The organism is Streptomyces sp. NPDC058650 (assembly GCF_042717315.1).
GTDB lineage: Bacteria > Actinomycetota > Actinomycetes > Streptomycetales > Streptomycetaceae > Streptomyces.
In genome coordinates, this window is record NZ_JBHXRL010000017.1 from 57,425 (window position 1) to 172,767 (window position 115,343).

The 115,343-nt window shown below is 72.2% G+C and carries 76 protein-coding genes (2 of these 76 running past the window's edge); 43 read left to right on the forward strand and 33 right to left on the reverse strand.

Features of this window, described 5'->3' with window-relative positions; translation table 11 throughout:
• On the reverse strand, window positions 1-3,225 hold the start of the coding sequence (locus ACFWWU_RS26645; RefSeq protein ID WP_384148485.1) for an amino acid adenylation domain-containing protein. The gene continues 6,054 nt to the left of window position 1, outside the view; the window shows 3,225 of its 9,279 coding nt (coding positions 1-3,225); it begins with the start codon at window positions 3,223-3,225; its stop codon lies beyond the left edge, outside the window.
• A gap of 273 nt (window positions 3,226-3,498) precedes the next feature.
• Here ACFWWU_RS26645 and ACFWWU_RS26650 point away from each other — a divergent pair, with 273 nt between their 5' ends.
• Window positions 3,499-10,542, forward strand: coding sequence for an amino acid adenylation domain-containing protein (locus ACFWWU_RS26650; RefSeq protein WP_384148487.1), 7,044 nt, complete (start codon window positions 3,499-3,501; stop codon window positions 10,540-10,542).
• Between the two features lie 112 nt (window positions 10,543-10,654).
• Here the strand turns inward: ACFWWU_RS26650 and ACFWWU_RS26655 are convergent, their stop codons facing one another.
• Genes ACFWWU_RS26655 through ACFWWU_RS26665 form a run of 3 tightly spaced genes read right to left on the reverse strand, consistent with a single transcriptional unit; the run spans window position 10,655 to window position 14,733 of the window.
• Entirely contained in the window at window positions 10,655-10,891 is a 237-nt protein-coding gene (locus ACFWWU_RS26655) for a phosphopantetheine-binding protein (RefSeq protein WP_384148489.1), read from the reverse strand.
• 23 nt (window positions 10,892-10,914) lie between these two features.
• On the reverse strand, window positions 10,915-12,129 hold the full coding sequence (locus tag ACFWWU_RS26660; protein WP_384148491.1) for a cytochrome P450: 1,215 nt from the start codon (window positions 12,127-12,129) through the stop codon (window positions 10,915-10,917).
• Between the two features lie 6 nt (window positions 12,130-12,135).
• Window positions 12,136-14,733: an AMP-binding protein gene (locus tag ACFWWU_RS26665; RefSeq protein ID WP_384148493.1), complete on the reverse strand. Its 2,598-nt coding sequence runs from the start codon at window positions 14,731-14,733 to the stop codon at window positions 12,136-12,138.
• A gap of 219 nt (window positions 14,734-14,952) precedes the next feature.
• Between ACFWWU_RS26665 and ACFWWU_RS26670 the strand changes: the two genes are divergently transcribed.
• The 25 genes from ACFWWU_RS26670 to ACFWWU_RS26790 all read left to right on the forward strand — a co-directional run bounded on the left by ACFWWU_RS26670 (window position 14,953) and on the right by ACFWWU_RS26790 (window position 43,715).
• On the forward strand, window positions 14,953-15,975 hold the full coding sequence (locus ACFWWU_RS26670) for a VOC family protein (protein WP_384148495.1): 1,023 nt from the start codon (window positions 14,953-14,955) through the stop codon (window positions 15,973-15,975).
• On the forward strand, window positions 15,972-17,081 hold the full coding sequence (locus ACFWWU_RS26675) for an alpha-hydroxy acid oxidase (protein WP_384148497.1): 1,110 nt from the start codon (window positions 15,972-15,974) through the stop codon (window positions 17,079-17,081). Before ACFWWU_RS26670 ends, ACFWWU_RS26675 begins: the two co-directional genes overlap by 4 nt.
• Window positions 17,078-18,406 carry a PLP-dependent aminotransferase family protein gene (locus tag ACFWWU_RS26680; RefSeq protein ID WP_384148499.1) on the forward strand — a complete coding sequence of 443 codons (1,329 nt, stop codon included), beginning with the start codon at window positions 17,078-17,080 and terminating at the stop codon, window positions 18,404-18,406. Before ACFWWU_RS26675 ends, ACFWWU_RS26680 begins: the two co-directional genes overlap by 4 nt.
• Window positions 18,407-18,411: 5 nt before the next feature.
• Window positions 18,412-19,479: an N-acetylneuraminate synthase family protein gene (locus ACFWWU_RS26685; RefSeq protein WP_384148501.1), complete on the forward strand. Its 1,068-nt coding sequence runs from the start codon at window positions 18,412-18,414 to the stop codon at window positions 19,477-19,479.
• Window positions 19,463-20,272: an SDR family oxidoreductase gene (locus ACFWWU_RS26690; protein ID WP_384148503.1), complete on the forward strand. Its 810-nt coding sequence runs from the start codon at window positions 19,463-19,465 to the stop codon at window positions 20,270-20,272. The genes ACFWWU_RS26685 and ACFWWU_RS26690 overlap by 17 nt, the downstream gene beginning before the upstream one ends.
• 26 nt (window positions 20,273-20,298) lie before the next feature.
• Window positions 20,299-22,260: a transketolase C-terminal domain-containing protein gene (locus ACFWWU_RS26695; protein ID WP_384148505.1), complete on the forward strand. Its 1,962-nt coding sequence runs from the start codon at window positions 20,299-20,301 to the stop codon at window positions 22,258-22,260.
• Window positions 22,236-22,910 carry an RraA family protein gene (locus tag ACFWWU_RS26700; protein ID WP_384148507.1) on the forward strand — a complete coding sequence of 225 codons (675 nt, stop codon included), beginning with the start codon at window positions 22,236-22,238 and terminating at the stop codon, window positions 22,908-22,910. Before ACFWWU_RS26695 ends, ACFWWU_RS26700 begins: the two co-directional genes overlap by 25 nt.
• Window positions 22,910-23,800, forward strand: a complete 891-nt coding sequence (gene rfbD / locus ACFWWU_RS26705; protein WP_384148509.1) for a dTDP-4-dehydrorhamnose reductase — start codon at window positions 22,910-22,912, stop codon at window positions 23,798-23,800. The genes ACFWWU_RS26700 and rfbD overlap by 1 nt, the downstream gene beginning before the upstream one ends.
• On the forward strand, window positions 23,800-24,447 hold the full coding sequence (locus ACFWWU_RS26710; protein WP_384148511.1) for an HAD family hydrolase: 648 nt from the start codon (window positions 23,800-23,802) through the stop codon (window positions 24,445-24,447). The genes rfbD and ACFWWU_RS26710 overlap by 1 nt, the downstream gene beginning before the upstream one ends.
• 1 nt (window position 24,448) lies before the next feature.
• On the forward strand, window positions 24,449-25,732 hold the full coding sequence (gene lat / locus ACFWWU_RS26715; protein WP_384148513.1) for an L-lysine 6-transaminase: 1,284 nt from the start codon (window positions 24,449-24,451) through the stop codon (window positions 25,730-25,732).
• 156 nt (window positions 25,733-25,888) lie between these two features.
• Window positions 25,889-26,104, forward strand: a complete 216-nt coding sequence (locus tag ACFWWU_RS26720) for an MbtH family protein (protein WP_384148515.1) — start codon at window positions 25,889-25,891, stop codon at window positions 26,102-26,104.
• A gap of 301 nt (window positions 26,105-26,405) precedes the next feature.
• Window positions 26,406-29,255: an AAA family ATPase gene (locus tag ACFWWU_RS26725; protein WP_384148517.1), complete on the forward strand. Its 2,850-nt coding sequence runs from the start codon at window positions 26,406-26,408 to the stop codon at window positions 29,253-29,255.
• 150 nt (window positions 29,256-29,405) lie between these two features.
• Entirely contained in the window at window positions 29,406-32,483 is a 3,078-nt protein-coding gene (locus tag ACFWWU_RS26730) for a BTAD domain-containing putative transcriptional regulator (RefSeq protein WP_384148519.1), read from the forward strand.
• Between the two features lie 299 nt (window positions 32,484-32,782).
• On the forward strand, window positions 32,783-33,100 hold the full coding sequence (locus tag ACFWWU_RS26735) for a hydroxyisourate hydrolase (protein ID WP_384148521.1): 318 nt from the start codon (window positions 32,783-32,785) through the stop codon (window positions 33,098-33,100).
• Window positions 33,101-33,482: 382 nt separating this feature from the next.
• Complete coding sequence (gene uraH / locus ACFWWU_RS26740) at window positions 33,483-33,845, forward strand: hydroxyisourate hydrolase (RefSeq protein ID WP_384148522.1); 363 nt, start codon at window positions 33,483-33,485, stop codon at window positions 33,843-33,845.
• A gap of 180 nt (window positions 33,846-34,025) precedes the next feature.
• Entirely contained in the window at window positions 34,026-35,075 is a 1,050-nt protein-coding gene (locus ACFWWU_RS26745) for a helix-turn-helix domain-containing protein (protein ID WP_384148524.1), read from the forward strand.
• 578 nt (window positions 35,076-35,653) lie between these two features.
• On the forward strand, window positions 35,654-36,448 hold the full coding sequence (locus ACFWWU_RS26750) for a 2-keto-4-pentenoate hydratase (RefSeq protein ID WP_384148526.1): 795 nt from the start codon (window positions 35,654-35,656) through the stop codon (window positions 36,446-36,448).
• Between the two features lie 51 nt (window positions 36,449-36,499).
• Entirely contained in the window at window positions 36,500-37,393 is an 894-nt protein-coding gene (locus ACFWWU_RS26755) for an acetaldehyde dehydrogenase (acetylating) (protein WP_384148528.1), read from the forward strand.
• On the forward strand, window positions 37,390-38,427 hold the full coding sequence (dmpG, locus tag ACFWWU_RS26760) for a 4-hydroxy-2-oxovalerate aldolase (protein ID WP_384148530.1): 1,038 nt from the start codon (window positions 37,390-37,392) through the stop codon (window positions 38,425-38,427). The genes ACFWWU_RS26755 and dmpG overlap by 4 nt, the downstream gene beginning before the upstream one ends.
• Window positions 38,428-38,482: 55 nt before the next feature.
• Window positions 38,483-38,713 carry an acyl carrier protein gene (locus ACFWWU_RS26765; protein WP_317592256.1) on the forward strand — a complete coding sequence of 77 codons (231 nt, stop codon included), beginning with the start codon at window positions 38,483-38,485 and terminating at the stop codon, window positions 38,711-38,713.
• A 71-nt stretch (window positions 38,714-38,784) separates the two neighbouring features.
• Window positions 38,785-39,912: a histidinol-phosphate transaminase gene (locus ACFWWU_RS26770; RefSeq protein WP_384148532.1), complete on the forward strand. Its 1,128-nt coding sequence runs from the start codon at window positions 38,785-38,787 to the stop codon at window positions 39,910-39,912.
• Entirely contained in the window at window positions 39,909-40,883 is a 975-nt protein-coding gene (locus ACFWWU_RS26775) for an LnmK family bifunctional acyltransferase/decarboxylase (RefSeq protein WP_384148534.1), read from the forward strand. Before ACFWWU_RS26770 ends, ACFWWU_RS26775 begins: the two co-directional genes overlap by 4 nt.
• Window positions 40,880-41,425, forward strand: a complete 546-nt coding sequence (gene cysC, locus ACFWWU_RS26780; protein WP_384148536.1) for an adenylyl-sulfate kinase — start codon at window positions 40,880-40,882, stop codon at window positions 41,423-41,425. Before ACFWWU_RS26775 ends, cysC begins: the two co-directional genes overlap by 4 nt.
• Window positions 41,422-42,357, forward strand: coding sequence for a sulfate adenylyltransferase subunit CysD (cysD, locus tag ACFWWU_RS26785; RefSeq protein ID WP_384148538.1), 936 nt, complete (start codon window positions 41,422-41,424; stop codon window positions 42,355-42,357). The genes cysC and cysD overlap by 4 nt, the downstream gene beginning before the upstream one ends.
• Window positions 42,358-42,359: 2 nt before the next feature.
• A complete protein-coding gene (locus ACFWWU_RS26790; RefSeq protein ID WP_384148540.1) occupies window positions 42,360-43,715 on the forward strand; it encodes a sulfate adenylyltransferase subunit 1 in 1,356 nt (451 codons plus the stop codon).
• A 28-nt stretch (window positions 43,716-43,743) separates the two neighbouring features.
• Here ACFWWU_RS26790 and ACFWWU_RS26795 read toward each other — a convergent pair whose 3' ends face one another.
• From ACFWWU_RS26795 to ACFWWU_RS26815, 5 genes are all read right to left on the reverse strand, one after another.
• On the reverse strand, window positions 43,744-47,709 hold the full coding sequence (locus ACFWWU_RS26795) for an amino acid adenylation domain-containing protein (RefSeq protein ID WP_384148542.1): 3,966 nt from the start codon (window positions 47,707-47,709) through the stop codon (window positions 43,744-43,746).
• The gene (locus ACFWWU_RS26800; protein ID WP_384148544.1) at window positions 47,706-55,475 is read right to left on the reverse strand and encodes an amino acid adenylation domain-containing protein; all 7,770 of its coding nucleotides are present in this window, start codon (window positions 55,473-55,475) and stop codon (window positions 47,706-47,708) included. The genes ACFWWU_RS26795 and ACFWWU_RS26800 overlap by 4 nt, the downstream gene beginning before the upstream one ends.
• Before the next feature lie 29 nt (window positions 55,476-55,504).
• Window positions 55,505-56,554: a MupA/Atu3671 family FMN-dependent luciferase-like monooxygenase gene (locus tag ACFWWU_RS26805; protein WP_384148546.1), complete on the reverse strand. Its 1,050-nt coding sequence runs from the start codon at window positions 56,552-56,554 to the stop codon at window positions 55,505-55,507.
• A gap of 63 nt (window positions 56,555-56,617) precedes the next feature.
• Window positions 56,618-60,463, reverse strand: a complete 3,846-nt coding sequence (locus ACFWWU_RS26810; RefSeq protein ID WP_384148548.1) for an amino acid adenylation domain-containing protein — start codon at window positions 60,461-60,463, stop codon at window positions 56,618-56,620.
• Between the two features lie 90 nt (window positions 60,464-60,553).
• Window positions 60,554-60,772 carry an MbtH family protein gene (locus ACFWWU_RS26815; RefSeq protein WP_384148550.1) on the reverse strand — a complete coding sequence of 73 codons (219 nt, stop codon included), beginning with the start codon at window positions 60,770-60,772 and terminating at the stop codon, window positions 60,554-60,556.
• A gap of 204 nt (window positions 60,773-60,976) precedes the next feature.
• Between ACFWWU_RS26815 and ACFWWU_RS26820 the strand changes: the two genes are divergently transcribed.
• Complete coding sequence (locus ACFWWU_RS26820; protein ID WP_384148552.1) at window positions 60,977-62,242, forward strand: MFS transporter; 1,266 nt, start codon at window positions 60,977-60,979, stop codon at window positions 62,240-62,242.
• A gap of 78 nt (window positions 62,243-62,320) precedes the next feature.
• Here ACFWWU_RS26820 and ACFWWU_RS26825 read toward each other — a convergent pair whose 3' ends face one another.
• A complete protein-coding gene (locus tag ACFWWU_RS26825; RefSeq protein WP_384148554.1) occupies window positions 62,321-63,580 on the reverse strand; it encodes an MFS transporter in 1,260 nt (419 codons plus the stop codon).
• Window positions 63,581-63,619: 39 nt separating this feature from the next.
• On the opposite strand from ACFWWU_RS26825, the gene ACFWWU_RS26830 reads away from it, so the two are divergent.
• The gene (locus ACFWWU_RS26830; protein WP_384148556.1) at window positions 63,620-64,120 is read left to right on the forward strand and encodes a MarR family winged helix-turn-helix transcriptional regulator; all 501 of its coding nucleotides are present in this window, start codon (window positions 63,620-63,622) and stop codon (window positions 64,118-64,120) included.
• A gap of 87 nt (window positions 64,121-64,207) precedes the next feature.
• Here ACFWWU_RS26830 and ACFWWU_RS26835 read toward each other — a convergent pair whose 3' ends face one another.
• From ACFWWU_RS26835 to ACFWWU_RS26855, 5 genes are all read right to left on the reverse strand, one after another.
• Window positions 64,208-64,867: a DUF5825 family protein gene (locus tag ACFWWU_RS26835; protein WP_384148558.1), complete on the reverse strand. Its 660-nt coding sequence runs from the start codon at window positions 64,865-64,867 to the stop codon at window positions 64,208-64,210.
• 46 nt (window positions 64,868-64,913) lie between these two features.
• Complete coding sequence (locus ACFWWU_RS26840) at window positions 64,914-66,815, reverse strand: RiPP maturation radical SAM C-methyltransferase (protein ID WP_384148560.1); 1,902 nt, start codon at window positions 66,813-66,815, stop codon at window positions 64,914-64,916.
• A 308-nt stretch (window positions 66,816-67,123) separates the two neighbouring features.
• Window positions 67,124-69,025 carry a prolyl oligopeptidase family serine peptidase gene (locus ACFWWU_RS26845; protein WP_384148562.1) on the reverse strand — a complete coding sequence of 634 codons (1,902 nt, stop codon included), beginning with the start codon at window positions 69,023-69,025 and terminating at the stop codon, window positions 67,124-67,126.
• Window positions 69,022-70,278, reverse strand: a complete 1,257-nt coding sequence (locus ACFWWU_RS26850; protein WP_384148564.1) for an MFS transporter — start codon at window positions 70,276-70,278, stop codon at window positions 69,022-69,024. The genes ACFWWU_RS26845 and ACFWWU_RS26850 overlap by 4 nt, the downstream gene beginning before the upstream one ends.
• 189 nt (window positions 70,279-70,467) lie before the next feature.
• Window positions 70,468-71,487, reverse strand: a complete 1,020-nt coding sequence (locus ACFWWU_RS26855) for a serine hydrolase domain-containing protein (RefSeq protein ID WP_384148566.1) — start codon at window positions 71,485-71,487, stop codon at window positions 70,468-70,470.
• Window positions 71,488-71,650: 163 nt separating this feature from the next.
• Here ACFWWU_RS26855 and ACFWWU_RS26860 point away from each other — a divergent pair, with 163 nt between their 5' ends.
• The gene (locus ACFWWU_RS26860) at window positions 71,651-73,576 is read left to right on the forward strand and encodes a CAP domain-containing protein (protein ID WP_384148568.1); all 1,926 of its coding nucleotides are present in this window, start codon (window positions 71,651-71,653) and stop codon (window positions 73,574-73,576) included.
• 14 nt (window positions 73,577-73,590) lie between these two features.
• On the opposite strand, the gene ACFWWU_RS26865 is transcribed toward ACFWWU_RS26860, so the two are convergent.
• From ACFWWU_RS26865 to ACFWWU_RS26880, 4 genes are all read right to left on the reverse strand, one after another.
• Entirely contained in the window at window positions 73,591-74,049 is a 459-nt protein-coding gene (locus ACFWWU_RS26865; protein WP_384148569.1) for a group II truncated hemoglobin, read from the reverse strand.
• A 187-nt stretch (window positions 74,050-74,236) separates the two neighbouring features.
• Complete coding sequence (locus tag ACFWWU_RS26870; RefSeq protein WP_384148571.1) at window positions 74,237-74,383, reverse strand: hypothetical protein; 147 nt, start codon at window positions 74,381-74,383, stop codon at window positions 74,237-74,239.
• Between the two features lie 217 nt (window positions 74,384-74,600).
• Window positions 74,601-75,239: an endonuclease gene (locus ACFWWU_RS26875; protein ID WP_384148573.1), complete on the reverse strand. Its 639-nt coding sequence runs from the start codon at window positions 75,237-75,239 to the stop codon at window positions 74,601-74,603.
• A 486-nt stretch (window positions 75,240-75,725) separates the two neighbouring features.
• Window positions 75,726-76,040 carry a hypothetical protein gene (locus ACFWWU_RS26880; protein ID WP_384148575.1) on the reverse strand — a complete coding sequence of 105 codons (315 nt, stop codon included), beginning with the start codon at window positions 76,038-76,040 and terminating at the stop codon, window positions 75,726-75,728.
• 176 nt (window positions 76,041-76,216) lie between these two features.
• Between ACFWWU_RS26880 and ACFWWU_RS26885 the strand changes: the two genes are divergently transcribed.
• The 6 genes from ACFWWU_RS26885 (at window position 76,217) to ACFWWU_RS26910 (ending at window position 82,490) form a co-directional block, all read left to right on the forward strand.
• Entirely contained in the window at window positions 76,217-76,909 is a 693-nt protein-coding gene (locus ACFWWU_RS26885) for a DUF2231 domain-containing protein (RefSeq protein WP_384148576.1), read from the forward strand.
• A gap of 130 nt (window positions 76,910-77,039) precedes the next feature.
• Complete coding sequence (locus ACFWWU_RS26890; RefSeq protein WP_384148578.1) at window positions 77,040-77,336, forward strand: hypothetical protein; 297 nt, start codon at window positions 77,040-77,042, stop codon at window positions 77,334-77,336.
• 255 nt (window positions 77,337-77,591) lie between these two features.
• A complete protein-coding gene (locus tag ACFWWU_RS26895; protein WP_384148580.1) occupies window positions 77,592-77,816 on the forward strand; it encodes a hypothetical protein in 225 nt (74 codons plus the stop codon).
• 146 nt (window positions 77,817-77,962) lie between these two features.
• Window positions 77,963-79,849 carry a transketolase gene (locus ACFWWU_RS26900; protein ID WP_384148582.1) on the forward strand — a complete coding sequence of 629 codons (1,887 nt, stop codon included), beginning with the start codon at window positions 77,963-77,965 and terminating at the stop codon, window positions 79,847-79,849.
• A 175-nt stretch (window positions 79,850-80,024) separates the two neighbouring features.
• Entirely contained in the window at window positions 80,025-80,957 is a 933-nt protein-coding gene (locus tag ACFWWU_RS26905; RefSeq protein WP_384148584.1) for a SigB/SigF/SigG family RNA polymerase sigma factor, read from the forward strand.
• Between the two features lie 450 nt (window positions 80,958-81,407).
• Complete coding sequence (locus ACFWWU_RS26910; protein WP_384148586.1) at window positions 81,408-82,490, forward strand: ferritin-like protein; 1,083 nt, start codon at window positions 81,408-81,410, stop codon at window positions 82,488-82,490.
• A 31-nt stretch (window positions 82,491-82,521) separates the two neighbouring features.
• On the opposite strand, the gene ACFWWU_RS26915 is transcribed toward ACFWWU_RS26910, so the two are convergent.
• Genes ACFWWU_RS26915 through ACFWWU_RS26940 form a run of 6 tightly spaced genes read right to left on the reverse strand, consistent with a single transcriptional unit; the run spans window position 82,522 to window position 97,556 of the window.
• Complete coding sequence (locus ACFWWU_RS26915) at window positions 82,522-83,868, reverse strand: Ig-like domain-containing protein (protein WP_384148588.1); 1,347 nt, start codon at window positions 83,866-83,868, stop codon at window positions 82,522-82,524.
• 47 nt (window positions 83,869-83,915) lie between these two features.
• Window positions 83,916-84,995 carry a WD40 repeat domain-containing protein gene (locus tag ACFWWU_RS26920; protein WP_384148590.1) on the reverse strand — a complete coding sequence of 360 codons (1,080 nt, stop codon included), beginning with the start codon at window positions 84,993-84,995 and terminating at the stop codon, window positions 83,916-83,918.
• A complete protein-coding gene (locus ACFWWU_RS26925) occupies window positions 84,992-86,716 on the reverse strand; it encodes a hypothetical protein (RefSeq protein WP_384148591.1) in 1,725 nt (574 codons plus the stop codon). Before ACFWWU_RS26925 ends, ACFWWU_RS26920 begins: the two co-directional genes overlap by 4 nt.
• Before the next feature lie 2 nt (window positions 86,717-86,718).
• Window positions 86,719-91,347: a hypothetical protein gene (locus tag ACFWWU_RS26930; protein WP_384148593.1), complete on the reverse strand. Its 4,629-nt coding sequence runs from the start codon at window positions 91,345-91,347 to the stop codon at window positions 86,719-86,721.
• 12 nt (window positions 91,348-91,359) lie between these two features.
• Window positions 91,360-94,893 (reverse strand): hypothetical protein, encoded by a 3,534-nt coding sequence (locus ACFWWU_RS26935; protein WP_384148595.1) that lies wholly within the window; start codon window positions 94,891-94,893, stop codon window positions 91,360-91,362.
• A complete protein-coding gene (locus ACFWWU_RS26940) occupies window positions 94,890-97,556 on the reverse strand; it encodes a DUF6603 domain-containing protein (RefSeq protein ID WP_384148597.1) in 2,667 nt (888 codons plus the stop codon). Before ACFWWU_RS26940 ends, ACFWWU_RS26935 begins: the two co-directional genes overlap by 4 nt.
• Window positions 97,557-97,840: 284 nt before the next feature.
• On the opposite strand from ACFWWU_RS26940, the gene ACFWWU_RS26945 reads away from it, so the two are divergent.
• Complete coding sequence (locus tag ACFWWU_RS26945; protein ID WP_384148599.1) at window positions 97,841-99,055, forward strand: trypsin-like serine peptidase; 1,215 nt, start codon at window positions 97,841-97,843, stop codon at window positions 99,053-99,055.
• Between the two features lie 139 nt (window positions 99,056-99,194).
• Here ACFWWU_RS26945 and ACFWWU_RS26950 read toward each other — a convergent pair whose 3' ends face one another.
• Entirely contained in the window at window positions 99,195-100,277 is a 1,083-nt protein-coding gene (locus ACFWWU_RS26950) for a hypothetical protein (protein ID WP_384148601.1), read from the reverse strand.
• A 145-nt stretch (window positions 100,278-100,422) separates the two neighbouring features.
• On the reverse strand, window positions 100,423-102,060 hold the full coding sequence (locus tag ACFWWU_RS26955; RefSeq protein WP_384148603.1) for a matrixin family metalloprotease: 1,638 nt from the start codon (window positions 102,058-102,060) through the stop codon (window positions 100,423-100,425).
• A 366-nt stretch (window positions 102,061-102,426) separates the two neighbouring features.
• On the opposite strand from ACFWWU_RS26955, the gene ACFWWU_RS26960 reads away from it, so the two are divergent.
• Window positions 102,427-103,647 (forward strand): neprosin family prolyl endopeptidase, encoded by a 1,221-nt coding sequence (locus ACFWWU_RS26960; protein WP_384148605.1) that lies wholly within the window; start codon window positions 102,427-102,429, stop codon window positions 103,645-103,647.
• 465 nt (window positions 103,648-104,112) lie between these two features.
• Window positions 104,113-105,243, forward strand: coding sequence for a mechanosensitive ion channel family protein (locus ACFWWU_RS26965; protein ID WP_384148606.1), 1,131 nt, complete (start codon window positions 104,113-104,115; stop codon window positions 105,241-105,243).
• 71 nt (window positions 105,244-105,314) lie between these two features.
• Here the strand turns inward: ACFWWU_RS26965 and ACFWWU_RS26970 are convergent, their stop codons facing one another.
• Window positions 105,315-106,505 (reverse strand): serine hydrolase domain-containing protein, encoded by a 1,191-nt coding sequence (locus ACFWWU_RS26970; RefSeq protein WP_384148608.1) that lies wholly within the window; start codon window positions 106,503-106,505, stop codon window positions 105,315-105,317.
• Between the two features lie 118 nt (window positions 106,506-106,623).
• On the opposite strand from ACFWWU_RS26970, the gene ACFWWU_RS26975 reads away from it, so the two are divergent.
• A complete protein-coding gene (locus tag ACFWWU_RS26975) occupies window positions 106,624-108,435 on the forward strand; it encodes a phospholipase D family protein (RefSeq protein WP_384148610.1) in 1,812 nt (603 codons plus the stop codon).
• A gap of 62 nt (window positions 108,436-108,497) precedes the next feature.
• Here the strand turns inward: ACFWWU_RS26975 and ACFWWU_RS26980 are convergent, their stop codons facing one another.
• The 4 genes from ACFWWU_RS26980 to ACFWWU_RS26995 all read right to left on the reverse strand — a co-directional run bounded on the left by ACFWWU_RS26980 (window position 108,498) and on the right by ACFWWU_RS26995 (window position 110,820).
• Entirely contained in the window at window positions 108,498-108,851 is a 354-nt protein-coding gene (locus ACFWWU_RS26980; RefSeq protein ID WP_384148612.1) for a PRC-barrel domain-containing protein, read from the reverse strand.
• 175 nt (window positions 108,852-109,026) lie between these two features.
• The gene (locus ACFWWU_RS26985; protein ID WP_384148614.1) at window positions 109,027-109,182 is read right to left on the reverse strand and encodes a DUF6131 family protein; all 156 of its coding nucleotides are present in this window, start codon (window positions 109,180-109,182) and stop codon (window positions 109,027-109,029) included.
• A 106-nt stretch (window positions 109,183-109,288) separates the two neighbouring features.
• Complete coding sequence (locus ACFWWU_RS26990; protein ID WP_384148616.1) at window positions 109,289-109,774, reverse strand: flavin reductase family protein; 486 nt, start codon at window positions 109,772-109,774, stop codon at window positions 109,289-109,291.
• 2 nt (window positions 109,775-109,776) lie between these two features.
• A complete protein-coding gene (locus ACFWWU_RS26995; RefSeq protein WP_384148618.1) occupies window positions 109,777-110,820 on the reverse strand; it encodes an iron-containing redox enzyme family protein in 1,044 nt (347 codons plus the stop codon).
• A 292-nt stretch (window positions 110,821-111,112) separates the two neighbouring features.
• On the opposite strand from ACFWWU_RS26995, the gene ACFWWU_RS27000 reads away from it, so the two are divergent.
• Window positions 111,113-111,319, forward strand: coding sequence for a hypothetical protein (locus ACFWWU_RS27000; protein ID WP_384148620.1), 207 nt, complete (start codon window positions 111,113-111,115; stop codon window positions 111,317-111,319).
• A 17-nt stretch (window positions 111,320-111,336) separates the two neighbouring features.
• Here the strand turns inward: ACFWWU_RS27000 and ACFWWU_RS27005 are convergent, their stop codons facing one another.
• The gene (locus tag ACFWWU_RS27005) at window positions 111,337-111,774 is read right to left on the reverse strand and encodes an OsmC family protein (protein WP_384148622.1); all 438 of its coding nucleotides are present in this window, start codon (window positions 111,772-111,774) and stop codon (window positions 111,337-111,339) included.
• A 512-nt stretch (window positions 111,775-112,286) separates the two neighbouring features.
• Here ACFWWU_RS27005 and ACFWWU_RS27010 point away from each other — a divergent pair.
• From ACFWWU_RS27010 to ACFWWU_RS27020, 3 genes are all read left to right on the forward strand, one after another.
• Window positions 112,287-112,631 carry a hypothetical protein gene (locus tag ACFWWU_RS27010; protein WP_384148624.1) on the forward strand — a complete coding sequence of 115 codons (345 nt, stop codon included), beginning with the start codon at window positions 112,287-112,289 and terminating at the stop codon, window positions 112,629-112,631.
• A gap of 114 nt (window positions 112,632-112,745) precedes the next feature.
• A complete protein-coding gene (locus tag ACFWWU_RS27015; RefSeq protein ID WP_384148626.1) occupies window positions 112,746-115,151 on the forward strand; it encodes a molybdopterin cofactor-binding domain-containing protein in 2,406 nt (801 codons plus the stop codon).
• Between the two features lie 14 nt (window positions 115,152-115,165).
• A protein-coding gene (locus tag ACFWWU_RS27020; RefSeq protein WP_384148628.1) for a (2Fe-2S)-binding protein crosses the window boundary here: on the forward strand, window positions 115,166-115,343 show its beginning. The gene runs 302 nt beyond the window's last position; the window shows 178 of its 480 coding nt (coding positions 1-178); it begins with the start codon at window positions 115,166-115,168; the stop codon falls past the right edge of the window.

Below are 115,343 nucleotides of genomic sequence, written 5' to 3' on the forward strand. Positions count from 1 at the left end.
GTAGGGCCGGCCGTCCTGCTCGTCGAACACGGTGCGCAGCGACTCGTGCCGGACCATCAGGTCCTCGACCGCGGCGACCAGCGCGTCCCGGTCGATCGGGCCGGCCAGGCGCAGGACCACGGGCAGGTTGTAGGTCCAGCCGAGGGGGTCCATCCGGTTGACGAACCACAGGCGCTGCTGGGCCCAGGACAGCGGGACGTGTTCCGGTCGCGGGGCCGCGACCAAGGCCGGCGCCTCCTGTCCGGCGGTCTCGGCGATGGTGGCCGCGAGGCCCGCGATGGTGGGCGTGGCGAAGAGCGCGTCGAGCCCGAGCCGGACGCCGAAGGCGCTGCGGATCCGGTTGAGGAGGCGGGTGGCGAGGAGGGAGTGGCCGCCGAGGTCGAAGAAGTCGTCGTCGATGCTGACCCAGGCCCGGTCGAGCAGTTCGGCGGCGAGTTCGCAGAGCAGTTTCTCCCGCGCGTCGCGAGGTGCCCGGCCGGACACGTTGCCGCGGAAGTCGGGCTCGGGCAGAGCCCGCCGGTCCAGCTTGCCGCTCGCCGTCAGGGGCAGCGCGTCGAGCACCATGAACGCGGAGGGCACCAGGTAGGACGGGAGCCGTTCCTTGCCCCAGTCGCGCAGGGCCGCGACGAGCAGCCCGCGACGGCGGGTGGCGATCGGGTCATTGGTGAAGCCGGTGCGCCTGGTGGGGCCGGTGTCCTCGACGGAGCCGGTGGGGCCGGTGGGGCCGGTAGAGCCAGTGGAGCCAGTGGAGCCAGTGGAGCCGGTGGAGCCGCCGTGCAGGTACACGCCGTCCAGCACCTGCGTGCCGTCGGTGGCCGGGAAGAGGACGTCGAGGAGGTCCGGGCCGTCCGCGGACCAGGTGACCACGGCGGTGCGACCGTGCGTCGCGGCGAGCGAGTGCCAGTACTCCGGGTCGATCCCGTCGCCCGGTCCTTCGAGCGCGGCGCGCGTGGTCTCCAGCGGTGCGACCGCCTGGACCGCCCGCGCGGCGGCGACCTCACCCGCGACCCGGGCGTTACGTATCCCGGTGAGCCGCAGCGCGGTGCCGTCGGCCAGACGCGCCGCCAGGTCCTCCGGACCTCGGACATCGAGGCCCCAGCTCAGCGCCGGGACGGCCGACAGGTCCTGCGCGTCGGTGCCGGCCTTGTGCAGCACCACGTCGTAGCGGTGCTTCGTCAGTTCGTTGTGGTCGGCGCCGCGCTTGAGCCGCAGGTCCACCGCGCCGGCACCGACGGTGCCGAAGAAGCCCGGATCGACCAGGAGCTCCTTCTCCAGGGTCACCGCCTGTTCGATCTCGCGGCGCAGCACCTCCGGCCCCGGATCGTGGTCGAGTTGTCCGAGCCGGACGCCGGTCCACATGCTCTCCACGAGCGGCAGACACCGGACGTCGCCGACGAGCACCCGGCCGCCCGGCCTGAGCAGGTCAAGCAGCTTGGCCAGGACGTCCCGCAGGTACGCCTCATGGGGGAAGTACTGCACGACCGAGTTGATGATGATCGTGTCGAAGTGGCCGTGCGGCAGGCCGGTGGTGACGTCGGCGGCCTGGACGCGCAGGGTGACCTTCCCGGCGGTGTCCGCTTCGCCGGCGAGCCGGTCGCGGAGCCCCTCGATCGCGGACGCCGAGTAGTCGGTGCCCCAGTACTCGTCCACCTGGCCGACCAGCGGCGTCAGGATCAGGCCGGATCCGACGCCGACCTCCAGGACGCGCCGTGGCGCGAAGCTCCGTACACGGGTGACGATCGCCTCCCGCCAGCGGGCCATCTGCTCGACCGGGATGCCCTCACCGGTGTAGGTGGAGTTCCAGCCGGAGAAGTCGGCGCCGAAGGCCGCGCTGTCGGACTCGTCGTAGAACGTGTCGTAGATCTGCTGCCACTCGTCGACGTGCCGTTCGGCGTTGCCGTCGTCGGTCTCCGGCGCCTGTGCGGCGACCAGGTAGGCGGCGAGCCGCTTCTCGCCGAGCTGGTCCTCGTGCACCAGGACCCGGGCCTGCTCCACCGCCGGGTGCCCGGCGAGGACCGCCTCGATCTCGCCCGGTTCGATCCGCAGGCCTCGGATCTTCACCTGGTCGTCGGCCCGGCCGCAGTAGGCGAGCTGTCCGTCCGGCAGCTGCCGCACCAGGTCGCCGGTGCGGTACATCCGGGTGCCCGGCGCCCCGAACGGGTCGGCGACGTAACGCTCTGCGGTGAGCCCGGCGCGGTCGACGTACCCGCGGGTCACGCCACCGCCTCCGCTGTACAGCTCGCCGATCTCGCCGGGGGGCGTCGGGCGCAGTGCGTCGTCCAGTACGTACAGGTGGGTGTCGCCGGACCGGTGGCCGATCGGCGGCGCGTCCGGCCCGGGCACGAGCGGGGCCGAGAGGGTGATCGCCATGCTGGTCTCGGTGGGTCCGTAGCCGTTGACCATCCGGCGACCGCGGCTCCAGGTGTCCACCAGTCGCGCGCCACACGCCTCACCACCGACCATCAGCGACCGCAGCACCGGCAGATCGGTGCGCGGTACGGTCGCCAGCACCGACGGCGGTACGAACGCGTGGGTGATCCGGTTGTCCGCGAGGAACGCGGCCAGGTCCTCGCCGACCAGGGTGTCGGGGGGCGAGACGACCAGGGTGCCGCCCGGCACGAACGCCAGCAGTACCTCGATGATCATGGCGTCGAAACTGGGCGAGGCGAGCTGCGACACCACGGAGTCGGGGCCCGCCGCCATCCGGTCCGTCAGGTCGGCGCCGAACGGTGGCACCCCCCGGTGCGGTACCGCGACGCCCTTGGGCCTGCCCGTCGAACCGGACGTGTAGATGACGTACGCCAGTGACAGCGGATGGTCCACCGGGTCAGGGGCGGTCACCGGCGCCGTCGCCGCCTCGGCCAGGAGCTCCGCCAGCGACAACTGGGCGGTGCCCGGGGTGTCCGGCAGCCCGGGCAGCACCGCCTCGGTGGCCAGGAGGGCGCGGGGCGCGCTGTCGGCGCACATGAAGGCGATCCGCTCGGCCGGGTGATGGATGTCGACCGGGAGGAACGCGCCGCCGGCCTTTCCGACCGCGAGCATGGCGACGATCAGGTCGGCCGAGCGGGGCAGCGCCAGCGCCACCACGTCCTCGGCGCCGATGCCGCGACCGCGCAGCACGTGGGCCAGCCGGTCGGCTTGGGCGTCCAGCTCGGCGTAGCTCAACTCGACCTGGCCGCAGCGCAGTGCCGGCGCGTCACCGCGCCGCGCCGCGTGCCGGGCCACCAGGCCATGCAAGGACCCGCGCAGGTCGGTTCCGGCTGACGGCAAGCGCTCCGGCGAAAACGGCATCGCGGCTCTCCATGATCGATGTGTGCCGGTGGTCCATGCGGGCTGGCTCATGATGGGCGGAGGGCGAGTTTTGCGACAACCCCTAGATGGGGGCGCCAAAACCCCTTGGGACACGGCCCTTTCGAAGCCGCTGACCTTGCTTTCCGCGGAACCGTCCTATCGTGTGCGGCCGACGACCGTCGATGTCTCGCAGGCGCAGGAGGATCCGTGTTCCCGTTGTCTTTCGCGCAGCAACGCCTGTGGTTTCTCAACCGGCTCGACACCGAGGCCTGGACCTACAACCTGCCGCTCGCGCTTCGGCTGGAGGGTCCGCTCGACACCGCGGCCCTGCGCTCCGCCCTCGGTGACCTGGTGGACCGGCACGAGAGCCTCCGCACGGTGTTCCCGGAGGTCGACGGCGAGCCGTGGCAGCGGGTCCGCGACACCGTGGACGTCGCCGAGTTCGTCACCGACCTGGAGGTCACGGCGGCCGAACTGCCCACGACGCTGGACCGGCTGGCCAGGCACGCGTTCGACCTGACGGCCGACCTGCCGCTGAGGGTGTGGCTGCTGCGCACCGACGAGCGAAGCCACACGCTGTACATGGTGCTCCATCACATCGTCGGCGACGGCTGGTCGATGGCGCTGCTCGGCCGTGACCTGGGCGCCGCCTACGCGGCCCGCCGGGCCGGTGGCGCGCCGGACTGGGAGCCGCTGCCCGTCCAGTACGCCGACTACGCGCTGTGGCAGCGGGAACTCCTGGAGGGCCAGGACGGCGCGGACCTCCTCGCCCACTGGTCCGGGCGGCTCACCGGCCTGCCCGACGAGCTGCCGCTGCCACTGGACCGGCCCCGGCCGGACGTCTCCGGTGACGACGGCGGTGAGGTACGTCTCGACCTGCCGGCGGCCCTGCACGGGCGACTGCTGCGGCTCGCGCGCGATGCCGACGCGTCGCTGTTCATGGTCGTGCACGCGGCCCTCGCGGCCCTGCTGACCCGATTGGGCGCCGGCACCGACGTTCCGCTCGGCACGATGGACGCGGGCCGCGCCGACGAGGACCTGGAGGACCTGATCGGGTTCTTCGTGAACACCCTGGTGCTGCGGCTGGACACGAGCGGGGACCCGACGTTCCGGGAGCTGCTCGGGCGGGCCCGGGAGACGGACCTCGCCGCCCTCGCGCACCCGGAGATGCCCTTCGACCGGCTCGTCGAGGCGCTCAACCCGAGCCGGGCGCTCAACCGGCACCCGCTCTTCCAGGTGGCGCTGGTGCTCCAGAACAACGCTGCCGCGCAGTACACGATGGACGGCCTGACCGTCACGGAGCTGCGGAACCGGACCATCGCGGCACACTTCGACCTGTCGGTCGCCTTCACCGACCGGTACGCCGCGGACGGCACGCCGCTCGAACTCTCCGCGCAGCTCGTCTACCGCACCGAACTCTTCGACCGGGACACGGTCACGGCGTTCGCACACCGCCTGGTGCGGCTGCTCGAAGCGGTGGTGGACGACCCGGACCGGGCCCTGTGCGACATCGACCTGCTGGGCGCCCGCGAACGTGACACGGTGCTGCGCGAGTGGAACGGCACGACCCGACCGGAACCGTCGATCGGCCTCGCCCAGGCGTTCGCCCGGCAGGCCGCCCGGACTCCCGCCGCGCCCGCCGTGTCCGATACGGGCGGCACGCTCAGCTACGCCGAGCTGGACCGGCGAAGCGACCTGCTGGCCGGCCGCCTGAACCGGCTGGGCGTGGCGGCGGAGACGCGGGTCGCGATCCTCCAGCAGCGCTCCGCCGACCTGATCGTGTCGATGCTCGCGGTGCTCAAGGCCGGCGGCTGCTTCGTACCGCTGCCGCTCACCGCGCCCACCGAACGGCTGCGCGACATGCTGGACCAGTCCGGCGTGGACCTGCTGCTGGTCGACGACGCGCTGCGCGACCACGACGTGCTGACCGGCGCCGACGTGGAGACCCTGACGGTGACCGGCTTCCTGGCCACGGCGGCCGACCGCGCCGCCGTACCGGCCGGTGTCGCGCACCCCGAGCAGGCCGCGTACATCATGTATACGTCGGGCTCGACCGGTGCGCCCAAGGGGGTCGTCACCACCCAGCGCGGCGTACTCGCGTTCGCCCACGACCGGTGCTGGCAGGACGAACGACCCCGCCGCGCGCTGCTGCACTCACCGCACGCCTTCGACGCGTCGACCTGCGAGATCTGGGTGCCGCTGCTGTCCGGCGGAGAGGTCGTCGTCGCACCGGTCGGCGATGTCGACGGCGCCGTCGTGCGGGCCGCCGGCCTCACCGACGTGCTGCTGGTCTCCGGCCTCTTCCAGGTCATCGCCGAGGAGGACCCGGACTGCTTCGCCGGACTGCGCGAGGTGATGACCGGCGGCGACGTGATCAGCCCCGCCGCGGTCCGCGCGGCCCTGCGCCGCCACCCGGACCTGCGCGTCCGCGCCACGTACGGTCCCACCGAACTGACCATGTGCTCGGTGCAGATGCCCCTGGACGACCCGGACACCGTGCCGGACAGCGTGCCGTTGGGCCGGCCGATGGACAACACCGCCGTCTACCTGCTCGACGACCGGCTGCGGCCGGTACCGGTCGGCGTGGTCGGCGAGCTCTACGGCGCCGGTGCCGGTCTCGCCCGCGGCTACGCCGGCCGTGCCGGGCTCAGCGCCGAACGCTTCGTCGCCGACCCGTTCGGCGCGCCCGGTACCCGCATGTACCGCACCGGCGACCTCGCCCGGTGGCGCGCCGACGGGACCCTCGAATTCGCCGGCCGCGCCGACACCCAGGTGAAGATCCGCGGCTTCCGGGTCGAACCCGGCGAGGTGGAGAGCGTGCTCGTCCGTCACCCGCACGTGGCGCAGGCCCACGTGCACGCCCGCGAGGACCGGCCGGGCGACAAGCGCCTCGTCGGATACGTGGTCCCCGCCGTACCGGCGCCGGACCTCGCCGGGATCCGCGCCGCGGCGGCCTCGGTACTGCCGCCGTACATGGTGCCCTCCGCGCTGGTCACGCTCGAACAGCTGCCGCTCACCCCGAACGGCAAGATCGACCGGCGGTTGCTGCCGGCACCCGATCAGGCCGACTCCGGCACGGAGTACGTGGCACCCCGCGACGACCGGGAACGCGCGCTGTGCGCACTGTTCGCCGAGGTACTGCGGGTACCGCGGGTCGGTGTGCACGACGGCTTCTTCACGCTCGGCGGCCACTCGCTGCTCGCGATCCGGCTGATCAACCGGATCCGAGCCACGTTCGACGTGGACCTCGGCGTGGCGACCCTGTTCCAGGCGCCCACCGTCGCCGAACTCGCCGTCCGGCTCGTCGAACCGGACAGCCGCCGACGGATCCCCGCCGCCGCCCGAACCGCCGCGCTGCCGCTCTCGTACCAGCAGGAAGGCCTGTGGTTCCTGGACCAGCTCGATCCCGGATCCCCGGTCTACAACGTGCCGCTCGCGCTGCGCCTGCGCGGCCGGCTCGACGTCGACCGGCTCTCCCGCGCCCTGGGCCGACTGGTCGCCCGGCACGAGAGCCTGCGCACCCGGTTCGTCGCGGTGGACGGCGTTCCGGTCCAGGTGACCGATCCCGCACCGCCGGCCTGGCCGCTCGCGGTGACCCCGACCCATCCGGACGACGTGCCGGAGGCGCTCGCCGAGGCCGCCACCCGCCCGTTCGACCTGGCCACCGACCGGCTGCTGCGCACCGAACTGCTGCGGCTCGGCCCGGTCGAGCACGTGCTGGTGCTGTGCACCCACCACATCATCGCCGACGGCTGGTCGGCGGGCGTCCTCCTCGATGAACTGTCCACCCTGTACACCGACCCGGACGCCGCCCTGCCGGCCCTGGACATCCAGCCGGCCGACCACGCCGTCTGGCAGCGCGCCTGGCTCGCCGACGACGTCCTTGACAAGCAGCTCGGCTACTGGCGCGAACAGCTCCACGCGCTGCCACAGCTGGACTTCCCGACCGACCGCCCGCGCGGCACCGGCGCCGGGCACCCCGGGGCCACCGTGGAACTGCACCTGCGGGACGGTCTCGGCGCCTCGCTGCGCGGACTGGCCGACGCCGAACGCGGATCACTGCTGTCCGTGCTGATGGCCGGCTTCCTGGTGGTGCTCTCCCGGCACACCGGGCAGGACGACATCGGCATCGGTTCCGTGTTCTACGGCCGTAACCGCCCCGAACTCGAGCCGCTGGTCGGCTACTTCGCCAACACCGTCGTGCTGCGCGCCGACGTCGCCGGCACCCCGACCTTCCGGGAGCTGGTGCGCCGCTGCGAACTGGCCGTGCAGGGCGCCACCGAGCACCAGGACCTCCCCTTCGGCACGCTGGTCGAACAGCTGCGGCCCGCGCGTGAACCGGGCCGCAACCCGCTCTTCCAGATCAGCCTCACCCTGCATGCCGACGAGGTCTCGGCGGCCGCCCCGGCGCTCGGCCAGGTCACCGTCGAACCCCTGCCGGTGGCCGGTTCCGTCGCCCGCTTCGACCTGGCCGCGCACGCCACCGTCACCGCCGACGGCGGACTGCGGTTGCAGGCCGAGTACGCCACCGACCTGTTCGACGCCGACCGGATCACCCGGTTGCTCGAACACCTGGGCCGCGTCCTCGCCCATGCGGTGGCGGCCCCGGACGCCGGCGTCTGCGACGTCGCCCTGCCCGGGCCGGACGAGGCGGCACAGCTGCACCGGTGGAGCGCCGCCCGGCGCGAGGTGCCGGCCGACGCCTCGCTGTGGGACCTGTTCGCCGAACAGGTCCGGCTGCGCCCCGACGCGGTGGCGGTGGTCGCCGGCGAGGAGCGGACGACGTACCGGGAACTGGCCCGGCGTGCCGAACGGCTGGCGGCCCGGCTGGCCGCCCGAGGAGTCACCCGGGGGAGCCTGGTCGGCCTGTGCACCCGGCGGGACACGGACCTCGTCGTCGGGATCCTGGGCATCCTGCGCGCCGGCGCCGCATACGTGCCGCTGGATCCCGACTATCCGGCGCAGCGGCTGTCCTACATGGCCGCCGACGCGGGCCTGTCGGTGGTGGTCACCCAGCGAGGACTCGACGTGCCCGCGACCGCGCTGACGCTGGACGACGACACCGACGGGGACCTTCCGGTACCGGACGCGACCGTGACCGGCGCCGACCTGGCCTACCTGATCTACACGTCGGGCTCGACCGGGGAACCCAAGGCGGTCACCGTCCCGCACGGCCAGGTCGTCCGGCTGATGCGGGCCACCCAGGACTGGTACCGGTTCGACGAGCGGGACGTGTGGACGCTGTTCCACTCGTTCGCCTTCGACTTCTCCGTCTGGGAACTGTGGGGCGCCCTCGTCCACGGCGGCCGGCTCGTCGTGGTGCCGTTCTGGCAGACCCGCTCGCCCGAGGACTTCCAGCGGCTGCTGGCCCGCGAGAAGGTCACGGTGCTCAACCAGACCCCGGCCGCCTTCCGGCAGCTGGTCGCGGTCGACGAGGCGCGCCCGGAGGAACTCTCCCTGCGGTACGTGATCTTCGGCGGCGACGCGCTCGACATCGACTCCGTACGGCGCTGGTTCGACCGGCACGGCGAGGACCACCCGCGGCTGGTCAACATGTACGGCATCACCGAGACCACGGTCCACGTCACCTACTGCCCGCTGACCCGGGACCTCCTGCGGGACAACGCCAGCCCCATCGGCGAGCCGATACCCGACCTGTCGCTGTGGGTCGTCGACCCGGCCGGCCATCCGGCACCCATCGGCGTACCGGGCGAACTCCTCGTCGGCGGCGCCGGTCTGTCCTGGGGCTATCTGCACCGGCCCGACCTGAGTGCCCAGCGATTCGTCGCCGACCGGTTCGGCGGCACACCCGGCGCCCGGCTCTACCGCTCCGGCGACCTGGCCCGGCGCCGCGCCGACGGTGGTCTGGAGTACCTGGGCCGCATCGACCAGCAGGTCAAGATCCGCGGGTTCCGGATCGAACTCGGCGAGATCGAAGCCGTACTCGCCGCTCACCCCCGCGTCGACAACGCGTGTGTGACCGTTCGTGACGACCGTCTCGTCGGGTACGTGGTGACGAAGGCGCCGGGCGACCTCGGCGACCTCGGCGAGCTCCGCGCGCACCTGGCGGCCCGCCTGCCCGACTACATGGTGCCCTCCGCGCTGGTACCCGTCGAGCGCATCGCGCTGACCGCCAACGGCAAGGTGGACCGCGGCGCGCTGCCTGCCCCGGAACCGAGCCGCGCCGGCGAGTTCGTCGCGCCGCGCGGCGACATCGAACACGCGGTCGCCCGGGTCTGGTCCGCTCTGCTGGGCACCGACCGGATCGGCGTCCACGACAGCTTCTTCGACCTGGGCGGCACCTCCCTCGACCTGACCCGGCTGCGTGCCGAGATCCGCCGGGAGTTCGGTGTCGAACTGGACATGCGCGACCTGTACTCGGCTCCGACCGTGGAGATGACCGCCATGCTGCTCGATCCGTCCCGCGAGAACCGGACCCAGCCGTCACCGCTGGTGCCGATCAAACCCACCGGCGGCCGGCCGCCGCTCTTCCTGGTCCACGCCGTCGGCGGATCCGTGGTGCCGTACCTGCCGCTGGCCCGCCTCATCGACCCCGAGCAGCCGCTCTACGCCCTGGAGGATCCGGGCCTTGACGGCGGCCCGGTCACCACGTCGCTGACCGCCCTGGCCGCGCGGTACGTCGAGGCGATCCGCGCCGTCCAGCCGCACGGCCCCTACCATCTCGGCGGCTGGTCCCTGGGCGGCGTGGTCGCCGCGGAGATGGCCGGTCAGCTGACCGCCGCGGGCGAACCGGTCGCGCTGGTCGTCATGCTGGACACCGGAATGCCCCCGTACCTGGGCAAGGAGACGCCGGACCGCGCGGTGCTCCTCGGCGGCTTCGTCCACGACCTCGCCGGCCTGGCCGGCGTGCCGGCACCCCGGTACGACGAGGCCGCGCTGCGGGGGCTGTCGCCGGACCGCCAGGACGAGGCGCTGCTGGACCTCCTGGAGCGCGCGGCGCTCGTCCCGGAGGGCATCCGTGACGACATGCGGGAGCGGATAGGGGTCTTCGAGGCCAACACCCGCGCGCTGCTGCGGCACCGCCCGGGCCCTGTCGACGGCCGCCTGGTGCTGCTGTCGGCGCAGCAGCAACCGCGCAGGCCGAAGATTCGTCCGTGGCGCGTCCTCGCCCGTGCCGGATTCGAGCTCCACACAGTCCCCGGTGACCACCACACCATGCTGCAGCAGCCCCACCTGACCACTCTGGCGGAGACGCTGCGCGGTGTCCTGGACCGGCTTGCCCGGTCGTGACGGTGGCCGCGTTCCCCGGGGGCGGAGCCCTCGGGGAACGCGGCCGGGCGAGTGCACGCGACAAGACGGCGGGAGCGAGGAATCCGCTCCCGCCGTCTTGTCGATCGGGGGGTCAGGACCGATCCGGAGACCGTTCCCCGGACAGGCCGAGCTGGTCGGCGAAGTCCGCGAGGACCGGGTGTTCCAGCAGGACCCGGACCCGGACCGTGATGCCGAGGCGCAGGCGCACCGCGGCCACCACCTCCATGGCGGCCAGTGACTGACCGCCCAGGGCGAAGAAGTCGTCGTCGTCCTCGACCGGGACGCCGAGAACCTCCTGCCAGATCTCGGCGATTGCGGTGGTACCCATCGTCTGTCGGCTCCTTGGCGGGCTCAGGCCGGGCACAGCCGCACCGGCAGGCTGGTCAGTCCGTGGATGAAGTTGCCGGCGCTCCAGACCGGCGTTCCGGCCGGGTCGATCGTGCGTACGCGGCGGATCAGCGCGGTCAGCAGAGCGGTCAGTTCGAGCCTGGCGACCCGGGCCCCGACGCAGACGTGGGGGCCCCAGCCGAACGCGAGGTGCCGGTTGGGGGTGCGGTCGGGCCGGAAGGTGTCCGGGTCGGCGAAGACGGCCGGGTCGCGATTGGCCGAGCAGATCCAGGCGGTCACCAGCTCGCCGGGCAGCAGGTCGGTGCCGGCGACCGTCACCGGGCGGGTCACCGTGCGCAGCGCGTGCAGACCGGGGCTGGTCCAGCGCAGGATCTCCTCGACGGTGGTGGGCAGCAACTCCGGCGCCGCGCGCAGCGCCGTCCACAGTTCGGGCCGGTCGGCGAAGACCAGCAGCGCTCCGGCCGCCGCGTACCGGACGGTCTCGCTGGCACCGGTCAGCACGCCGCTGCAGTTGATGATCAGCTCGTCGTCGGTCAGGTCGCCATCGGCCGTCAGCAGTGCGCTGATCAGGTCGTCGCCGGGGCGGGCACGGCGCCGGCGGATCAAGTCGGCGAAGTAGCCGAAGATCTCCGCGTTGGCGTCCAGCCGGTCGATCGGGTCGGGGGAGTCCAGGCCGTCGGTGGTGAGTCTGCCGATCAACGGCCAGTCGGCCCGGGGCAGATCCATCATGGCGCAGATGACCTGGTTGGGCAGCCGCTGGGTCAAGTCACCGACGGCGTCCCGGATCAGGGGCCCGGCCGCGTCGTCCGGCCGATCGCCCACGGGCCCGCCGACACCCGCGTCGACCACCTCGTCCACCAGATCGGTGACGCCGGCGACGATCCGGTCGTGCCAGAGACGGAGCGACGCCGGGGTGAACGGCGCACCCACCACGCGGCGGATCCGGCCGTGCCGCGGCGGGTCGCTGACCACCATCATCCGGTCGGCGACCAGGCGGGCCGCCTCGTCCGTGCCGCCGATCCTGATGCCGGCACGGGAACTGAACGTGGCCGGATCACCCAGTACCGTATGGACGTCGTCGTACCGGGCGGCCACCCAGAACCCGGGACCGTCCGGCTCCGGATGCCAGGTCAGGCCGGGGCGGGCGCGGACGGCCGCGAGCTGGTCCAGGAACCGGTGCCCGGCGAAGACGTCCGGTGAGAGCAGGTCGATGTCCATCGCCGGTCAGCGCGCCTCGATCACGGAGAACGGCGACTCCGGGATCGCCACGGCCTCGTGCATGCGGTAGCCCGCGGCCTTCAGGATCCGGGCGAATCCGGCCCGGTCGCGTTCCCGGCCGCCGGTGAGGACCATCATGCCGAGGTCGCTCCAGCGGCTGATGTGCTGGGAGCCGTCCTCCGGTACGAGCATCTCGATCACCAGCAGCCGGCCGCCGGGCGCCAGCCCGCGACGGCTCGACCGCAGGATCTCGACCGCCTGGTCGTCGGTCCAGTCGTGCAGGACGCTGCACAGGAGGTGAGTGTCCGCGCCGGTCGGCACCGCGACGAAGAAGTCACCCGGCACCGTGCGGCAACCGGGGACCCCGCCGCGGAGGTTCACCTCGTCGATCACCGTGGGGCGGTCGAACAGGATGCCGCTCGCGTGCGGGGCCGCCGAGAGGATCTCGCCGAGGAGGAAGCCGTCGGCGCCGCCGATGTCCAGGATGGTCTCCGACCGCGACCAGTCGACGGCCTCGGCCGCCTGGCGGTACAGGCGACCGGTACGCTCCCGCATCCGGCGCAGGAACGCGAGGTTCGCGCCGCGTTGGGTGTTCTTGACCCCGAAGAAGTCGCCGTCGTCGCCCGCGAAGGATGCCGCGCCGGTGCGGAAGGTGTCCGTGGCGCGCAACCAGGCCAGCTGGCTCTCGGCGTTGACCAGCGAGGCGGAGAGGCTCTGCGGGTCGTCCCGGCGCAGCCGCGCGCCGAGCGCGGTCAGCCGGAAGCCGGTGGCGGAGTCGCCGGCGAAGAATCCGGCCGCTCCGAGGGCGGACAACAGTCGGCCCAGGGCGTCGGGGTCGGCATCGATCAGCTCCGCCGTGGTCGCCACGGGCTGCGTGGCCGTGGCGTCCAGCACATCGGCGACGCCGAGCTCGATGGCGATGCGCAAGGCGTGCGGCAGCACCGCGACCATGCTGTCGTCGACGAGCGTGAGGTAGTCCTCCACGATCTTGTCGATGGCCCCGGCGGTCTCGCCAGAAGCGGCCCCGTCGGTCTCGCCGGCGGCCCCCTCGGTCTCGGCCGTGGTGGTCTCGGTGGTCTCGATGTACGTGGTCATCGTCAGCCCTTTTTTTGGGGTCGGGACGCGCAGCAGCAGCTCTGTCACGGCTCGGTGATCCACCTTGCCGTTGGCGTTGTGGGGGAGTTCGTCGAGGCGGCGCACCAGATCGGGCACCAGGTGGCCGGGGAGCCGGTCGCGCAGCTCCCCACGAACCCGGTCGGGGTCCGCGTCGCCGGTGAAGGCCAGCGCCAGACGTTCGTACGCGCCGCTGCGGCCGGACAGCGCCACCGCCACGCAGTCGCGCACGCCGGCGCGGCCCGCGGCGTGGCTCTCCACCTCGCCCAGCTCCACCCGGTATCCGCGGATCTTCACCTGCCGGTCGGCGCGGCCCAGGAAGTGCAGCACTCCCTCGGCGTCGCGTTCGGCGCGGTCACCGGTGCGGTAGACCCGCGTGGGCACACCCCGGACCTCGACGATGACGAACCGCTCGGCGGTCCGTTCCGGGTCGCGCAGGTATCCCTGGGCCAGCCCGGCGCCCGCGACGCACAGTTCGCCGTCGATCAGATGGACCTCCGTGCCGGGCACCGGCCGCCCGATGGGCACGCCGTGCGGCCGGTCGCAGTCCTCGGGCCGGATGTGGTGCATGGTGGCGAAGGCGAAACTCTCCACCGGGCCGTAGCAGTTGTGGACGGTCGTGTCCGGGTGTCGCAGCAGGAGTGCGCGTACCGGCTCGGGCGCCAGCCGTTCACCACCGATGAACATCAGGTCGACCCCGCTGAAGCAGTCGGGGTCCAGCCGCACCAGCAGGTTCACCACGGACGCGACCAGCACGAGGGTGTTCACGCCGTGTCGTGCGATCAGGTCGCGCAGGGTGTCCGGCAGCAGATGGTCCTCGTCCGGCAGCACCACGGTGCCGCCCCGGGACAGCATGCCCCAGAGTTCCAGTCCGCAGGCGTCCCAGCCGACCGGGGCGAGCTGCGGCAGCACCCGGCCGGGGCCGAAGGCCGCCAAGGGGCCGCTGTCGAAGAGCCGCAGCACCGCCCGGTGCGGGGTCACCACTCCCTTGGGAGCGCCGGTGCTGCCGGAGGTGAAGAAGACACAGGCCGGGTCGTCCGGCCCGATGTCCCGCCCGATGTCCGCCTGGACCGTCCGGGACCCGGGTACGGGCGCGGGCGCGGACGGCGGTGTCCAGCACGTGGCGCCGGCGAGGGGCGTGTCCGTGACGAACAACGGTGCCCGCAGTACGCGCAGCAGTTCCCGTACGCGCTCGTCCGGCCACTTCACGTCGATGGGGCAGTAGGCCGCACCCGTCTTCAGCACGGCCAGCAGCAGCGTCACCATCCGGGCCGAGCGGGTGATGCGTACCGGCACCAGGCAACCCGGCCCCACCCCTGCCTCGGCCAGTGCGGCGGCATACGAATCCGCCGTCGAAACAAGTCGGGAATAGGTGACCGGGCCGTTGTCGTCAATCAGCGCAATATGGTCGCCGTATTTTGCCGCGCACTCGTCGAGTACCTGATGAATCAACACGTACCGCTCCTTGTCCGCAGCTTCGACCGCACGCATATTCACCTGTCACCGTGGTGCGCGCAACCCCTACGAACCCCATAGCGGATACCCCGGTACCCAGGTGCGGCAAGGCGCGTTCCGCACTGTTCGGCGGCTCGCAGCGGCGTGCGTTGACATTCTTCCGTGATCGTCCGTAGCGTTTTTTCGTCGCGGTACCGGGATCTGACAATTCTTGTTCCCGCCGTTGAAACCGATTATCGAGCCTTGGGGGAATTCGTGTCGTCCGCACCCCAGACCAGAAATCAGCACGCTGTCGACGCCGGGATCGACCACATCACACTCTCCGTCGGCGATGCCCGCACCCGGGCGGCCGAGTTCGTCGACCGCTACGGCTTCGAGGTGATCGCCGCGGGGGACACCCCGGAGTTCACCGCCGTGGCCGTGCGGCAGCGGGACGTCGTCCTGGTGCTGCTGGAGGGCCGCACCGACGACCATCCGGCCACCCGGTTCGTCGCCCGGCACGGCGACGGCGTGAGCGACATCGCCCTGCGGGTGGAAGCGCCGGACCACACGGTGCTCGACGCCTTCGGCGACGTCACGCACACCTTCGTGAGCCGGCCCGCCGGTGAACCCTGGTCGCTGCCCGGTATCGCACCGGTGCGCACCGAGGAGACCACAGGGACCACGGCGACGACCGCGGGGCCGGCCAAGCGCCACCTGCTGTGCGTCGACCACATCGCGGTCTGCCTGGAGACCGGCGAACTGGACCGGACCGTCGAGTCCTACGAGCGGTCGCTGGGCTGGCAGGTGGTGTTCGAGGAGGACATCCACGTCGGCGCGCAGGCCATGCAGTCCAAGGTGGTGCAGAGCCCGTGCGGGCGGGTGACGTTGACGCTGCTGCAGCCCATGAGCGGCGCCGTCCCGGGCCAGATCGACGACTTCCTGAGGAAGCACGGCGGCGGCGGTGTGCAGCACCTGGCCTTCGCGGTACCGGACATCGTGGACGCGGTCGCCGATCTCGGCACCGCCGGCGTACGGTTCCTGGCCACGCCCGACTCCTACTACGAGGACCTCGAGGAGCGGCTCGGGTCGTCCGCCCATCCGGTCGCGGAGCTGCGCAAGTACAGCGTGCTCGCCGACCGGGATCACGACGGCGAGCTGTTCCAGATCTTCACCCGGTCCGAGCACCCGCGCCGCACCCACTTCATGGAGATCATCGAACGCCGGGGCGCGACCACGTTCGGCAGCAACAACATCCGCAAGCTGTACGAGGCGGTCGAGCGACAGGACCTGGCGTGACGAGCGGACCGGCCGTCCTGGCGACGGATCCGCTCACCCTTGCCGACGCCGAGGACCGTGCCCGCTCCGTACTGGCGCCCGAGGTGTACGACTTCGTGGCCGGCGGAAGCGGCGACGAGTCGACGCTGAACGCCAACCGGAGCGCGTTCGACCGGTGCCACCTCGTCCCGCGCGTACTGTCCGGGGTCGAGACCGCGGACACCACGACCACGCTGCTGGGCGTGCCGGCGTCGATGCCTGTCGCCGTGGCACCGATGGCCTTCCACTCGCTGGTGCACCCGGCCGGCGAACCGGCGGTGTCCCGTGCGGCGGCCGCGGCGGGCATCCCCTTCACGGCGGCGACCCTGGCCAGCTGCCCGCTCGACGAGCTGCCCTCCGCCGGCGGTGACCTGTTCCTCCAGCTGTACTGGCTGCGCGACCGGACGCGCACCGAGTGGCTGATCGGCGAGGCCGAGCGGCTCGGCGCCCGCGCCCTGATCCTCACCGTGGACGTTCCGTTCATGGGCCGGCGGCTGCGCGACCTGCGCAACGGGTTCGCCGTGCCGGCGCACGCCGCACCGGTGAACCTGGCCGCCGCACAACACGGCGGCGGGCAGAGCGTCGGCGGGCACGCGGCCGCGGTGATCGACCCCACCCTGTCCTGGTCCGACGTGGACTGGGTGCGGCGGAGGACGCGATTGCCGTTGGTGCTCAAGGGAGTTCTCGACCCGGCGGACGCGCGGCGCGCGGTGGACCTCGGCGCGGACGGCCTGGTGGTGTCCAACCACGGCGGCCGGCAACTGGACGGCGCCGTGCCCAGCCTCCTGGCCCTGCCCGCGATCCGGGACGAGGTCGGCGACGCGTGCGAGGTGCTGCTGGACAGCGGCGTGCGCAGCGGCACCGACGTGCTGCGCGCGCTGGCCCTCGGCGCGTCCGGGGTCCTGCTCGGCCGGCCGGTCCTGTGGGGACTGGCCTCCGGCGGGGAGCGGGGAGTGACCGGGGTGCTGGAGCTGCTGCGCTCGGAACTCGAGGTCTCGATGGCCCTCGCCGGTGCGCCGAACGTGGCCGCGGCCGGGTGGCTGGGCGTGCGCTGGGCGTCCGGAACGCACGGACGGGAGGAGTCGTGACCGAGTCCTCCCCCACCTCGACGACACGGCCCGGGACGGTGCTGGACCTGGCCGACCTGCACGGGTCGCTGTCCGATCCGGCACTGCTGTCGATGAACCTGCTGAACGAGGTGTCCGACCGGTACCCGGACGCGGTCTCCTTCGCGCCCGGACGGCCGGACCCGGGCGGGTTCTCGATCGAGGACGTCCACCGGTTCCTGCGTACCTGGACGGAGCACGTCACCGACGGCACGGCCCGGGGCGCGGAAACGGCCCGCAACCGGCTCTACCAGTACGGCAGAACCAAAGGCGTGATCCAGGACCTGGTGGCCCGCAACCTCGCGACCGACGAGAACATCCACGTCGACCCCGAGTCGATCCTGGTGACCGTCGGCTGCCAGGAGGCCATGGTCCTGGCGCTGCGCGCGCTGCGCGCGGGCGACCGCGACGTCCTCCTGGCCACCGAACCGGCCTATGTGGGCATCACCGGCGCGGCCCGCCTGGTCGACATGCCGGTCGTACCGGTCGACAGCGGCACCAGCGGCATCGACCTGGACGACCTGGCGGCCAAGGTGCGGGGAGCACGCGAGGCCGGTCTGCGACCCCGGGCCTGCTACCTGGTGCCCGACTTCGCCAATCCGACCGGGCTCAGTCTCGACGTGCCGAGCCGGCGCCGGCTGCTCGACCTGGCCGCGGAGCTGGACATCCTGATCATCGAGGACAACCCGTACGGCTTCTTCGGCGACGGCGCGCCCCCGAAACCGACGCTCAAGTCGCTGGACACCGGCCATCGGGTCGTCTACCTCGGCTCGTACGCCAAGACCGCCCTGCCCGGCGCCCGGATCGGGTACGTGGTGGCGGATCAGCCGGTCGTCCGGGACGGAGAGGTCCTCGGCACCCTCGCCGACGAGCTCTCGAAGATCAAGAGCATGATCACGGTCAACACCCCGCCGATCGCGCAGGCGGTCATCGGCGGCAAGCTGCTGGAAAGCGGCTTCGCGCTGCGCGAGGCGAACCGGGACGCCACCGCGCGGTACGGGCAACGGCTGCGGCACCTGCTCGACGGGCTCGCCACGCGCTTCCCGACAACGTCGCCGGTCACCTGGAACCGACCGGACGGCGGATTCTTCCTGGTCGTCACGGTGCCCTTCGTCGCCGACGACGACCTGCTCGCCTATTCGGCCAAGCGGCACAAGGTCATCTGGACGCCGATGCATCACTTCTACGCGGCGGGGGGCGGACAGCGGCAGCTGCGTCTGTCCTGCAGCTCGCTCACGCCGGAGGAGATCGACCTCGGTCTGGACCGGTTCGCTTCGCTGGTAACCGATCTTCTGGAAAGGACCTGAGCACGATGAGAGCGCTGACGGTAAACGAGCGGACCATCTCCGACGACACCGACGCCTATGTGATCGCGGAGATCGGCCACAACCACGAGGGCGACCTCGGCAAGGCCGAGGAGTTGGTACGCCAGGCAGCCGCGGCCGGCGCCAGCGCGGTCAAGCTGCAGAAGCGGGACAACCGCCTCCTCTACACCAAGGCGATGTACGACTCCCCCTACCCCGGACGCAACAGCTTCGGCCCGACGTACGGAGCGCACCGCGAGTTCCTGGAGTTCGGCACCCACGAGTACACCCATCTCCAGCAGCTGTCGGCCGAACTCGGCGTGGACTTCTTCGCGACCGCCTTCGACTTCGCCAGCGTGGACTTCCTTGCCGAGCTCGGCGTGCCGGCGATCAAGATCGCGTCCGGGGACATCAGGAACACCCCGCTGCTCGCCTACGCGGCGAAGGTGGGCAAGCCGCTGGTCGTGAGCACCGGTGGCGCCGACATGGAGTCGGTGCGACGCGCCTGCGGCACCATCCTGCCGATCAACCCCGACCTCGCCCTGCTGCAGTGCACGGCGATGTACCCGGCCGAGCCGGAGGAGTTGAACCTGGCGGTGCTGAGCACCTACCGGTCCGAGTTCCCGGACACGGTGGTCGGCTTCTCCGGGCACGACCTCGGCCCGTTGGCCGCCTGGACCGCGTACGCGCTCGGCGCCCGGGTGGTGGAGAAGCACGTCACCCTCGACCGCACCCGGCCCGGCAGCGACCACAAGTTCTCCATGGAGCAGGCGGACATCGCCGAACTGGTCGACGGGCTGCGCCGGGTGCGGCGCTCGCTGGGCAGCCGGGACAAGGAGGTCCTGCCGGGCGAACGGCCCGCGATGGGCAAGATGGGCAAGAAGCTCGTCGCCCACCGGGACCTGCCGGCCGGGCACCGCCTCACCCTGGAGGACGTGGCGATCAAGTCGCCGGGCGACGGGCTGACGCCCGACCGGCTCGCCGACGTGGTGGGCCGCCGCCTCGGCCGGCCGCTCGCGACCGACGCCGACATCACCCTGGACGACCTGGTGGACGGCGATGCCGGCCGCGATTGACCTGACCGGCTCGGTCGCCGTCGTGACCGGCGTGTGCGGACGGCTCGGCCCGGTGTGGGTCGACGCCCTGCTGGGCGCCGGTGCCGACGTGGTCGGCCTGGACGTCCGGGACACCCGCGGGCCGGACCTGCTGGCGGTGCTCGACCGGCACGACCAGAAGCGGTTCACGACGCTGGTCGCGGACGTCACCGACACCGGAAGCCTGCGCCGCGCGCTCGACGACTGTCTCGAACGGGCCGGAGAACCGACCATCCTGATCAACAACGCCGGCGTCGACAGTCCGCCGTCGGCCGACGGCGCCGGCTGGCGCTTCGAGGACATCCCGGACGAGGTGTCCGGCGGCGTACTCGCGGTCAACGCCCAGGGAACGCTGCGGATGTGCCAGGTGTTCGGGTCGCGGATGGTCCGGCACGGCGGCGGATCCATCGTCAACATCGGCTCGATGTACGGCGGCCTCGCGCCCGACCCGCGGATGTACGAGCACCTGCCGGTGGATCCGCCGTTCCTGAAACCGCCCGCGTACGGCATGTCCAAGGCCGGCGTCGCCTCGCTGTCGCGGTACCTCGCGGCGCTGTGGGGTCCGGCGGGCGTACGGGTCAACACCTTGTCGCCGGGCGGTGTGCTGGGCGCGCAGGACCCCGTGTTCCGGGAGAAGTTCGACGCCCGCGTGCCGCTGCGGCGGATGGCCCGCGCCGAGGACCTGACCGGACCGCTGCTGTTCCTCGCCTCCGACCTGAGCCGCTACGTCACCGGCACCGAACTCGCCGTGGACGGCGGGTTCAGCTGCTGGTGACACCGACCCCTCCCCGAGGAGAAGCCATGGACAGGTCCTTGGCCTGGATACCGCGTACCGAGTTCGAGCGGGTCCTGGGCCACGTCGACGACCCGCACGAAAGGGCCCTCGCCTTCGCGGCGATGACCCGTGTCAACACTCTCTACATGATCGCGCGTGCCGGGTCGGGACACATCGGTTCCAGCTTCAGCGCCGCCGACGTGGTCGGCTGGCTGTTGCTGGAGGAGCTCGACCGGCCGTTCGCGGCCGACGGCGACGTGTACTTCTCGTCGAAGGGGCACGACGCGCCCGGACTGTACGCCGCGATGATCGCGCTCGGACATCTGGACGAGGACCTCCTGCACCGGCTGCGGCGGATCGACGGGCTGCCCGGACACCCTGACGTCGGCACCCCCGGGATGCCCTTCAACACCGGTTCCCTGGGCATGGGCATCTCCAAGGCGAAGGGCCTGATCCTCGCCCATCGCCTGGCCGGCCGGGTCTCCCGGGTGGTGGTGATGACCGGCGACGGCGAGCTGCAGGAGGGCCAGAACTGGGAGGCGCTGCCCAGCGCCGCGCGGTACGGGATGGGCGAGCTGACCGTGGTCGTCGACCACAACCGCATGCAGTCCGACACCTTCGTCACCGACGTCAGCGATCTCGGTGACCTGCCGGGCAAGTTCACCGCCGCGGGCTGGGGCGTGCTGCGCTGCGACGGGCACGACCCCCGGCAGCTCCAGCAGGCGTTCGCCCGCCGCGCCGCGGACCACCCGGAGCAGCCCGTGGTGATCATCGCGGACACGGTGAAGGGCGGCGGTTGCCCCACGTTCGCCGCGACCTCGATGGCACCCGGCGAATGGCGCTACCGCCACCACAGCGGCGCGCCGAGCCCGGAGGACTACCGCTCCGCGTACAAGGAGCTGCTCGACACCGCCGACGAGATACTCCGCGGGCGCGGCCTGCCGTCCCTCCGGCCGGTCGAGCGAACGCTGGACCTGCCGGTGAAACCCGGCGGGGTGCGGCTGCCCGAGCTGTACGGCCGCCTGCTCACCGAGGCGGCGCACGACGATCCGCGGATCGTGGCGCTGGACGGCGACCTGGTGCTCGACACCGGCCTGATCCCGTTCCGCGAGGCCCACCCGGACCGGTTCGTCGAATGCGGCATCGCCGAGCAGGACATGGTCTCGATGGCGAGCGGACTGGCGGCAGGCGGTCTGCGGCCGTTCGTGCACTCGTTCTCCTGCTTCCTGCACGCCCGGCCCAACGAGCACATCTACAACAACGCCACCGAACGGCGGCCGGTGGTCTACGTCGGCTCGCTCGCCGGGCTGTTGCCCGCCGGGCCCGGACACTCGCACCAGGCCGTCCGCGACGTGTCGGCGCTGAGCGCCGTCCCCGGCCTGACGATCCTGGAACCGTCCCACCCCGCCCAGCTGGCCGCCGCCTTGCGCCACTGCCGATCCACCCCGGACAGCGTCTACCTGCGGCTGTCCAGCCAACCGGTCCCCGCCGCACTGGCGGATCTGCCGCCCGCGCCCCTCGTGGTCGGCCAGGGACACGTACTGCGTGCCGGCGGCGGGGCCGTCGCGTTCGGCGCAGGACCGGTGGTCCTCGCGCAACTCCTGGCCGCCGCCGACCTGCTCGCCGCGCAGGGCGTCGAGCTGACCGTGGTGGACCTGCCCTGGCACAACCGCATCGACGCGGCGTGGCTGGGCGAGCTGCTGACCGGCATCCGGCACGTGTTCGTGGTCGAGCACCAGTACGGCAACGGTGGACAGGCCGACCTGATCGCCCGGCACCTGCTGGAGACGGGAGCGGGGGACGGGGTCGCGTTCCGCGGCATCGGCCTCACCGACGTGCCGCGCTGCGGCACCGACGCGGAAGTGCTCGCCGCACACGGCATGGACGCGGCGCACCTGGCCCACCTGATCGGCGGGGACGTCCTGGACCCCGCCCGCACCACCCAACCGACGGGAGACACACCGTGGAAACTGTCCGCAACGAGCTGAACCGCCCGCCCGAGGAGATCGTCGAGGGCTTCCGCGCGGTGCTCGCCGAGTACAGCCCGAGCTGCCTGGTCACCGACGCGCGTCGGCGGGTCGGCGCGATCGGCGGGCTGCTGCCGGTGAAGCACCACCACAAGATCGCCGGACCGGCGCTCACCGTCAACCTGTCGATCGACGACCTGGTCGACTGCATGCCGGTGCTCGCCCGGGCCCAGGCGGGCGACGTGGTCGTGGTGGCCTGCCACGGCACCACCCGCACCGCGATGTGGGGCGGGCTGATGTCCACCCTGTCGCGGCAGATCGGACTGGCCGCCGGCATCGTCGACGGCGCCATCCGCGACGTCGACGAGATCCGCGACCTGGACTTCCCGGTCTGGTACCGCAGCACCGTCCCGAGGCCCTCCCCGACCGCCGTGCACGACCGCACCGAGCCGGTCCAGGTCAACGTGCCGGTGGTGATCGACGGTCAGGTGATCAACCCCGGGGACATCGTGGTCGCCGACGAGAACGGCATCGCGGTCGTGCCGCAGGGCGAGGCCGAGACCGTGCTCGCCCACACGAGGATGAACATCGACAGGGAGCGGGTGATCCGCGAGAAGATCAGCTCCGGCCTCTCGGTCGCCGAACTGATCGCCGAGTTCGGACACCTGTGATGCGCGTCTACCTCACCGGCGCGGACGGGATGCTGGGCACCGCGCTGCGGCAGGAGCTCGCGACGCGGCCCGAAACCGCCGACTGGCCCGTCCTCGGAGTGTCCCTCTCCGACTTCGACATCGGCGACGAGACCGCCGTCCGGGACTCGATCGCCGACTTCCGGCCCGACGTGGTGGTGCACACCGCCGCGAACGCGGTGGTGGACTCCTGCGAACGGGACCCGGCGCTCGCCCTGCGGGTCAACGTCGGCGGCACCCGTCACGTCGCGGAAGCCTGCCGACGGCACGGCAGCCGGCTGATCTACATCTCCAGCGACTACGTGTTCGACGGCCGGGCACCCGGTCCTGCCGGGTACAACGAGGACGACATACCCGCCCCGGTCAGCGTGTACGGCCTGAGCAAACTGGCCGGCGAGCGGATCGTCGAGGCCGTGCCCGACCACCTCGTCGTGCGCACGTCCTGGCTGTACGGCGGTACCGACCCCCGCCTGGACCAGGTCCTCGCCGCCGTCCACGAGTTCCTCGACGGCGGCCGCCCGCGACTGATCGACGACCAGTTCAGCAGTCCGACCTACATCCCCGACCTGGCGTCCGCGCTGGTACGGCTGCTGCCCGGCGCACTGGCCGTCCGCGGCCTGCTGCACATCGCCAACCGGGGCCGGGCGAGCTGGTACCAGGTGGGCATGGCACTCGCCGAACGTCTCGGCACCGCCCACCCGGTGCCGATGTCCATGGCCGACGCCGGCTTCGTCGGCGGCCGGCCGCGGGACTCCCGCCTGGACAGCACCCGCGCGGCCGCCTTCGTCCACGCGATGCCCCACTGGACCGATTCCCTCGCCCGGTACTGCGCCCGGCTCACCGCCGTCGACCGAGGCCCGGTGAGCCACTGATGTCCGAGCCGCCGTTCCTGCTGCTCGACTTCGACGGCGTCGTGTGCGACACCGAACGGGCCGCGCTGCTGGCCTGGCAGGACCTGTACGACCGGCTCGGGGTGCCCCTCAGCGCCGACGTACGGGCCGGGATGCTCGGCAACTCGGCCGGAGCCCGGGTCGCACTGGCCGACCTGGCCGACCGGCTGGGTCGGCCGGTCGAGGACGGCGAGTGGGCCTGGCAGCGGCAGCGGCGCACCGCCCGGTGCGCCGCCGCGCCGGCCCGGCCCGGCGTGGACCGGCTGCTGCGCACCGCCGAGGGCGCCGCGATCGTGTCCAGCAGCCCGACCGCCTGGGTGGAGGAGCACCTGCGGCGGCTCGGGCTGCGGGACCGCTTCGCCTTCCTGGTCACCGGCGACGACACCGACCGGCACAAACCGGAACCGGACCTGTACCTCCTCGCGCTGGAACGCGCCGGGGTGGGTGCCGGCGACGCGCTGGCCGTCGAGGACTCCCCGCGAGGGGTCCGCGCCGCCCAGGCCGCCGGTCTACGCTGCGTGGCGGTGCCCTGGGAGCCGGCCGGGGCTCCCGGCCTGGCCGGAGCCGACGCGGTGCTGCCGAGCCTGAACGAGCTGGATCTGCGGCGCTATCGGCAAGACGAGGTGTGACATGGAGATCACGGCGGACAACGCCCTGGAGGAACTGTCCCGGCACGTCCTGATGGACGGCCTGGACCTCGTACTGGACCTGGAGCGCAGCCGCGGCAGCACGCTGGTCGACGCGCGCGGCGGCGAGGAGTACCTGGACCTGCTCACGTTCTACGGCTCCCTGCCCCTCGGCATGAACCACCCCGACATGGCCGGCGACCGGGCGTTCCTCGACGAACTCACCCGGGCCGCGCTGCACAAGGTGACCAACTCCGACATCTACACCGCGCAGTACGCGCGGTTCACGGCGACCTTCAGCCGGGTGCTCGGCGACCCGAGGCTGCCGCACCTGTTCTTCATCGACGGTGGCGCCCTGGCGGTGGAGAACGCGCTGAAGGTGGCCTTCGACTGGCGAGCACAGCGACCGCGACGCGACCCGACGGCGCCCCTCGAAGTCCTGCACATGGAGGGCGCCTTCCACGGGCGCAGCGGCTACACGCTGAGCCTGACGAACACGTCGCCGACGGTGACCGCGCGGTACCCGGCGTGGACGTGGCCGCGCGTCCCGGTGCCCGAGCCCGGCGCCGAACGTGAGGCGGTCGAGGTCGCGCGGCGGCACCTGGCCGAGCGCGGCGACCGGATCGCCTGCTTCATCGCCGAGCCGATCCAGGGAGCCGGCGGTGACCGGCACCTCGGCGGGGAGTTCCTGCTGCGCATGCAGGACCTGTGCCACGAGTACGACGTGCTGTTCGCGCTCGACGAGGTGCAGACCGGTTGTGGCATGTCCGGCGCGCCGTGGACGTACCAACGGCTCGGGCTCGCACCGGACGTGGTCGCCTTCGGCAAGAAGACCCAGGTGTGCGGCCTGATGGCGGGCGGCCGGGTGGACCAGGTGCCCGAGGGCGCCCTGGCCGTGCCGGACCGGCTCGGTTCCACCTGGGGCGGCAACACCGCGGACATGGTGCGGGCCACCCGGATCCTGGAGATCATCGAGCGGGACGGCCTGGTGGCGGCGGCCGAGACCAAGGGCGGACATCTGGGCCGGCTGCTCGCCGACCTGGCCGCGGCCCACCCGGCGCTGGTAAGCGACGTGCGTGGCCTGGGCCTGATGTGGGCGTTCGACCTGCCGGACCCGGCCCTGCGCAAGGAGGTCCTGGACCGCCTGCGCCGCGACCACCGGGTGCTCCTGCTGCCCGGCGGAGCACGCGCCGTACGCTTCCGCCCGGCCCTGACCGTCGGGCTCGACGACCTGGACAAGGGGGTTGCCGCGGTGGACGCGGTCCTCACCTCGATGAGCGTGCGCTGATGTCCCGAACGGTGGCGACGCGCCCGCGCGAGCCTCGACCTCGTGAGGCTCTTCCGGAAAGGCGCCTAGGGGTTATAGGGGTTGTCGAGAGGTGATGACGCGGCCAGAATATGGGCAGCTCTGTAATTCGTCAGCGATAAAGGGGTGCGAGGGTTCATGAGCAATCCGTTCGAGGATGAGAGTGCCTCATACCGCGTTCTGACCAATGCGGAAGAGCAGTATTCTCTGTGGCCGGATTTCGCGGAGGTGCCGGCCGGCTGGACCGTCGCCCTGCCGAGTACGACCCGGCAGGCGTGCCTGGACTACGTCAACGAACACTGGGTCGACATGCGGCCGAAGAGCCTCGTCGACGCGATGCGCCAGGCCGACTGACGCGCCCGCCCCGAGGCCGCCAGGGATCACGCAGACAGGTCGCGTGATCCCTGGCGGCGTTTCGCGTGGGCCCATTCCGCATGGATTTTCCGCACTCGTGGTTCTCTCGTTTCCGCATCGCGTCGGACACCGGCGCCCGGGGCCGCCGATAGCGCGCTGATAGCCGGTCGATGAGCCGGGCGGTAAGCATGGGTCGAGTCGGCGACCGGAACGCCCGGTCCGCGGTGTCGACGGCGTGAGGCGAGATGACGACCACCGCGCAGGCCGTCGACGAGGGCGCGCTGCGGAGACACCCGCGCTGATGGCGCGGCACACGTATGCGACCTACTGCCTGGCCGAGGAATGGCTTTCTCTCTTTCTCACCGACCCATGGGAGGAGTTCGCGGTGGAACTGGTGGAGCGCGAAGCACCGTTGGCGCTACTGACCGCGCTGGCCGAACAGGCGCGGGACGGACACGGACGCGCCGTGCTGGTCTCCGGAGCGGTGGCAGCGGGCAAGAGCGTGCTGGTGCACGACTTCGCCGACCGCGCCCTGAGCCTGGGAATGCTTCCCTTGTCGGCGCTGGGCTCCCGGGACGAGCGGCACCTGGCCCTGGGCGTGGTGCGGCAGCTGGTGGACGACGCGCCGCTGGACGCCGCGGACCGGGCGCGGGCCGCGGCGCTGATCGAGGAAGGCGTGCGCACCGCCCGGCGCCAGGGCACCGGCGAGCAGGTGGACGACGCCATCGTGCACGGGCTCAGCACGGTCCTGCTGGAACTGGCCGAACGCTGCCCGCTGTACATCGCCGTCGACGACGTGGAGCAGGCCGACCAGGCCTCACTGACGTGCCTGGCGTATCTGGCACGGCGGCTCAACAGCGCCCGGGTGCTCGCGGTGTTCACGCACAGCGGGCACGGGTGCGACACCGAGTTCCGCTTCGGCGCCGACCTGATGCGGCAGCCCAACTGTCACCGTGTCGAGGTGACGCGGGTCTCCCCGGCGGGCGTGCGGCAGCTGATAGCCCAGCACCTGGGCGAGGTGACCGCCGACGAGCGGTCCGCTGACTGGCACGCCTACAGCGGGGGCAACCCGCTGCTGGTCGAGGCGCTGGTCCGCGACCACCTGGGCGGTGCCGAGGCGGGTCCGCGCTACCGCGAGGCCGTACTGTCCTGCGTGCGCCGCGGCTGCCCGGACATGGTCCGCGCGCTGAGCGGCTACGTGGTGCTCGGCGAGCTGGACGACCTGGACCGGCTCGTGGACCTGAGCCCGGCCAGGACCACGGAGGCGGTGCATGCGCTGATCGCCGGCGGGCTGCTCACCATGGACGGCTTCCGCCACGAGGCGGCCCGCGCCGCGGTGGTCGGCGCGATCGACGCCGACGAACTCGCCCGGCTGCACTCCCGCGCGGCGGTCCTCGCCCACGAGCGCGGTGCCGGCACCGCCGTGGTCGCCGGCCACCTGCTCCACGCCGGTGCGCCGGCCGACGGCAGTGTGCTGGAGGAGCCGTGGGCGCTGCCGACGCTGGAGGACGCCGCGGCGCACGCCCTGCGCGACGGCGCCGCCGGCCGTGCGGTGGACTGCCTCCGGCTGGCCCGGGTGGTCTGCGCGGACTCCCTCCGGCGGGCACGCATCACCGCCGCCCTGATCCGGGCCGAGTGGAGCATCAACCCCGGGGTGTCGAGCAGCCGGCTCGGCGAACTCGTCGAGGCGATGCGCAAGGGCTGCCTGCGGGGTGCCGACGCGCTCACGCTGGCCCGGGCGCTGCTCTGGCACGGCCGCTTCGAACAGGCCCAGGAGGTCCTCGGTCACCTGGCCGACGCAGGTCAGGTGACCGACCCGGAGGCAGCCACCGAGCTGCAGATCACCCGGCGCCGGCTGCGCCACACCTACCCGTCGTTCCTGGCCGCGCTCGGCCCGCGGTCCGGTGCCGGGCGTCCCCCCACGCACTCGGTGAGCGCCGACCGCCGGTTGCAGGCGGTGTCCGCGCTGGCCGCCGTCGTCAGCGACGGGCCCCATCAGGAGGCCGTCAGCGTGGCACAGCGCGTGCTCCACGGCACCCGGCCGGACGAGCTGTCCACCGAGACCGTCGAAAGCGCCCTCCTCGCCCTCGCGTACAGCGGGCGAGCCGAGCGGGCGACAGCCTGGTGCGATCTGTTCCTGGACCGGATGCGGTCGCGGCACACGCCGAGCCGACAGGCGAGGCTGGGCGCGGTACGGGCCGAGATCGCCCTGCGCCGAGGAGACCTGACCGACGCCCAGCGGCACGCGAGTGAAGCGCTCGCCACCCTGCCGGCGATCAGCTGGGGAGTCACCGTCGGAGCGCCGCTGAGCACGCTGATCCTGGCCACCACGGCGATGGGCCGCTACGACGAGGCACAGACCTATCTGGACCACCGTGTTCCGGAGGCGATGTTCTCCACCCGTTACGGCATGCACTACCAGTACGCGCGAGCGCGGTTCGGGCTCGCCACCGGCCACCTGGAGATGGCCCTGGAGGACCTGCTCCGGTGCGGCGCCACGCTGCGCCAATGGGGGATGGACACGCCCGGCCTGATCCCGTGGCGTACCGACGTCGCCGAGGTGTACCTGGGACTGGGCCGCCCGGACGACGCCAGGCGGGTACTCGAGGAGCAGTCCGCCAAGTTCAGCGTGATGCCGAACCGGGTCCGCGGCTCCGCGACCCGGGTGCTGGCCGGAGCCAGCGCTCCCGGGCACCGGCCGACGATGCTGCGCCAGGCGGCCGAACTGCTGCAGTCCGACGACGGCGACCGGTACGAACTAGCCTTGGCCTTCGCCGACCTGGCCCGCGCCTACCGGACCCTGGGCGAGTTCCGGCGCGCCGCGGCGGCCGAGCGACGCGCGGTCATCGTGGCCGCCGACTGCCACGCCGAAGCACTGGTCCGGGGCCTGGTGGTGGAGAGCACCACCGCGCTGCCGACACCGGACGCCGGCGGTGACGGGCTCACCGAGGCGGAGCGCCGCGTGGCCGCGATGGCCGCGGTCGGCTGTTCCAACCGGGAGATAGCCGAGGGTCTGCACGTCACGGTCAGCACGGTCGAGCAGCACCTGACGCGAACGTACCGAAAGCTTCGCATCAGCCGGCGGGCGGACCTGCCGTCCCTGCTGGGCGGACCGGCGATGGAGGACCTCACCGCCGCGCGACGGCGGTGAGCACGTCGTAGAGCCACCGTGCTTCCCGCCCCCGAATCCCCTGCCACTTGGGCAACACCGCTCACTGGACAGACCCGATCGGGTTAGGTAGATATGACGTTGGTGCGTAGCTGACCGGCGGAAACTATGGCGGGGATGTGAAGAACGGTCATGCGCTTTCGATTACTCGGGCCGTTGGAAGTGGTCGGCCCCGGTGGCCCAGCGCTGATTACCGCCGAGCGTCAGCGAATCGTTTTGGCGGTTCTGTTGCTGGAGCCCAACCGGATCGTTCCGATGGGTCACCTCGTCGACGCGGTCTGGGGCGTGTCCCCGCCGCCCACCGCGCGTGCCCAGATCCAGATCTGTGTCTCCATCGTCCGCGCCAGCATGGCGAAGGTCGGTCTGCCCGATGTCATCCAGACCAGGTCCCCCGGATACCTCGCCGAGGTCGGGGATGACGAGCTGGATCTCCATGTCTTCGAGCGGGTCGCGTCGGCCGGACGTACCGCCGCGGAGGCCGGCCGCTTCGACGAGGCGGCATCCTCCTTCGAAGCCGCGCTCGGGCTCTGGCGCGGGTCTTCGTGTTTCGGCGGTGGCACCACCAGCACGGCGCTTCAGGCTCCGGCCGCGCGGCTGGACGAACAGCGGCTCGCCGTCGTGGAGCAGTGGGCGGACGCGCGGCTGGCCCTCGGCCTGCACCAGCAGCTCGTGGCGAGGCTGATCGACCTGGTCATGCAGAACCCGCTGCGGGAACGCCTTCGCGCCCAGCTCATGGTGGCGCTGTCCCGGTCGGGCCGCCAGGCGGAGGCGCTCGAGGTCTACCGGCGTGGTCGGCGCGAGCTGATCGACGAACTCGGCATCGAGCCGGGGGAGGAGCTCCGACGGCTACAGGAATCGATTCTGGCCGGCCGGCTGGACTGTGCGCCGCTGGTGAGCGCGCCGCCGGCGGTGCAGGCGGTACCGGCCACGCCCGCGGCGCCCGCGGCGTCACCAGAACCGGCACCGGCGACACCAGTCGCACCGGCGGCGCCGGCGGCGGCCGTGACGGGCGCCGAACCACCCGCGGTGCCCCGCCTGCTGCCCGGCGCGATCGCCGATTTCAGCGGACGCGACGACCTGCTCGCCAGGCTCAAGGCAACGCTGGAAGACGCCACGGAGACGTCGTACGCCCTGCGGATCGTCGCGATCACCGGCAAGGGAGGCGTCGGCAAGACCACCCTCGCGGTGCACCTCGGACACTCCTTGGCGAAACGATTCCCCGACGGCCAGATGTTCGTGAAGCTGCGAGGACCGTCGGCGCAGCCGATCCTGCCGACACGCATCCTCGAACGCTTCCTGCGCAGCTTGGGAATACCGGGCTCGGCAGTGCCGTCGACCCTCGAGGAACGGGCGGAACTGTTCCGGAACCTCGTCGCCGACCGGCGCATGCTGATCGTCCTCGACGACGCGATCGACGAGGAACAGGTGCGCTGGCTGCTGCCCGGATCGTCCAACTGCCCGGTCCTGATCACGAGCCGGTCCCGGCTGGCCGGTCTGGAGGGCGCGAGCTCCGTTCAGATCGACGTGTTCACCACCGAACAGGCGCTGCAACTGCTCAGCCGGATCCTCGGTGCCGAGCGGATCCACAGCGAACTGTCCGGCGCCCTGCAACTGATACAGCTGTGCGGCAACCTCGCGCTCGCCTTGCGGATCGTGGCGGCGCGGCTGGCCGCCCGGCCGCACTGGCCCCTGAGCAAGATGGTGGCCCGGCTTCGTGACGAACGCCAGCGCCTGGACGAACTGACCCACGGCGGCGTCGGCGTCCGGGCCGGCCTGGCCATGGCCTATCAGGGCCTGCCCGCCGACGCGCAGCGCCTCTTCCGGCGGCTGTCCATGCTGGAGGCGGCGGAGTTCTCCAGCTGGGTCGCGGCTCCCCTGCTCGACGTCGCCGTGGCGGAGGCCGAGGACACCCTGGAGTTCCTCGTGGACGCCCAGCTCGTCGATGTCGAGGTGGTGAAGGGCCACCGCCCCCGCTATCGCCTGCACGACCTGGTTCGGGTCTACTCCCAGGAATGCCTGGCCGAGCACGAGAGCACCGCCGAGAGATCGGTCGTGCTCGGCCGGGTGCTGAGTACATGGCTGCTCCTGGTCGAGGAGGCGCACCGGCGGGCGTACGGCGGGGATCACACGCTGATCCACGGAGAGGCGCCGCGCCTGGCACTCGACCAGTCCGTCATCGACCGCGAACTCGCCGATCCGCTCGGGTGGTTCGAGGACGAACGGGCCAGTCTGATCACGGCGGTCAGACAGGCCGCGGGCGCGGGCCTCGACGAGCTCTGCTGGGATCTGGCGCTGACGCTGGTCACGCTCTTCGAGATGTACGGCTACTTCGACGACTGGCGCACGACACACGAGATCGCGCTCGCCGTCACTCGGCACAACGACAACCGGCGGGGGCAGGCGGCGATGCTGTACTCCCTCGGCACCCTGCACATGTTCGAGTACAAGCTGGACGAGGCACGACGCAGGCTGGGGCTCGGTTGCGAGCTGTTCCGTCAGGTCGGCGACGTTCACGGCACAGCGCTGGCCCTGCGCAATCTCGCGTTCGTCGACCGGATCCAGGGCCGCCTCGACGAGGCGATGGAGGGCTACGAGAAGGCGCTGGTCATGCTCTCCGAGGTGAACGACTCGACCGCCGAGGCCCACGTGCTGAGCAACATGGCACAGATCCACCTGGATCGCGGCCTCATCGCGGAAGGGAAGCAGACGATGGCGGCCGGTCTGGCCGCGGTGGAGCGGTCGGGCAACCGGCGGGTGCGCGCGCAGATCCTGGTCCGCCTGGGCGAGGCGCATCTGCAGATCGACGAAGTGTCCGAGGCCGAGTACGTGTTCACACGGGCGCTCGAGACCGTGCGTTCGGTCGGCGACCCGGTGGGCGAGTGCTACGCGCTGCGCGGTCTGGCCATCGTCCGTTCGCGCCAGGGAAGTCACAGCGCGGCCTACGAGATGCTGGAACAGGCCATGGTGATCGCTTCCCACGCGCACGAGACTCTGGCCATCGGCCGGATCCAGCTCTCGCTCGGCGAGGTGGCCGCGGGCAAGGGCAGCTACGAGTGCGCCAAGGAGCACATCACCGCGGCACTGGACATCTTCGAGCGGATGCAGGCCGTCAGGTGGCAGAAACAGACGCTGCGCCTGATGAGCGACGTCTGCGCGGCCTCCGACGACGCGGCCGCCGCCGCTGCCTACGCACAGGCGAGCTCGGGCTGATGCCGGGGCCACGGGGCGCTCGGCGGCAGACCGTGCCGCCGCGGTTCCCGTGCCCGGCAGCCGGGCCAGGGGACCGGAACCGGCCTGCTGGGCACGGAACTTCCGCGTAGCTTCCCGGCCGCGTGACATCATTTCCGCCTCGGCGGGAAATTCCGTCCGGACCTCTGATGCCGGACGGTGGGATGGAAGAAAAAGAACCGTCGCGTAGCGATGGGGAAGATGTTCGCAGACGGGACGCATCCGGTGTTCCGTCCCACAAAGGATGCAATCGATGAGGCCGGTGTTACGTGAAACTCGGAGTGTGTGTCTCTGATGGAACCAATGGGCGGCCCGTCGACGGGCTGCTGATCCGCATCGAACGACCTCGCCTGGACGAGTGGCAGACCGTGTGGCACGGGCTGACCGGCAGCGACGGGCGGCTGGACCGCCCGTCCCTGCCGGAGGACACCCCCGGGCCGCTCCGGCTGATCCTGGAGACCGACCGGTATTTCACGACGCTCGGGATGCGACCGTTCTACAGTCACATCTCGGTCGTGTTCGCCGAGTGGGAGACGGACCAGGAGATCCCGATCGTGATCGCCCCACACGGCTACGCGGTGTGTGCCGTCGGCCAGTAGCCGTGGCACAGGAACGTCGAACGGCGACAGACGACCCCACCCCCGGTCATCTCCCCGGCGGTGGCGCGGCCGCGTGACGTTCGGCGGTGTCGTCGCCGGCGCGGACGGAACCCGTGCCGACGCCGACGAGGCAGCGGCGGGCGAAGGCGATCCCTTCCTCACGCCCCTCGCCGACCGGCGGTCACCCTCCAACAGCGGACGCTTAGCGAGTACTTAGCGTTCCAGTAGGAGGACGAAAAGGGAACTCACTAGAACTGGAGTCGTCCACCCGGACCTCCGGGTCACGAGTTTCCGCATGGGAGATCGATATGTTGGCTCTGCTTTGTACCCTGGCCGGATTCGCGGGCGTCTACACCGCGGACGACACCATCTGGGGCTGACTTTGAGCATCTCGGTGCGGGTCATCGATTCCACCAACGGCTGCCCGGTCGCAGACCTGGACGTCACCCTGCACGCCCGGGAGGACGGCGCATGGCCGGCCGTGGCCCGGGCGCGGACCGACAGCGCGGGGAAGATCGACTCGGTGTGCGACCAGGCCCTGCCGTACGGGTCCTACCGGCTGGTGTTCGAAACCGGTGAGTACTTCGCCGAGCGGGCGGTGGACAGTCTGTACCCGGAAGTCATCGTCTCGCTCCACTATCCGGGTGACCCGAGCGACCTGCACGTCCCGTTGCTGTTGAGCCCGTTCTCGTACACCACCTATCGGGGGTTCGTCCCCGAGACCGTGGCAGCCGAGAAGGTGTGAGGCCGGGCAGGCGACGCGAGTGCCGGACCCGACCCGGTCCTGAGCCGGCCCCACTCTCTTCGAGACGTGCGGGCCGGCCGTTGCGTTCCCTCTGCCGCTGCGCCCGGTCTCACCCGTTCCCATGAGATCGGCGCCCGCAGACGCGGTGCAGCGGTACCGCAAGCAGAAGGGGTGGAACAGTTGTCTGACGAATCGCAGTCGACGACGCACACAGTGCCGGTCGAATCCCTGCTGCCGGCGGACTCGCCGCGTCTGGAGGGCCTGAACGAGGGCCATGCGCAGGCACTGGCGGAGAGCGGGACCGAGTTCGAACCGATCCTCGTGCACCAGGACACGGGGCGCGTGGTCGACGGCATGCATCGGCTGCGAGCCGCGATCCTGCGCGGGGAACGCCGCATCACGGTCCACTACGTCGACGGCCCGTCGGCCGACCTGTTCATCCGGTCGGTGCAGGCCAACATCAGCCATGGCCTTCCCCTGACGCTCGGGGACCGCAAGGCCGCGGTCCTGCGCATCCTCGCGACCCATCCCCACTGGTCCGACCGGGCCATCGCCGCCGTCACAGGGGTGTCGCCGAAGACGGTAGGGGCAGTACGGGGGAAACGTTCGACTGAGGAATCTCCTCAGTCGAATCCCTCGATCCCGCGCGTGGGCCGGGACGGCCGGGTGCGCCCGGCGGACATGCCGGAGCGGCGGGAGAAAGCCCGGTCCCTGCTGGCGGAGCGGCCCCGCGCGACGCTGCGCGAAGTGGCCCAGGAGGCCGGTGTCTCCGTCAGCACCGCGCACCGCCTGCGGCAGGAACTGCGGTCCGGTACGGCCGTCCCCGGCCCGGAGGATCGGACGCCGCCCGCGGTGGCCGCGCACGAGGACTCCGCGTACCTCGCCTCGCTCGTGGTCGCGGCGTCCCAGCGGTGTTCCGGCCTGGCCACCCTCCCGACCCCGGCGGACTCCTCCTCGCGAGCGCCGGCGCGCATCCGGGTGCGGGCCATGGACGTCCTGTCCAACGATCCTTCGATTCGCTTCACGGACAGCGGCCGCGCCCTGCTGCGCTGGCTCAACGGCCAGGCCCACGGGCTGGCGGCGGGCGAGCAGCTGCTGGCCTCCGTCCCACCGCACTGCGCCCGTGCCCTCACCGAAGTGATGAGTCACTACGCCCGGGAGTGGGAACGGCTGGCCGCCGGGCTGCAGGAGACCGACTCGATGAACGGCTCCTGGCGCGCGGTCCGTTGAGAACACCGCCGACGTGTCGTCGGCGGTGAGAGGCCACGCTCGGCCTGGCGGTGACACCCTCGACCCGCCCCCATGCCCGCAGACGGTGCTCGCCTCACGCGGTGCGTCTCGCCCCCATCCTGCGACGTGTGACGTCGACGCGCCGTGGCGCATTTCCAGGCACAGGTGGCGAACCTGAGAAATCGCGAGTGACGAAGCTCACGTTTGAGATGGTCATCGCATCGCTACATGCCGTTTACGCAGGAAACAGAGTGGTGAATATGCCCAATTGCCGGACTCGTGGGCATGGGGGAAACCTTCTGTGGCGCCCACTTCGTGGCTACGGTGAGACGCGAAACGAGGGGGCAGGCAACGAGCCCCGGGCTTCGCGGCCGTGCTCCCCTCGCCCGGATCCGCTCTGCTGATCCCAGTGATTCGGTCCGCACGTCATGGACCTCGTGTTCCCCAGGTGCCGGTGGCAATCCGTCAGAGGCGGGCCGGCGTCATGGGTGACGGCGACGCGTCGGAACAGGAGACGCTCGCGTACAGGTGACCAGCGGGCCCGTGTGGCAGGTGCGATGTGTTCTGACAGGAGCAGAGTGAACATCTCGGTGGACGACGCCAGAGTCAAGGCCAAGGCGCTTTACGAGGCACGCGCGACGGGCTGCCCCATCCCTCCCTTCACCGACGAGCATCCGGCGCTGGACATGCACGACGGATACGCCATCCAGCGCGAACTGGTCGGGATGCTCACCGCGGCCGGCGACAGCGTCGTCGGATACAAGGCGGGACTCACCTCCGTCCCGATGCAGGAGATGCTCGGTGTCAGCACCCCGGACTACGGACCGGTGCTGAGCTCGACCGTGTACGAGAACGGGGCCACCACGCCGAGCGGGGCGTTCATCGCGCCCAAGGTCGAGGCGGAGATCGTCTTCCGGCTCGGAACGCCTCTGAAGGGGCCCGGTGTCACCCTGGCCGCGGCACGCGAGGCGATCTCCGAGGTCATGGCGGGGCTCGAGATCGTCGATTCCCGGATCGAGGACTGGAGGATCCGGCTCGCGGACACGGTCGCCGACCTCGCGTCGAACGGCGCCGTCGTGCTCGGCCCTCCGGTCGCGCTGCCCGATGACTGCGATGTGCGCCTCGTCGGCATGGCCTTCTCCCGCAACGGCGCACTCGTGGCGACCGGAGCGGGTGCCGCCGCCCTGGGGGATCCGGTCGCGGTGGTCGCCTGGCTGGCGAACGTTCTCGGCGAGCACGGCGTGACGCTCGAAGCGGGCCAGCTAATCATGACGGGTGCCCTCCACGCAGCGGTCGCGATGTGTCCCGGCGACAGCTTCGTGGCCGAGTTCGACCGGCTCGGCACCGTCACTCTGCACGTGGGCGACGCGTAGACCACGGACGCGCCCAAGGTGAACCTCTGGACAGGGAAGGGAGAAGCAGCCATGAAGCGAAACGGGCGCCTGCCCGTGGCCGTCCTCGGCGCCGGCCTCATCGGAGTCGATCTGGCCGAGAAGATCATGCGTTCGGAGTTCCTCGACTGCGGCCTGGTGGTGGGACGCGACGAAAAGACGCCCGGCTTGCGGCAGGCGGCCGAACTCGGTCTTCCCATCGGCACGCGCGGCATCGAGTCCCTCCTGGACGCTCCGCAGCCGTTCGCGATCGTGTTCGACGCGACGAACGCCATGGCCCATGCCGAGCACGCCGAACGCCTGAGTCTGTCGGGCACGAAGCTCGTGGACCTGACGCCGAGCAAGGTGGGGCGGATGGTGATTCCGAGCGTGAACGGGGCGGAAGTCCTGGGCTGCGACGACATCAACATGATCAGCTGTGGTGGCCAGGCCTCGATACCGATCCTGCACGCGATCACCCAGGGACACCGGGTCGAGTGCGTCGAAGTCGTCACGACGGCCGCCAGCCCGAGTGTCGGGCGCTCCACCCGGCTCAATCTCGACGAGTACATCGAGACCACGCAGGACGCGGTACGTGACTTCACCGGCGTCAAGGACGTCAAGGCGATCCTCAACATCAGCCCGGCCAGGCCGCCGGCCACCTTCCGCGTCGCCATGTCGATGCTGGGGGAGGGGTTCAGCACGGAGTCGGTGAACGCGGCCGTGACGGCCGCGGCCGAACAGGTGCGCTCCTTCGTCAAGGGCTACCGGATCACCGCCTGCGTCGTGGAGGAGAACAAGGTGTTCGTCGCCGCGGAGGTCACGTCGTCCGGCGGACGCATCCCCCTGTACGCCGGCAACCTCGACATCATCAACTCCGCCGCGGTTCATGTCGCCGAACAGTGTGCGGCGGTCGGCCTGGCGAGCATCGGAACGGAGACGTCATGAGCGCGGCAACATCTCCCGGCGGTGCCGGAAAGCCGGTTCTCATCCACGACGCGTCCCTGCGCGACGGGCATCACGCCGTCCGTCACCAGCTGGACCGGGACCAACTGCGTGCCTACGCGCGGGCGGCGGACGCCGCCGGCGTTCCGGTGGTCGAGGTGGGCCACGGCAACGGTCTGGGAGCCTCCTCCCTCCAGGTCGGGCAGGCCCGGCTCGGCGACGACGAGATGCTGTCGGTCGTGCGAGAGGCCCTGCGCGACAGCAAGATGGCCGTCTTCATGCTGCCGGGATGGGGCACGACCGCAGACCTCGAGCGGGCCATCGCCCATCAGGCGGACGTGGTGCGGATCGGCACGCACTGCACCGAAGGAGACCTCGCCGAACGGCATCTGGGCTTTCTCCGTGAGCAAGGCGTCGAGGCCCAGGCCGTTCTTCTGATGAGTCACATGGCGACTCCCGAACGGCTGGCGAGCGAATGCGCCCGGCTGGTGGAGTACGGTGCGACCGCGGTGGGCATCATGGACTCCTCCGGCCACTATCTGCCGGCCGATGTCACGGAGCGCATCGGTGCCATGCGTGCGGCCGTCGAGGTGCCCGTGATGTTCCACGCCCACAACAACCTCGGGATGGCGGTCGCGAACTCGATCGCCGCGGTGGAAGCGGGTGCGGACATCCTGGACGCCTGCGCCCGGGGCTTCGGGGCGGGCGCGGGGAACACCCAGCTGGAGGTCCTGGTGCCCGTGCTGGAACGGATGGGCTTCCCGACGGGAATCGACCTGTACGGTCTGCTGGACGCGGCCGACCTCGCCGAGCGCGAACTCATGCCGGCCCCGCCCACCATCGACTCGGTGAGCGTCGTCAGCGGTCTGGCCGGAGTGTTCTCCGGGTTCAAGAACCGGGTCCTGGACATCTCGCGGCGTGAGGACGTCGATCCGCGTGACGTGTTCTTCGAACTGGGCAAGAGGCAGGCCGTGGCGGGCCAGGAGGACCTCATCGTCGAGGTGGCCCTGGCTCTGAAGGCGGCTCGTGGTGCGTGAAAGCCGCAACCCCGCGGCTTCCGGTCGGGTGAGGACAGCGAGGGAAGAGCCAGCCGTGTACGACGTACTCAAGGACATCCTGGTCAGCGACCTGCACGTACGCGAGAAGGATGTCGTGCCCACCGCCACCCGCGACGAGGTGGGGCTGGACTCCCTGGCGGTGCAGGAACTCGCCACCGTGCTGAACGAGCGGTTCGGCATGGAGGTCCACGACTACGAACTGCTGGACACCCGCACCCTGGCCGACGTGGCCCGCCTGATGGCGGAACGGCGGCCGGGAGGCTGAGAGCCCCACAGTCGATCCGGGCGCCGTTCGCACGACTCAGCGCGGGCGGAGCCCTCTCCATCGGGAGTCCCATGTCTTCTCCACCACTGCGTGCGGTTCTCGAAACCGTCGCCTCCTACCAGCCGTCCCCAGGCGTCTACGGATCGACCGCGCGACCTCGCCCGCTGTCGGCGAACGAGTCGCCGCACACTCCCCTTCCCGGCATCGTCGAGGCGATCGCGGAGGCCGGCTCCACGGTGAACCGCTACCCGGACCCCGGGTGCGGACCGCTGATAGGCGCCATAGCCAAGGCCCACGGGGTCGAGGAGGACCGCATCGCGGTCGGCGCCGGTTCCGTGGCGCTCCTCCAGACCCTGTTCCAGTCGATCGCCGACCCCGGCGCCGAAGCCGTGTACGCCTGGCCGTCGTTCGAGGTCTACCCCACGCTCGCGGCCCTGGCCGGCGTGGAGTCCGTACAGGTCCCGCTGAGCGACGAAGGACATGATCTGCGGGCCATGGCCGACCGGATCTCCTCCCGGACCAGGCTGGTGATCATCTGCAACCCCAACAATCCGACCGGCACGGTCGTCGGTCACGAGGAACTCCGGACGTTCGTCGCGTCCCTGCCGCCGACCTGCCTGGTGGCCGTGGACGAGGCGTACCACGAGTACGTCCGGGGCCCGGCGGCGACCAGCGCCCTGGGGCTGTGCGCCGCGCATCCGAACCTCGTCGTCCTGCGCACGTTCTCGAAGGCCTACGGCCTGGCCGGGCTGCGGACCGGATATCTGGTGGGGAACGCCCATGTCGTCGAACGACTGCGCCGGGCATGTCTCCCCTTCGCGGTGAACACCGTCGCGCAGCAGGCGGCGGTCGCGGCCCTCGGACTCGAGGAGCAACTGCTGCGGCGAGTCGACAGCACCGTCGCGGAACGCACCCGGGTGCGTGACGCCCTGCTGCGCCGCGGCTGGGAGGTACCGGACAGCCAGGCGAACTTCGTCTGGCTGCGACTGGGCCCGCACGCGGTCGACTTCGGTGGGTGGTGCGCGGGCAAGGGCGTCACGGTACGGGCGTTCCCGGGCGTCGGCGTGCGCGTGTCCATCGGTTCCGCCGAGGACAACGACCAGTTCCTCGCCGCGGCGGACGAGTGGAACTCCTCACGGCGGACGGCCACGGCCGGAGCCGGCCAGACGCGCCAGGCCCGAAAGGAGACGGAAGGATGACCACTCTTCACACCGCACGCGGTGCGCTGATCCCGGACGGCGCGGGGGTCTCCCGACACGTCGTCGTCGCGCCGGGCATGTGCAGCGGCGGCTCACTGGTGTTCGGCCGGATCGGGGACTGGACCTGGGAGGTGGTGAGCGAGTCGTGCCGGATCAACGTGCACGCGGCCCGGACCGCCGAAGGAGACCCCGCCTACCTGTCCTTCTACTACTTCCATGTGCGTGGCGGAGACGTCGTCCATCCCCACGGGCTCACCTTCGGCGACGAGCTCCGGGTCGACTCCCGGGCCTTCCAGTTCGGCACCCAGTCGGTCATCACTCTGCACCGGCTGGCCCCCGCCGGTCTGGAGCTGCCGGACGGACCGCTGGACCCGGCGGAAGTGTACGAACACCCGCACCCGCAGTGCCTCTACGCGGAGAACTTCAACCGGTGGATCGCCCGCACCACCGCGGGCAGCAACCGGGGTCTCGCCCAGGTGACACCTCCGGACTTCACGTACCAGGAGCTGGCGCCGCTTCCGAACGCCTACTCTCCTCGGTCCCTCGTGGGCCGGGCCCGGGCCACCGGAAGCTTCCACCCCGAGGGGCCGGCGGGCTTCCACGAGGTCGGGCAGCCCCAGACCTTCGACTACACCCTGGACGTCGTGCGCGACCTCAACGGCGCCGGGCTGATGTACTTCGCCTCGTACTTCTCCGTCTTCGACACGGTGCTGCTGCGTCAGTGGCGATCGCTGGGACGCACGGACGAACAGTTCCTGCGGCGCAAGGTCCTCGACCAGAAGATCGGCTACTTCGGCAACGCCGACCCCGGCACGGTCTTCGCCGTCACCGTCCGCAGGTGGCGGAGCACCGGCTCTCCGGACGTCGAGGTGGCCGACATGGCCCTGCGCGACACGGCGACCGGGCAGCTGATCGCCGTCACCGCGATCGAGATCGAGGCGGCGGGCATCCGCTCCTCGGACGCCTCATGAACGGCGACGCCGCCGGCGCGACGGTCTGGCTGACCGGCCTGCCCAGCGCCGGCAAGACCACGATCGCGCTGACCGCCGCCGACCGACTGCGGTCCGCGGGGCGTCGGGTGCACATCCTGGACGGCGACGAACTGCGCGCCCACCTGACGGCCGGCCTCGGCTTCTCCCGCAAGGACCGGGACGTCAACGTGTGCCGTATCGGCTACGTCGCGGAGCTGCTCGCCTCCCACGGTGTGACGGTGCTGGTACCGGTCATCGCCCCGTACGCGGACGCCCGCGCGGCGGTCCGCGAGCGGCACGCGGCCGCCGGTACCGCGTACGTCGAGGTGCACGTGGCGACGCCGGTCGAGGTGTGCGCCGTGCGCGATGTGAAGGGGCTGTACGCCAGGCAGGCGCGGGGCGAGATGTCCGGCCTGACCGGGGTGGACGATCCGTACGAGCCGCCGGCCGCACCGGATCTGCGGATCCCGGCGCACGAGCAGAGCAAGACGGAGTCGGCGGAGGCGCTTGTCGCGTTGCTGCGGGAGAAGGGGCTGGCATGACGACCGTGACGACTCGGGCCGAGAGAACCGACCACCCGTACACCCTGACCCATGCGGACGCGCTGGAGTCGGAGGCCGTCCACATCTTCCGCGAGGTGGCCGGCGAGTTCGAGCGGCCGGTGATCCTCTTCTCCGGCGGCAAGGACTCCATCGTCATGCTGCACCTCGCGCTGAAGGCGTTCGCGCCCGCCCCGGTGCCGTTCGAGCTGCTGCACGTGGACACCGGACACAACTTTCCGGAGGTCCTGGCGTACCGGGACCGTGTGGTGGCGGCACATGGACTGCGCCTCCATGTGGCGTCCGTACAGGACTACATCGACCGCGGAGTGCTCAAGGAGCGCCCCGACGGGACCCGCAATCCGCTGCAGACGCTGGCGCTGACGGAGAGGATCCAGTCGGAGCGGTTCGACGCGGTCTTCGGTGGCGGCCGCCGTGACGAGGAGAAGGCCCGTGCCAAGGAACGGGTGTTCAGCCTCCGGGACCAGTTCTCGCAGTGGGACCCGCGCCGCCAGCGCCCCGAGCTGTGGCGGCTCTACAACGGCCGGCACGCCCCCGGCGAACACGTACGTGTCTTCCCGCTGTCCGACTGGACCGAGCTGGACGTGTGGCAGTACATCGCCCGCGAGCGCATCGAGCTGCCGGAGATCTACTTCGCCCATGAGCGCGAGGTCTTCCAGCGCTCCGGCATGTGGCTGCCCGTGGGGGAGTGGGGCGACCCGAAGGACGGCGAGACCGTGGAGAAGCGGCTCGTCCGCTATCGCACGGTCGGTGACATGTCCTGCACCGGCGCGGTCGACTCCGACGCGGTGACCCTGGATCAGGTGATCGCGGAGATCGCCGTGTCCCGGCTGACCGAGCGGGGCGCGACGCGCGCCGACGACAAGCTCTCCGAGTCCTCCATGGAGGACCGCAAGCGCGAGGGGTACTTCTGAGCATGACCAGGACCAGGACCAGGACCAGAACCGGGACCACGGAACCCTCGACCACCACCCTTCTGCGGTTCGCCACCGCCGGCTCCGTCGACGACGGCAAGTCCACGCTGGTGGGCAGGCTGCTGCACGACTCCAAGTCGGTTCTGGCCGACCAGCTTGAGGCCGTGGAGCGGGCCTCGGCCGGGCGCGGCCAGGACGCCCCCGACCTCGCCCTGCTCACCGACGGTCTGCGCGCCGAACGCGAACAGGGCATCACCATCGATGTCGCCTACCGCTACTTCGCCACCCCGAAGCGACGGTTCATCCTGGCCGACACACCCGGGCACGTGCAGTACACCCGCAACATGGTCACGGGAGCCTCCACCGCCGAACTGACCGTGATCCTGGTCGACGCCCGCCACGGTGTCGTCGAGCAGACCCGCCGGCACGCCGCCATCGCCGCGCTGCTGCGCGTCCCGCAGGTCGTCCTGGCGGTCAACAAGATGGACCTGGTCGGCTACCGCGAGCCGGTGTTCGCCGCGATCGTGGCGGAGTTCACGGCGTACGCCGCCGAGCTGGGCATCCCCGAGGTCACCGCGATCCCGATCTCGGCCCTGGCCGGGGACAACGTGGTGGAGCCGTCGGCGGTCATGGACTGGTACAGCGGCCCGACCGTGCTCGAGTACGTGGAGACGGTCCCGGTCAGCCACGACCTGACCCACCGCAACGCCCGGCTGCCCGTGCAGTACGTCATCCGGCCCCAGACCGCCGAGCACCCCGACTACCGCGGATACGCCGGTCAGATCGCGGCCGGTTCCTTCCACGTCGGCGAGCCGGTCACGATCCTCCCGTCCGGTCGTACGACGAGGATCTCCGGCATCGACCTGCTCGGCAGGCGGGTCGACACGGCCTGGACCGGGCAGTCGGTGACCGTCCTGCTTGAGGACGACATCGACGTCTCGCGTGGCGACCTGATCGTGCCGACGACGGACGCGCCGGCGACCACCCAGGACATCGAGGCGACCGTCTGCCATGTGGCCGACCAGGCGCTGACCGTCGGGCACCGTGTGCTGCTCAAGCACGGCACCCGTACGGTCAAGGCCATCGTCACGGACATCCCGTCGCGGCTCACCCTCGACGATCTGTCCCTGCACCCCCACTCCGGTCGGCTCGTGGCCAACGACATCGGCCGCATCACGATCCGTACCGCCGAGCGGCTGCCCGTCGACTCCTACGCCGACTCGCGCCGCACCGGCTCGTTCATCCTGATCGACCCGAGCGACGGCACGACCCTGACCGCGGGCATGGTCGGCGAGTCCTTCGCCGCTCCCGAACCGGCCAGGGGCACCGCCGCCGACGACGACGGCTGGGACTTCTGAACGAGCGGCCGGACCGTCGCGCCGCTCGTCACCCTGCCGTCCCTCCCGCCCCTGCCGTCCCTGCCGTCGCTTCTGCCCCAGCCGTTCCTTCCGTGGCCCGGTCCGACAGCACGGCGCCGATCGAGGCGAGCGGAGCGGGATCCAGCATCTCGTAGTGGCCGCACGCGACGTCGAAGGCCGAGAGCCGCCCGCCGGCGCACACCTGCCAGGAGTCCGGCGCGGCGTCCGAGGCGTCCGACGCGGCCCGGAAGTGGAGCACGTCCACACCGTGCGTCCGCACCGGAGGCGTCCGCAGCGCCTCCACCGCCGACCGCACCGCGAGTCGCGCCCCTTCCACCACCCGCTCCCCGAGCAGGGCGATCTGCTCCGGTGGCGTCCCGTCCGCGGCGAACCCGGCCGACCCGGCCACGTGCCGGTGCGTCTCCTCCCAGCCGGGCAGCCCCTCCTCGGGAGCCGGATACGAGTCGAGCAGGGCCACGAACTCCACGGCGTGCCCCGTCGCCACCAGCTCCGCTGCCACTCCGTAGGCCAGGGTGCCGCCGACCGACCAGCCGAGCAGCCGGTACGGACCCTCCGCCTGCACCTCCCGGATCCGCCGCGCGTACTCCCGCACCAGCTCGTCCGGCTTGCGCGCACCGCCCTCCGGATCGGTGAGGCTCGGCGCCTGCAGCCCGTACAGCGGCACGTCCGGATCCAGGTGCGGCAGCAGCCGGGCGTACGGCCAGGCGAGTCCGCTCGCCGCGTGCACCGCGAACAACGGCCTCAGACGTCCACGGGTCCGCAGCGGCAGCAGTACGTCCAGGCCGGATCCGTCTCCCTCGCCGTCGAGCCGGCGTGCGAGGGCCGCCGGGGTCGGCGCCTCGAACAGGGCACGGACGGACAGGTCGGTGCCCAGGACCGCACGCACCCGGCTCACCAGCCGGGTCGCCAGCAGGGAGTGCCCGCCCAGATCGAAGAAACCGTCGTCCGGGCCGACCCGGTCCACCCCGAGCACCTCGGCGAACAGCGCGCACAGCGGCTCCTCGTGCGCGTGGGCCGCCTCCCGGCGGGCAGCGGCGCTATACGCGGGAGCCGGCAGCGCCCGCCGGTCCAGCTTGCCGTTCGGCATCAGCGGGAACCGCTCCAGCGGCACCACCGTCGACGGCACCATGTAGTCCGGCAGCGTGTCACGGGTGAAACGCCGCAGCTCCGCGCCGTCGAGCGGCGCCCCGGGTTCGGCCGCCACGGCGTACGCGACCAGCCTGCGGTCGCCCGCCCGGTCCTCCCGTACGACCGCGACGGCACGCGCCACGCTCTTGTGCCGCAGCAGGGCGGCCTCCACGTCGCCGAGTTCGATCCGGAAGCCACGGATCTTCACCTGGCCGTCGAGCCGGCCCAGGTACTCCAACTGCCCGTCGGCCCGCCACCGCACCTGGTCGCCCGTGCGGTACATCCGGCCGCCGGGCGCGCCGAACGGGCAGGCCACGTAGCGCTCCGACGACAGCGCCGGCCGGTTCAGATAGCCGCGGGTGACGCCCGCGCCGGCGATGTACAGCTCGCCCGACTGACCCACCGCGACCGGCTGGAGCCACGGATCCAGCACGTACATCCGGGCGTTGGGCACCGGCCGGCCGATCGGCGGATCGCCGTCGCCGTCCTCGTCGCCGCTGCGCCACCAGGTCGAGTAGGTGGTCGCCTCGGTCGGGCCGTAGATGTTGGTGACCGCGCAGCCGGGCACCCGCTCCCGCAGCTCGCGCAGCAGGGCGAGCGGCACCGCCTCCCCGCCGAGCACCACATGCCGTGCCGAGACCTCGAAGGCGCCGCCCGCCGGCATGCTCGCCATCGCCGAGGGAACGCCGCTGACCAGGCTCCCCTCCCAGCCGTCCCGTTCGAGCAGGGCGAACAGATCGTCGACCAGTTCCAGACAGCCGCCGAGCGCCAGGGTGGTGACGATCTCGAACACCGACACGTCGAAGCTGAGCGAGGTCGACGCCAGGACCCGCGCCATGCCGTCGGCGCCGAAGTGGTCCTCCACGATCGCCACGAAGTTGACGGCGTTCGCGTGCTCGACGACCACGCCCTTGGGGACGCCGGTGGTGCCCGAGGTGTAGATGACGTAGGCGGGGTGCTCGGGGAGGAGAGGTCCCGGCCGCTCCGCGTCCACGACGTCCGCGTCCTGCTGCTCCTCGACGCGCCGCGCCACGGCGGGGTCGTCCAGGACGAGCGCGGTCGTGCCCTCCGGCAGCACGCTCCTGGTCGCCTCGGTGACGACCGCGAGCCGGGGCCGCGCGTCGCCGAGCATCCGCGCCACCCGGTCGGCCGGGTAGCGCACGTCGACCGGCACATAGGCGGCCCCGGCCTTGAGCACGGCGAGCAGGGCGACGACCATGTCCGCGTTCCTCGGCAGCGCCAGAGCCACCCGGGTCTCCGGTCCCGCACCCTCGGCGAGCAGCACGCGCGCCAGACGGTTCGCCCGGCGGTTGAGCTCGTCGTACCCGAGGACCCGCCCCTCGTGCGCGAGGGCCGGCAGATGCGGGATCCGCGCGGCCCGCGCCTCGATCAGGGCGGGCAGCGTGGCCGGTGCCACCGGGCGGTCGGTGGCGTTCCACTCCTCGAGCACCCGCCGGCGCTCGCCGGCCGAGAGGACCGGCAGGCTGCCGGCCGCGCGGTGCGGATCCTCGGCGATCGCCTCCAGGATCCGTCCGAACCGCTCGGCGATCCCCTCCACCGTCCCGCGCCCGAGCAGATCGGGCCGGAAGTCGATCCGGATGCCCAGTTCCTCGCCCGGCGTGCAGATCAGGGAGAGCGGATAGTGGGTGGCGTCGAACCCGGTGACATCGACGAGAAGGGCCGCGCCGAGACGGCGCTCGCCCGAGCCCATCGGATAGTTGTCGAAGACGGTCGTGGTGTCGAACAGTGCCCCGAAGCCCGCCTGCTGCTGGATCTCCGTCAGCCCGACGTGATGGTGCTCGAAGAGATCGAGCTGCTCGTCCTGGACCCGTTGGAGGAGATCGAGCAGCGTGTCCCGCGGACCGATCCGCACCCGCGCCGGAACGGTGTTGATGAGCAGCCCGACCATCGTCTCGACGCCCTCGACGTCGGCGGCCCGCCCCGACACCGTCATCCCGAACAGCACGTCGCCCTGCCCGGTCAGCTGCCGCAGCACCAGTCCCCAGGCCACCTGCGTCACCGTGCCGAGGGTGACCCCCGCCTCCCGCGCCCGGTCCGTCAGCGCGGCCGTGCGCGCGGCGGGCAGCGTGCGCACCACCCGTTCGGGCACCACCGTGCCCGTACCCTGCGCCCGCGGCGCCACCAGCGTCGGTCCCTCGATCCCGGCGAGCGCCTCCGCCCACGCGTCCCGGGACCACTCCGGGTCCACCTCGCCGAGCCACTCCAGATAGGAGGTGTACGAGGGGGCCGGCGGCAGCGGGTGTGCCGCGGCACCCGCTCCGGCGTCGTACAGCCGGAACAGCTCGTCGAGGAGGATCGAGGTGGACCAGCCGTCCAGAATGATGTGGTGGTTCGTCAGGACGAAGCGCCACCGGGCGCCGCCCAGACGGACCAGCAGGAAGCGGACCAGCGGCGGTCGGGCGGTGTCGAAGCGCCGCCGCCGCTCCTCCTCGACCAGCCGCGCGGCCTCGGCCTCCCGGTCGCCGGGCGCCGTCCCGGTGAGGTCGGCCGTCCGCCAGTCCAGCGGGACCCAGGGCGGCACGAAGCGCACGGGCGCGCCCGACGCGTCCGTACGGAACCCCGAACGCAGGCTGTCGTGCCGGTCCAGGAGCACCTGGCAGACCTCGCGCAGGAGAACGGGGTCGACCGGGCCCTCGAAGTCCAGTGCTAGCTGGGTCGTGTAGATGTCCTGGGCGTCCGTGTCGAACGCCGTGTGGAAGAACAGCCCTTGCTGGAGTGGCGCCGGCCTCGACGTCGGCTCGTGGGCCTGGTTCTGGGCCTGGTCCTGGGCCTGCTCGTAGGCCTGCTCCTGGGCGTGCTCGTGGGTGCGATCTGGTGCGGTCACGCCGTCTCTCCCGGTTCGCCGGTACGTGCGGTCAGGGTCTCCAGTGCCTCGAACCAGGCGTCGGCCAGAGCCTCCACCCGGGGCCGCTCCAGCAGGGCCTTCGGATACGCCCAGGTGACGTGGAGTTCCGGCCGGTCCCCGCGGTCGTGGACGACCGCGGACACCTCCAGGAGGTGAGTCAGGGGCATCTCGGGGTCGCCGCCTCCGGCGACCGCGCCGGCTTCCGGCGCCAGGCCCCAGTCGGCCTCGTCCGCCCGGTCGAACCGGCCCAGGTAGTTGAACAGGATCTGCGCCCGGGGCCGCGCCGCCAGCACGGGAGCGGTCTCGGGATGGAGATAACGCAGCAGGCCGTAGCCGAGCCCCTTGTCCGGCATGCCGGCGAGCCGGCCGTCCACGGCCCGTACGGTGCCGTCCGGATCGTCCGGCCGCCCCGGGAGCCGTACGGGGAACATGCTGGTGAACCAGCCCACGGTCGCCGACAGGTCGAGGCCGCCGACGATCTCCTCGCGGCCGTGCCCCTCCACGTCCACGAGGAACGACGCGTTGCCGTTGGAGGGCGCGCTGTCGGACCTGTCGCCGGGGCCCAGCGCCGTACGCCACCGCGCCGCGGCCGTGCTCAGCGCGCCGAGCAGCACCGCGTTCACGCCGACGCCGAGCCGCGCGGGCACGCGGGTCAGGAGCGGCTCCGTCCGGTCGGCGGGAAGGACACGGGTGACGGTGCGTTTCGAGCCCTCGACGTCACGGCCGGCCACGAGATCCGCACCCCGGACGAGGTCGTCCGCGCCCTCGACGAGCCCCAGCCAGAAGGGGAGTTCGAGCGCCCGCCCGCGCGCCTCGCGCTCCAGGAGGCGCCCCCAGTCGGCGAAAGACACGGGCGTGAAGTCAGGCCCCGCCGTCCGCGGGGCCGCGCCGGTGCTCAGGTCCTCCAGGAGGATCCGCCACGAAACACCGTCCACCACGAGGTGGTTGATCATCAGGAGCAGTCGGCCGGGCCGGTCCGGACCCGCGTCGAACCACACCGCCTGGAGCATGTTCCCGTCGCCGGGCGCCAGTCGTCGTCGTGCCGCGTCCGCCTCGGCGCGGACCAGGTCCGCGAGCCTCTCTCCGGCGAGGCCGGCCGAGTCGATCCGTACGACACGCCCGGCCGCGTCGACCGCACCGCGCGGCAGGACCTCAAGGCGCCACGTGGGGGTACGCGTCAGCCGCATCCGCAGCGCGTCGTGCCGGTCGAGCAGCGACTGGAGCAGCGCGCGCAGCCGCGACGGGGACAGGTCCGCCGGGGCCCGTACGAGCACGGACTGATGGAAGCCGTCGACGGGGCCGCCGCGTTCGCGCTGCCAGTGGACGATCGGGGTGAGCGGCACGTCGCCGGCCGTCGGCGCCGGGGCGGATCCTGTCGCCGCGCCCGCCTTGGGCGTCCGTACCTTCGCGTGGACGGCCAGTTCGGCGACGGTCCGGTACCGGAAGACGTCCCGCGTGGAGATGGCCAGACCGCGTGCGCGGGCCCGCGACACCAGCCGGATCGACACGATGCTGTCGCCGCCGAGCTCGAAGAAGTCGTCCTCGACGCCGACGTCGGGCCGTCCGAGGATGGCCGCGAACAGTTCGCAGAGCAGTTTCTCGGCGGGGGTGCTTGGTTCCCGGGCCTCGCGGCTGGGGGAGGCGGGTCCGTGCGGGGCGGGCAGCGCGGACCGGTCGAGCTTTCCGTTGGGCGTGAGCGGCAGCCCGTCGGGAAGCACGACGACGGTGGGGACCATGTACGGCGGCAGCGCCTGCCGCGCCCACTCGGTGAGTGCGGGGACGAGGTCGTCGGCGGTGCCGGCGGCCCGGACGGGTACGACGTACGCGACGAGCCGGCGCTCGCCCGGCCGGTCCTCGCGCACCACCACGGCGCTGCGGGTGACGCGGTGGTGACGGTCCAGGACCGCCTCGATCTCGCGGGGCTCGATACGGAAGCCACGCAGCTTCACCTGGTCGTCGGTGCGCCCGAGGAAGGCGAGCTCCCCTTCGGAGTTCCACCGGACCAGGTCGCCGGTGCGGTACAGGCGGGCGCCGGGCGGACCGTACGGATCGGCGACGAACCGCTCGGCGGTCGGCCCCGGGCGGCCGAGGTAGCCGCGGGCCACGCCCGCACCTCCGATGTACAGCTCGCCCGGCACTCCCACGGGCACCGGCCGCAGCGCCTCGTTCAGGACATAGACCCGGGTGTCGCCGAGTGGGGAGCCGAGCGGCGGGTGCTCCGCGTTGTGGGGGCCGATCGGGGCCGCGAGCGACCAGATGGTCGTCTCGGTGGGCCCGTACACGTTGGTGACCTCCGCGGCCAGGGCGGCGAGACCGCCGGCCAGGGCGGGCGGCAGCGCCTCGCCGCCGACGAGGACGCGCAGCCCCCGGACCGCGTCGGGGATCTCGGCCACGAGGCCGGACCACAGGGAGGGCGTCGCCTGGACGGCGGTGACCGCGTGCCGTCCGATCAGCCGGCCGAGGGCGTGCGGCTCGCGCACCTCGTCGGGAGAGGCGAGGACGACCGCGGCACCGCCGAGCAGGGGCAGGAGGAGCTCCAGGTGGGCGATGTCGAAGGCGACGGTCGTCACGGCGAGCAGGCGGTCGGTGGGGCCCAGCGGCAGCCGGTCCCGCATGGCGGCCAGCAGATGGGCGAGATTGCGATGGGTGACCGCGACCCCCTTGGGCCGGCCCGTCGATCCGGAGGTGTAGAGGACGTACGCCGTGGCGTCGGCCGGGATCGCCCCGTTGGGGCTGGGGCTGGGGCTTGCGTCTGGGATCGGGCTCGGGGTCGGGTTCGGGCTTTGGGTACCAGTCCCGGCGGTGAGCCGGGGGTCGTCCAGGGTGAGCCAGTCGTCGGTGCCGAGCGCGTCGCGGGTGGCGCGGTCCGAGAGCACCAGGAGCGGCGCGGCCTCGGTCAGCACCGTCTCCACCCGGTCCTTGGGGTGGTGCGGGTCGACCGGGAGGTACGCGGCACCGGTCCGGTGCACGGCGAGGAGCGCGACGAGGAGGTCGGGAGTACGCTCCATGGCCACGGAGATCAGCCGCTCCGGGCCGGCGCCGAGCTGCCTCAGATGCCCGGCCAGTCGGTCCACCCGCGCGTCGAGCTCCCCGTACGTGATCCGGTGGGCCCCGTGGAGCACCGCCACCGCGTCGGGTGTCCTGGCGACCTGATCGCGGAACCACTGCGGCACCGAACCGGTCGGCGCCTCCGAACCGGCCGCCGGACCGCTCCACTCCGTGAGGACGGTGTGCCGCTCGGCGGGGGACAGGACGTCCAGCTGCCGTACCGGCCGGGTGGGACGGGCGGCCGCGTCGGCGAGGAGGTGGGTGAAGCATCCGGCGAGCCGCTCCGCGGTGGCGTGGTCGAAGAGGTCGCGGGCGTAGAAGAGGGTGCCGTCCAGACCGCCGTCGGACTCGGTGAGGTCGAAGAGCAGATCGAATGGGCTGGTCCGGTACCGGCCGTGATGCAGCATGTCGACATGGAGGCCGGGCAGTTCCACGGCGCCGGTCGCGTTGTTCTGCAGACTCAGCATCACCTGGAAGAGCGGGTGCCGGGCCGCCGACCGCACCGGGCTGACGGCGTCCACGACCTGCTCGAAGGGCACGTCCTGGTGCTCCAGCGCGGCGAGGACCGCGGTGCGGACGCGGTGGAGCAGGTCGCCGAAGTCCGGATCCCCGGAGACGTCGGTCCGTACCACCACGGTGTTCACGAAGCAGCCGACCAGGTCGTCGAGACCGCTGTCGGCGCGTCCGGCGACCGGGCTGCCGACGAGGATGTCCGTCCCGGCGCCGAGCTGCCGCAGCAGGCCCGCCAGGCCGGCGTGCAACGCCATGAACACGCTCGCGCCGTGCTTCCGCGCCAGGGCGGTGAGGCGCGCGTGGGCCTCGGGGGCGAGCCGGAACGGCACCGAGCCGACGCGATGGGTGGCGGCGGCGGGGCGCGGCCGGTCGGCGGGCAGCGGGATCTCGTCCGGAGCCGCGGCCAGCGTGCGTTTCCAGTGGACGAGTTGCCGGGCGAAGGGGCTGTCGGGGTCGCCCGGTTCCCCGAGTCCCTCCCGCTGCCACAGTGTGAAGTCGGCGTACTGCACGGGAAGTTCCGGGAAGTCGGGGGCCCGCCCCCGCAGCCGTGCGGTATAGGCCTGGGAGAGGTCGCGGAGGAAGGGTGCGGCGGACCAGCCGTCGAAGGCGATGTGGTGGATCGTGACCGCGAGGACGTGTTCCTCGGGGGCGCAGGCGAAGAGCTCGGCCCGCAGCGGTGCCTCCCGCGCCAGGTCGAAGTCGTACGCCGACGCCGCGTCCAACGCCGTCTCGACGTCCCGCTGTGATGCCTCCCGTGCGGTCAGAGCGAACTCTGATGTCTCCAGAACCAGTTGACGAGGTGCACCATCGGTGACCGGGAATACCGTGCGCAGGCTCTCGTGCCGGCGCACCACGTCCCGCAGCGCCGCCGACAGTGCCGCGGTGTCCAGCGGACCCGTCAGCCGCAGGGCGGTCGTGACGGTGTGCGAGGCGGCGCCCTCCGCCAGCTCGCCCTGCAGCCAGAACCGCAGCTGGGAGAACGACGGAGGCAGTACCTCCCCGCGTGGCCGGGGCCGCAGCGGCCCACGGCCGGAACCCGCTGCCCCGACCCTCTCGGCGAGCCCGGCGGGCGTCGGCGACTCGAAGACCGTACGCATCCCGATCCCGTCGTCCAGCACCTCGCGCAGCCGGTTCCCCAGCCGGATGGCGAGCAGGGAATGGCCGCCGAGCTCGAAGAAGTCGTCGTCCGCACCGACCTCCGGCAACCCGAGGATCTCGGCGAACAGTCCGCACAGCAGCCGTTCGGCGGGCGTGCGGGGAGGGCGGGGCACGCGGGACCCTGCGCCCGTCCCCGGGGCTGGCAGAGCGGCCCGGTCGAGCTTGCCGTTGGGCGTGAGGGGAAGCCCGTCGGGGAGCACGACGACGACGGGGACCATGTAGTCGGGCAGGGTCCGCCGGGCGTGCTCGGCGAGGTCCGGGGCGGGATCGCCGTCGATGTGCGGGGCGGGGACGACGTAGGCGACGAGGCCGCGCTCCCCGGGCCCGTCCTCCCGTACGAGGACGGCGGCGCGGCCGACGGCCGGGTGGCGCTCCAGCGCGGCCTCGATCTCGCGGGGTTCGATGCGGAAGCCGCGTATCTTGACCTGGTCGTCGACGCGGGCGAGGAAGTCGAGCTCGCCGCCCGCGGTCCACCGGACGACGTCACTCGTGCGGTACATGCGGGTGCCGGGCGCGCCGTACGGGTCGGCGACGAAGCGCCCCGCGGTGAGTCCTGGCCGGCCGAGGTAGCCGCGGGCCAGTCCGGCGCCCGCGAGGTACAGCTCGCCCGGCACCCCCACGGGCACCGGACGGAGCCGCTCGTCCAGCACGTACACCCGTGTGTTCGCCATGGGCCGGCCGATCGGCGGCTTGCCGCCGTCCGCGTCCCGGGCCGGGTCCATGCTCCTGAAGGTGGAGAACGTCGTGTTCTCGGTGGGCCCGTAGACATGGGTCAGCACGGCGCCGGGGAAGTCCGTCAGCATCTGCCGCACGGCCCCGGCCGACGGCTGCTCGCCACCCGTCCAGAGGTGCCGGAGCCGGCCGAGCGCCGAACTCCTCTCCGTGACCAGCAGGTTGAAGAGCGCGGTGGTGAGGAACGCGCTCGTCGCGCCCCCCTCGGCCACGGCCCGCTCCAGCGCCTGCGGCGAGGAGTCGCCGGCCGGCACCATCACGACCGTGCCGCCCCCGAGCAGCGGCACCCACAGCTCGTACGTCGAGGCGTCGAAGGAGTGCGGCGAGTGGGCGAGCACCCGCGCGTGGCCGCCGTCCGCCGCCCAGCAGGGATCGGCGGCGAGAGCGACGATGTTCCGATGGGTCACCAGGACGCCCTTGGGGCGGCCGGTGGAGCCGGACGTGTACATCGCGTACGCGGCCCGGTCGCCGGTGATGTCCGGCCACCCGCCCACGTCCGGATCGGGGCCGGCCGCATCGGGGCCGGCCGCATCGGCGTCCTCGGCCAGGACCAGCGGCACGCCGAGCGGCGCGCCCGCGAGTTCCTCCGCCCGCTCCTTCGTGGACGCGTCCGCCAGGAGCAGGCAGGGCCGAGCCTCCTCCAGGATCGCGCGCTGCCGCTCCACCGGGTTGCGCGGGTCCAGGGGAAGGTAGGCGGCCCCCGTCTTCAGTACGGCGAGCAGGGCGACGACCAGGTCGGCCGAGCGGTCCACGGCCACGGCGACCAGCCCTTCCGGACCCGCGCCCTGCCCGCGCAGTCGGCGGGCGAGGCGGTCGGACCGGGCCTCGAGCTGCGCGTAGGTGAGCCGGGACGCGCCGCAGATCACCGCGGTGTCATCGGGTGCGGCGGCCGCACGCCGCCGGAGCAGCTCCGGTACGGAGCCGTTCGGGATCGTCGTGTCCCGGCCGTTCCACGTCTCCAACGTCGTCCGGCGCTCGGCGGGGGCGAGGATCTCCAGACGGCCGATGCGCCGCTCCGGCGCGGCGACCGCCTGGGCCAGGAAGGCCGTGAAGCAGCGGACCAGACGCTCGGCGGTGTCGTGGTCGAAGAGGTCGCGGGCGTAGACCAGGGCGCCGTCGAGCGCCCCGTCGGTCTCCGTGACGTCGAGGAGCAGGTCGAAGGCGACCGTCCGGTGCGGGCCGGGGGCCAGCAGGCGGGTGGCGAGGTGGGGGAGGTGCGCGGCGGCGCCCGCGTTGTTCTGCAGGCTGAGCATGACCTGGAAGAGGGGGTGCCGGGCCGCCGACCGTGGCGGGTTGACGGCCTCCACGACCTGCTCGAAGGGCACGTCCTGGTGGTCGAGCGCGGCCGTGACCCCCGCCCGGGCCTGCTGGAGCAGGTCGTGGAAGTCGGGGTCGCCGGAGGTGTCGGTGCGGATGACGACGGTGTTGACGAAGCAGCCGACGAGGTCGTCGAGGCCGACGTCGGTGCGGCCGGCGACCGGGCTGCCGACCAGGATGTCGGTGCCGGCGCCGAGCCGCCGGAGGAGCCCCGCGAGCGCCGCGTGGAGGACCATGAACGTGCCGGCGCCGTGCCGGAGGGCCAGGCTGGAGAGGTGCCGGAAGCTGTCGGGCGGCAGGTGGAAGGGGACGGTGCCGGCCCGGTGGGTGGCGGTGGCGGGGCGCGGCCGGTCGGTGGGCAGGGGGAGTTCGGCCGGCGCGTCGGCGAGGGCAAGGGTCCAGTGGGCCAGTTGCTCGGCGAAGAGACTGCCCGCGTCGTCGGGCGCGCCGAGCTCCTTGCGCTGCCACAGGGTGAAATCCGCGTACTGGAAAGGGAGTTCCTCCCAGGACGGAGGTACGCCGTCGAGGCGCGCGGTGTAGGCGTACGACAGCTCGCGGAGGAACGGTGCGACGGACCAGCCGTCGAAGGCGATGTGGTGCACGGTGATCGCCACCACGTGCTCGTGCGGGTCGACGGCGAGCAGGACGGCCCGCAGCGGCATCTCGCGCTCCAGGTCGAAGAGGTGCTCGGCCGCGTCGGTCACGGCCGCCTCGACGTCCTTCTCCGCGACGTGTCGTACGGGCAGCTCGACCGTCACCGCCTCCAGGATCCGCTGCCCGGGCACTCCGTCGGTGACCGGGAAGACCGTGCGCAGGATCTCGTGCCTCGTCACCACGTCCCGCAGCGCGTCGCGCATCGCCGCCCGGTCCAGCGGGCCCGTCAGCCGGAGCGCCATCGAGGCGTTGGGCGATTCGCCGGCGCGGTCCATCTCTCTCTGGAACCAGAACCGCAGCTGCGAAAACGACAGAGGGATCACGGTGGTCTCGGCCTCTCGGGTCTCTCGGATCAGTGCGCTTCGGATGCTTCGCGGAGGGCGTTCAGGTGGCGCAGCCCGTCCAGTACGGTCTTGGTGTCGATGCCGAAGTCGATCAGGCAGGCGATCTCGTCCACGCCGATGCCGCGCAGCCGCTCGACCGTCGCCGTCGCCTCTTCCACCGTCCCGAACAGCCCCCGCTGCTCGAAGTACGTGTCGAACGACTGGTCGACGAGGAAGTCGAGGTCCTCGTCCTCCAGCGCGTCGATGTCGAAGTCCGGGTCGAGGGCGCCGAACGAGCGGGCGAGAAGACGGACCGAGCTTCTGAGGTAGGCCCGCAGCGGTCCTTCGACGGCGGCGCGCACCTCGTCCCGACCTGCGCCGAGGAAGGTGTGCAGCATCAGGACGACGTGCCCCTCCCAGTCGTCGTGCGTCTCACGCGCCGTGCGCCGGTACTCGGCGATCTTCGCGGCGAGTTCGTCGACATCCTGGTGCAGCAGATGGGTGAGGACGCCGGCCCGCGCCGCCGCCGCCGTACGGAAGGTGTCCGTGTCGCCGGCGCTGGTCACCCAGAGCGGCAGCTCCCGCTGCACCGGCGGCGGGAAGATCCGTACGGTCGCCGGTACGCCGTTGCCGTCCACGACCGCGTGGCCGTCCCCGCGCCACAGCGCACGGAGTTGTTCGATGCTGTCGGTGAGCACGCGTTTGCGGTCCTCGTACGGCACCCGGCTCAGCGCGAAGTCCACCGGGTGCCAGCCGGAGGCGAGGGACACCCCGGCCCGCCCGCCGGAGAGGTTGTCCACGACCGACCATTCCTCGGCGATCCTCAGCGGATGGTGGAGCGGTGCGACGACGCTCCCGGCGCGGATGGCGACGGTGCTCGTGACCATCGCCAGGGCGGCGCCCACCACGGACGGGTTCGGGTAGAGCCCCCCGAAGGGGTGGAAGTGCCGTTCGGGCGTCCACACCGCGCGGAAGCCGTTCCGGTCGGCGAAGCGGGCGCCCTCCAGGAGGAGTTCGTACCGTCCGGCGTCGCCCCGCGGTGTGCTGTCGTCGGCGAAGTAGAAGAGGCTGAAGTCCATCGGGAATCCTTCGGTAGCCCTTGCCGTATGTGGTCCGGTCGGTGTCGCGAGCCCGTGCAACCGTCAGCCGGGGCGCGGCATCCTCCGCAGGGCCGGTCGCGCCGTGCGGGTTCCCGTGAGCCGGGCCGCGAGGCCGGCCACCGTGGGCGCGTCGTAGACCGTGCGGATCTGGACCTCCACCCCCAGCTCGGCGCGGACGCGGCTGACCAGCCGGGTGACGAGCAGCGAATGGCCGCCGAGCGCGAAGAAGCTCTCGTCGATCCCCACGACGTACGCCGCGTCCGCCTCGCTCACCCCGCTTCCCGCGTCCATCTCGATTCCCGCGTCCACTCCGTCCACTCCGTCCGCCGGTCCCGGCGCGGCGAGCCCGAGGACCTCCGCGTACATCCGGCACAGCGCCGCCTCCTGCGGGGTCCGCGGTCGTCGACCGGCCCCGCGCCGGGCGCCGCGCGAGGCGGGCAGGGCGGTCAGGGCCGCCCGGTCGAGCTTGCCGTGCGGGGTGAGCGGCAACTCGTCGAGGACGACGATCGCGGACGGCACCATGTACACGGGGAGGTACGCGGCCGCCCACGCGCCGACCGACGCGATCAGCTCCGTGTCGTCCGACGCCGCGAAGGGCACGTTGACGTGGTGCTCGGGATCCACCGCCGGCGCGGACCCGATCTCCGGCGGGACGTCCCGCTCCCCGGAGGAGAACTCGACGTCGACGTGGTCGGGCCCCGCCTTCGCGGACCAGCGCACCACGACGCGGTACCCCAGCTGTTCGCCCAGCCGCGCAAGCTCCTCCGGGTCCGGACCGGAGCCCGGTGACCCTCCCGACGCCCGCAGATCCTCGGCGAGCCGCGCGTTGGGCACCCCGGAGACCCGGACGGGAACGGCGTCCCGCGCGCGGTCCCGCAGGGCGTCGGCGACGTCGTGGAGCGTACGGACGTCGGCTCCCCACAGCAGTTCCGTCACCGCGCCGGTGCGGGACGGCGACGCTGGGCCGGCGCTGCGCAGGACGACGTCGTAGCGGTAGCGGGTCAGTTCGTTGTGATGGGTTCCCCGCTTCAGCCGTACGTCGCAGGTCGCGAAGAGCGACCCGGACCCCTCGGCCGCGACCGTCAGCGACCGGAAGAACTCCGGATCCACCAGCAGCTCCGGCTCCGCGGCCATGCCGCGCGCCACAGCCCGGCGATGCTCCCCGCTACCCGGCACGACGCCCGCCGAACGGGCCGCGACCGCACCGTGGAAGGACTCCATGAGTCCCAGGTGCCGGACGTCGCCGACGAACACCGACCCACCGGGCGCCAGGGCGGCCGCCGCGAGCTCCAGCACCCGCGCGAGATGGCGTCCGCTGGGGAAGTACTGGACGACCGAGTTGAGGACGACCACGTCGAAGTACCCGCGCGGAACGCCCTCGTGGTCGTCGGCCGGCCGACTGCGCAGGACCACCCGCCCGGCCAGGTCCGGTCGCTCGTCCACCTGCCGCCGCAACCGCTCGATCACCCGGGGCGCGAGGTCGAGTCCCCAGTAGGCCTCCGCCTCGGGGGCGATGCGCGACAGCAACAGGCCGCTGCCCACGCCGAGTTCGAGAACGCGCCGGGGCCGCAGGGCACGGATGCTCCGTACGGTCTCGTCGCGCCACTCCCGCAGCTCCTCCAGCGGCAGCGCGCTGCCGTCGTATCCGCTGTTCCACCCGGTGAACTCCTCACCGAAAGCCGCCGGTTGGCCGTCGGCCGGCACGGCGTCGTGAACGCGCCGCCAGGCGGCCACGCGGGCCGCGTCGCCCGGGCGGCCGGCGCTCGCCGACGCGGTCGGCTCGCGCCGGACGTAGGCGACGAGCCTCCGGTCGCCGTCGTGGTCCTCGTGCACGGTCACCGCGGCGGCGGACACCCCGGGGTGGCCGGCGAGCCGTGCCTCGACCTCGCCCGGTTCGATCCGATGCCCGCGCACCTTGACCTGGTCGTCCGTACGACCAGCGAACTCCAGTTCGCCCGACGTCCGCCGGCGGGCCAGGTCGCCGGTGCGGTACATCCGCGTCCCGGCCGGGCCGTACGGGTCCGCGACGAAGCGCTGCGCCGTCAGACCGGGCCGGTCCAGGTAGCCGCGGGCCAGGCCCGCCCCAGCGACGTACAGCTCGCCCACCACTCCGGCGGGCACCGGCCGCAGGGCGGCGTCGAGGACGTAGAGGCGCGTGCCCCGGATGGCCCCGCCGATCGGTGGTGTCCCGGCGCTCGGCGCGAGGGGCCGGCTCATGGTGACGCAGACCGTGGCCTCCGTCGGTCCGTACGCGTTGATCAGGGTCCGGCCGGGAGCCCAGCGCCGCTGCTGGTCGGCGTCCAGGGCCTCGCCGGCGGCGACCAGGACGCGTACGCGCGGGAGGGCGTCGGGCGGCAGGACGCGCAGCACCGACGGGGGCAGGGTCGCGTGGGTGACCCGCTGTTCGTCGGCGAGACGGCGCAGGCCGGGCCCGGGCAGCAGGCTGAGGGCGGGCGCCAGGACGAGCGCGGCCCCCGCCGACAGCGCCATCGCCAGCTCCCAGAAGAACGCGTCGAAGCTGGGCGAGGCGAACTGCAGGACGCGGCTGTCGGCGTCCACCGCGAGGGTGTCGCGCTGGTGGGCGGTCAGGTTGGCGAGCCCGGAGCGGGTGACGACCACGCCCTTGGGCAGGCCGGTGGACCCGGACGTGTAGATGACGTACGCGGGCAGCTCGCCCTGCGTACGCCGGGCGCCGGCCGGCGGTCCGGACGCCGGGGCGCGCCGCAGCGCCGCGGCGGTCTCCGGAGCGTCCATGTCGGTACGGGGCACCGCGGTGCCGGCCGGCAGGACCGTGCCGGAATCCGCGAGGAGCAGCGCCGGGGCCGCGTCGCCCAGGATGTGGGCGATGCGCTGCCGCGGGTAGCCGGGGTCAACCGGAAGGTGGGCGGCCCCCGTCTTCATCACCGCCAGGACCGCGACGACCAGCTCCACCGATCGGTCGAGCGCCGAGGCGACCACCGTCTCCGGCCCGGCGCCCCGCGCGGCCAGCACGTGGGACAGCCGGTTCGCGCGGGCGTCGAGCTCCGCGTACGACACCTCGTCCTTCCCGAACACCACCGCGGTGGCGTCCGGGGCGGCCCCGGCGCGCTCCTCGAAGAGGTCGAGCAGCGGCCGTGCCGGGGCGGCCGGGACGTCGGCGGTGGAGTCCCCGCCGAGGAAGAGCCGCAGGGGAACGGTGTCCGTCCCCTCGGGCACCACATAAAGGCGCAGGGCCTCCCACTGGGACGGGGTGACGTCGAGGTCGGTGGCCTCGTACTCCTTGAGAAACCGGGCGAACAGCTCCGGTTCGGCGCGCAGTTCGTCGGTCGGAAGGAGCAGGGTGTCACCGCGGCAGATCCGGACCCACTGCCGGACCGAGGCGTCTGAGCCGAGGTCCGCGTGCCACACCACCCGCGCCGGGGCCGGTGTGCCCGACGGTAACGCGTCGAGGCCGAAAGGAAGATCGAGGCCGGAAGCGGGATCGGGGTCGGAGGCGGGATCGGAGTCGGAGGGGAGATCGGGTCCGGCGGTGAGATCGACGCGGCGCGTGCCCACCGGCCACTCGGTGTCGTCCGGCCCCGTGGTGAGCACCAGGCGCGCCCCGGCATCCTCGACTGACAGGCGCCGCAGGTGCGCCGGTTGGGCGGGGTCGAGCGGTACATACGCCGCGCCGGTCCGCCACACCGCGAGCATCGCCGTCACCAGGTCGACACCGCGGGGGAGATTCAGGGCGACGGTCGTACCGGGCGCCGCGCCCGCCGCGCCCAGCACCCGTGCGGTCCGCTCCGCCCGCTCGCCCAGCTCGCCGAACGTCACCGACTCCGACGGCGTCACCACGGCGGCACGCTCGGGGTGCCGGGCCGCCTCCCGCAGAAAGCGCGTGAGGAGGTCGATCGCGCTGGTGACCACGGACAGCTCCTTGCAGGGGAAAGGGGGCGATGCCGGTGCGGGCGGTGGCGGAGGGGCGAGCGCGGCGCCTTCGGAGGGGGCGGTCGGTCGCTAGTGCGGTGCCGCGTCCGTCGCGACGCGCAGGCTCGCCGGCCGCGTGTCGGTCCAGGTGTGCTCCACGTGCTCCAGGCACGCCACCCGCGGGTCCGGTCCGAATGCCGTGCTCCACCCGGCCGGAATATCGAATTCCAAAGGCCGGAGGGAGTGCTGGTTCTCGCCATTCACAAGGGCCAGGAATTGACCGGATTCATTCGCGAACGGATTGATCATCCGGGCTCGACCCTCCCACGAGGCATGGTTCGTTGGCAATGGACGCGGCAGAGCCTAGGCGGCACCAGCGGGAAATGGCCACCCTGGTTTCCGGGCCGATGAACTTGTACGATCCAGCCCGAACTCCCGGCCACCGCACGTACTCTGTGGCGCGCCAGGAATTCGTCGTGCTATCGAAGCCCGGAGGCCGTTCTGGAATCCGCCGTGCCGGCTGTGACGCAGTCCGTGAAAGGCCGGGGACGACGCTCCCGCCGGAACTTCCGGTTGCTGCTCATCGGCGAGACCACCAGCAAGCTGGGCACCAGCGTGACGTCCGTGCTGCTGCCGCTCGTGGCCGTCACCACACTCCAGGCCTCGCCGTTCATGATGGGTGTGCTCACCGCCGCGCCGTGGCTGCCATGGCTGGTCATCGGCCTGCCCGCCGGCGCGTGGGTCGACCGGCTCGCGCCGCGCAAGGTGATGCTCGTGTGCAACGCCGTCTCCGCGGCGGTGTTCGTGAGCGTTCCGGCCAGCTGGTGGCTGGGATTCCTCACCATCGGCCATCTCCTCGCGGCCGCCCTCATCTCCGGTACCGCCTCCGTCTTCTTCTCCACCGCCTACTCGTCCTATCTTCCCCAACTGGTCCCCACGGCCGACCTGATGGACCGCAACGCGCAGCTTCAGGCGGGGGATCAGGCCGCCGGGGTGGCGGGCCCCGGCCTCGGCGGGCTGATCGCCCAGACCGTCGGCAGTGTGCCGGGCCTGCTGCTCGACGCGGTTTCCTTCGTGGTGTCCTCGCTCTGTCTCACGGCGATCCGCGCCGAAGGACCGCGCCCCGCCCCGCCACCCCGGCGGCGGCTGAGCCGCGAGATCTCCGACGGCCTGCGCTTCGTCGTCGGTGATCCGTGGGTCCGGGCCGTCACCGCGTTCGGCGCGGCGGTCAACCTGGCGATGGCCGGCTTCCAGGCCGTCCAGATCGTCTTCCTCGTACGGACCGTCGGCGTCGGCTCCGACACGCTCGGCTGGCTCGTCTCCTGCGGCGGTCTCGGCGGGGTGCTCGGCGGCCTCGTGGCCGGCCGGCTCGCCCGGCGCCTGGGCACGGCACGCGCCCTGCTCGTCATCCAGTTCGCCGCCTCGCCCTTCGGGCTGCTCGCCGCGCTCGCCGGTCCGGGGCCGAGGCTGGCGTTCTTCGTGATCGGAACGGGCGTCATGCTCGCCGGGGTCGTGGCCTGCAACGTCATCACCGTCAGCTTTCGGCAGGCGTACTGCCCGTCCGAGCTGCGGGGGCGCGTCACCGCGACCACCCTGTTCCTCAACTACAGCACCATCCCGCTCGGCGCCCTCCTGGGCGGCTCCCTCGCCGCCCTCCTCGGTGCCCGCGCCACGATGTGGGCCGTCACGACCGCGCTGGTGGCCGCCGGCGGATTCCTCCTGGTGGGGCCGCTGCGCGGCCTCCGCGACCTGCCGGGCGCACCTGCCGCCGACGCCTGAGGCACGTACCCCACATGCCGGTCCGCTGTGGGGATCGACCGACCGGGAGTCGCCCGCGTACGACGCGTACGACGGCGTTCACGAGCCGCTCGTATGTGTCGGAGCTCCCTGTCGGCGGGCGGGTGCTTGGGGAGCTGCGGTGGTGGGGGTGACCGCGTGCGGTGGCAGGGAGCGTTCGGCACACAGGAGGATCGCCGCGCCCGTCAGGACCATGAGCGCGAGCACGGTCCACAACTGCCACTGTCCCGCGTCGAGGAGGAACCCCAGGAGCATGGGCGCGATGGTGCGGCAGGCGGACCAGGACAGTTGGTAGACCGACAGGTACCGGCCCCGCAGGTGGTCGGGGGCCGCCTGGACGGAGAGGCCCTGTGAGGGCGCGGAGTGGACGAGTTCGCCCGCGGTGTAGAGCACGGCGACCGCGAGGACGGCGGCGAGGGCGCTCGGGCCGCTGACGAGCCGGGGGAGCAGGGCGAAGGCGGCGAAGGAGAGCGCGAAGACGACCGCGCCGAGCGCGGCCGCCCGCGGCCGGCCGGCCCGCAGCGTCAGGCGGGCGGCGGGGACGCCGAGCCCGGCGACCAGGACGGTGTTGACCGCGAAGACGGTGCCGGCCAGAGCGTCGGGCAGGGCGATGTCCCGGGTGAGGAAGACCGGCAGGGCCATGGCCTGGGTGGTGTAGCCGAAGGCTATGAGGAAGTTGGCCGTCGTGATGAGCAGATAGGGCCGGTCGGCGAGAACCTGTCGGTACCCTCCGCGCGCCTCCGTCCGCGCGGTGCCGCCGCGGACGTTCGGGATCCTGCTCACCAGGAGCGCGGCGCAGGCGAAGACGACGGCCAGGGTCTCGGCGGCGACGACGAAGCCCGTGGTGCCGTTCCAGGCGAGCATGCCGACCGCGGCGAGGCTGCCGCATCCCATCCCGGCGTTGCGCAGGCTGCGGTCCCAGGCCAGGAGGCGGTCACGCTCGGCGCCCCGCGCGAGGTCGCCGATGAGCGCGTGCTGGCTCGGCGAGGAGGCCCACATCCCGACCGCGACGACCAGGGCGATCGCCAGGAACGCGGGGTAGGAGTCGGCGAAGGGGTAGGCCGCGAAGCCGGCCGCGCGCAGCGCGAGCACGCCGATGAGCACCCGTCGGCCGCCGAACCGGTCGATGAGGACGCCGGCGGCCGGCATGAAAGCCAGCGCGCAGAGCCCGGCGATCGTCAGGCCCGTGCCGATCGACGTCAGGGACAGGCCGGTGAGGGAGTGGAGGAACAGCAGCGTCAGCGGCACGTAGATGCCGTCGCCGATCGACCCGGCCAGGCTCGCGGCGAGGAGGCGGCGGCGTGTGGATTTATCTTCCATGGAAGATTGTTTATCATCCGTGGAAGATAGAGTGAAGGGATGCAGGCAGACGCCATCGCCGCCATCGTCGACCAGTGGCGACGCGAGCGACCCGATCTGGACACGACGCCGATGCTGGTCATCGGCCGCCTCTTCCGGCTCACCGACGCGCTGGACCAGCGGCTGCGCCCGCCGTTCGGCGCCGCGGGGCTGGGCAGCGGCGACTTCGACGTCCTCGCCGCCCTGCGCCGGTCAGGTGAGCCCTACGCGCTGTCCGCTGGCGAGCTCAGTCGCACCGTCCTGGTCACGACCGGCGCGATCACCAAGCGGGTCGACCGGCTCGAACAGCGCGGACTGGTGGCTCGGACCGTCGCCGAGGCCGATTCGCGCGGCCGCCTCGTCACCCTCACCGCGGAGGGCGTCGCGCTGACCGACGAGCTCATCGCCGTCCACCTGGACAACCAACGCGGCCTCCTGGCCGGGCTCGGCGAGGACGAACAGGCGGAGCTCGCGGATCTGCTGGAGCGACTCGCCCTCAGCCTGCCCCCGGTCGACGGCTGAGGCCGTGGGAGGGGCGGCGCTCGACCGCGCCCACGCCCACGGCCGAGTCGAGGAAGTCCCGGTACCGTCCGCCGGCCGGCCGGCGGATCAGATCACCAGCGGTGCCTCCGACCAGCGGCGGACTCGGTACGGGGCCCACCACAGGTGGTCGCCGAGGCGGAGGACGAGGGTCTCGGCCATGAGGTCGTCCAGGATCGGCTGCGGGATCGCGTCGGCCAGGGCGCCGTCGGTGAGGGCCTCGATGGCCTCGTGGTACTCCGGTTCGTCGATGGTGAAGCGCCGCAGCTCGCCGTAGCGCCGGTCGCGGACCTGGACGAACCCGGGGCCGTACCGGAAGACGCACTTGCAGATGTAGTACGCATGGCGCCAGGCGAGTGCCGTCGCCGCCGGGTCGGCGGTGCCGAGGACGGCGGTCGGCGGGTGGAGATGGCCGTAGTGGCGCCAGGCGTCGGGGTCCGGGCCGGTGTGGAGCTGCCAGTCGACCGAGATGGCCAGGCTGGACAGGTCGCCCACGAAGCTGAGAGCCCTGACCGACCAGGCCGCGTCGGCGGTGTCCGTGACGTCGACCGGGCGGGGAAGGGCGACGTGCCGGGCCCCGGCGGCGAACAGCCGCCGGGCGGCCTCGCCGCCGGTCATGTCGATCTCGTAGCTGCCCAGGGACATGGCGGGCAGCGTGCCCACCGCGGGGTCGTAGTCCCGTGAGGCGGAAACGGTGAAGGGTGCGGTGCCGGTGAGTGCAGGAGTCATCGTCGTCTCTCCGTCGAGCAGTCGTCGGGAAGTCGTCGGGGGGTCGTCAGGCGGTCGTCGCGGCGAGCTCGGCCTCGCGGGCGGACGTGTGCCGCATGAAGTCGATCCGCAGGAACTCCTCGTTGAGTGCCGGCGGCGCGATCTGCACGAACTGCCCGCTGTCCTCGAAGACCACCCCGAGCGCCCGCCACCGCGTCAGCACCTGCCGCAAGGCGTCCTCGCCCACGTGGTGGTCCTCGTCCAGCTTGCGGGCGGCCGCCTTCACCGTGTGCGGCTGGTCGAGCAGCCGGAACAGGGCCAGCTCGAACGGCTCGGTCAGTTCCAGGTGTGTCCAGTCGAAGGCCCGGCGCCGACTGACCAGGACGATCCGGTCTTCCAGATCGCAGTGGGTGAGACGGCTGCCGGCGTAGTTCCGCTTCCAGTGCGCGATGCCCTCGTCGAGGCGGGCGACGACGTCCTCGCCGATCCCGCGCGGCGGCACGTCGAAGACATACGCCAGGTCGAACATCTCGGCTTCGGGGAGATCGTAGGTGAGACGGTACGGTTCGGCGGGGCGCAGTTCGGAGAAGCCGAGCCCGGGGTCGTTGAAGTACGGGCTGAACCGCTCGATCGCGATCCGGGAGGACGGGCCCACGGGCGGGTTGAGGTGCTCCAGCGCGGCCAGTTGGTCCACCACGTCGTCGTAGTCCTCGCGGTCCTCGCCGGGGAAGCCGTGCAGGTAGTTCCAGGCCACCGAGAGGCCGACGGTGGCGGCGTCGCGGAGCATCCGGACGTTCTGGCCGCCGGTCACGCCCTTGTCCATCAGGGTGAGTACCCGGCTGTTGAGGCTCTCGATGCCCGGCTGGACGAAGATCAGGCCCGCGTCGGCGAGGGTCTGTAGCTGGCCCCGCCGCATGTTCGACTTGATCTCGATGTGCATCCGCAGATCGAACCCGCTGTCGATGATGCGCGGCAGCACCGTGTTCACGTAGCCCATGTCCAGGATGTTGTCGACGACGTACATGTCCAGGATCCGGTGCTTACGGGCCAGTTCCATGATCTCGTCGTAGAACACGTCCGGGCTCTTGCTGCGGAACTGCATGAACGAGCCGTTCAGCCCGCAGAAGGTGCAGTGGTGCTTCTCGCCCCACCAGCAGCCCCGCGCGCCCTCGACGACCAGCTTGGGCTCGACCCAGTTCCGCGCGTGGGAGGAGGCGAGCCGCTCGAAGTACCCGGCGTAGTCCGGCGGGAGGATCGAGGCCGGCGGCAGCGGTCTGGTGCTCATGGCGTTGACGACGGACGTGCCGTCCGTGTCGCGCCAGCACAGTCCGGGTACCTCTGACAGAGGTTCGCCGGCGTCCAGCGCCGTGAGCAGCGCGGGGAACGACACCTCGCCCTCGCCGCGCAGGACGTAGTCGACGAAGGGGAAGTTGCGGTGGACGGCCTCGCCCTGCTTGCCGTCGCAGTTGGCGCCGCCCATGGCCGTCGCGATGTGCGGTGCGAGGCGCTTGACGTACTTGGCGGCGGCCAGGGCGGCGGTGTTCTGCTGGAACGTGGAGGTGAAACCGACGACGTCCGGGGCGAGTTCGACGATTTGCTCGGCAATGTGCTGGACGAAATCGGGCGCGGTCGTGTGCAGCGCCTGCGTCATCTCCATCCGGGTCCCGCGTACCCGGCTGCTCATCGCATCGGTGAATTCGGGAACCCGCCACTGGGGGTCGTCGTACAGCGCGGAGGAGAACACCCAGTCACCGCAGCCCAGGAAATAGGAGCCGAGCGCGTAGTAGGAGTAGTCCTCCAAGGTGAACTCCGTGTTCTTGGTGACCCAGTCCACGTACTCGATGTTGGCGTGGAGAACGTCCGCTGTGCCGTTCGGGACGCGCTCGTCGACACTGCGCTTGAGAATCCCGAGAGCCAGCGACGGGAGATCGATCGGGGCCCAGGGCATGTTCACCAGGAGTACGCGCATGGCTCGCCTCTTCTCATGTGATCAGTGCACGGAATCAGTCAGCTGTCAGTCATCTGCCAGTCGTGTGTCCGGCGTCCGGCCGGGGAGGTCGTGGGCACCGGAGCGGGCGCCTGACGACTTCCCCGGCCGGTCCGGTGGGGGAGGGGCCGATCGCGCACGGGTGCGGGGCCGGCCCCTCCGGTGCTACTTGGCCTCGTCTTCCATCTCCTCCGCGGAGCGGAAGTAGACGACGACGCCGACGCCCGGCTTGCGGCTCTCCTCGTCGCCGTCGAGGGGGTCGCCGTGGATGATGTCCTTCTGCATGATGTTCACCTCCTCTCCGGGTGTGGGGACGGCTCGGCCGGCACGGGCGCCGAAGGCAGCCCGCGGCCGAGAAATCTGAGGGACCGCCGGATGACGGCCAGGTGGTCGGCTCCGTCGTAGCCGTCATGGCCCGAGTCCAGCCACATCAGCTCGTGGGACACACCACTCGCGCGCAGCACGTCCAGGTACGCCTCGACCTGTTCCGGCGGGCACTTGGCGTCCCGCCGCGCGGCGACGACCAGCAGCGGGGAACGGATGGCGGCCGCGTACGAGGACGGGGAGGCGTGGGCGTAGGCCTCGGGCACCTCGTCCGGAGTGCCGCCGAACAGCGCGGTGTCCAGCGCCTGGAGGGCGGGCGTGGAGTGCCGGAAGGCCGTGACGCAGTCGGCGAGCGGCTTGACGGCCACCCCGACGTTCCACAGGTCGGGACGGGTTCCCATGGCCAGGAGCGTCAGATAGCCACCCCACGACGTGCCGCACAGGCCCACGGCGCCCTCGCGGCCGATGCCCCGGTCCAGCAGCTCGGCCCGGGCCCGCACCAGGTCGGCGACCTGGGTGTGGCCGACGCCCTCGGAGTGGGCGGAGCGCCAGCGCGGCCCGTAGCCGGTCGAGCCCCGGTAGTTGACGCGGGCCACGGCGTACCCCGAGCCGACGAGGGCCTGCACCATGGGGTCGTAGGCGTCTCGGTCGTGGTCGGCCGGGCCGCCGTGGACGAGGAAGACCAGCGGGTGCGGCGCGGGACGGTCGGCCGGAGTGGTGACGAAGGTGTGCACGGGGCCGTCGGGCCCGGGTGTCCACAGGTCCTGGCGGCGGCCGAACCGGGGAAGGCGCCACTGGCTCTGCCCGGGCAGTGGCGCGCCCGAAAGGGACAGCGCTTGCGGCACGTTCACCGCGTCGGTCCAGATGAAGTGCACATCACCGTCGGCGGCCGGTGACGCGTCCAGGATGCTCCCCTCCGGGGTGGGTACCGGGGTCAGCTCGCGGCGGTCCAGGTCGGCGGTGAACAGTCGGCTGCGGCCGTGCCGGTCCTGTCGCAGCAGGACCCGCGCGCCATCCGGGCCGGGGTACCAGCGGGCGGTCGTCTCGGTGTCGAAGGAACACCAGGGCAGCAGCTCCAGTCCGCGCCCGGGGGCCCACGTGCCGAGGTGGTAGCGGCCGGCCCGCTCGCGCATGACCAGCAGCAGGGGGCGGCCGGACATCGGCTCGGGGCCGGATGACGACGTCGGTCCGGATAACGACGCCCGACCGGATAACCGCGTCGGACCGGGTAACGACGTCGGACCGGGTAACGACGCGAGCGTGGGCGCGAAGCCGAGCGCCCAGGTGCGTTCCCTGGTGCCGGAGAGTACGGCGACGGTGGTCCCGTCGGGGGCCAGCAGGGTCACGGCGCGGGCGGAGTGCGCGGGCCCGGACACCGCCAGCAGCGTGCCGTCCGGCGCCAGGTCGCACAGCGTGCCGGAATCCGTCGTGTGCAGGACGGGTGTGCCGGCGCCGCCGCGTCGCCCCATGTGCACGCTGAGTCCCTCGGGGCTGCGGATGCCGACGGCCACCGTGCCCCCGTCCGTCAGCGCGAGTCCGGCGGGCCGCCCCTGCGGCACCCCGGCCAGCGCCGGACGGTCCGGGCCGCCGTCGAAGTCCTGGGTGCGCCAGCCGCCGCTGCCGCCGCGGTCCTCGTCGAACCACCACACGGCCTCGTCGCCGTCGATGGCGCACAGGAGCGTGCCGTGTGGACGGTCCGTCAACTGCCGTCCGGTGCCGGTGGAGCGGTCCCAGGTGAAGATCTCGCAGCGGCCGTCGGCGTCCCCGGTGTACACCATCCGGTCCGGGTTCCGGGGGCTGGTCACCGGCAGCACCGGCCGGTAGACGCCGTACGTACGCGTGGCCGCCTTCGGCGGGGCCGGCGTCACGGCGCCTCCCGGACCACGAGCCGGGTCCTGACGGTCGCGTACAGCGCCAGCCCGGCGAACGCGCCCGCGCAGCCCGACGCCACCGCACGGCCCCCGTACGCCGCCACCAGCACGCCCGCCGCCACGGGCGCGAGCACCGCGACACCCTGGCCGGCGGTGCCCAGCACCGTCCCCATCCGGGCCAGGAGCCGGTCGGGGGTGACCAGCACCGCCCGGGTCTGCAGGACGACCACCACGGACGGCGCGATCAGCGACACCCCGCACAGCAACAGCCCGTAGGACCAGGTCCGGGACGTGAACGCGAGCCCGGCAGCCGTCGGCACCATGGCCCACGACGCGCCCGTCACGATCCACGCGGCCGGTACCCGCCGCACCAGCCACGGCGCGGCGAGTGCGCCCAGCAGCCCGCCGACGCCCGCCAGGGTGAGGATGAGTCCGATCGAGGAAGGGCTGGCGCCCTGGGCGTGGGAGGTGAAGACCGCGTGGAAGTACAGCGCGCCGAGCAGCGCGTTGACCCCGGCGGTCCACACGACCACGAAGCGCAGGAAGGGCTCGTCCCACACGAAGCGCAGCCCTTCGGCGAGGTCACGGGTGAACGATGTGGCAGGACCTTCCCGTTCGGGTGTCAGGTCCGCGCGGATCGCTTTGCTCAGCACCGCCACGAGCAGGAACGAGGCCGCGTCCGCGAGCAGTGGTACCCACCGCGCCAGCTGGTACAGCACGCCGCCGAGCGTCGGTCCGACGATCTGCACCGCCTGGTCCCGCGCCTGTAGGTATCCGATCGCCCGGGAGTACCCCTCGGGCGGTACCAGCCGCCGGATCGTCCCGGCCGCCGCAGCCCCGTAGGTGGCGCTGGCCGCCTGCTCGACCACGGCGGCGACGAGTACGTGGACGAGGACGACATGGCCGAGGGCGACGGTCACGAACACCGATCCCATGGCCCCCGCCGCGACCAGGGCCGCCGCGTACATCATCGGCTTGCGCGGCCAACGGTCGGCGAAAACGCCCGCGATCGGCGAGACCACGAGTCCACTGACCAGTGCCACCGACGCGACCAGTCCGGCGAGACCGGGCGAATATCCGGCGCCCAGCAGGATCAGCGGAAGGAAAAGGGAGGACGCGCAGGTGCCGAGACCGTCGACGGCGCCTGCTGTCCAGAAGAGTAGGAAATCCCGTCTTCGAAACGGTGACGTGGACGAATTCTTCGATAAGTCAGGGCCGAGGGGTCTTAACTTCTCTTCGGCCTTTCCCATCAAGAATGCCGCTCGGAAGGTATTGCTGACGCTAACGCACCCACAATGCCCCCTGTGAAAAGCGGACTTTCGGTCGTTGAGGGTTGCGATCGTATCGAACGGACAGAGTCGTCACAATACCCAGGTTCGAATAGGGCTCTTGATCAAGAAAGGGGACTTCTCGGGTGCCGGGCAGAGGTCACGCCGCGCTCACTGACGGCGGTCGTCACCGCGTCCCGTCAGCAGGGCGAAGCCGTGGCGGTCCACGGACGCCGTCGTGGCCGAGAGGACGACCACGCCGGTTCCCGTGGCGCGGTCGAGACCGAGCCAGGACCGGAAGCCGCCCGTGCCGCCGTTGTGCCAGGTGACCGTCAGGCCCTTGACCCGGACGGTGACCCACGCCGCGCCGATGCGAGCGCCCGCGCCGAGCGGAGCGACCGGATCGAGCGCGGCGATGCCCGGTGCGCTGCCGTCCAGCAGGGCCTCGGTGAGACGGGCCATGCTGCGGATGTCGGCGCGGATTCCGCCGGCCGGCCCGAGCGCCTCGCCGGTCCAGGGCTCCCGCGGCCGCCCCTTCCGGCTCGTACCCCTCACGGCCCCGGGCCGGAGCCGGTCGGCTGTGGCGGGCAGGTAGAAACACCCGAGACCCAGCGGGGTGGTGACACGGTGGAGGACCAGCTCCTCGTACGTCGTCCCGGCGGCCCGCGCGAGCGCGTGTCCCAGCAGCTCGTACCCCAGATTCGAGTAGCGGGACCGTGGCCTGCCCACCCGTACGCCCCGGGCTTGGTCCAGCAGCTGCTCGACGTCCTCCCCGTACGGGTTGGTCCCGTGCCGCCACAGTGCGACCGTCCGACGCCACGGGTGTGCGGAGGCCGGGATCCGGGGCAGTCCGGACCGGTGGATGCTCAGCGACTCCAGTGTGACCCGTCCGGCGGGAGCGTCCCCGAGCGGCAGGAGGTCGCGGAGCGCCGTACGGGCCTCGATCTCGCCGCGCGCGAGCGCCTCGGCGTACAGCAGTCCCGTGACGCCCTTCGAGATCGACCCGATCTCGAAATCGGCGTCGAGTCCGGCGCCGGAGGCGGTGGTGTCGGCGGCGGCCTCGCGACCCGTTCCGAGGCACGCGATCCTCGTCCCCCCGGGCGAGACCACGGCTGCCGCGACGGGGTGCCGCGCCCCCGTCAACGCCCGTATTCCGGCGGCGAGTCGCGCGTCTCCGTGGTCCTCTTCCATGTGCTCACGATAGGCGGAGGCTTCGGATCGGACGGTCGCCCCTGCACACCCCACCGCCCCGCGTGACCCACATCACTTTCACCGTCCTCCCGCTTTCCGTTATCCATGGCTCGGCCCCAGGCTCTCCCCTGCGCAACCATCTCCAACAGACGGGACAGTCGGCGTGCGGCAGAGCACAGGAACCGAGCGGGACACGAAGCTGGTCACGGCGGCGCGGAACGGTGACCCGTGGGCGCGGGAGCAGCTGGTCACCGCCTACCTGCCCCTGATCCGTACCACCGTGGCGCTCGCCATGAGCGGCCGTGGGGGCGCGGAGTACGGCGAGCACGGCGAGCACGTCGAACACGTCGTACGGGAGACGATGTTGCGCGCCCTCGACGGGCTGCCCGCCGTGTCCGACCCCGGCGCCTTCCGGCCGTGGCTGGTCGCGATCGCCGTGGACGGGATTCGTAGGTACCGGCACGCGCGGCCGGCCGGTCTCGTGTACGGGGACACCGCGGTCCCGGCTGGCGAGCGGCAGCACCCGACGGGTCAGGCGGACGAGGTCACCACGGCGGCGCGCTGGCTGGACCCGGACGACGGCGAGCTGTTGGCCCTGTGGCGGCTTGAGTGCACGGGTGACCTGACCCGCTACGAGACCGCGGCCGTGCTGCGGTGGTCGGTCGAGGACACGACAGTCCGCGTCGAGGCGCTCCAAGCCCGGCTCGACGCGGCCCGGGTCGTGGCGGGCGCGCTGGCCGAGAACCCGCCCTGCCCCTTCCTGAACCGGGAGGCGGCGGGCTGGGACGGCCGGCCCTCCGCCCCGTGGCGCGATCACCTGACCCGGCACACGCTCGCCTGCGCGCACTGCGCGACGCGCTGGAACGGTCTGGTCCCCGCGGGGATCCTCCTGACGGCCACGTCACCCGCGGGTTCGCCCGGGGCGAGTGAGGCCGCAGACCCGTACCGCACCACCGCACTGACCCAACTGACCGAACCGACCGAACCGGCCGGTCGAGGCGAAGCAGGCGAGCTGGCGGAGCCGTACCTGCTCGCCGGGCCTCCGGAGCCCGGCGGCCCCCACATATCCCGCAACGCGGCCGCCACCACCTCCTCGGTACAGGGCCGGCGCGGCTCGCGTGCGGCTCTCCGTCGCCGTCGTCAGACGCAGGAGCGGAACCGGCGCCGGGCCGTCATCGCGGCTGGTGTCGTGGTCATGGCGGTCACGGGCGGGGCCTTCTCGCTGTACGGGGGCCGTGGAGGGGGCGACGAGATCCTCGAGGCGAACCATCTGGCGGCCTCGGGTCCGGACCTGCCGCTCGCCCACGACCCGTCCGCCCACTCCGGGGCCGCGGTGGCTGCATCGGCGAACCCGTCCGCCTCGCCGTCCACCTCCAAGCCCGCCGCCGCACGCCCCTCCACGTCGGCGTCGCCCACTGCGCGGACCACCACCGCGCCGCCCCGCCCGGCCCGCACCACCCCGCCGGTCCAGGTGAAGACGACCCCGCCCCGCACCACGGCCCCCGCGGGCGGCTCGCAGTCGACCGGCACCGGCACGGGCTCGAACTCCGGCACGGACACGGGCACGAACGCGGGCGCGGACTCAGGCACCAACACAGGCACAGGCACAGGCACGGGCACGGGCACGAACACGGGCGCGAACGCGGGCACGGACTCAGGCACGAACGCGGGCACGGGTACCGGCGCCGGTGCGCAGAACGACCAGGGCCAGAGCTCGGCCGCCGACCAGGTCGTGGCCCTCGTCAACGCGGAGCGCGCCAAGGCGGGCTGTGGCCCGCTGTCGGTGAACTCGACCCTGACCAGGGCGGCTCAGGGCCACTCCGAGGACATGGCGGCGCGTGACTTCTTCGATCACACGAACCCCGACGGCGACGGCCCGGGGGAGCGGGTGACGGCGGCCGGGTACCCCTGGTCGACGTACGGCGAGAACATCGCCATGGGCCAGAGCACGCCGGAACAGGTCATGGACTCCTGGATGAACAGCCCGGGGCACCGTGCGAACATCCTCAACTGCTCGTTCAAGGAGATCGGCATCGGTATCCACTCCGAGGGCGGCCCCTACTGGACTCAGGTCTTCGGCGCCCGCTGACACCGCCGGCTGGGTCAGGCGAGACCGTCCCAGCCCCAGCGCGGGGTGGGGCCGGGATCGCCGAGGTCCGTACCCGGAGCCGAGGCCGAGACGTCCTTGGCGATCCGCGTGCCCCAGTCGAAGTACTCCACCACCCGGCGGCGCAGCAGGGTGTCGTCCGGCAGTTCCTTCTCCACGGCCGCCGTCATCAACTCCATCCAGCGCAACCGCTGTTCCTCCGTGATGCCGAGCCCGAGGTGGGCGCGGAGCAAGGCTTGGTGTCCGCCGTGCTCCGCCGTGAACCCGGCCGGCCCGGAGAAGACCTCCGCCAGCCACACGGCCACGTGGTCGACGTGGGTGGGCGTGAAGTCGGCGAAGACGGGGGCGAGGAGGGGGTCGGCCAGGACCCCCTCGTAGAACGTCTCGGAGAGCCGGCGCAGCGCGTCGGCGCCGCCCACGGCCTCGTACAAGGTGTGCGTGTGCTCGGCGCTCATGGAGGCCTCCGGGATCCGGGATGTGTCCTCCCAGCTTTCCCGCAACACCCCCCGGATCCAAGGATGTTCGCTCTCGGCGCGGCGGGTGGCCGCAGCCGTCATCGCGCCGGGGCGCGAGCCGTGCCGCCGTCTCGCTCCCGCAGCCCGCCGCGACACCTCCCTCCGCGTCCGTCCGTGTGGGCAGACATCACACGTGCACCTCAAGGGTGGGGACGTGCTCGGAGGGCCGGGCGTGCCGGTACACCATGCGGTTGTCGAGGAGCGCCCCGTTCCTGACCAGCCGGTCCACGTGGGCGGCGTAACCGGCCTCGGCGAGCAGGGGCGTCGGGCCCACGGTGGGCCATCTCGCGTGCTCGACGGCGCGCCAGCTCTCGCCCCGCCCCGCCGTGGGGAACCGTCCACCGGTTCCGTGTCTTCTCGCCGTCGTACCGGGTAGTCGCGGCGATGACACCACGCACACGAAGGAGGGGCGCGCTCGCACGCGGCACGCCGAGCTCGGTGCCGCCGCCCAGCGAGCTTGACGGCGTCGGCGGGGGTCCAGTGGTCGCGCCTCAGGCGACGTGCTTCCTCTCCTCCGGGTTGTCGGACAGGCCGAAACGGACGAGGGCGGCCGCGAAGCGAGCCAAGTCCTCCGCAGGGACATGGCGGGCGAGGCCGGCGGGGGTGTGGGGGAGCCCGAGTTCGGCGGCGGTCGTGCGGCAGCGTTCGTCGAAGTACGGGCGCAACTCCGGCCACACGGCCTGGGCTTCGCGGCAGAAGATGTCCGCGCCCACCGGCCCGATGCGGGGGACCTCCCGCAGCAGCTCGCGCAGCTTTCCCGCGTCGCCCTCGGCCCGCTCACGGAGTTTCCGCAGGTCGCCGTCGAAGCGGTCGAGGAGCAACTCCGCGCCGTCTCCGAGCGCGGTCGCGGTGCTCTCGTCGTACCGGACGTAATGCGCCCGACCGAGGGCGTCCACGCGCTCCTGCCAGCTCGAGTCCGCCATCGCCCGCGGCGTCCGCAGGCCGGCCGTGAACAGCTCGCGGGCTGCGGCGGTGGCCGTCCCGGCCCTGATCCGGATCGAGCAGAGGACCGTGAGAACGAGCAGTTGGTACAGCGGCGCGGGCTTGTCGCGGAGGGTGATGCCGGCTTCGTCGGCGTAGGTCCGGCCTTGCTCCCGCAGCAGCCTGGCGATCATCTCGGTCGTGTCCATCTCAGCGCCCTTCCGCCGGCAGCCCGGTCCGCCGGAGCGTCCGCTTCATGACTCGCCGCCACCGGTGGCGGCGACCTGCCCGAAGGTGTGCCCGCCGAGGGCGTCCGGACCCCCGGCACCCGGTCCTGAGGGGCGACTGCCCCGACGGCGGGCGGGCACTCCACGCGTAGCGCGCGCGGTGCCGGGTAGCCGGTCGGATTGAGGGGTGAAAGCGCGAGGAGCGAAGGGCGAAGGAGGCGGTGCGGCATGACGCGCGCGAAGACCGGGCCACCCACTCGTCCGACGCCCAGGGATCCTTCGGACCCCAGGCCCCCGCCTCCTCCTCGCCCCTTCCCGATCGACCCGGAGGCGCCGCAGCCCCCGCCCGGGCCGGCGCCGCCGAAACCGGCGCCGGGGCCCGGCCGGGCCTCCCGTCCTCGGACTGATCGAGGAGGACATGATCACGACCGCATCGAGGGTGACGAGACGGTCCTCACCCGCGCCGCGTCAATCGGCGTCGCGTGCGATGTTCAGTGCGAGGGCCTGCAGGATCGCGTCGGTAGGCGCTTCCGGATCGGTCCGGTCGTACGCACCGGCGACCGTCTCGAAGGCCAGGACGAAGCCGTTGATCAGCGCACTCAGCGGTTCGGCGAGCTGGTCGAGCATGGCCGCTCCGACTTCCGCCGGATCGTCGGTGTCCGGGACGACGAACCGCGTCGGGATGACGTCGCCGAGCAGGTCGGAGACGTAGTCCGCTCCGACGCCACCGCGCAGGGCCGTGAGCGCTGCGATGGCCTTGAGCTGAATCTCGTTCTCGGTCATGTGCCGAGCCTAGGGGGCGGAGAACTGACGCGGGGAGGCCACGCTGCGGGCGGGCACGGTGGCCTTCCGGTGCCGCTGCCGTTCCGCATGAGTCGCCCCTGACCGGGCAGGCGCATGACGGATCTGACTGATGCGTCCTTCGACCTGCACCACCGGACACGAATCGAGGAGTCGCCATGCCTCGCGGTTCCACCGAGAGCACTACCGAGAGCACCGCCACCACGACCGCAGGGAACACGTCCGCGAGAACGGGCCCGGGCACGGTCCTTGGCACGGCGTCCGCCGGATGGCTGAGAGCCGTGGGGCGCGTCGAACAGCTCACGCTCGCGGATCCAGCGGTCCGTGCGCTTCAGCGGGCCGTCGGAGCGCTTCCGCTGAGCGGAGCGCGCGACCTGCTGCGGGGCGAGCCCCTGGGGCATCCGCTGCATCCCGCACTGGTGCAGGTACCGGTCGGCTGTTTCCTCTCGGCCGGCGTGCTGGACGTCGTTCCCGGAGGTCAGCCGGCCGCCACGACGCTCACGGCCGTGGGTTTGGCCGGCGCGGCCCCCGCAGCCCTCGCCGGCTGGGTCGACTGGGCGGACCTGCCCCCGCAGCAGGCCCGGGTCGGATTGGCGCACGCGGTGACGAACGTCGCCATGATCGCCTGCTACGTGACGTCCCTGGGCGCGAGATTGCGGGGCCACGCGGTCAAGGGCCGCATGTGGTCCTTCGCCGGGCTGACGGCGCTCGCCGTGAGCGGCGCGCTGGGGGGACACGTGGCCTATCGGCGAACCGTCACCGCCCAGGCCGCGCCACCTGCCGGGCCTCAGGCCGTGCCGCCTGCCGGGCCCCAAGCCGTGCCGCCGGCGACGCCCCACGCTCCGCGGTAGGCGGGCCCTTCCACGGACGGGTCCTGGACCAGGCGATCGGCCCCCGTTCAGGAGATACTGCTCGTGGCGCCCTCCGCCGAGTTCCGCACGGAGCTCGGACCGGGGGCGGCTTGCGAGCGCGGGAGGCATCATGCTGATCGGGCACAACGTGGAGGACGACGTCCTGCACCTGGAGATACTTCGCGACCTCGACATCTCCAGCCGCGCCGCGGCCACCCTGGAGATCGAGATGCTCCTGTTCACCCACCGCCCGTACGGCCGCGTGAGGGTGCAGCTGCCCACCGCCGACCCGTCACCGGCTTCCCTCAGCGTCCTCGCCCGCGCCCGTCGGCTGTGCGGCCTCCGAGGCGTCCCGCTGGCCGTCGTCGGCCCACCGGATCCGGACGGTCGCCGCGCTGGCCACCGCGTCACCCTGGGGGAGACGTAGGCGGGGTTACGTGGCGACCAGAGGGACATACGCGAGGAAGAGGCACCGAGCAGCCGCTCCGGCCGGCGGGCGCCCCTTCGATCGCACAAGATCAAGGGTGAGCGCGATCGGCAGGCCTGCGCGGCGCTCGTGGAAGGCCGCGCCCAGCTGTACGAGGCCGAGTCGAAGGAGGCGCGCCGAACCCCTGGCCACCCGGATCACGCCGCCCTTCCGCGCGATGCGGACCGGACGGCGGCCACAGGAAGGCTGACGACGATGCGCGAGCGAGGAGCCCGGGAGCCTGAGGAGCCCCTGCCCCGGGACACCGAGGACCAGCAGACCACCGAAGGCAAGGACCCGCTGTCCGTCCCCGTACCCGATGAGTACGAGAGGGACGAGGAGCCTTCGGGAACCGACCCGGCCGGTACGGGACCGAGAGGAGAGCCGCGGGACGCCTCCGTGCATCCCGAGCATCCGATCCCCGATGAACCGGCCGACTGACGTGCCCACGGACGGCGGCGCCGCGGCGACGACCGGCGACGACCGGCAACGGCCCGGGTGACGTCCGCCAGGGCAGACGTCCACCGGGGCAGACCTGCGAGGCCGAGGGCACGAGTCCTCGCGCCCCGGGTGAGAGGAGTTCGCTCATGACCGCACGGCCCATCACCGACGTCGGCCCCGCGAGCGACCTGTCGGAGGTCTTCGGGCTCGCCCAGCAGCTGCGGGCCGATTCCGTGCGTGCCAGCACCGCGGCGGGATCCGGGCATCCCACGTCCAGCCTGTCGGCCGCCGACCTCATGGCAGTGCTCATGACCCGCCATCTGCGCTACGCGTGGGACGTCCCCGGCGACCCGGCCGCCGATCACCTGATCTTCTCCAAGGGGCACGCGTCGCCCCTCCTGTACGCGATGTTCAAGGCGGCGGGCGCGATCGGTGACGACGAGCTGATGACGACGTACCGCCGCTTCGGCCACCGCCTGCAGGGCCACCCCACCCCCGTCCTGCCCTGGGTGGACGTGGCGACCGGATCCCTCGGCCAGGGCGTCGGCTACGGTGTCGGGATCGCGCTGGCCGGCCGGGATCTGGAGCGGCTTCCCTTCCGGGTGTGGGTGCTGTGCGGCGACAGCGAGACGGCCGAGGGGTCCGTGTGGGAGGCCCTCGGCAAGGCGGGCCACCGCCGGCTGGCCAACTTCACCGCCCTGATCGATGTGAACCGCCTCGGACAGAGCGGGCCGACCGAGCTGGAGTGGGACACCGATACCTACGCCCGCCGTGTCGAGGCGTTCGGATGCCGGGCGATCGTGATCGACGGCCACGACCTCGAAGCGATCGACCGGGCCATGACCACGGCAGGCGACGGAGAGGCACCCACCGTCATCATCGCCAGGACCGTCAAGGGCCGCGGTGTGCCGGAGGTGGCCGACCAGGAAGGCTGGCACGGCAAACCGCTGCCGGAGGACATCGCCGAGCGGGCGGTCGCCGAACTGTCCGGCGGCCACGAGCTGAGAGCGCGCGGACCGAGGCCTCCCGACGTCCCGCCCGTCAGCACACCGCCGAACGGGACGGTGGAACTGCCCCGCTTCGACAGGGGGGACGACGTGGCCACCCGGGTCGCCTTCGGTCAGGCCCTGGCTGCCCTCGGCGCCCGCCCCGACGTCGTCGCCCTGGACGCCGAGGTCGGCAACTCGACCCACGCCGAGGAGTTCGGCAAAGCCCACCCCGAGCGGTACTTCCAGACGTACATCGCCGAGCAGCAGATGATCGCGGACGCGGTCGGCATGGCCGTACGCGGGTTCCGCCCCTACGCCACGACGTTCGCCGCCTTCCTCACCCGCGCCCACGACTTCATCCGCATGGCCGCGGTCTCCCAGGTCACGCTCGCCCTGTGCGGAACCCACAGCGGTGTCGAGATCGGCGCGGACGGCCCTTCCCAGATGGGCGTCGAAGACCTCGCCATGATGCGTGCCGTCCTCGGCTCCACCGTCCTCTACCCCAGCGACGCCACGTCCGCGGCCGCGCTGACGGCGGCGATGGCCGACGTGGACGGCATCTCGTACCTGCGCGCCACCCGGGGGGCCTACCCGGTGCTCTACGCCGACGGTGAGACCTTCCCCGTAGGAGGGTCCAAGACCCTCCGCCACACGGCGAACGACCAGGTCACGCTCATCGGGGCCGGGGTCACTCTCCACGAGTGCCTCGCCGCCGCCGATCAGCTGGCCGACGAGGCCATCCGGGCCCGGGTCATCGACGTGTACTCCGTCAAGCCGATCGACGCCGACACCCTGAGTCGGGCCGCCCGGGAGACCGGCGCCCTCGTCGTCGCCGAGGACCACCACCCCGAAGGCGGAATCGGCGAAGCCGTCCTCTCCGCCCTCGCCGCGGCAGGTGACCACCCCGCCTTCGCCCACCTCGCCGTCACCGGGCTGCCGGGCTCCGGCGAAACCGACGAACTCCTCGACGCGGCCGGCATCTCCCGCGCGCACCTCGTCCGGGCCGCTCGCGCACTCGTCGCCCCCAGGAGTGAAGGGCAGTGAATACGGCCGTGACATTCGCGGGCCGACCGCTCCTGGCCACCCCGTTCCTGTCCTCGGAACCGTGTCAAACCCGCCGTAGTGGGCATCCTTCACTCAGGACGCTCGACCGACGGACCACCGCCGCTCCCCTCGGGGCCGTGGCGGCAGGCCCACCGCCACCGTCGAAGGAGCTCTCATGTCGACCGTCAGAGCCCTCTCCGTCACCTCGCGCGCCGCCGCCCAGGACCCTTCCGCGGTGGACCCGCCGGGTTCGGCGGCCTTGACGCGCCGGGCCGCGCTCGACGGGCTTCCCGAGCCGGCACACCCCACTGCCGTATCCACGGATGAGGCCCGCACGCTGTCCGTGTCGCTCTTCGCGCGACTGCGGGAGCTGGACGAGGGAACCCCGGAGTACTCCTACGTCCGCAACACGCTGGTGGAGCTCAACCTCAGCCTGGTCAGGTTCGCCGCCCGGCGGTTCAGGAACCGTGCCGAGCCGACGGAGGACATCGTCCAGGTCGGCACGATCGGCCTCATCAAGGCGATCAACCGCTTCGACCCCGGCCGGGGCATCGACTTCTCCTCCTTCGCCCTCCCCACCATCACCGGCGAGATGAAGCGCTTCTTCCGCGACACCAGCTGGGCGCTCCACGTCCCACGACGCCTCCAGGAACTGCGGATGGACCTGGCGAAGGCCGCCGACACCCTGGAGCAGCGCCTCGGCCACCGTCCCACCCGGGCCGAGATCGCCACCTACCTGCACCTCACGGTGGAGGACATCGCCCAAGGCCAGCTCGCGGCCCACGCCTACACCGCCCACTCCCTGGACATACCCGCGAGCGACGAGGACGCCGGCCCCGGCGCGAGCGCCCGGCAGCTCGCGACCACGGAACCCTCCTACGAACTGGTCGAGTCCCTCACGGCGCTCCGCCCGCTCATCGCCCTGCTCGACGCCCGCGACCGGCGCATCCTCGAACTGCGTTTCGGCGAGGAACTCACCCAGGCCGAGATCGGCCGACGCCTCGGCCTCTCCCAGATGCACGTCTCGCGTCTGCTCAGCCGGGTCCTCGGCGAACTCAGGACGGGCCTGCTCCAGGACGACGTCGCGGTGGACGGGACGGACGACTGACCTCCAGCCACACCATCTTGCCCCCGGCCCCTTCGCCTGGCTGCCCCGGGCACCGGCCAGCCGCTCCACGCACCGTCAGCCCGTGCGCACCCGGCAGCCGGGCGAACGGCCCACCGGACGACAGGCCCCCCGCCGCTCACCGCCCTATGATGGGTGGGACCGCGGAAACCGGGACTCGGGTCCGGGACTCGGGTCCGGGTCTCGCGAACAACGTGCAGGGACGGCAGGTGAATCCTCCCCGTCACCTCCACGGCAGTCCGGCTTGTGGCTGCTCGCTCAGTTCCGTCGGTTCCGTCCGGATGCTCCGGCGGCGCCCCACTCGCTCGACACCCTGTCGGAGCGGCTCGCGCTGCAGGGGCCTGCCCGCCCTCGCCCTGCCGGCATGACGGTGGGGTGACGGTACGGTCCGACGATCGACGCCGGGGGGCTCATCCGTAAGGAGGCCTGGTGGTGAAAGCCGTTCAGTACACGCAGAGCAACCGGATCGTCGAGCTGATGCGGCGGCCCGCGGAACAGCGCGACGCGGAGTGGGTGAAGGACGCGGTACAACAGGCGGTCCTACTGGAACTCGCCACGCTCCCGCCGTACCTGTGCGGCATGTGGTCGATCGACACCACGGGCGGAGGAGACACCCAGGTCTTCCGCGCCCTGCGCACGATCGTGTTCGACGAGATGTCGCACCTCGGCCTCGCCTGCAATCTGCTCACCACCGTCGGCGGTTCCCCTCGTCTCGCGGACGAGGCGCTGGTACCGGCGTACCCAGGCCCGCTGCCCGGGGGTGTACGGCCCGAACTCACCGTCTTCCTGAGCGGGCTGACGAAGGACTCGGTCGCCATGTACGCGAGCATCGAGGAGCCCGACGACCCGATCGTGCGGGCGGCCCCGGCGTACACCTCGATCGGAGCCTTCTACACCGCGATCCTCGACGCCCTGCGTGCGAGCCCGCACATGATCACGGGGGTCCGGCAGGTGAGCAGGGACATGTCGCACCACGGCTCGGGGAACAGCCTCGTGGCCCTCACCACGCTCGGCGCCGTCGAGACGGCCGTCGCGGTCATCAAGGAGCAGGGCGAGGGGACGTCCGTGTCGCCCCAGAACCCGCACCCGAACGAGGCGGCGTCGGGCGAGCTGGCCCACTACTACGCCTTCCTGGAAGTCGTGCACGGACGCAAACTGATCCACCCGCCCGGCCATCCTGACGTGTGGGACTTCCAGGGCCCGCCCGTCCCGATGCCTCCTGCCCTCCCCATGGGGACCGTGCCGCAGGGGGGCTGGCCACGGACGGGCCCCGGCGCGCCCGCCGCCGACGTGACGGCCCTCCTCGACAAGTGCAATCGCGTCTACAGCGACATGCTGAGCCTCCTCGAACAGGCGTGGGCGCAGGACGACCCTGCCCAGGCCACGGACCTGCTGGACGACGCGGTGGTCAAGATGTTCGGGCTGAAGGCGCCCGCCCGCGAGTTGATGAAGCGTGCTCTGCCCGACGGCAGCGGCAAGAACTACGGACCGGAGTTCCGTTACGTGGCTCCCTGAGTCTGTCCGCCCGGTCCCGCGCTGTCGCTCCTCAGGGTGTGCGCGCGCCGCCACGGACGTGCAGCGTCGTCGTGCTCGGGCGGTGCGCGCCGTCCCCTTCGTAGGCGACGACGATCTCCTGATCGCCCGTCGGCGGGGCCGCCGTGCGCAGCGTCGCCAGGCCGAGCTCGTCCAGGAGGACCGTGCCGAGGGACACCCCGTCCGCGGTGAAGGTGACCCTGCCCCGGGGCGCGGGTCCGCCGGCGACGGCCCGGGCGACGCGGACCGTGAGGACCGCGTATCCGTCGGTCGCGGTCACCGGGGAGTCCTTCGGGGTCGAGGAGTACGAGCGGGCGGTCGGCGGAGCGACGACGAGGGTGCCGTCGCGGGTGACCCGGAAGCCGCTGCACACGCCGTGCGCGGTCCGTGGCTGGTAGCCGCTCGCGGGAGCGAGGACGGCGGTCAGTCCACGGGGGTTACCGGGCAGGCCGTCGAGGGCCGCGATGCCGACGAGGTCGCTGTCCGCGTCGGCGGCGCCGAGCGCCACGGGGAACCCGCCCACGACGAGCGTGCGCGTGCCGCGCCCCGTCAGGAACGCGTCGCAGGACGGGTCGTAGTCGACGTTCCCGTCGGCACGGACGGTGTACGAGAAGTCGGCGGCCAGACCGGGTGCCGCGTGGAAGGTGTACCCGGCGGCCGGAAGCAGCGTGAGCCGGTGCACGGTGTCCGGGGACAGGAAGGAGCCCATGCCCGCGTCCGGCACGCCGACCGGCAGCAGGCCGTGGGAGAGGGACCGGCCGTCGACCGTGACGGTGCGTCCCTGGATCGTGAGAGTGCTTCCGGTGGCCTCGGCGACACCGGCTTCCGTGGCCTTCAGCGTGAGCTGGACCTGCCCGTCGGGCGCGACGGAGAAGGCGAGGGCACCGACGGAGGTGCCCGCCTCGACCAGCAGCCGGTAGGTCGCGGAGGGCAGCAGGCGCAACTCGTGGACGCGGTCCGAGGACAGCGGACCGGCGCCCGGCAACTCCGGCGTGAGCGGGTGGTCCAGGGCCCTGGCGTCGAGGGTGACCGGCACGCCGCGCACGGTGAGGTGGTGCCCGCCGCGGCCGTCGAGGAAGGCGTCGTGCTCGGGTGCGAAGTCGAGGGTTCCGTCCTCGCGTACGTCGAACGTGACGACGGCCGTCGTGCCGTCGCCCAGACGCAGCCCGTAGCCCGTGCCCGCGGGCAGCGCCACCTCAGGCGGCGGTACGGCGGCCCCGTCGACGAAGCCGTCCCAGGCGCTGCCCCCGGTCCCGGAGTCGGCCCCGGTGCGGGAACCGTCCCCCGCGCCGTATCCGTCCCGGAAGACCGCGACGAGGGGGAACGTCAGCTGTGAGGTGTCGATGGTGATGGACGGCATCGGCTCTCCCGGGAAGGGGCGGACGGGTCAGGGCAGGGGAAAGCCGCTCAGAACGGGGTGGTTCCCTGGATCTCCAGGCGCGGCACGGTCTCGATCCGGGTCGGCGTGCGGGCGGGCCGCAGTGGCACGCCGGTGATCCGCTCCCACCGCAGGATCCGCCGGTCCCAACCGCCGGACAGGAGCTCTGACCCGTCCCGTGTCGTCGTCATGCCCCAGACAGCGGTGATGTGCGCGGTGAGGGCCGCACCGATACGCTGCCCGGTCCGGTCCCAGCGGTGCAGCGTGCCGTTCGAGCAGGCCGCCGTGATCTCGCCGTCCCCCGTGAGCAGCACGCACCGCACCGGGGCCCCCGCCACGAGCGGCGCACCGACGGGCCGGTCCGCACCGCGGTCCCACCGGCGCACCGTGCCGTCCAGCCCGCCGGAGGCGAACTCCCGCCCGTCGGGGCCGATCGCGAGCGACTGCACCGGACCGTCGTGTCCGCGCAGCGGCTCGCCGAGCGGCGTGCCGGCCGTACGGTTCCAGCGCCGTACGGTGCCGTCCTGGCCGGCCGTGACGATCAGGTCGTCGCCGGGGGCGACGGCCACCGCTCGCACCGCGCCGAAGTGCCCGCGCAGTGGTTCGCCGAGCGGGCTCCAGGTCGTCCGCTCCCAGCGGCGGACCGTGCCGTCCCGGGAAGCGGTGACCAGTTCGTGGCCGTCGTGGGTGCGGGCCAGGCCGAGGACCGGCGCGGCGTGGGCGGCGAGGCGTTCGGCGAGGGCCGCGCCGGTCGGCCGCTCCCAGCGCCCCAGCGTGCCGTCGGCGCCCCCGGTGACGACCTCCAGGTCATCGGGCGTCAGCACCATCGCCCAGATGGTCCGCTTGGCGTGCAGAGCGATCGGACCGGCCAGTTGCAGCCCGGTCAGCCGCTCCCAGCGGAACATCCTTCCGTAGCAGTCCACGCCGACGATCTCCGCGTCGTCGGAGGTCAGGGCGATCACCGACACATCCGTGCGGATGTCGAACCCGGACCCCTCGATCCGGGACGCCTCGGTCCCGAACCGATGGGTCCGGAGCGCCTCGGTTCCCGCGTTCCCGGTACGGATCCGTCCCAGCCGGGGGAGCGGGCTGCCCCGCCCCGCATTCACCGCTGCTCCTTCGGCGGTACGGCTCCGTCGAACGCGAGGGCGCTGAAGGCCTCGCCCCGCCCGGCACGCACACGGCGGCCCACCCACTGGAAGACCCGGCCGTCCTCGCCGCGTGCCACCACCGGCACGCGGGTGACGGTCACTCCCGACCGGGGGATCTCCTCGTCGCGGAACGACACCCGCTTCACCTCCGGCTCCAGGATCCGTCCGGCCGCCTTGACCTGTGGCAGCCGCGTGCCGTTCTCCGCGAAGCGGGGAATCTGCCCGCGCCGCAGGCAGACGGCGGCCGATCCCGCCTCAAGGGGCACCGGCACGAGCGGGATCCAGTGCGCCGGCACGGGGGTGAGCAGCCGGTAGGCGAGCGCCGCCGGGTCGGTCGGTGGCACCTGCGGATCCGGGTCCGGTGGCTCGTCGGCGCGCACCCGTGGTCTGCCGGTGGCGCTCTGCACGATCCGTTCGATCGCGAAGCCCAGGTTGGCCATCTCGTCGCGGGCGAACAGCACCTCCTCGACGGCCGTGCCCTCCAGCCGAGCCGAAGCGGTCGGCAGCAGCGGCAGCAACGGCGGCCCGGGCTTGCCGTCCTGGGCGTTCGTCAGCCGGAACACCGACCAGGCGTCGTGCTCGGCCGGTCCGACCACCGTGGTCTCCTCGAAGGTGTCGACGACCGTGAGCCCGGAGATCCGGTGGAGCGCGCTCGTGGCCAGTTCCAGCGGGATCATCCAGTGGTCGTTGCCGTAGATGTTCGCGAACTCGACGACGAGGAGCCGGGCCAGGTCCGGCACCCCCGCCCCGACGGCGGGCAGATTGACCCGCGCGTCCTCGAACTCCCACCAGCGGTCCGCCGGCATGCCCGGATACGTGACCCGGGTGGGCAGTACGCCCTTGGCCGTGCCACCGGTCGGCGCGGGCAGCGGCGTCGTACCGACGTCGAGGTCGAAGTGGTACGCGTCGGCGGCGCCCCCGGTGAACTCGGGGGCCGTCAGTGTCACCGCCCGGCCGCCCGGCTCGGCCGTGACGGAGAACCGGTGCTCCAGCCGCTCCCGGGCCCAACTCGACGGCGCCGGTGGCCCGTACCGCTCGGCGAACCACTCCAGCCAGAGCTCCGCCGCCTTGTCGAACGCGGTCTGCTGCGCTCCGGAGAGCCCCGGAGGCCGCCAGCCGTCGTCCAGGTGCCCGGCGAGCGCGACCCCGTCGGGCGCCCGGCCCGCGAGCACCGCGCGCAACGCCCGCCCGCCGGGGTCGCGCCGAAGCGGATCCTCCTCCGGCTGCGCGGGCGGCCGGGGCAGCGGCGCCTTCGCCAGCACCGCCGCGTCGATCTGCTCCAGGACGGTGTCCGACAGGCTCTGGGTGCGCAGCGTGTCGAGGAAGCGCCGGCCGGCCCGGGCGGAGGCCCGCAGGGGCAGCGCCTTCACCGTCTCGCCGGGCGCGCCCCCCGCCTCCGCGAGGAACTCCAGCGGAACGCCCTTCGGCAAGGGGATGTCCGCCCCGGCACCCGACGGCCGGAACGCGCCGAGCGGAGTGCTCTCGGTGGCGATCTCGCACCACACCGGCGAGCCGCCGTCCTCCCCCGCGAACTCCGCCAGCTGCCACTGCCGGGCGAGCATGAACAACGGGTCGGCCACCCGGGCGGCCAGCGACTCGTCGAGCTGCCCGCCGGTGCCGCTCGGCCGTACCACCGGCTCCAGGCGGTGGTACTGGTTGAAGGCCATGACGTCGAACATCGTCAGGACTCCTTCTTGATCAGTTGCTCCATCACGTCGGCCAGGTCCGGCCGTTTCATGATGTTGAGGAGGTGCACCGAGGGCTGCGTCCCCATCGCCCCCTCGGGCAGATACGCGGCCGGCAGGTAACGCCCCAGCCAGCCCAGCGCGTCCAGGTCCACGAGCCGTAGTTTCGCCAGGTCGAACGCCTCGTCGACGGTGGCGGCCAGCACGTCCGGAGTCCACGGCACGCCCACCACCGGCGGCACCGCGACCAGCACCGCCTGCGGAGCCCGCGCCCCGGGGGCGTCGTAGTGGAACGTGGCGCCCGCCGTGTGCCGCTGAGCGGGGATCAGCTCCGCCCACGCGTCGACGACGAGCACGGCGGCCTTGCCCGTGCCGAGCGGCTGCGCGGGGCCGTGCACCAGCAGACCGGTGGCCGGACTGTCCTCGTCGGCGGGTTCGCGCAGGGCGCCCACCCACCGGTCGCCCGACGTGAAGGGCACCTGCCCGATCCGCAGGGCGTAGCCGGTACCCGTCGCCGCGGCACCGGTGTGCAGCAGCAGATCCGCCAGGGCGCCGGTGCCCGGCCGCACCGTGCCCATCAGCTCCGCCCAGTCGCCCGGCACGAGCAGGGGGTCGCCGCCGCGGTCGAGCCCGGAGCCGAACGAGGCGTCCAGCGCACCGGTGGGGGGCGCGGCCGACCGGCCCACGGCCCGGAACCCGGATCCGAACACCGCCTCCAGGACCTCGGCCGCGGCCCCCGGTCCGCCCTCCGTCGTCTCCTGCTCGGCGAGCCGGATCCGCTCCTTCGCCTCGCGCAGCGCGGCGGCCAGCTGGTCTGCCCGCTCGTCGGCCGGTCCGGTCGGCGGCCCGGTCACCCCGTAGGCGGCGAGGCTCTCCAGGTTCGCCGCGCCCACCGCCGCCCGCAGGCCGGCGAGGGCCTTCCGCGCGCGGTCCGAGAACTCCGGGTCCGCGGCAGGCGAAGGCGGATTGTCCGCGGGTGCCAGGTCGGCCGTGGTGCCCGGCCGGGCGGCCGCGAGCACGGCCGCGACCGAGGCACCGAGCGCCTCCAGCTGGGCGATGTCCACGGTGGTACGGGGCCAGCCCGAGGCCCGGCCGGGAAGCAGGACGGGGACGGCGTCGCCGGGCACGGTCGACGGCCGCTGCGGCAGGAGCTCCTGCTCCACCACGGTCCGCAGCCGGCCCGCCGCGGCGAGCGCCACCACGTCCAGGGCGCAGTGCCGGGTGAGCGGCCACGTGTGCTCGGTGACCGTGCCCGTCCCGGCCTCCTGGCCGGGCCGCAGCCACGCGGCGCGCAGCCTGATCCGGGGGGCGGCCCCGAGCTGGTGGCCGGCCCAGGTGTCCAGCAGGGGTTCGGCCTCGGCCCTCGGCCGTGCGGTCTGCTCGGCGCCGTCCCAGCCCGCCGCGCGGGGCGAGCCCTCCGGGACCACGACGAGGACCCGGTGGTTCACCGGGATGCCGCGCCGAGGCGTGTCGAGCACCTGGGGCCGTGGCGGCGGCTGCCCGCCCGCGGCGAGGGAGTCCAGCGTGGCACCGGCGCGGTCCGGATTGCCCTGGGTCAGCTGGTGGACGCTCTCGGCGAGCAGCAGGTCCCCGACGGCGTCGAGGTCGTCGCGGAGCGCGGTCAGATGGCGCCGTACGGCCCCTTCCTCGGCGGGGGTCATCGGCGAGCCGCCCGAGTTCGCCCGCAGGTACGCGACGACCTCGTTCGCGGTCACCCCGGCGAGCCGTGCGCCGTCCGTGACGTCGTGGGCACCGATGAACTCCTGCGCTCCCGCGGCCGGGTGCTGGACGCTCTGCACCGACCACCTGGCCCGCAGGGGAGCGATGAACCGGTCCAACTCCAGGGGAGCGTCGGCCAGTTCCCGTTCGTCGTGCAGCCGCCGTTCGAGCCGGTAGCCGAGCAGGGCCCCCAGCGGCTGGCCCTGGGCGACACCGTCGAGGACGGTCATGGCCACCCGCATCCGCCGCGAGGACAGGTCGACCGCGAAGGCACCGGCGTCGCCCGGGTGCGACAGGTTGCCGCTGTGCAACACGGCCGCGGTGGCGGCCTGCGGCAGCGAGGGCGCGAGCACCCAGCCCCGGCTGCGCGGCACGCTGACGGGCGTCAGGTTCTCCACCCAGCCGTACGCGCCCAGCTGCACCCCGGTCGGGCGGCGGCCCGGCCGGCGCAGCGCGTGGAGGCGGGCGGTGGCGAGGGATCCGATCCAGGCGTCGAGCCGGTGGGAGACGAGATCGAGGCACTCGCCGAGCAGCCGCTCCATGGCGGCGAAGGGATCCTCCTTGCGGCCCTGCCAGGTCTTCACCCGGCCGGCCAGGTACTGCAACGCGGCGTCGATCTCCGCCAGGCGCACGCTCCAGGGCCGCTCCGTGCCCAGCAGGCCGAGGACACCGTTGCGCCGGGTCGCCGCCTCGAAGACCTGCCCGGCCATGGAGGCACGGGCGTCGAGAATGGTCCGGTACACGGTCGAGCCGCGATCGGCCCCGCCGTCCGCTACGGTCGTCGGCGCGGACAGCGCCATGATCTTGCCCAGGGTGAAGGGACGGGCGAGCAGCTTGGCGCTGGTGAGGGTGTTCAGCTCGTGCGTGGGGTTGAGCAGGGCGTCGGCGAACCGCAGCCGGGGCCACAGCGCGTCCGGGTCGCGGACTCCGGAGGCGGCCCGCCCGTACTCCAGGTTCGCGGTGTGCCGCAGGAGCGCCTCCAGGAGGGTGCGCGCCTCCTCCTTGCGGACCGTGAGCTTGAGCAGTTCGAAGCGCTCGACGACGGCGTTGAGGAACCCGATCAGGTCGTCCACCGGGTCGGTGCCTTCGGACACCTTCGCCGGACGGACGTACGGCAGCCACAGCCGGGTGGCCGCGCCGTTGACCTGGTGGCTGATCTTCGGCCGGTAGCCGATGCCGAGCGCCGCGTTGAGGGCCTGGGAGTGCCGGTCCTCCGGGGTGTCGCCGACGCAGTACCCGGTGCTGCCGAAGCTGATGCCGCTCATGCTGAGCGAGGCGTCCTTGAAACAGGCCAGCAGCCCGCCCTGGACGGAACGCACCGACACCGTCCGCGACACCGGCGCCATCCCGAGGGCGCGCAGCACGTCACGTTCCGGCTTGGGCAGCGTGAGGCTCTCCCCGGGCTGGTCGGGGCCGCCGACCCGGGGCAGTGTGCCGACGCCGACCTCCCAGAACGGGCGCAGCACGCCGAGGACGCGGTGCAGCCCCCTCAGACCCGTCGGCTCGTGCCCGTCGGGCTGCCAGCGCGCGGTGGCGGTGACCGGCAGCACCCCGTACGGCTGCCTGCCGACCCGCAGCACAGGGAGCGGCCCCCGGGCCCGTACGTTCTCGTAGTAGTGGCGGCGCAGCCAGGACCGGTCGACGGTGAGCTCCGTGCCTCCCCGGTCCTTCTCCAGGAGTTCGTCCAGGTAGAAGTCGCCGGTGGCGCTCCACAGGGCCATCTGCAGGGCGCGCGCGTCGGCCTGCTCCGGCTCGTCGGCGCCGGGCAGGGCCGTGAGCGCGGACACCGGAATGCCGAACGCGGCAGCGAGGCGGGAGCAGTTCGCCCACTCGTCGGGCGTCGCGGCGGGGCCGGACGCGCCGAGCAGCCGGTCCACGTCCGGGGGCGTCGGTGCGGAACCGGCCTCGTCCCGGGTGTTGTTGGTCGCCGTGCCCTGCCGTACGAACGCCGCCTCGCCGTCCCCGTCCCGGCCGGCCAGCAGCCGGGTGAGCCGCTCCGCCGAAGCCTCGGGGTCGAGGGAGCCGGACACTCCGAACGCGACCACCCGGGTCAGCAGCGGTTCCCGGGCCGGCTCGTAACCCTCCCGGTCCAGCGGCACGGTGACGGCGAGCCCCTTCTCCTCCGCCTCGGAGAACTTCGTCAGCCAGCGCAGCTCCGGGTCGAGGTGCGGTCCGCCCTCCGCGGGCGTCGCGTCCGGGTCGGGCCCGACCTGCACGACGTCCGGGACCGGCTTGCCCTCCTTCTCACCGACCGGCACGTCGCCCTGGTACGCCCGTACGACGAAGAGGTCCGGCAGGGTCGAGGCGGTCGCCGCCCGGTTCCAGCCCCGCCCGCGGACCGGGACCTCGGGCCAGGACGGCTCCGGATCCGGGGCGGAGTCGGACAGGGGCGACGGCGGCCGGGTGTCCGAGACGGGGGTGAGCAGCCGTACGAGCCAGCGGGCCCGCTGCGTACCGAGGGCGCCCGACAGCTGCCCCCAGGCGGCGAGGAGCAGCCGGGCCCGGTCCCCGTCCGCGTTGTCGCTGCGGCCGGCCCGCCACACCGTCCGCCAGTAGCGGCGGCCCTGCTCCACCTCGCCCGCGGTGGGGTTCGGCTCGTGCGACTCGACGTGGATGTCGTCGGGGAAGATCCGTACGAGCAGTTTGTCCTGGCCGCCGTCCCTCCGTACCCGGGTCTCCAGCCGTACGGGCAGGAGCAGCAGGGGAACTTCGGGATCCAGGCCGGCGAGCAGCGGGGCGAAACCCCTCCCGGCGAAGGCGCGCACGCCTTCGTCCAGGGCACCTCGGGCCGTGCCGAGGCGGCTGAAGGCGTCCTGCCGGTCGGTGGCGGTGGCCCGGGTGCCGAGGAGCGCGCGGTGCTCCTCGGCCTCGGTCACCGCCCGGCGCAGTGCGCCGAGATCGGTCATGTGTCGTTCTCCTCAGGGGGACAGGAGTCGTGCGGCCGGCAGGACGACCCTGACGGGCTGCTGGAAACACTGGCGGGCGGTCCCCGCGGCGCTCGCGCCCCACACGAGACCGTCGTGGGCGACGTTGGTCCGCAGGTGCCCCGGGGCGTGGGTCGCGTCCAGATAGGCCTCCTTGGAGTCGAAGAGATGACTCCAGTCGAGGTTGTTCCAGTCGTCCGCCGTGCTGGGGGTGTGGGGCGGCGCGGTGTAGGGGCGGCCCCAGACCCCGGGCGCGGGAGGGTCGGTGAGCGCGTTGTCCGGCGGGTCGTCGAGCCCGAACCGGGGCTCGGTCGGCTGCTCCGCGATCACGAAGCACCAGGGCGAGGCGAGGAGTTCGGTCTTCGTGAGGTCGAAACCGATCATGGCCGTGTCGGGATCCAGGCCGCCCCGGAAGATCGGATGGCGGGCGTCGGCTTCCTTCGGTTCGGTGCCGAGGAGTGGAGCCGCGTAGATGATCGCACCGGGGTAGCGGCGCAGCAGGGCGCTGCGCAGCACCAGGACGACCCGGTCGGGCGGCGGGATCAGATGCGTCCCGAGCGTCAGGTCGCGCTTCCATGTGTGCAGGGGCGGCAGATCCGTCGCCTGCCCCCAGAACGAGGCGAAGTACGTGCCGCGCTGGTCGGTCGGGTACTCGCGCCAGCGCAGCTCGCGCGCGAACTCGTGGTTGGCCCCGGCCATGTACGCGGCGACGAAGGGGGCGTTGGTGAGGGCGAGCACCGCCGTGTCGGCCGGAATGTGCTGGAGACCGGCGAACATCCACTCGGTGGACTGAGCCGACAGCGGCGGCCACATGGGGTCGCCGAAGACCGGCGCCCACTGCACCGGGACCTCCGGATCGGTGCCCGCGGGCCGCTCGACGAGGGTGTCGACCACGGCGGGCACGGTGACCGCGGGGTCCGTCAGATCCACGATCTTCTGCTGGGCCTGCAGGGCCGGGAACGGGTCCCGCGGCGGGATCGCCGGCGCCTGCGACGGCCCGAGCACCCGGTCGTGCGCCTGGACCACCATGTCCTTGACGTCCTCGGGGCGGGTGTCGAGCACGGCCGGGGCGGGCAGCAGCTCGCTCTGTTGCGCCAGCGGGCCCGGATGGGTGAAGACCCCGAGGCCGAGACTGCCGGTCGTGTGCCACGTGCCGATGAGGTCCTTGAGGCCGTCGGCCGTCCACGGTTCCTGCTCGGGGCCGGGTCCCTCGCCCGTGACCCGCAGCTCCCCGGAGCAGTCCGCCCACCAGAGCTCGGTGGTCGGATCGGCCTCGCACCAGTCCCAGCTGCCCGGACAGCCGCCCCGGAACGTGCCGTGGTGGTCGGCGGACTGCCAGGTGCCGGTGAAGACGCCGTCGGAGCTGATGTTTTCCGGGCTCCAGGTGCCGGTGCACACGCCGCGCCAGGTGCCGTGTTCCGCGCGGGACTCCCAGGTGCCGGTGTACAGGGCGATCCAGGTCGGGTCGCCGCCGTCCTGCCCCGGGTCGTTGCTCCATGTGCCCTCGTAGGCGCCCTTCCAGACGCCCGACCGCCCGCCGCCCATGTCCCAGCCGCCGGCGCACTGTCCCCGCCACACTCCCGCGGGATCGCCCACGCCCGCCCCGTCCCACAGCCCGTCGAACGCGCCGGTGAACCGGCCCGTGGCCACGGCGGCGGCGGACGCGTCGGAGAACAGGCCCAGTCCGGCCGGACCGCTCCGGCCGCTGGGGAAGACCAGATCGCCGTGCGGGGTGACCTTCGTCAGCGCCAGGAAGTCCTGGGGGACCGCGACCTCGGGCAGCGCCGAGAGCCGGAAGGCGCGGTTGAGTGAGACCGCGGCGAGCGGGCGGGTGGCGGCGAGCTGCTCGGTGGTGACCGCGCGCTGCACGGAGCGCCGGGCCGCCTCGGTCGCGACCTGCCGCCACGCGTCCGGCGCCCCGTCCTCGGGGGCGAAGACCTTGCGTACCGCGGCGAGCCGCTCCGGGGCCACGACCCGCTCCGGCGCGACGGCGAACGCCACCGCGCCGTCCGGATCCCGCCGGGGCACCGCGAGGCCGGTGGGGGAACCGGCGACGGAGGCGAGCACGGTGGCGAACGGCGGCTGTGGATCGTCCGCCGCCCGCCCGGCGATGAGCCCGACCCGCCGGCTGAGCACGCCCATCGGGCGCACCGCGCGGTGGAACTCCACGGTCGCCATGGCGTTCGGCAGCAGACTCGACCGGATCGACGACCACAGCGTGGTGTCCGCGGTCAGCGCGAGACGGCTCTGCAGGGGAGTGGCCAGGCGCAGGACCTCGTCGGCGGAGAGCGGTCGTACGTGCCGCAGATGCAGCCGGCCGCCGACCAGCCGGGCGAACCGGGCCAGGTCGAGCAGCCGGTTGGCGGCCTGTACGTCGGCGAGCTGCCGCCACGCCGAGGCCATGAGCTGCTCCTGGTCGGCCTGCACGGCCCGGGCACCGAGCCCGGCGGCCACCCTCCAACGAGGATCGAGGTTCAGGGTGTCGAGCCAGCCCGAGGACGCCGGGACGGCGCCTTTCCGCAGCGCGTGGAAGCCGCCGTACAGCGGGGGCAGGACGTCGGGGTCCTCGTCCCCCGAGCCGTCCCCCACCGGCACCAGCGCCTTCGCGAGCCGCTGCTGCCACTCGGCGCTCGGTTCGCCGACCGGCCACGGGTCGCGCGCCGGGGCGTTCGGGTCGCGCAGGGCGCTCTCCACCTCCTGGACGACGGGCCCGGGGCCGGTCGCGAAGAGCCCGGGGCGGCTCACGTCGAGCGGCCGCCGGCCAGCGCGCGGCGGCAGCGGGCGGGCCCGCAGCCGGTCGGCCAGCGTCTCGAAGTCACCGCCCTCGCCGGCGGAGAACGTCCAGGAGAAGTAGACCGGCAGTTCGCTGCGGGCCCCCGGAGTCCAGGCGGGCGCGAGAGTCCCGCCGGCGACGTCCTTGCCGAGCCCGGCCAGACGTCCCACCTCGAAGGAGGGGACCAGACAGGCGGTGTAACCGGTGTGAGCCAGCAGCCGGCGAGGAGCGAGCAGCCGGGAGACCGACCGGCGGGGGTCGGTCTCGTGCCCCGGCAGGGTCTGTGCGTGGGCCCACAGGTGCAGTGAGGCCGGATCGGGCAGTTCGGTCCCGTCGACCCGCAGCACGGGCAACGGGACGCCCGGCTCCCGCTGCGGCCGGCCCGCCGCGAACGGTACGCAGACCAGGGCGAGCCACGGCCGCAGGGCGCCCGCCGCTCCCGGCGCCAACGGGGTGAACAACCAGGGCAGTTCGGCACGCTCGAACTCCAACATCGGGAACCTGGTGGTCTCCGCGTCCGGGGTGCCGGGCAGCGGGAAGAGCCGCACGATCTCCTTGTGATCGATCGCCCGCACGTCACCCGGCCCGTACAGCCGCAGCGGCGGGACCGGAACCGGCTGCGCGGGGCGGCCGTTCACCGACGCGGTGGCCGCGAGCGAGCCCCGTACGGGCACCGTGTTGACCAGGGTGTCGGGGTCGGTGAGCGAGGCGGCGGCCCCGGCCCGCTCCCAGGACGCGAAGGTGTACGTGGTCATGGCCTCACCTCGTGTGCGGGCACGACCTGGTGCAGCGCGGACCGGCCCGACACGGTCTTCAGCTGGGCTGTGGCTTCGGTGAAGGTGGCCTTCCGGAGGAAACCGCCGGCCTCCTTGAGGGTGCCGGTGTGGACGATCGCGTACGTCCGGTCCTTCAGGACCGACGTGATCGGCGGAGTCACGTACCGGCTGCGCAGTTCGTGCACGAGGCTGCGGCCGACCGCCCCCCACGGCAGTGCGGCCGTCAGGGCGGCGTCGGTGATCACCCACCGCGCGCCCGGGGTGAGGACGGTGCCGCCGAGCCACTTGGTCTCGTACTCCACCGGCACCGAGTACCGCGGGGCGGTCGCCGAGGACGCGGGAGGGGTCAGTTCGCTGCCCGAGCGCAGCCGCTCGAAGGCGGGCTGGGTGAGCTTCTCGTCGTCGGTGAGATCGAAGAAGTCGGCCCGGGCGAAGTCCTCCTCGACGGGCTTCACGACGCCTGCCCCGGCGGAGAATCCGACCGTCACGCCGAACGTGGTCGGCGCGGGGAGCCGGCCCGGTCCGAACCGGACCACCACCGTGTCCAGCGGAACCGTGCGCTGGCTGAAGCGGAGTCGGCCGAGCGGGTGCAGCAGCCGTCCCCCGGCGTCGTCGGAACGCAGCGACACCATCGTGCGCGCCCCCTCCGGGAGCACCGGTTCCCAGCTCCGGGGGTCCTTCAGCGCTTGCTCAAGGAGTCGGCCGACGTCCGGCGGCGGCGGGGCCTTGGCCTCGCCGGTGCAGTTCCAGCGTTCGTCGAACGGGAAGCTGACATCGAAGAACAGGAAGGACACGCTGGCCCGTCCGGCGACGTTCCAGCAGGGCGTCGGCCCCTCCACGTGGACACGCAGCCCGACCGAGCAGAGCGTCTCCCCGGCGAAGCGCAGCGCGAAGGAGCCGCCGAGGTCGAGCATCACACCGAAGCTGGGCTCCCAGCGCACCAGGGCGTCGAAGGAGAGCCGCCCGGACACGCCGGTGCTGCGGGAACCGATGACGGCGGAGAGCTCGGCGCCCGCCTGGACGGTGCCGGGGGTGAGGGCGAAGTACCCGGTGAAGACGATCCGCAGCAGCGGGCTGTCCGCGATCGGGATCGTGAGGCGCTTCGGCGTCGGGAACCCCGCCGGCGGGGTGAACCGCGGGTGGAAGCCGCCGGCGCTCAGGATGAAGGTCGCGTCCTGCCCGCTCTTGGCGCGCAGCGCGAGACCGCCGTCGATCGAGGAGGTCAGCAGCCGGGAACCCGCCAGGCTGGCATTGATCTCGACTAGCCCGTTCGCGGCGTCGACGACACCCGCGACCGAGGCCCGCAGATCGAGGATCGGAGCCTGCGGGGCGGGCAGCGCGACCCTGAGGCGGCCGAGGATTCCCACCACACCGCTGGGCAGCTCCAGGACCACCCCGACGTCCGCGGTGAGGAAGGAGACGGGACGGCCCCAGCCGAGCCGGAACATGGGCCCCACGACCGTGCTTCCCGGACGGGCGGGGAACACCGCACCCAGCGAGGCCAGGATGCGCGGCGCCGCGGCAGCCGCGTCCGCGGGGAAGAGCAGGTCGTCCAGGTGACCGGACTGGACGACCTCGGCGAGGCCCGCCCGGTCGAGCGCGCGGCCGATGCCGAGAAGACCACCGACGGCGTTCAGCGTGAAGGCGAGTCCCAGTTCGATGGCCGGAGTGAACTCGGCGCTCATCGCGACCAGGACCGACACCGGACGGGTGTCCAGGATCCCGAAGGCCTGCACCTCGACGACGCCGAGGCTGAGCGACAGCGCCCCCCGGTACTGGCCGTCGTGCTCGGCGAGGAACCCGCTGCCCTTCGCGGGGCCGACGGCGAGGGTGAGCCCGATGCCCTTCGGCGGCACCAGGGCCGCCGTGTACCCCGCGCCCGCCGGCTTGACCTCAAGGCCCGCGCCGTCCACCGCCGCGTCCGCGAGACCGAGCAGCGACGCCCGGAAGGACGCGTCGAGCCGGAGTCCGCCGTTCTGGGCGGACACGTACAGCGAGGGCGCGCGCACCCCGGACGGCGCCCCGCCCAGGGGGACCGCGATCCCCTTGCCGCTGCCGCCGCCCTCCAGGCGCAGTCCGTCCTTGCCGAGCGTGGCGCCCAGTCGGCCCTTGAGGACGAGGCCGCCGGGGACGAGGAGCTTCAGCAGCGCGTGGTCGGTGAGCGCGAAGTCGACACCGTCGGCCCGGAAGGTCAGCGAGGAGGTGTCGGGCGCGGCGGACGGCAGGGAGAGCACCAGGCTGACCCCGTCGCGTACGGCCAGGCCGGGGACGAGAGGGAGCGCGCCGGTCAGGACGAGGGAAAGGTCGATCTTCGGGGGCAGGGCCCCGACGAGGGGATTCTCCACGCCACCCGGCCCTGCTGTGAGGACCTGGTCGATGGCCAGCGCCCATCCCGGCGGGGACTGTCTGACGGCCGTCCGCAGCAGGTCGACGAGGACCGGCCATACGTCGCCCGGGGCCGCCACGTGCGGCAGAGCGAACCGTACGAGCAGCGCGTCAGCGGTCAGCGCGTCACCGGGAAGCCCGAGCGCCTGCGCGAGCCGCGTTCTGCGGTCGGCCTGGGGGAGGCCGGAGAGCAGCGGGAGCACCGGGTCGAGCCCCGCGCGGAGTTCGGCCGCCAACTGCGGCAGTGGACTTGCCATCAGCGGGCCGTGGAGAGATGAGGGACGTTCATCTGATCGGCACCGTTCCCCGCCCACGGGTCACCGGGTGGCTCTGGCGCCGGGGCGGATGGGGGATCGGGAACGCCCCGACGCTATCCCCGCCCGAGGACCGGCGCGCGGCCACGAATCGCGGGATGCCCCCGGTCCGGTGCGGAATTCACCCGACCAGCAGGGGCGCGGAAATCCGGTTGGACGACTCTGGGGCAAAGGGCCGTACCGGCTGGTAGCTTCGTTCGGGCTTTCTATCCGAGGAGTAGTACGCCATGAAGAAGCGTGAGTTAGTCCACCGCCGGATGTCCGTGCTGGCCGTCGCGTTGGCCGCGGTCACCGCGACCACCGTGGGAAGCGCCCCGGCCGTGCATGCCGCCGGACCCGCCGAACTTCGCCTCGTCCCGCTCGGTGCCGGCTACGAGGCCGGGCTTCAGCAGCAGGTCGGGTACTGGAACCTGAACCGGCTGTCAGCCGCGTCGCTCAACGGCGACGGGTCCGAGGGCGTCGCTCCGGCAGCCGGCTGGGACGACACCGCCCGGCCCTGGACCGGCGGCGGTAAGACCGCCAAGACGGTCGGCAAGCTGGTGATGCGAATGCGCAACGCCGACGGCGCGAGTACGACCGATGGCCTCGCGGCCTGCACCGCCACAGTGGTCCAGAGCCGGAACAAGAGCGTCGTGGTCACCGCGGCGCACTGCCTGCGCGTCAACTGGGGCCTGAACGCTCCGCTGGACCTGAACCAGATCGCCACGAACGTGCTGTTCGTCCCCGACTTCCGGGGCGAGAACCTGCCGCGCGTCGCTCCGGGCACCGACCTGGAGCAGGGCCCCGCGATCGGCCCCGACGTCGCTCCGTACGGCGTGTGGGCGGTGACGCGGGCCTGGTTGACCGAAGGCTGGGCGGCACAGTCCAACCACTTCAACAACAACGACATGGTCGCGATGGTCGTCGACAACCCGTCCGACGACCGTCCGGTCGAAGAGGTCGTGGGCGGCGGCCAGCCGATCGGCTTCAACCCGGCCCGCACGACGCCGCGCACCAACTTCGGCTACCCGGCCGTGAACTTCAAGAGCTACAGCGGCCCCAACTTCTCCAGCACCGGTGCAGCGGTGATCAACGGCTCCCCGAACGTCAACAACGTCCCCGCCGCACAACAGCGCATCTACGACGGACGCTCCTTGATGTTCAGCCAGGGGCCGTCCTGGATCAACCGCGAGTGGTGGTGGGACACCAACAGCGACCTGATGAAGACCCAGCTCAGCCCCGGCTCCAGCGGCGGCCCCTGGTTCAAGGACTTCGACCACGCCACGGGTGAGGGGGTCCTGGTCGGCGTCACCTCACACTTCGCCCAGTCCAGCACCGGCGGCCTCGACGCGATCGCCGAAGCCGAGGGCCGCGCCCCCAGCCCCTACATGGCCGGGACGAACTTCGGCGACCAGGAGAAGGCCGCCTTCGAGACTGCCCAGTCCGTCACCCCCGGAGCCTGACCGTGGCGGCTGCTGGTATCAGGATCTCCTCGGCCTGATGCCCCGCCTCCCGTACCGAGGAAGGTGCCGCCAGGTCGATGGCGAGTGGTTCAGGAGATCGGCCCGGCGGCCCGGCGGCCCGTCACATGTCTGCGTGCCGTCACACGGTCGGTTGGAATCCGTGGATGGTGGCCTCGACCATGCGGGAGACCCGCTCGAGTTCGGCTCTGGTCGGCTCGGCGGGGACCTTGAGGTTCTGCCACACGACCACGAAGTCGAGGTTCCGGTTGCTGTCGTGGACCTTCAGTGCCTCCGAGACCACCTTCTCGACCACACCGGCGCTGTTGGGCTTGAGCGGGCCGATGCCGATCTTCGCGTGGGTGGCGGAAAGCCCGCCGTTCGGCCACAGGAGTTCGCGGTGGAACCAGCTGCGGCCGCCACCCACGAGCATCTGGACGAGATCCGTCGGGCTGCCACTCTCCAGGCTGCCGTCGAACATCCGGGTGACGAGTCTCGCCATGTCCACGGCCGTGGTCGCCTGGGCGACCTGCCCGTCGTTCGAGGACCCGATCCGCACCGGGGTCCACTGCCCCTGGTAGTCGCCGGCGAGCCAGATGCCCTGCTGCGTCGCCTTCCGGAAGAAGCCGTCGTCTCCGGCCTTGGCGTTCATGAAGCCGAACGCGACGCCATGGATGCTGGCCGCAGCGCCCGGGTTCTGCTGCTGGAGGAGCATCCCCCTGAGCTGGGTGCGGTAGTCGAAGGTGAACTCGACGCCGATCGGCCGCCCCGCCGCGTCGAGTTGCGGGTCGAGAACCGTCCGGTAGGCCGGCACGATCTTGGTGACGTCGCTCCCGTGCTGGACGGTGATGTTGCTCGGGGTCGCGCTCTTGATCTGGTGGTCGAAGTCGGACGAGAGCGCCAGGAAGAGGGCGTCCGACGACGACGGCTGCTGTTCCTGGAGCAGTTGACGGGAGAAGAAGCGGAGTGTGTGTGCCGCGTACATGGCAAGGAGTTTGACCAGGCTGCCCGAGAAGTGGACCTCGTTCTGCCGGTGGCCCGCCCACGCTCGCTCGTCAGTGCCTTCCAGAGCCACCACGGTGAGGGCGACCCGTTCGAGTGCGGTGCGGTCGGCTCCGGACAGCCCGTTCATGAAACCGTTGAGCGCGTTCTGCATGCTCCGGTTGCGGTCCGCGGCCCCCTCGGCTTGGAGATTGTCGCCGTAGGCTCCAGTGAACAACTCCATGTCGATCGACCCTCCTCGCGTACGAAGGAGATGAACGCCGCGAGGACTGCGGCGCTACCGACGAGCATGTACCTCCTTCCATTCTCGTACGTCACTTCGCCGGCCTCAACTTCCACGACGCCCCACCGCACGCGGCCGGTAGGCGCTACTTGTAATACCGCATCAGCTCTCCGTTGGCGCGCAGGTGGTACAGCTGGGTGCTCGAACTGGCGATCATGACCGGGATGGGCCGGCCCGGCAGCCGGAGGTGGCTCATCTGCTCCACCTCGCCGCTCGGCGTGTGCCGGAAGATCTCTCCATTGTCGAGGAGCTGGTACGCGTCCCCGGCGGCGACGCTGATCTCCAAGGTCCGAAGGTCGGTGTCGACCGTGTCCCAGGTCGTTCCTCCCAAGTGCCGCAGGATCACTCCGCTGGCCAGCCTGAACTGATACATGACTCCGCCGCCGGCGTCGATCCGGGTGGCGCCGCTGCCGGCGAAGGCGAGAAACTCCCAGCCGGACAGGGGCGTGCCGGTGTACCGGAAGATCGCACCCGTGGTGTGCCGCTGGTACAGCTGGTTTCCGTCGGCCACGATCTGCGCCGTGAAGGGGTTGTTGTCCAGGAGCTGCCACCCGGTCATGGGCGTGCCGGTGTACCGGAAGATGGCACCGGTGGTGTGACGCTGGTAGAGATTCCCTCCCGACGCGGTGAGCTGCGCCGCGGCCGGATTGGCGTCCAGTTGCTGCCAGCCGGTCAGGGGGGTGCCGGTGTACCGGAAGATCGCGCCGCTGGTCTGGTGCAGCTGGTACAGCTCGCCTCCGTCGGCGACGATCTGTGTCGTTGCGGGGTTCAGGTCGAGTGCCAGCCAGCCGATCATGGGCGTTCCGGTGTACTCGAAGATCGCGCCCGTGCTGTGGCGCTGGTAGAGCCGGTTGCCCGACGCGGCGAGCTGGGCGGTGGCCGGGTTGCCGTCGAGCTGCTGCCAGTAGAGGCTGCGCGCCCGGCTCTTGTCGTTCTCCGTCGGCACGCGCCTCAGGGTGTTGGGATCGAACGTGGACCACATGACGTCATGCTGCATGCCGACTCCGGTCGCGTGCCGCATGCCGATGAGATGGCCGATCTCGTGGAGGGCGACGCTCTCCACGTCGAAGCAGTCGGGCTCGGCCCCCAGGCGCCACTTGTGCTCGTCCTTGTCGAAGTGGAGAGGCTTGGGAAGACTGGGCGTTCCGCATCCCGGCGGTTGGGCGGCATGGGCGTGACGTGGGCCCGCCAGGAGGGGGTAGTCGGGGTCGTTCGCCGGAACCCAGCTGATCAGGAAGTCGGGGTTCGCCCCCGAGGACACCTCGGTGAACGTGATGGGGAGGAGGGCCTGCCACGTGGCGAACGCGGTCCGCACGGCGGTGAACTCGTCGTCACCGGGTATCTGCACGGTCCCCGCGCCGAACGCGTACGTGAAGTGGTTCTTGTCCCAGGCACACATGTTGCCGTTGAGGGAGTGGAAGATGGGTTCTCCGGTCGCGCGGAGGACGGGGTCACGCATCAGCCCGCAGCGGGACTTCAGCATCTCCGTGCGCGTCCGGTCGTCGAAGGTGCCTGTCGGCGTGAGCCCGCTGTGCTCCTGGAACCAGGCCAGGGCCAGTGCGGTGATGTTGTCGAGGCGCCCCGCTTCGTAGGAGTGCGCGGGCATGTACCCGAGCTCCTCCAGGAACAACTGGACGTACTCGAAGCCGTCCTGTCTCTGCCCGGGTCTGGTGGCGCCGACACCGGCAACGGTGGGTCTCGACTCGGTTGTGTGCTGTCCCATGGCGGACTCCTCCGGTGTCGAGGGGAATCGAACCGAGTCCTGCAGGAACGGGGTACACCTGCAGTCTCCTGCGGGACGACAACCCCTGCAATCCGGGCGCGCACGCGGGAGGGCGACCGCGCGCGCGGCCCGGGGGAGACGCGCGTACGGTGAAGAAGGGGGCACAAGTGAGACTCCGCCGCTGACGGCCGACCTCCCCGCACCGATTCCTCTCCGCCGCACCGAACCGATGCCGGTGCTCTGTTCCAGGGCCACCGCTGCCGTGCGGCGCATGCGTCCGCGGAGGCGCACGGCCGCCGGCCTTCGGCTGCCAAGGCCTCGGCCGTGGCTGCCTCGGCCTCGGCCTCGGCCACGAAGGAGAGCACGATGGAATCGGGCAGGATCGAACGGAACCCCGACGCGCCGGAGACGCCGCCCCCAAACCCCCGTTCGGGCCGTGAGCTGGAACACGAGGCGGCCGAGCGACTGGACGAGATCCGGCAGTACTTCAAGGACCAGTACGCGGAGCGCAACGTCGTCGCCCGCACGACGACCGAGTCCGGCGACGCACTCGACTGGGTCCCGGTCGAGTCCCAGGGAGAACCGCCCTATATCGAGGCGGCGGACCGCTCCCACGACCCCGACCGCCCTTCCTCGCCCCAGCCCTTCGAAGCGGGCGAGTCGCGCGACGAGACCGGACCTCCGGGCACCGTCCCGATGCTGCGCAAGCCGCTGGACCGCATCACCCCGGCCGGAACCCTGCAGGACTACCTGTCGAAGGGGATCTACGCGAAGCGGTCCACGCCGCCCGACGACGTCGGCCTGGCCGCGCCCCGCGCCGCCACCGCCGTGCACAAGTACGCCCACGCCGCCCAGGGCGTGACCAACTACGGCACCGAAGGCTTCATCAACACCTGGCGGCCTTACGTCCAGTGGTCCAACGAGTTCTCCCTGGGGCAGCTGTGGGAGGTACGGGGATCGGGGGCCGGGACCGATCTGCAGACCGTCGAGGTGGGCGTGCAGACCTACTACGACCTCTACGGCGACTGGTATCCGCACCTGTTCATCTTCTACACCACCAACAACTACACGCAGATGGGCAACTACCTCGGCGGCTACAACCGGGACGTGAAGGGCTGGGAGCAGCTGTCGAGCACGGTCTACCCCGGAATCCGCGTGGCGGAGAGCGTCTACGCGGGTGACCAGTACGACCTCGCCATCAAGGTCATGCTGTACCTGAACAAGTGGTGGATCCGGATCGGCAACGAATGGATGGGCGGCTACCCCACCAGCCTGTTCAACGCCACGGGACTGCGCGACCAGGCGGCGTCCATCGACTGGGGCGGCGAGATCGTCGACGACGTCGCCAACCACCCCGAGGCCACGTACACCTGGATGGGCAGCGGACGCTTCCCGTCCGAGGGCTGGGGCCGCGCGGCCTACATGCGCAACCTGACCTACCAGTCCGACGCGGCCGGCACGATGAAGCCGGTGGTGGGCTACCCCTATGTGACGAACCCGAACGCGTACCAGATCTCCACCGACTTCACCGGCACGTCGACCTGGGGATCGCACTTCTACTGGGGAGGCCCGGGTGGAGTCGAGTGACGTCCCGGCGCGGGACGACCGCCCGGAAGTCATCCCCTCCGAGGTCGATCCGGACGTCGAGTGCGTCCGGATCGATCGGGCGGACGATCGCGCGGGACCGCCACAGACGCCCGATCTCCCGGAAGAAGGGTCAGGGCCCCCGTCGGCACCGGCCGTGAAGGGCAGGAGGCTCTGCCCCGAGGGCTATCTACCGCGGCGGCGGCGCCGCGACTACACCCTGGACGGAAAGCGGGTCGTCAGCGACACCCCGCCGATCCCCCACCCCGACGCCCCGCCGGGTCGTTAGACCTCCGGTTCGCCGAAGGGCGCCTCGGGCGAGCGCGTGCCGCGTGCCGACGATCGCCTGCTGCTGGTGGCGCGATCGCCTGCTCCTGGTGGCGCCAGGTCCCTGGGCGGATGTTTGGCGTGCTCACCGGCGGTGAGGCGTAGGGGACGGGCCTGTTCGACTCATCGACTGGGGAGCACATGGAGAGCGTTATCCGGCTGGCCATCTCCGTCGGCGGCTCGGCGCTGGTGGCCTTCGTCGTCTGCCGCGCGGCGGACCTGCTGGCGCGGTTCGCCGACGCGCGGCACCCGGAGACCCCGCTGTGGGGGCTGCTGCGCCGCTGCCGCACGCCGTTGTACGTCGTCCTGCTGGCCGCCTTGCTCAGATGGACCTACCCGGTGGCGGCGGCGGGACGGGAGCCGCTGGAAGAGCGTGCGGAGCTGGTGAGCCATGTCCTGCTGTTGTGCCTGATCGGCGGTGGAGCCTGGCTGGCGGTCCGGACGATCGCGGCCGTCGTCGAGTCCTCGTACGCGCGGTACGCCGGACGTTCACGTGACGCCGCACGGCTCCGCCGGGTCCGTACGCAGGTCACGCTGATCATGCGGGTGGCGGCCGCCGCCGTCGGGGTACTCGCCACTGCCGCGGCCCTCGTCACCTTCCCCTCCTTCCGTACCCTCGGCACGTCCCTGCTCGCCTCGGCCGGCATCATCGGCATCGTGGCCGGCGTGGCGGCCCAGTCGACGCTGAGCAACCTCTTCGCCGGCTTCCAGATCGCCTTCGGCGACATGGTCCGCATCGGCGACACCGTCGTCGTCGACGGCGAATGGGGTGTCGTGGAGGAAGTGACCCTCACTTTCCTCACGGTCCGGACCTGGGACGAGCGTCGCGTCACGCTCCCCGTCTCGTACTTCACCTCGCGCCCGTTCGAGAACTGGTCGCGCGGCGGTGCGGAGATGACGGGGTCGGTCTTCGTCCACTGCGACCACACCACACCGGTCGCGCTCGTGCGGGCGCACCTCCAGGAGTTCCTCACCACGTGCGGCACCTGGGACGGGCGGGGCTGGGACCTCGCCGTCACCGACACCTCGCCGACCGGCATCACGGTGCGGGCGATCGTGACCGCCAAGGACGCCGACGACCTGTGGACGGCCCGGTGCGCCGTACGGGAGGAACTCGTCGGCTGGCTCGCGCGCGAGCACCCGGGCGCCCTCCCCAGGGTCGTCACCGCTCCCGCGGCCGACGCCTTCGACCGGCTGGGGGAACTCGCCCGGGCGCCGCGGCAGCGACGTGTTCGTCAGCCTGCCCGGCCGGCGGACGCGCCCCCGGACTGAGGTCGTGCCGCACGGCCGGCCAGGGAGTTCCGGCCAGGCCCGGCGGGAAGGCGGCGCGCGCCGAGGCCGGTTCAGCGCCTCAGCAGGGCGCAGACGAAGTCCTCCTGGACGGCGCGGACCTTGGCCAGGAGTTCCGGCTTGAGGCTCTTGCTGGTCTGGGTGTTGATCGAGAACGTGAGGGACCGTTTGCCGTCCGCCGTGCCGACCGCGAGTTGGGTGTAGCCCGGGAAGTTGCCGGTGTGGCCGTAGACCGTCCCGCACCGCGTCGTGTAGCGGAAGATCGCCAGTCCGCCCGCGTTGACGCCGGGACCGGCGGGCTCCGAGGCGGCACCGGGGATGAAGGTCCGTTGCCGGCGGCGCGTCTCCTCAGTCAGGAAGCCGCGTCCGCCGGCCCAGGCGCGGATGAAGGCGCTGAGGTCCTTCGGCGTCGAGACGATGCCGCCGGAGGCCCAGACGCCCGACGCGCTGAGGACCTCGCTGATGTCCTCCGGCGGGGCGGGCGGCGTCACGTCGTAGCCGTGCAGGAACGGCCTCGGCAGCCGGTACCCCTGCGGCAGGCTGGTCTGCCGCAGGTCGAGGGGCCGGTACACGAGCTGGGTGAGCAGGCGCTCGTACGGCTCTCCCGTGACCGCCTCGGCCATCAGCGCGACAGCGATGTTGTCGGAGTTCGAGTACTCGTACGTCGATCCCGGCGGGAACAGCAGGTCCTTGTCGGCGACGAATTCGAGCAGTCGGCGGGAGTCGAACTGATGCCTGGGGTCTTCCCGCAGGATCTCGATGAACGCCGGGGCCGTCGAGAAGTCGGGCAGCCCGCTGGTGTGGCTGAGCAGCTGGCGGAGCGACACCTGGTGCCATGCGGCGGGCAGTGACGGCAGGTGCTCGCCGATCGTGTCGTCGAGGTCCAGCTTGTGCCGGTCCACCAGGCGCAGGGCGACCGCGCCGCTGAAGGCCTTGGCAACGCTCGCGATCCGCATGTGGTCGGTCGTACGGGGCGGGCGGCCGGTCCTCGTGTCGGCGACGCCCGCACGGTAGGCCGCCGTCCGGTCGCCCTGCCGCAGCAGCGCGATCACTCCGGGAGGCCCTCCCACCGTACGGACGAGGTCGTTCAGTTGCTTCTGCAGGGCTTTGTCGTGGGGGGACGGCGTGCCCGTGGCCTGTGCGGGCTGGACCAGGGCGCCGAGTGCCGCGGACGCGGCCAGGCCGGCGACGGTCAGCCGTAGTCGTGCGCGCGAGCGGGAACGGTTTTGCGTACGTGCCGCCACAGGAGCTCCTTCACGATGACGCCGGGCGGACGCGCACCCGGTTGAAGTGGGTCCGCCCCAGCATCGGACGCACCGCCGGGACCCGCCCGCCCGATGCTCCATCCGGCCCAGACACCGGGTGGCCCGGCACGAGACGGACCGGCGGGCCGACGATCGTCGGCCTTCGAGGCACGTGTACGGGCCAGCAGCCCTTGGCGTGGGACGCTGGAGGGTGAGGGCCCATGCCGACGAGACTCGGGAGATCCGAAGAGGGCGCGACGCCTCGTCTGCTGCGGCCGACGGCAGGAGCACCTCGAAGGGCGACGACGTGACGCGCGCAGAGTGGCTTTTGACACGCGGTGAACGCGGCAATTCCGCGACGCGCTTGGACACGCGCCGCCAGGACGGGAAGGCCTGGTCCGAGGGGAATCAGGCGCACGCCCTGGTGCACGGTGCCACGTACTTCGCGGAACTTCTGACGGCCGTCCGCCGCATGCGCTCCGGCGACCTGCTCCTGTTCACCGACTGGCGCGGCGATCGCGACGAGCGGCTCGCCGGTCAGGGCACGGAGATCGGCACGGTTCTGGGCGAGGCGGCCGGCCGCCACGTCGTCGTGAAGGGGCTGTTGTGGCGCTCCCACCTGGACAGTCTCCGGTTCAGCGAGAAGGAGAACCACCGCCTCGGCGTGGAGATCGAGGACGCGGGCGGCGAGTGCCTGCTCGACATGCGGGTGCGGCCCGGAGGCTCGCACCACCAGAAGATGGTGGTGCTGCGCCACCCCGGCCGCCCGGAGCTGGATGTGGCGTACGTCGGAGGAATCGATCTCTGCCGCAACCGGAACGACGACGCCACCCACGCCGGCGACCGTCAGTCGCTGCCCCTGGCCTCCGCCTACGGTCCGCACCCGCCGTGGCACGATGTCCAGCTCGCCCTTCGCGGCCCGGTCGTCGGAGACGTCGAGGCCGTGTTCCGCGAACGGTGGCAAGACCCCGCTCCGCTCAGCCGCAGCCCGGCCACCCGCCTGCGCGCGCTGATGCACCGGGACGACACGGAAGCGGACAGCCTGCCGCCCCAGCCCGCCGATCCCGTTCCGTGCGGCACGCACACCGTGCAGCTGCTGCGCACGTATCCGAACCGGCTGCTGCGCGGGTACCCCTTCGCCCCCGACGGAGAACGGAGCATCGCACGCGGGTACCTCAAGGCGCTGCGACGGGCCCGGGCCCTGATCTACGTCGAGGACCAGTACCTGTGGTCCCCGAGGGTGGTGGCCTGCTTCGCCCGGGCTCTGGCCAGGTACCCCGGGCTGCTGATGATCGGAGTCATCCCCGCGATCCCCGAGCAGGCAGGCCGGCTCACGCTGCCCATGAACCTGGTCGGGCGGATCACGGCTCTGGAAGAGTTGCGTCGCGCCGGTGGCGACCGCGTCGCGGTGTACGGACTGGAGAACCATGCCGGAACCCCGGTGTATGTGCATGCCAAAGTGTGCGTGATCGATGACGTGTGGGCCTGCGTGGGTTCCGACAACATCAACCTCCGTTCGTGGACCCACGACTCCGAACTCAGCTGCGCCGTCTTCGACGAGAGCCTGGACCAGCGGCAGCCGAGCGACCCCGGAGGGCTCGGTGACGGCGCGCGCGTCTTCGCCCGAGAGCTGCGCTTGGAGCTGATGCGCGAGCACCTGGACGCGCAAGAGGCTGCGGGGCTGCAGGCGGCGGCGCCGGACGTCCTGTGCGACCCGGCGATGGCCTTCGATGCCTTCGAGGAGGCTGCCGCAGCCCTCGACGCGTGGCATGAAGCCGGCTGCCGTGGTCCACGCCCGGCGGGCCGTCTGCGCCGGTACACACCCCCGGATCTGTCCGGGGCACAGAAGGCGCTGGCGACTCCCCTGCACCACGTTCTGATCGATCCGGACGGCCGCCCACTGAGGTTGCGGCGTCGCGACATGTTCTGAACGAGTCGGCCGGGGAACGGCCGCGGGTGGTGGGACCCGGCTGTGAACGGGCTTGCCCGCTCCTACATGTGCGGCTGCCTGTAATACCGGGCGAACCGTTCAAGGTAGGTGGGTTCGCCGCTGTACTTGGCCTCGTCGAATTCGGGGGCGTCCTTGATCTGGTCCTTCGTCCGGTCGACGTAGACCTTCTCCTCCGTGGTGTCGATCAGTTTGATGGTTCCGGCCGGCAGGAGCACGTGCTTGCCGAAGATCCACATACCGGTGTCGACGACGAGGTAGGAGGAGCCCACCTCATCGGAATGCTTGTCGATCTTCCCGATACTGCCGTCGGTGGCCTCGACCTTGTAGCCGATGAGGTCGGTTCCCTGCTGGTATCCCGCTCCCGGGTGGTAGCCCCAGATGTCGATTTCGCTCACGGCGGTGCCTCTCCAGTGGGTGATGGATCGCGGAGAATCTGCCGGATTTCGGCGATGGCGAAACGGGGAGCTCGCAACTCCCACCCGACTGCCTGCCGGTGACACCCTTGCCGACACGTGCACGGACCCACACCCGCGGGTTCGACGGTCGTCACCCTCGTAGGCCGCCGGCCGGCTACCAGTAGTGCCGACGTCCGCCCACCCCGTGGCCGACCGCACCCAGGATCCAGAGGATGGCGCCGATGACGACGAGGATGATCCCGATGGTCCAGAGAATACTGATGCCGGCCACGAAGCCGATCACGAGCAAGATGATGCCGAGGACGATCATGGTGTCCTCCGATGTCGCTGAGTTCCTCCTTTCAGCGTAGGCGTCCCCTCCGCGCGTGGCCTCCGGAGGGGTATGGCCTCACCTGCGGAGATGGCTGACCGTGACGTCAGGCCGGGTGCCCCGGTGAGAGGTCGATGACGTCACTGAACCGCAGGAGTGGCGGCCTGACGGGGCCGGGCGGGCTCTGCGCGACGGGTGCGAGGAGGAAGCCGACGTGGTCTCCGCCTTCGGTGCGTTCCTCGACACGGCCGACGAGCCAGGCGCAGGAGTCGAGCAGTACCGGTGCCCCGCCCTGGCGCGGTGACCACGCCACCCGGCCGAACTTGTCGATGTCGTCGCCGGTCCGCCCTCCGAACAGTTCGGCCATCCCTCCCTGGTCCCGCCGAAGGGCGTGTACGGCGAGGTGGGAGGCGCGGCGTGCGACCCGGTAGGTGCGGTTGGCGGTCGAGATCCACACCATGAAGCGCGGCGGGTCGATCGAGCACTGCGAGGCGAAGCCCACCAGACAGCCGGCCTGCTCGCTGTCGACCGCAGCCGTCACGACGTACATCGGATAGTCGAGCACGTCGGTGAAGGCGTCGAGGCCCGTCATGTTCAGCTCCTCGTGTCCGGGTTCGGTGGCGGCAAGGGGCTGCGGAGCGCTGAGTTCCCCGAGGCCCAGGCCTCGCGCACACGGGAGTCGAGCTCGTCATCCAGCAGGACGGTCGCCGCGCACCCGAACGCGATGTCCGGCTCCAGCGCGGGCTCGTCGGCGAGCAGCCCGCCGATGACCTCATGCCGTACGACCTGCTCGTGGACGGCGTCGGCCGCGACGTGTTCGGTGTAGAAGCGTTCGGCGGCCGGCCCCGCGCCACAGCGGCGCATGGCGTTGGCGAGCCTGCGGGAGCCGGGTGGGGAGGCGGCCTCGACACAGGCGAAGTGGCCGACCAGGGCTCCGCGCAAGGACCGGTGCAGCCCGAAGAGCGACATCAGGTTGACGGTGGCGAGCAGGGGGGCGGTCGCGTGGTCCAGGTAGTGGCCGTACGCCGGGTCGAGGCCGAGGTCGGTCATGAGCTCCGCGAAGAGCCGGGCGTGGATGCGATCGGGGTGCCCGGCGCCGAACTCGTCGTACTCGACGGCCGCCATCGCCGCCTTGGCCCGGCCGGTCAGCCGCGGGATGACCCAGGCGTGCGGGTCCGCCTCCTTGAGGTGGTAGAGGGAGCGCATGGCCGCGTACTCGCGCAACTGCCAGAGTTCCCCCTCGCTTTCCAGGTGGTGACTGACGCCGCCGGCCGGATCCACCGGTTCGACGAGCAGCGGGGCGAGGGCCTCCTCGACGGACCGGGGCGCATCGGCGAGCGCGGTGCGCAGCGCCTGGAGGAACAGGGTCTCCAGCTCCCGCCGCAGACGCAGCAGGTCGGGGTCCCATTCGCGCGCGTCGTCGACCTCCTCGAAGCCGCGGTAGTGGAGCTCGTACAGCAGGTAGAGCGCGAGCTGCACGTCCTCTCCCCAGGGCTCTGCCCTCCGGATGCTTCCCTCGGTGTACGCGGGCGGGCGGTCCGTCCGCAAGGCACGCTCCACGGCTCTGGACAGGTCACCCCGCCCCGCGACGAGGCGGGGGCGGGCGGTCACGGTGGTGCTCGGGCCGACCGGGGTCACTGATGGCTCCCGTTCTCGGGTGGTGGGGCGGCGCGCTCTGCGGGCGGTACACGCCGGGCAGGACGATCAGCCGCGTGGGCAGCGCGCCGAGGGCCGGAGCCGTAGGGCACCATGGATCTCCTCCGGAATCGGCGGGTCGCAGCGGCGTCTGAGCACTGCTCCATTGTCGCGCCGGGGCGCGAAGGCCGCCGCTCGACGCGGTCCGGCTCTCGGGCGGTCCGGCTCTCGGGCGGTCTCCTGTGCGGTTCTCCTTCCGCCGGTCGCGAAATGGCTCGGGGGGCATTTCGGGCAGGTGGCGGCTCTCGGGTGGACGCTGACCGCCGAGGGGACCGCCCTCGCACCCGGTGGCCCCGTGCGGTACGCCGCCGACGGCGTCGTCACCACCCCGCCGGCGATGCGCCTCGCGGTGAAGCTGGGGTTCACCGAGGTGGAGCGGTTCGAGGAGTACGGCGCCGAGCAGTGGTTCGGCGTGTGGTCACCGGTCACGCCGAACGACTGAGCGTTTCCCGCCCCCGGTCAGCCCTCGAAGCCGATCGTGCCGTCCGGGAGGACCGCCTCGACGCGTGCGCCGTGCTCCACGGTCCGGCTCACCGTGCAGAACTTCTCGTGCGTCAGACGCACCCCGCGGGCGAACACCTCGGCAGCCTTCGGGTTGTTGTCCGGCAGCTCGAACTCGTAGCTGACCCTGATCCGGCCCACCCGGCCGTCGTCCTCGGGGCCCGAGACGGACTCCACCACGATCCGCAGGTCGTCGTGGTCCACGGCGCGCGCGGTCCGGTCCACGACCAGGCCGCCGCACCCGCCCATCGCCGCGAGCAGCAACTCGACCGGGGTGAACGAGGGCTGCGCGTCCGCGTCGTCGGCGGCGGCCATCCGGACCTCCGCGCCGCGGTCGTTGCGGGCGGTCCAGTTCCGGTACCCGGTGCGGACGGTTTCGATCCGGTAGTCGGCCATGGCGGCGGAGCTCCTTCGCTGTCGTGCGGTGGCGGTACGGTCGACCGCCACACAACCCCACGGTCACCGTCCCGCCAAGCGGACGCGCCCGTCGCGCGCCCACCCCGGACGTGAGTATCCGCACTCATGTGCCGCGCCCGCGAGTCGGGGTGGAATGCCACCATGCCCGACCGCACCTCCTCCGCCACCCGCGCCTCCGCCACCCCCGCCGCCACTCCCGCTGCCGCCATTCCCGCCGCCGACGACCGCGTTCCGCACGCGCCTGGATCGCACCGGCCGTCGACACCGTCGTCACCCTTCCGCTCGCGTTCGTCGCCTTCGGTCCCGCCTTCCGGACCTTCGCCATCGGCCTGTCGCTGCCGCTCGGGCCGCTCGTCACGAGCTGGGCCCTGCCGTGGCGCACCGTCACACGTCGCCCCCGTGATCGGCCGAGCATCGGTTGAGTAGGCCGCGCCGCCCGGCTGAGTACGTCGACCGATACGCGGCCCGCCGCCCGCCGCTGGAATAGGGGTATGACCTCCGACGCCCGGCGCACCCGCCCCCTCCAGCACGTCACCGCCACCGGCACCGCCCTCGCGGTGGCCCTCGGCCCCGTGGTGCTCGGCGCCCTGCTGGTCCGGTCGGCGGGTGGCGACCCGATGGCCTCCGTGAACGCCCTCATCGCGGGCGGCGGGCAGCGCGCCCGGGTCTCCCAGGCGCAGCTCCGTTCCTGCCGGGGCCGGGTTCAGTCGCGCGGCCTGCGGGCCGGCCGGAAGGCCTGGGGCGTGCTCTCCTCGGGGTCCGGCCCCCGCACCGGGCGGGCCGCCTCGACCAGGCCTGTGGCGGCCAGGAGCGGGAGCCCCGTGGAGGTGGGGTGACGGGGGAGTCCTGCGGGCCGAACCCTCCCCGGAGGGCCTCCAGATGAGTGATGATCATCGCATCTGAGAAGTCCCGGCGGTACAGGACCGGGGCCCTGTCGAAAGGCACACCGAATGGCGCGGCGGCACTCCGGGCGGGACGAGTACACGAGCGGCACCGGGGACGGAGGCGCACCCGCCGCGGGCCCGGCCACGACGCCCGCCGACGCCCGGCCGGCCGGCCTGGGGCGGCGCCGGTTCCTCGGCTACGTCCTCGCCGCCCCCACCCTCACCGTCGCCGCCCAGCTCGGCGCCGAGGCCCTCGTGCCCCGGCAGGCCGCCGCCGCGGCCCCGGCGCTCATCCCGTCGCTGCCCGGCCCGGCCGAACTCCTCGACCTCAATGACCTGCTGACGCTCGCGGCCCTGCCGACCAGCAACCTGATCACGATCCGCGTCGACAGCGACGGCACGGCCCACTTCGCCCTGCCCCGCGCCGAGGTCGGCCAGGGCGTCACCACCTCCAGCGCCATGATCGTCGCGGAGGAACTCGACCTGCCCCTGGACAAGGTGAAGGTCACCCTCGCCGACGCCCGGCCCGAGCTCCTCTTCAACCAGCTGACCGGCGGCTCCAACACCACCTACTCCACCTACACCCCCATCAGGGTCGCCGCCGCCGTCGCCCGCGGCCGCCTGCTGCGCGCCGCCGCCCTCGTCCTCGGCGACGCCGTCGAGACCCTCACGACGAAGGCCGGCGCCGTCGTCTCCCCGGCCGGCGCGCTCCTCGGCTACGGCGAGCTCGCCGCGAAGGCCGCCGCCCTCACCGACACGGCGGTCGAGGTGGAGCTCAAGGACCGCTCCGACTTCCGCGTCATCGGCACCGCACAGCGCAGGCTGGACGCCCTCGAAGCCGTCACGGGCCGCAAGAAGTTCGCGATGGACCTCCAGGTCCCGGACGCCCTGCCCACGATGATCTGCCGCCCGCCCACCATCAACGGCACCGTCCGCTCCGTGGCCAACCTCGCCGAGGTCCGCGCCATGCCCGGCATCACCGACGTCGTCACCGTCTCCACCGGCGTCGCCGTCCGCGGCCGCACCTTCGGCCAGTGCGTCGACGCCGTCCGGGCCCTCGACGTCGACTGGGGCCCCGGCACCGCCGAGGGCGCCTCCGACGCCACCGTCCTGGCGAAGCTCCGCAAGGCCGAACTCCCGCTGGTTGTCCCGCCCCTGCCCCTCCTCACCAAGGCCGTCGACGCCCGCTTCACCTTCCACTTCTCCAGCAACGCCGCCGTGGAGACGAACTGCGCCATCGCGGACGTACGGGAGGACTCCGCGGAGATCTGGGCCTCGCTCAAGGCCCCGATCGTCGCCCAGGAACAGATCGCGCTCAAGCTCGGCCTGCCGCCCACCGCCGTCCGTGTCCACGTCACCGAGGGCGGCGGATCCTTCGGCCGCAAGCTCTTCCACGACGCGGCCCACGAGGCCGCCGAGGTCTCCCGCGCCCTCGGCAAGCCCGTCAAGCTGATGTGGCACCGCACCGACGACTTCCGCCAGGGCCGTACGCACCCGATGTCCACCTCACGGGTCCGCGCCACGTACTCGCTGGGCGAGGTCCTCACGTACGAGCAGCGCCACACCTCCGTCGCCACCGACTTCGGGCACGGCATCGGCGAGCTCCTCACCGCCGAGGTGGCCCGGCTCCCCGTCGCCGACCTCGCCTTCTCCGAGACGATGTTCCAGCTCACCCAGGTGAGCCCCTACCATCTCGGCGTCACCACCCAGCTGCTCTCCGAGACCGACAAGGGCTTCAACACCGGGTCCATGCGCGGCATCTACTCGCCCAACGTGCGCTGCGCCCAGGAACTCGTCATGGACGAGCTGGCCCGCCGCATGGGCAAGGACGGGTACGCCCTGCGGCGCGGGCTCATGAAGGACCCGAGGGCGCGCGCCGTCCTCGACAAGGCCGCCGCAGCGGGGGAGTGGGGCCGGACGATGGCGCCCGGCACGGCCCAGGGCATCGCGGTCCACACCGAGTACCACTCGCACGTCGCCGTCCTCGCCGAGATCGACTGCCGTCCCGAGACCACCGGACGGAAGATCCCCCACGCGTACACGGGACCGCGCGTGACGAAGGTCGTGTGCGCCGTCGACGTCGGTCTCGCCGTCAACCCGCGCGGTCTGGAGGCCCAGATGATGGGCGGCATCGCCGACGGCATCGCCCTCACCCTCACGTCCGGACTCCACCTGCGCGACGGACACTTCCTCGAAGGCAGCTGGGACCAGTACTTCTACACCCGGCAGTGGAACACCCCGCCCGAGCTGGAGATCATCGTGATGCCGTCGAACGGCGAGAAGCCGGGCGGTGCGGGTGAGCTCGCCGTGGCCGGCGCCATGGCCGCCGTCGCCTGCGCCTACGGGCGGGCCACCGGCAGGATGCCGACGGTCTTCCCCCTCAACCACGCCGAGCCGCTCGCCTTCACCCCCCTGCCGACCGTCCCGCCCGTCCCGGCCTCGCCCACCGACGGCCGCGACCGCACCATCTGAGAGCTGGAGTCCCCGTGCCGCAGCACACCTTCATCCTGAACGGCAAGGCCGTCACCGCCGACGTCGAGGGCGACGTCCGGCTCCTCTGGGTCCTCAGGGACGTCCTCGGCGTCACCGGACCCAAGTACGGCTGCGGGGTCGGCGTCTGCCGGGCCTGTACGAGCCACCTCAACGGCAAGGCGTTCACGCCCT

Excerpts from the sequence above, each read along its gene's own strand:
- ACFWWU_RS26655 (WP_384148489.1), bottom strand. The coding sequence starts at position 10,891 with ATGGGTACCACCGCAATCGCCGAGATCTGGCAGGAGGTTCTCGGCGTC.
- ACFWWU_RS26660 (WP_384148491.1), bottom strand. The coding sequence starts at position 12,129 with ATGGACATCGACCTGCTCTCACCGGACGTCTTCGCCGGGCACCGGTTC.
- ACFWWU_RS26665 (WP_384148493.1), bottom strand. The coding sequence starts at position 14,733 with ATGCGTGCGGTCGAAGCTGCGGACAAGGAGCGGTACGTGTTGATTCAT.
- ACFWWU_RS26685 (WP_384148501.1), top strand. The coding sequence starts at position 18,412 with ATGAGAGCGCTGACGGTAAACGAGCGGACCATCTCCGACGACACCGAC.
- ACFWWU_RS26690 (WP_384148503.1), top strand. The coding sequence starts at position 19,463 with ATGCCGGCCGCGATTGACCTGACCGGCTCGGTCGCCGTCGTGACCGGC.
- ACFWWU_RS26695 (WP_384148505.1), top strand. The coding sequence starts at position 20,299 with ATGGACAGGTCCTTGGCCTGGATACCGCGTACCGAGTTCGAGCGGGTC.
- rfbD (WP_384148509.1), top strand. The coding sequence starts at position 22,910 with ATGCGCGTCTACCTCACCGGCGCGGACGGGATGCTGGGCACCGCGCTG.
- ACFWWU_RS26710 (WP_384148511.1), top strand. The coding sequence starts at position 23,800 with ATGTCCGAGCCGCCGTTCCTGCTGCTCGACTTCGACGGCGTCGTGTGC.
- lat (WP_384148513.1), top strand. The coding sequence starts at position 24,449 with ATGGAGATCACGGCGGACAACGCCCTGGAGGAACTGTCCCGGCACGTC.
- ACFWWU_RS26720 (WP_384148515.1), top strand. The coding sequence starts at position 25,889 with ATGAGCAATCCGTTCGAGGATGAGAGTGCCTCATACCGCGTTCTGACC.
- ACFWWU_RS26725 (WP_384148517.1), top strand. The coding sequence starts at position 26,406 with ATGGCGCGGCACACGTATGCGACCTACTGCCTGGCCGAGGAATGGCTT.
- ACFWWU_RS26730 (WP_384148519.1), top strand. The coding sequence starts at position 29,406 with ATGCGCTTTCGATTACTCGGGCCGTTGGAAGTGGTCGGCCCCGGTGGC.
- ACFWWU_RS26755 (WP_384148528.1), top strand. The coding sequence starts at position 36,500 with ATGAAGCGAAACGGGCGCCTGCCCGTGGCCGTCCTCGGCGCCGGCCTC.
- dmpG (WP_384148530.1), top strand. The coding sequence starts at position 37,390 with ATGAGCGCGGCAACATCTCCCGGCGGTGCCGGAAAGCCGGTTCTCATC.
- ACFWWU_RS26770 (WP_384148532.1), top strand. The coding sequence starts at position 38,785 with ATGTCTTCTCCACCACTGCGTGCGGTTCTCGAAACCGTCGCCTCCTAC.
- ACFWWU_RS26775 (WP_384148534.1), top strand. The coding sequence starts at position 39,909 with ATGACCACTCTTCACACCGCACGCGGTGCGCTGATCCCGGACGGCGCG.
- cysC (WP_384148536.1), top strand. The coding sequence starts at position 40,880 with ATGAACGGCGACGCCGCCGGCGCGACGGTCTGGCTGACCGGCCTGCCC.
- cysD (WP_384148538.1), top strand. The coding sequence starts at position 41,422 with ATGACGACCGTGACGACTCGGGCCGAGAGAACCGACCACCCGTACACC.
- ACFWWU_RS26790 (WP_384148540.1), top strand. The coding sequence starts at position 42,360 with ATGACCAGGACCAGGACCAGGACCAGAACCGGGACCACGGAACCCTCG.
- ACFWWU_RS26805 (WP_384148546.1), bottom strand. The coding sequence starts at position 56,554 with ATGGACTTCAGCCTCTTCTACTTCGCCGACGACAGCACACCGCGGGGC.
- ACFWWU_RS26815 (WP_384148550.1), bottom strand. The coding sequence starts at position 60,772 with ATGATCAATCCGTTCGCGAATGAATCCGGTCAATTCCTGGCCCTTGTG.
- ACFWWU_RS26825 (WP_384148554.1), bottom strand. The coding sequence starts at position 63,580 with ATGGAAGATAAATCCACACGCCGCCGCCTCCTCGCCGCGAGCCTGGCC.
- ACFWWU_RS26830 (WP_384148556.1), top strand. The coding sequence starts at position 63,620 with ATGCAGGCAGACGCCATCGCCGCCATCGTCGACCAGTGGCGACGCGAG.
- ACFWWU_RS26835 (WP_384148558.1), bottom strand. The coding sequence starts at position 64,867 with ATGACTCCTGCACTCACCGGCACCGCACCCTTCACCGTTTCCGCCTCA.
- ACFWWU_RS26840 (WP_384148560.1), bottom strand. The coding sequence starts at position 66,815 with ATGCGCGTACTCCTGGTGAACATGCCCTGGGCCCCGATCGATCTCCCG.
- ACFWWU_RS26850 (WP_384148564.1), bottom strand. The coding sequence starts at position 70,278 with ATGGGAAAGGCCGAAGAGAAGTTAAGACCCCTCGGCCCTGACTTATCG.
- ACFWWU_RS26855 (WP_384148566.1), bottom strand. The coding sequence starts at position 71,487 with ATGGAAGAGGACCACGGAGACGCGCGACTCGCCGCCGGAATACGGGCG.
- ACFWWU_RS26865 (WP_384148569.1), bottom strand. The coding sequence starts at position 74,049 with ATGAGCGCCGAGCACACGCACACCTTGTACGAGGCCGTGGGCGGCGCC.
- ACFWWU_RS26875 (WP_384148573.1), bottom strand. The coding sequence starts at position 75,239 with ATGGACACGACCGAGATGATCGCCAGGCTGCTGCGGGAGCAAGGCCGG.
- ACFWWU_RS26880 (WP_384148575.1), bottom strand. The coding sequence starts at position 76,040 with ATGACCGAGAACGAGATTCAGCTCAAGGCCATCGCAGCGCTCACGGCC.
- ACFWWU_RS26885 (WP_384148576.1), top strand. The coding sequence starts at position 76,217 with ATGCCTCGCGGTTCCACCGAGAGCACTACCGAGAGCACCGCCACCACG.
- ACFWWU_RS26890 (WP_384148578.1), top strand. The coding sequence starts at position 77,040 with ATGCTGATCGGGCACAACGTGGAGGACGACGTCCTGCACCTGGAGATA.
- ACFWWU_RS26895 (WP_384148580.1), top strand. The coding sequence starts at position 77,592 with ATGCGCGAGCGAGGAGCCCGGGAGCCTGAGGAGCCCCTGCCCCGGGAC.
- ACFWWU_RS26900 (WP_384148582.1), top strand. The coding sequence starts at position 77,963 with ATGACCGCACGGCCCATCACCGACGTCGGCCCCGCGAGCGACCTGTCG.
- ACFWWU_RS26905 (WP_384148584.1), top strand. The coding sequence starts at position 80,025 with ATGTCGACCGTCAGAGCCCTCTCCGTCACCTCGCGCGCCGCCGCCCAG.
- ACFWWU_RS26915 (WP_384148588.1), bottom strand. The coding sequence starts at position 83,868 with ATGCCGTCCATCACCATCGACACCTCACAGCTGACGTTCCCCCTCGTC.
- ACFWWU_RS26925 (WP_384148591.1), bottom strand. The coding sequence starts at position 86,716 with ATGTTCGACGTCATGGCCTTCAACCAGTACCACCGCCTGGAGCCGGTG.
- ACFWWU_RS26930 (WP_384148593.1), bottom strand. The coding sequence starts at position 91,347 with ATGACCGATCTCGGCGCACTGCGCCGGGCGGTGACCGAGGCCGAGGAG.
- ACFWWU_RS26935 (WP_384148595.1), bottom strand. The coding sequence starts at position 94,893 with ATGACCACGTACACCTTCGCGTCCTGGGAGCGGGCCGGGGCCGCCGCC.
- ACFWWU_RS26940 (WP_384148597.1), bottom strand. The coding sequence starts at position 97,556 with ATGGCAAGTCCACTGCCGCAGTTGGCGGCCGAACTCCGCGCGGGGCTC.
- ACFWWU_RS26945 (WP_384148599.1), top strand. The coding sequence starts at position 97,841 with ATGAAGAAGCGTGAGTTAGTCCACCGCCGGATGTCCGTGCTGGCCGTC.
- ACFWWU_RS26950 (WP_384148601.1), bottom strand. The coding sequence starts at position 100,277 with ATGGAGTTGTTCACTGGAGCCTACGGCGACAATCTCCAAGCCGAGGGG.
- ACFWWU_RS26955 (WP_384148603.1), bottom strand. The coding sequence starts at position 102,060 with ATGGGACAGCACACAACCGAGTCGAGACCCACCGTTGCCGGTGTCGGC.
- ACFWWU_RS26960 (WP_384148605.1), top strand. The coding sequence starts at position 102,427 with ATGGAATCGGGCAGGATCGAACGGAACCCCGACGCGCCGGAGACGCCG.
- ACFWWU_RS26965 (WP_384148606.1), top strand. The coding sequence starts at position 104,113 with ATGGAGAGCGTTATCCGGCTGGCCATCTCCGTCGGCGGCTCGGCGCTG.
- ACFWWU_RS26985 (WP_384148614.1), bottom strand. The coding sequence starts at position 109,182 with ATGATCGTCCTCGGCATCATCTTGCTCGTGATCGGCTTCGTGGCCGGC.
- ACFWWU_RS26990 (WP_384148616.1), bottom strand. The coding sequence starts at position 109,774 with ATGACGGGCCTCGACGCCTTCACCGACGTGCTCGACTATCCGATGTAC.
- ACFWWU_RS27005 (WP_384148622.1), bottom strand. The coding sequence starts at position 111,774 with ATGGCCGACTACCGGATCGAAACCGTCCGCACCGGGTACCGGAACTGG.
- ACFWWU_RS27010 (WP_384148624.1), top strand. The coding sequence starts at position 112,287 with ATGACCTCCGACGCCCGGCGCACCCGCCCCCTCCAGCACGTCACCGCC.
- ACFWWU_RS27015 (WP_384148626.1), top strand. The coding sequence starts at position 112,746 with ATGGCGCGGCGGCACTCCGGGCGGGACGAGTACACGAGCGGCACCGGG.